At 48.6% G+C, this 115343-nt stretch carries 96 protein-coding genes, 2 pseudogenes and 1 other annotated feature (1 of these 99 running past the window's edge); of the genes and pseudogenes, 24 read left to right on the forward strand and 74 right to left on the reverse strand.

Annotated features, from left to right (window positions below; genetic code table 11):
- Nucleotides 1–140: pseudogene (locus tag AB4Z29_RS21120) on the forward strand (IS30 family transposase); the annotation flags it as partial.
- Between the two features lie 21 nt (nucleotides 141–161).
- Here the strand turns inward: AB4Z29_RS21120 and AB4Z29_RS21125 are convergent.
- From AB4Z29_RS21125 to AB4Z29_RS21135, 3 genes are all read right to left on the reverse strand, one after another.
- Entirely contained in the window at nucleotides 162–1037 is an 876-nt protein-coding gene (locus AB4Z29_RS21125) for a glycoside hydrolase family 43 protein (protein WP_441944974.1), read from the reverse strand.
- 85 nt (nucleotides 1038–1122) lie between these two features.
- A complete protein-coding gene (locus tag AB4Z29_RS21130; RefSeq protein ID WP_441944975.1) occupies nucleotides 1123–1791 on the reverse strand; it encodes a bifunctional 2-keto-4-hydroxyglutarate aldolase/2-keto-3-deoxy-6-phosphogluconate aldolase in 669 nt (222 codons plus the stop codon).
- Nucleotides 1792–1929: 138 nt separating this feature from the next.
- On the reverse strand, nucleotides 1930–2241 hold the full coding sequence (locus AB4Z29_RS21135) for a Dabb family protein (protein ID WP_441944976.1): 312 nt from the start codon (nucleotides 2239–2241) through the stop codon (nucleotides 1930–1932).
- Nucleotides 2242–2424: 183 nt separating this feature from the next.
- Here AB4Z29_RS21135 and AB4Z29_RS21140 point away from each other — a divergent pair, with 183 nt between their 5' ends.
- Complete coding sequence (locus AB4Z29_RS21140) at nucleotides 2425–3324, forward strand: manganese catalase family protein (protein ID WP_441944977.1); 900 nt, start codon at nucleotides 2425–2427, stop codon at nucleotides 3322–3324.
- Nucleotides 3325–3371: 47 nt separating this feature from the next.
- Here the strand turns inward: AB4Z29_RS21140 and AB4Z29_RS21145 are convergent, their stop codons facing one another.
- Entirely contained in the window at nucleotides 3372–3800 is a 429-nt protein-coding gene (locus tag AB4Z29_RS21145; RefSeq protein WP_441944978.1) for a hypothetical protein, read from the reverse strand.
- 184 nt (nucleotides 3801–3984) lie between these two features.
- Between AB4Z29_RS21145 and AB4Z29_RS21150 the strand changes: the two genes are divergently transcribed.
- Together AB4Z29_RS21150 and AB4Z29_RS21155 are read left to right on the forward strand one after the other, a co-directional pair.
- Nucleotides 3985–4653: a hypothetical protein gene (locus tag AB4Z29_RS21150; RefSeq protein ID WP_441944979.1), complete on the forward strand. Its 669-nt coding sequence runs from the start codon at nucleotides 3985–3987 to the stop codon at nucleotides 4651–4653.
- Between the two features lie 1601 nt (nucleotides 4654–6254).
- Nucleotides 6255–7328, forward strand: a pseudogene (locus AB4Z29_RS21155) (winged helix DNA-binding domain-containing protein).
- Nucleotides 7329–7346: 18 nt separating this feature from the next.
- On the opposite strand, the gene AB4Z29_RS21160 reads toward AB4Z29_RS21155, so the two are convergent.
- Nucleotides 7347–8534 (reverse strand): aminotransferase class I/II-fold pyridoxal phosphate-dependent enzyme, encoded by a 1188-nt coding sequence (locus AB4Z29_RS21160; protein ID WP_441944980.1) that lies wholly within the window; start codon nucleotides 8532–8534, stop codon nucleotides 7347–7349.
- Nucleotides 8535–8689: 155 nt separating this feature from the next.
- Nucleotides 8690–8925, reverse strand: a binding site (T-box leader).
- Nucleotides 8926–9180: 255 nt separating this feature from the next.
- On the opposite strand from AB4Z29_RS21160, the gene AB4Z29_RS21165 reads away from it, so the two are divergent.
- Nucleotides 9181–9870: a class I SAM-dependent methyltransferase gene (locus AB4Z29_RS21165; protein WP_441944981.1), complete on the forward strand. Its 690-nt coding sequence runs from the start codon at nucleotides 9181–9183 to the stop codon at nucleotides 9868–9870.
- 326 nt (nucleotides 9871–10196) lie between these two features.
- Nucleotides 10197–10538 carry a hypothetical protein gene (locus AB4Z29_RS21170; RefSeq protein ID WP_441944982.1) on the forward strand — a complete coding sequence of 114 codons (342 nt, stop codon included), beginning with the start codon at nucleotides 10197–10199 and terminating at the stop codon, nucleotides 10536–10538.
- 178 nt (nucleotides 10539–10716) lie between these two features.
- On the opposite strand, the gene AB4Z29_RS21175 is transcribed toward AB4Z29_RS21170, so the two are convergent.
- From AB4Z29_RS21175 to AB4Z29_RS21195, 5 genes are all read right to left on the reverse strand, one after another.
- A complete protein-coding gene (locus AB4Z29_RS21175) occupies nucleotides 10717–10932 on the reverse strand; it encodes a hypothetical protein (RefSeq protein ID WP_441944983.1) in 216 nt (71 codons plus the stop codon).
- A gap of 385 nt (nucleotides 10933–11317) precedes the next feature.
- Nucleotides 11318–12013, reverse strand: coding sequence for an S-layer homology domain-containing protein (locus tag AB4Z29_RS21180; RefSeq protein ID WP_441944984.1), 696 nt, complete (start codon nucleotides 12011–12013; stop codon nucleotides 11318–11320).
- Nucleotides 12014–12085: 72 nt separating this feature from the next.
- Nucleotides 12086–13285 carry an MFS transporter gene (locus tag AB4Z29_RS21185; RefSeq protein ID WP_441944985.1) on the reverse strand — a complete coding sequence of 400 codons (1200 nt, stop codon included), beginning with the start codon at nucleotides 13283–13285 and terminating at the stop codon, nucleotides 12086–12088.
- Between the two features lie 38 nt (nucleotides 13286–13323).
- Nucleotides 13324–14451, reverse strand: coding sequence for a Gfo/Idh/MocA family protein (locus AB4Z29_RS21190; RefSeq protein WP_441944986.1), 1128 nt, complete (start codon nucleotides 14449–14451; stop codon nucleotides 13324–13326).
- 1 nt (nucleotide 14452) lies between these two features.
- A complete protein-coding gene (locus AB4Z29_RS21195) occupies nucleotides 14453–15277 on the reverse strand; it encodes a sugar phosphate isomerase/epimerase family protein (protein ID WP_441944987.1) in 825 nt (274 codons plus the stop codon).
- A gap of 345 nt (nucleotides 15278–15622) precedes the next feature.
- Between AB4Z29_RS21195 and AB4Z29_RS21200 the strand changes: the two genes are divergently transcribed.
- The 7 genes from AB4Z29_RS21200 to AB4Z29_RS21230 all read left to right on the forward strand — a co-directional run bounded on the left by AB4Z29_RS21200 (nucleotide 15623) and on the right by AB4Z29_RS21230 (nucleotide 22464).
- Nucleotides 15623–17023 (forward strand): stalk domain-containing protein, encoded by a 1401-nt coding sequence (locus AB4Z29_RS21200; protein WP_441944988.1) that lies wholly within the window; start codon nucleotides 15623–15625, stop codon nucleotides 17021–17023.
- Nucleotides 17024–17043: 20 nt separating this feature from the next.
- Entirely contained in the window at nucleotides 17044–17907 is an 864-nt protein-coding gene (locus AB4Z29_RS21205; RefSeq protein ID WP_183566433.1) for a phosphate ABC transporter substrate-binding protein, read from the forward strand.
- A 164-nt stretch (nucleotides 17908–18071) separates the two neighbouring features.
- The gene (gene pstC, locus AB4Z29_RS21210) at nucleotides 18072–19034 is read left to right on the forward strand and encodes a phosphate ABC transporter permease subunit PstC (protein ID WP_441944989.1); all 963 of its coding nucleotides are present in this window, start codon (nucleotides 18072–18074) and stop codon (nucleotides 19032–19034) included.
- Nucleotides 19035–19048: 14 nt separating this feature from the next.
- Nucleotides 19049–19939 carry a phosphate ABC transporter permease PstA gene (gene pstA / locus AB4Z29_RS21215; RefSeq protein ID WP_441945111.1) on the forward strand — a complete coding sequence of 297 codons (891 nt, stop codon included), beginning with the start codon at nucleotides 19049–19051 and terminating at the stop codon, nucleotides 19937–19939.
- A gap of 184 nt (nucleotides 19940–20123) precedes the next feature.
- Nucleotides 20124–20615, forward strand: a complete 492-nt coding sequence (locus AB4Z29_RS21220) for a DUF1648 domain-containing protein (RefSeq protein WP_441944990.1) — start codon at nucleotides 20124–20126, stop codon at nucleotides 20613–20615.
- A gap of 94 nt (nucleotides 20616–20709) precedes the next feature.
- Nucleotides 20710–21486: an exonuclease domain-containing protein gene (locus AB4Z29_RS21225; RefSeq protein ID WP_441944991.1), complete on the forward strand. Its 777-nt coding sequence runs from the start codon at nucleotides 20710–20712 to the stop codon at nucleotides 21484–21486.
- A 99-nt stretch (nucleotides 21487–21585) separates the two neighbouring features.
- Complete coding sequence (locus tag AB4Z29_RS21230; protein ID WP_441944992.1) at nucleotides 21586–22464, forward strand: DMT family transporter; 879 nt, start codon at nucleotides 21586–21588, stop codon at nucleotides 22462–22464.
- A 230-nt stretch (nucleotides 22465–22694) separates the two neighbouring features.
- On the opposite strand, the gene AB4Z29_RS21235 is transcribed toward AB4Z29_RS21230, so the two are convergent.
- Nucleotides 22695–23435 carry a class I SAM-dependent methyltransferase gene (locus AB4Z29_RS21235; protein WP_441944993.1) on the reverse strand — a complete coding sequence of 247 codons (741 nt, stop codon included), beginning with the start codon at nucleotides 23433–23435 and terminating at the stop codon, nucleotides 22695–22697.
- A gap of 15 nt (nucleotides 23436–23450) precedes the next feature.
- Nucleotides 23451–23885: a DUF6157 family protein gene (locus tag AB4Z29_RS21240; protein WP_441944994.1), complete on the reverse strand. Its 435-nt coding sequence runs from the start codon at nucleotides 23883–23885 to the stop codon at nucleotides 23451–23453.
- Nucleotides 23886–24115: 230 nt separating this feature from the next.
- Here AB4Z29_RS21240 and AB4Z29_RS21245 point away from each other — a divergent pair, with 230 nt between their 5' ends.
- Nucleotides 24116–25507, forward strand: coding sequence for an aldehyde dehydrogenase (locus AB4Z29_RS21245; RefSeq protein WP_441944995.1), 1392 nt, complete (start codon nucleotides 24116–24118; stop codon nucleotides 25505–25507).
- Between the two features lie 39 nt (nucleotides 25508–25546).
- On the opposite strand, the gene AB4Z29_RS21250 is transcribed toward AB4Z29_RS21245, so the two are convergent.
- Both AB4Z29_RS21250 and AB4Z29_RS21255 read right to left on the reverse strand, forming a co-directional pair.
- Nucleotides 25547–26923, reverse strand: coding sequence for a copper amine oxidase N-terminal domain-containing protein (locus AB4Z29_RS21250; protein WP_441944996.1), 1377 nt, complete (start codon nucleotides 26921–26923; stop codon nucleotides 25547–25549).
- 75 nt (nucleotides 26924–26998) lie between these two features.
- Nucleotides 26999–27682, reverse strand: coding sequence for a helix-turn-helix domain-containing protein (locus tag AB4Z29_RS21255; protein WP_441944997.1), 684 nt, complete (start codon nucleotides 27680–27682; stop codon nucleotides 26999–27001).
- A gap of 219 nt (nucleotides 27683–27901) precedes the next feature.
- Between AB4Z29_RS21255 and AB4Z29_RS21260 the strand changes: the two genes are divergently transcribed.
- A complete protein-coding gene (locus AB4Z29_RS21260) occupies nucleotides 27902–28594 on the forward strand; it encodes a helix-turn-helix domain-containing protein (protein WP_441944998.1) in 693 nt (230 codons plus the stop codon).
- Here the strand turns inward: AB4Z29_RS21260 and AB4Z29_RS21265 are convergent.
- The 10 genes from AB4Z29_RS21265 to AB4Z29_RS21310 all read right to left on the reverse strand — a co-directional run bounded on the left by AB4Z29_RS21265 (nucleotide 28543) and on the right by AB4Z29_RS21310 (nucleotide 41855).
- Nucleotides 28543–28920: a response regulator transcription factor gene (locus AB4Z29_RS21265; protein ID WP_441944999.1), complete on the reverse strand. Its 378-nt coding sequence runs from the start codon at nucleotides 28918–28920 to the stop codon at nucleotides 28543–28545. The genes AB4Z29_RS21260 and AB4Z29_RS21265 overlap by 52 nt on opposite strands.
- 38 nt (nucleotides 28921–28958) lie before the next feature.
- Nucleotides 28959–30323 (reverse strand): ABC transporter substrate-binding protein, encoded by a 1365-nt coding sequence (locus AB4Z29_RS21270; protein WP_441945000.1) that lies wholly within the window; start codon nucleotides 30321–30323, stop codon nucleotides 28959–28961.
- A 401-nt stretch (nucleotides 30324–30724) separates the two neighbouring features.
- Nucleotides 30725–31198 (reverse strand): heme-degrading domain-containing protein, encoded by a 474-nt coding sequence (locus AB4Z29_RS21275; RefSeq protein WP_441945001.1) that lies wholly within the window; start codon nucleotides 31196–31198, stop codon nucleotides 30725–30727.
- A gap of 102 nt (nucleotides 31199–31300) precedes the next feature.
- Nucleotides 31301–33664 carry a glycoside hydrolase family 95 protein gene (locus AB4Z29_RS21280; RefSeq protein WP_441945002.1) on the reverse strand — a complete coding sequence of 788 codons (2364 nt, stop codon included), beginning with the start codon at nucleotides 33662–33664 and terminating at the stop codon, nucleotides 31301–31303.
- A 100-nt stretch (nucleotides 33665–33764) separates the two neighbouring features.
- Nucleotides 33765–35483, reverse strand: coding sequence for an extracellular solute-binding protein (locus tag AB4Z29_RS21285; RefSeq protein WP_441945003.1), 1719 nt, complete (start codon nucleotides 35481–35483; stop codon nucleotides 33765–33767).
- Between the two features lie 67 nt (nucleotides 35484–35550).
- Nucleotides 35551–36429, reverse strand: coding sequence for a carbohydrate ABC transporter permease (locus tag AB4Z29_RS21290; protein WP_441945004.1), 879 nt, complete (start codon nucleotides 36427–36429; stop codon nucleotides 35551–35553).
- A gap of 151 nt (nucleotides 36430–36580) precedes the next feature.
- Nucleotides 36581–37543: an ABC transporter permease gene (locus tag AB4Z29_RS21295; protein WP_441945005.1), complete on the reverse strand. Its 963-nt coding sequence runs from the start codon at nucleotides 37541–37543 to the stop codon at nucleotides 36581–36583.
- Between the two features lie 185 nt (nucleotides 37544–37728).
- Nucleotides 37729–39306: a response regulator gene (locus tag AB4Z29_RS21300; protein WP_441945006.1), complete on the reverse strand. Its 1578-nt coding sequence runs from the start codon at nucleotides 39304–39306 to the stop codon at nucleotides 37729–37731.
- A gap of 2 nt (nucleotides 39307–39308) precedes the next feature.
- Nucleotides 39309–41099, reverse strand: a complete 1791-nt coding sequence (locus AB4Z29_RS21305) for a cache domain-containing sensor histidine kinase (RefSeq protein ID WP_441945007.1) — start codon at nucleotides 41097–41099, stop codon at nucleotides 39309–39311.
- 102 nt (nucleotides 41100–41201) lie between these two features.
- Nucleotides 41202–41855, reverse strand: a complete 654-nt coding sequence (locus AB4Z29_RS21310; RefSeq protein WP_441945008.1) for an SGNH/GDSL hydrolase family protein — start codon at nucleotides 41853–41855, stop codon at nucleotides 41202–41204.
- A 507-nt stretch (nucleotides 41856–42362) separates the two neighbouring features.
- Here AB4Z29_RS21310 and AB4Z29_RS21315 point away from each other — a divergent pair.
- Entirely contained in the window at nucleotides 42363–43439 is a 1077-nt protein-coding gene (locus AB4Z29_RS21315) for a LysM peptidoglycan-binding domain-containing protein (RefSeq protein WP_441945009.1), read from the forward strand.
- 478 nt (nucleotides 43440–43917) lie between these two features.
- Here the strand turns inward: AB4Z29_RS21315 and wrbA are convergent, their stop codons facing one another.
- From wrbA to AB4Z29_RS21350, 7 genes are all read right to left on the reverse strand, one after another.
- Nucleotides 43918–44532, reverse strand: coding sequence for an NAD(P)H:quinone oxidoreductase type IV (wrbA, locus tag AB4Z29_RS21320; protein ID WP_441945010.1), 615 nt, complete (start codon nucleotides 44530–44532; stop codon nucleotides 43918–43920).
- Between the two features lie 36 nt (nucleotides 44533–44568).
- On the reverse strand, nucleotides 44569–45342 hold the full coding sequence (locus tag AB4Z29_RS21325) for a pirin family protein (RefSeq protein WP_441945011.1): 774 nt from the start codon (nucleotides 45340–45342) through the stop codon (nucleotides 44569–44571).
- A gap of 1 nt (nucleotide 45343) precedes the next feature.
- Nucleotides 45344–45808: a MarR family winged helix-turn-helix transcriptional regulator gene (locus AB4Z29_RS21330; protein WP_441945012.1), complete on the reverse strand. Its 465-nt coding sequence runs from the start codon at nucleotides 45806–45808 to the stop codon at nucleotides 45344–45346.
- Between the two features lie 258 nt (nucleotides 45809–46066).
- Complete coding sequence (locus AB4Z29_RS21335) at nucleotides 46067–49369, reverse strand: NEAT domain-containing protein (RefSeq protein ID WP_441945013.1); 3303 nt, start codon at nucleotides 49367–49369, stop codon at nucleotides 46067–46069.
- Nucleotides 49370–49492: 123 nt separating this feature from the next.
- The gene (locus AB4Z29_RS21340; protein WP_441945014.1) at nucleotides 49493–49882 is read right to left on the reverse strand and encodes a hypothetical protein; all 390 of its coding nucleotides are present in this window, start codon (nucleotides 49880–49882) and stop codon (nucleotides 49493–49495) included.
- A gap of 654 nt (nucleotides 49883–50536) precedes the next feature.
- A complete protein-coding gene (locus AB4Z29_RS21345) occupies nucleotides 50537–52300 on the reverse strand; it encodes an ABC transporter ATP-binding protein (protein ID WP_441945015.1) in 1764 nt (587 codons plus the stop codon).
- Nucleotides 52297–54054, reverse strand: coding sequence for an ABC transporter ATP-binding protein (locus AB4Z29_RS21350; protein ID WP_441945016.1), 1758 nt, complete (start codon nucleotides 54052–54054; stop codon nucleotides 52297–52299). The genes AB4Z29_RS21345 and AB4Z29_RS21350 overlap by 4 nt, the downstream gene beginning before the upstream one ends.
- A gap of 196 nt (nucleotides 54055–54250) precedes the next feature.
- Here AB4Z29_RS21350 and AB4Z29_RS21355 point away from each other — a divergent pair, with 196 nt between their 5' ends.
- The 3 genes from AB4Z29_RS21355 to AB4Z29_RS21365 are packed head-to-tail and all read left to right on the forward strand — an operon-like array spanning nucleotide 54251 to nucleotide 56353.
- Complete coding sequence (locus tag AB4Z29_RS21355; RefSeq protein WP_441945017.1) at nucleotides 54251–54838, forward strand: TetR/AcrR family transcriptional regulator; 588 nt, start codon at nucleotides 54251–54253, stop codon at nucleotides 54836–54838.
- 54 nt (nucleotides 54839–54892) lie between these two features.
- Nucleotides 54893–55549 carry a DUF2306 domain-containing protein gene (locus AB4Z29_RS21360; RefSeq protein ID WP_441945018.1) on the forward strand — a complete coding sequence of 219 codons (657 nt, stop codon included), beginning with the start codon at nucleotides 54893–54895 and terminating at the stop codon, nucleotides 55547–55549.
- Nucleotides 55550–55594: 45 nt separating this feature from the next.
- Nucleotides 55595–56353, forward strand: coding sequence for an exodeoxyribonuclease III (locus tag AB4Z29_RS21365; protein ID WP_441945112.1), 759 nt, complete (start codon nucleotides 55595–55597; stop codon nucleotides 56351–56353).
- 203 nt (nucleotides 56354–56556) lie between these two features.
- On the opposite strand, the gene murI is transcribed toward AB4Z29_RS21365, so the two are convergent.
- Both murI and AB4Z29_RS21375 read right to left on the reverse strand, forming a co-directional pair.
- Nucleotides 56557–57354: a glutamate racemase gene (gene murI, locus AB4Z29_RS21370; protein ID WP_441945019.1), complete on the reverse strand. Its 798-nt coding sequence runs from the start codon at nucleotides 57352–57354 to the stop codon at nucleotides 56557–56559.
- A 151-nt stretch (nucleotides 57355–57505) separates the two neighbouring features.
- Nucleotides 57506–59392 (reverse strand): LTA synthase family protein, encoded by a 1887-nt coding sequence (locus tag AB4Z29_RS21375; RefSeq protein ID WP_441945020.1) that lies wholly within the window; start codon nucleotides 59390–59392, stop codon nucleotides 57506–57508.
- 362 nt (nucleotides 59393–59754) lie between these two features.
- Here AB4Z29_RS21375 and AB4Z29_RS21380 point away from each other — a divergent pair, with 362 nt between their 5' ends.
- Together AB4Z29_RS21380 and AB4Z29_RS21385 are read left to right on the forward strand one after the other, a co-directional pair.
- Nucleotides 59755–59949 (forward strand): hypothetical protein, encoded by a 195-nt coding sequence (locus AB4Z29_RS21380; protein ID WP_441945021.1) that lies wholly within the window; start codon nucleotides 59755–59757, stop codon nucleotides 59947–59949.
- Nucleotides 59919–60827, forward strand: coding sequence for a Cof-type HAD-IIB family hydrolase (locus tag AB4Z29_RS21385; protein WP_441945022.1), 909 nt, complete (start codon nucleotides 59919–59921; stop codon nucleotides 60825–60827). The genes AB4Z29_RS21380 and AB4Z29_RS21385 overlap by 31 nt, the downstream gene beginning before the upstream one ends.
- Before the next feature lie 47 nt (nucleotides 60828–60874).
- Here AB4Z29_RS21385 and mglC read toward each other — a convergent pair whose 3' ends face one another.
- The 12 genes from mglC to AB4Z29_RS21445 form a co-directional block, all read right to left on the reverse strand.
- Nucleotides 60875–61891 (reverse strand): galactose/methyl galactoside ABC transporter permease MglC, encoded by a 1017-nt coding sequence (mglC, locus tag AB4Z29_RS21390; protein WP_183566534.1) that lies wholly within the window; start codon nucleotides 61889–61891, stop codon nucleotides 60875–60877.
- A 30-nt stretch (nucleotides 61892–61921) separates the two neighbouring features.
- A complete protein-coding gene (locus AB4Z29_RS21395; protein ID WP_441945023.1) occupies nucleotides 61922–63439 on the reverse strand; it encodes a sugar ABC transporter ATP-binding protein in 1518 nt (505 codons plus the stop codon).
- Between the two features lie 111 nt (nucleotides 63440–63550).
- Nucleotides 63551–64561, reverse strand: coding sequence for a galactose ABC transporter substrate-binding protein (locus AB4Z29_RS21400; RefSeq protein WP_441945024.1), 1011 nt, complete (start codon nucleotides 64559–64561; stop codon nucleotides 63551–63553).
- Nucleotides 64562–64685: 124 nt separating this feature from the next.
- Entirely contained in the window at nucleotides 64686–65669 is a 984-nt protein-coding gene (locus AB4Z29_RS21405; RefSeq protein ID WP_441945025.1) for a substrate-binding domain-containing protein, read from the reverse strand.
- Nucleotides 65669–67417 (reverse strand): cache domain-containing sensor histidine kinase, encoded by a 1749-nt coding sequence (locus AB4Z29_RS21410; RefSeq protein WP_441945026.1) that lies wholly within the window; start codon nucleotides 67415–67417, stop codon nucleotides 65669–65671. Before AB4Z29_RS21410 ends, AB4Z29_RS21405 begins: the two co-directional genes overlap by 1 nt.
- Nucleotides 67417–69069, reverse strand: coding sequence for a response regulator (locus AB4Z29_RS21415; RefSeq protein WP_441945027.1), 1653 nt, complete (start codon nucleotides 69067–69069; stop codon nucleotides 67417–67419). Before AB4Z29_RS21415 ends, AB4Z29_RS21410 begins: the two co-directional genes overlap by 1 nt.
- 251 nt (nucleotides 69070–69320) lie before the next feature.
- Complete coding sequence (locus AB4Z29_RS21420) at nucleotides 69321–69854, reverse strand: hypothetical protein (RefSeq protein WP_441945028.1); 534 nt, start codon at nucleotides 69852–69854, stop codon at nucleotides 69321–69323.
- Nucleotides 69855–70104: 250 nt separating this feature from the next.
- The gene (locus AB4Z29_RS21425) at nucleotides 70105–71130 is read right to left on the reverse strand and encodes an HD-GYP domain-containing protein (protein WP_441945029.1); all 1026 of its coding nucleotides are present in this window, start codon (nucleotides 71128–71130) and stop codon (nucleotides 70105–70107) included.
- A 13-nt stretch (nucleotides 71131–71143) separates the two neighbouring features.
- Nucleotides 71144–71521: a response regulator gene (locus tag AB4Z29_RS21430; protein ID WP_441945030.1), complete on the reverse strand. Its 378-nt coding sequence runs from the start codon at nucleotides 71519–71521 to the stop codon at nucleotides 71144–71146.
- Nucleotides 71493–73571 carry a PAS domain-containing protein gene (locus AB4Z29_RS21435; protein WP_441945031.1) on the reverse strand — a complete coding sequence of 693 codons (2079 nt, stop codon included), beginning with the start codon at nucleotides 73569–73571 and terminating at the stop codon, nucleotides 71493–71495. Before AB4Z29_RS21435 ends, AB4Z29_RS21430 begins: the two co-directional genes overlap by 29 nt.
- A 64-nt stretch (nucleotides 73572–73635) precedes the next feature.
- Nucleotides 73636–75999 (reverse strand): response regulator, encoded by a 2364-nt coding sequence (locus tag AB4Z29_RS21440; protein ID WP_441945032.1) that lies wholly within the window; start codon nucleotides 75997–75999, stop codon nucleotides 73636–73638.
- Nucleotides 76000–76036: 37 nt separating this feature from the next.
- Nucleotides 76037–77038: a hypothetical protein gene (locus AB4Z29_RS21445; protein ID WP_441945033.1), complete on the reverse strand. Its 1002-nt coding sequence runs from the start codon at nucleotides 77036–77038 to the stop codon at nucleotides 76037–76039.
- 491 nt (nucleotides 77039–77529) lie between these two features.
- Here AB4Z29_RS21445 and AB4Z29_RS21450 point away from each other — a divergent pair, with 491 nt between their 5' ends.
- On the forward strand, nucleotides 77530–77913 hold the full coding sequence (locus tag AB4Z29_RS21450; RefSeq protein ID WP_441945034.1) for an SET domain-containing protein: 384 nt from the start codon (nucleotides 77530–77532) through the stop codon (nucleotides 77911–77913).
- A gap of 74 nt (nucleotides 77914–77987) precedes the next feature.
- Here the strand turns inward: AB4Z29_RS21450 and AB4Z29_RS21455 are convergent, their stop codons facing one another.
- From AB4Z29_RS21455 to AB4Z29_RS21470, 4 genes are all read right to left on the reverse strand, one after another.
- Nucleotides 77988–78731: an SDR family oxidoreductase gene (locus AB4Z29_RS21455; RefSeq protein ID WP_441945035.1), complete on the reverse strand. Its 744-nt coding sequence runs from the start codon at nucleotides 78729–78731 to the stop codon at nucleotides 77988–77990.
- A gap of 184 nt (nucleotides 78732–78915) precedes the next feature.
- Nucleotides 78916–79518, reverse strand: coding sequence for a TetR family transcriptional regulator (locus tag AB4Z29_RS21460; protein WP_441945036.1), 603 nt, complete (start codon nucleotides 79516–79518; stop codon nucleotides 78916–78918).
- Between the two features lie 179 nt (nucleotides 79519–79697).
- Entirely contained in the window at nucleotides 79698–80225 is a 528-nt protein-coding gene (locus tag AB4Z29_RS21465; protein ID WP_441945037.1) for a TetR/AcrR family transcriptional regulator, read from the reverse strand.
- Between the two features lie 224 nt (nucleotides 80226–80449).
- Nucleotides 80450–82072 carry a family 10 glycosylhydrolase gene (locus tag AB4Z29_RS21470; protein WP_441945038.1) on the reverse strand — a complete coding sequence of 541 codons (1623 nt, stop codon included), beginning with the start codon at nucleotides 82070–82072 and terminating at the stop codon, nucleotides 80450–80452.
- Nucleotides 82073–82320: 248 nt separating this feature from the next.
- On the opposite strand from AB4Z29_RS21470, the gene AB4Z29_RS21475 reads away from it, so the two are divergent.
- Complete coding sequence (locus tag AB4Z29_RS21475) at nucleotides 82321–82950, forward strand: hypothetical protein (RefSeq protein WP_441945039.1); 630 nt, start codon at nucleotides 82321–82323, stop codon at nucleotides 82948–82950.
- Nucleotides 82951–83125: 175 nt separating this feature from the next.
- On the opposite strand, the gene AB4Z29_RS21480 is transcribed toward AB4Z29_RS21475, so the two are convergent.
- From AB4Z29_RS21480 to AB4Z29_RS21545, 14 genes are all read right to left on the reverse strand, one after another.
- Complete coding sequence (locus AB4Z29_RS21480; protein WP_441945040.1) at nucleotides 83126–84055, reverse strand: methyl-accepting chemotaxis protein; 930 nt, start codon at nucleotides 84053–84055, stop codon at nucleotides 83126–83128.
- A gap of 835 nt (nucleotides 84056–84890) precedes the next feature.
- A complete protein-coding gene (locus tag AB4Z29_RS21485; RefSeq protein WP_441945041.1) occupies nucleotides 84891–87965 on the reverse strand; it encodes a hybrid sensor histidine kinase/response regulator in 3075 nt (1024 codons plus the stop codon).
- Between the two features lie 344 nt (nucleotides 87966–88309).
- A complete protein-coding gene (locus AB4Z29_RS21490) occupies nucleotides 88310–88513 on the reverse strand; it encodes a hypothetical protein (protein WP_441945042.1) in 204 nt (67 codons plus the stop codon).
- A 156-nt stretch (nucleotides 88514–88669) separates the two neighbouring features.
- Nucleotides 88670–89707, reverse strand: coding sequence for an NAD(P)/FAD-dependent oxidoreductase (locus AB4Z29_RS21495; protein WP_441945043.1), 1038 nt, complete (start codon nucleotides 89705–89707; stop codon nucleotides 88670–88672).
- Nucleotides 89708–89844: 137 nt separating this feature from the next.
- Nucleotides 89845–91464, reverse strand: a complete 1620-nt coding sequence (locus AB4Z29_RS21500; protein WP_441945044.1) for a helix-turn-helix domain-containing protein — start codon at nucleotides 91462–91464, stop codon at nucleotides 89845–89847.
- Nucleotides 91465–91607: 143 nt separating this feature from the next.
- Entirely contained in the window at nucleotides 91608–92612 is a 1005-nt protein-coding gene (locus AB4Z29_RS21505; RefSeq protein WP_441945045.1) for an ABC transporter substrate-binding protein, read from the reverse strand.
- A 382-nt stretch (nucleotides 92613–92994) separates the two neighbouring features.
- A complete protein-coding gene (locus AB4Z29_RS21510) occupies nucleotides 92995–93390 on the reverse strand; it encodes a VOC family protein (protein WP_441945046.1) in 396 nt (131 codons plus the stop codon).
- Between the two features lie 135 nt (nucleotides 93391–93525).
- Complete coding sequence (locus AB4Z29_RS21515; RefSeq protein ID WP_441945047.1) at nucleotides 93526–93885, reverse strand: hypothetical protein; 360 nt, start codon at nucleotides 93883–93885, stop codon at nucleotides 93526–93528.
- 101 nt (nucleotides 93886–93986) lie between these two features.
- Entirely contained in the window at nucleotides 93987–94955 is a 969-nt protein-coding gene (locus tag AB4Z29_RS21520; protein ID WP_441945048.1) for an ROK family protein, read from the reverse strand.
- 47 nt (nucleotides 94956–95002) lie between these two features.
- A complete protein-coding gene (locus tag AB4Z29_RS21525; protein ID WP_441945049.1) occupies nucleotides 95003–95395 on the reverse strand; it encodes a DUF2500 domain-containing protein in 393 nt (130 codons plus the stop codon).
- Between the two features lie 166 nt (nucleotides 95396–95561).
- Nucleotides 95562–96278, reverse strand: a complete 717-nt coding sequence (locus AB4Z29_RS21530; RefSeq protein WP_441945050.1) for an alpha/beta fold hydrolase — start codon at nucleotides 96276–96278, stop codon at nucleotides 95562–95564.
- A 144-nt stretch (nucleotides 96279–96422) separates the two neighbouring features.
- Nucleotides 96423–97856 (reverse strand): glycan biosynthesis hexose transferase WsfD, encoded by a 1434-nt coding sequence (gene wsfD, locus AB4Z29_RS21535; protein ID WP_441945051.1) that lies wholly within the window; start codon nucleotides 97854–97856, stop codon nucleotides 96423–96425.
- Nucleotides 97857–98061: 205 nt separating this feature from the next.
- Nucleotides 98062–99003, reverse strand: a complete 942-nt coding sequence (locus AB4Z29_RS21540) for an aldo/keto reductase family protein (protein WP_441945052.1) — start codon at nucleotides 99001–99003, stop codon at nucleotides 98062–98064.
- A gap of 260 nt (nucleotides 99004–99263) precedes the next feature.
- Nucleotides 99264–99701, reverse strand: coding sequence for an Lrp/AsnC family transcriptional regulator (locus AB4Z29_RS21545; protein ID WP_183566899.1), 438 nt, complete (start codon nucleotides 99699–99701; stop codon nucleotides 99264–99266).
- Nucleotides 99702–99854: 153 nt separating this feature from the next.
- On the opposite strand from AB4Z29_RS21545, the gene AB4Z29_RS21550 reads away from it, so the two are divergent.
- Complete coding sequence (locus tag AB4Z29_RS21550) at nucleotides 99855–100505, forward strand: YitT family protein (protein ID WP_441945053.1); 651 nt, start codon at nucleotides 99855–99857, stop codon at nucleotides 100503–100505.
- A gap of 308 nt (nucleotides 100506–100813) precedes the next feature.
- On the opposite strand, the gene AB4Z29_RS21555 is transcribed toward AB4Z29_RS21550, so the two are convergent.
- The 11 genes from AB4Z29_RS21555 to AB4Z29_RS21605 all read right to left on the reverse strand — a co-directional run.
- Complete coding sequence (locus AB4Z29_RS21555) at nucleotides 100814–101008, reverse strand: DUF2188 domain-containing protein (RefSeq protein ID WP_441945054.1); 195 nt, start codon at nucleotides 101006–101008, stop codon at nucleotides 100814–100816.
- A 259-nt stretch (nucleotides 101009–101267) separates the two neighbouring features.
- Nucleotides 101268–102584 carry a 6-phospho-beta-glucosidase gene (locus AB4Z29_RS21560; RefSeq protein ID WP_441945055.1) on the reverse strand — a complete coding sequence of 439 codons (1317 nt, stop codon included), beginning with the start codon at nucleotides 102582–102584 and terminating at the stop codon, nucleotides 101268–101270.
- A complete protein-coding gene (locus tag AB4Z29_RS21565) occupies nucleotides 102581–103561 on the reverse strand; it encodes an N-acetylglucosamine kinase (RefSeq protein WP_441945056.1) in 981 nt (326 codons plus the stop codon). The genes AB4Z29_RS21560 and AB4Z29_RS21565 overlap by 4 nt, the downstream gene beginning before the upstream one ends.
- 148 nt (nucleotides 103562–103709) lie before the next feature.
- Nucleotides 103710–106007: a hypothetical protein gene (locus AB4Z29_RS21570; RefSeq protein WP_441945057.1), complete on the reverse strand. Its 2298-nt coding sequence runs from the start codon at nucleotides 106005–106007 to the stop codon at nucleotides 103710–103712.
- A gap of 15 nt (nucleotides 106008–106022) precedes the next feature.
- Nucleotides 106023–107813, reverse strand: coding sequence for an S-layer homology domain-containing protein (locus tag AB4Z29_RS21575; RefSeq protein ID WP_441945058.1), 1791 nt, complete (start codon nucleotides 107811–107813; stop codon nucleotides 106023–106025).
- A 37-nt stretch (nucleotides 107814–107850) separates the two neighbouring features.
- Entirely contained in the window at nucleotides 107851–109026 is a 1176-nt protein-coding gene (locus AB4Z29_RS21580) for a response regulator transcription factor (RefSeq protein WP_441945059.1), read from the reverse strand.
- Nucleotides 109023–110807: a cache domain-containing sensor histidine kinase gene (locus AB4Z29_RS21585; RefSeq protein ID WP_441945060.1), complete on the reverse strand. Its 1785-nt coding sequence runs from the start codon at nucleotides 110805–110807 to the stop codon at nucleotides 109023–109025. Before AB4Z29_RS21585 ends, AB4Z29_RS21580 begins: the two co-directional genes overlap by 4 nt.
- Nucleotides 110808–110866: 59 nt before the next feature.
- Nucleotides 110867–111682, reverse strand: coding sequence for a carbohydrate ABC transporter permease (locus AB4Z29_RS21590; protein ID WP_441945061.1), 816 nt, complete (start codon nucleotides 111680–111682; stop codon nucleotides 110867–110869).
- A gap of 53 nt (nucleotides 111683–111735) precedes the next feature.
- Nucleotides 111736–112626 carry a carbohydrate ABC transporter permease gene (locus AB4Z29_RS21595; protein WP_441945062.1) on the reverse strand — a complete coding sequence of 297 codons (891 nt, stop codon included), beginning with the start codon at nucleotides 112624–112626 and terminating at the stop codon, nucleotides 111736–111738.
- A gap of 35 nt (nucleotides 112627–112661) precedes the next feature.
- Nucleotides 112662–113999, reverse strand: a complete 1338-nt coding sequence (locus tag AB4Z29_RS21600; protein ID WP_441945063.1) for an extracellular solute-binding protein — start codon at nucleotides 113997–113999, stop codon at nucleotides 112662–112664.
- Nucleotides 114000–114178: 179 nt separating this feature from the next.
- Nucleotides 114179–115343: the 3' portion of an ABC transporter ATP-binding protein gene (locus AB4Z29_RS21605; protein ID WP_441945064.1), read on the reverse strand. 572 nt of this gene lie beyond the right edge of the window; 1165 of the gene's 1737 nt are visible here — the last part of the coding sequence; the start codon falls outside the window, past its right edge; the stop codon is at nucleotides 114179–114181.

Raw genomic sequence — 115343 nt, forward strand, 5'->3', positions numbered from 1 at the left:
CCAAAGGGCATGACTTCGCTTCCGTTACAGATGAGCAACTCGCTGATGCCATTCGTTTGATTAACAACCGTCCTCGTAAATGTCTCGGGTGGAGGTCGGCTCACGAAGCCTTCATGGAAGAGGTGTCGCACTTAGCTTGACAATTCATCTTAAAATAATAATTACGCTTTTCTTTGAAGCGTACCTCTCTGCTCCTCTACCTCAATAAATACAGCCCGCTCATCCGGTTGATTGTTAGGCGTATGCATAGTGAGCATGAGTCGGTCATCCAATGTCCGGAACAGCATGCCATGCCCGCCGTCCTCCGGAAACAAAGTCTCCTCATCTTGCATCCACGGCCCTTCGATGCGGCCGCTCTTCGAACGTGCAATGCCGATTGCATATCCATTTACAGATCCGCTTGACCATAACATAAGCAGTTCGGCTGCCTCATTCTTAAATAGGAACGGACCATCCGTTACATATACGTCTTTGTTGTCGCCGCCCGCAACTGCCCATGGCGCTTCCGAAGCTGAGAATAGCGTAATCGGCTCACCCACTGCCTCTTGAAGATCTGCCGTTAGCGGAACGGCACACATTTTGCCATCCCTTACCTGCACCCACTCCTGGCAGAATACCATCCACGGCTGGCCGGACTCATCAATGTGTAAAGTGCCATCTAGACATTCCCATTCCGCCGGTGTCACTGGACTACTGCTAAGCGGTTTAAAAGGACCGGCTGGCTCATCCGCTATAAGCACCTGCGTCGCACGGCGTTTATCTTCGGACTTAAACGACGCAAACATATAGTAGCTCCCATTATAGGAATAAACCTCCGGCGCCCAGAAATGGTGGTCAGCCCAGAAGCCGGACTCCGGCCTGAATGCAGGAATAGGGCCTTCCCATTGCTCCAAATCCGTACTGCGATACGTATCGAACCCTGTCCCTGGCCCTGACCACACATTCTGATCCGTCGTACCGTATAAGTAATAACAATTATGCTGCTTGTCTACGAAAATAAACGGGTCTCTTATTCGAATATCCTTCCGATGAACCATTGAGCAATCTCTCCTTCATTCGTCTAGGTCACGCTCGAAAAAAATACCCTGATAGAGAGCTAGCTTACTCTATCAGGGTATTGGGCTAATTTGCTTTTGCTTCGCGATATGCCGCGATATACGCCGCTGCCTTCTGTTCAATGAGCGAGAAGTCTCCGGTTTTCACCGCATCCTTCGTTAGATCGGAACCAATGCCGACTGCGACAGCTCCTGCCTTCACCCAATCTTTCAGATTATCCAGCGATACTCCGCCGGTCGGCATTACATTCGCTTGAGGCAGCGGTCCTTTTATAGAAGGAATGACGCTTGGGGAATACAGGTTGCCAGGGAATAGCTTCACGATATCAACGCCGAGCTCAAGCGCGGTTTGAATTTCATGAATCGTCATTGTGCCTGGCAGAATCGGAATCGCGTAACGATTGCAAAGCTTGATCGTATCTGGATTCAGCGCAGGCGATACGACATATTCGGCACCCGCCAGAATTGCTGCGCGAGCCGTTTCCGGATCAAGCACCGTACCTACGCCGATAATGGCGAAGTTGTCCGCTTCAGGCGATACATCGCTCGAGTACTCCTTCGATAGCTGCTCAATTGCCCGCAGCGCGAATGGAACGGTCATCGTAATTTCAATCGCTTTAATCCCGCCTTTGATGGCGCGGCGCGACATTTCCACAACTTCCTCCGGCGAGTCCGCACGCAATACTGCTACTACACCGGCCTCCGTCAACTGCTGCAGCACTCTAAGCTTTTTCATCCGTGAGTCCCTCTTCCTTTTATGTTCGTATTTGTTCGAAAATGTATTGTCTATTACGCTCATTATATGTCGTTTCTATTATTTCTTCAATCCTTCTAGGATTTCTTCAATCCTTCTATTACTTCTTCAATCCTTTTACTACTTTGCGTAATCGATTTCTAAAAAAGCCTCGACTTCTAGAGCCCAACGCTCGCTCACAAATTGCACATGCAGCGGATGCTCATTGTAGGCGTCATAATCAGCTTGATTGGCGAATTCCATTGCAAAGCCGTGGCGATAGTTATTTTTGGCGCTAACCTGCTTATACACTTGAAAGTTTGTTACCGTTGGTATGGAAGTCAATATCCGCTCCCCATCTGCAAGAAACTGTGCTTCTTCCGCCGAGCCCTGCTCATGCTTCAATGTAAAAATAACCGAATGCAAAATCCACTCTTTCGTTTGCGTTGACATTCAAATCGCTCCCTCTTCTACATGAATTCAAACCATCGTTTTAAAAATAACATAAACAAGCTGCGGAGTGGAGCGTTTTCATTCTAAATTTTCCGAATAACATACGATCAACTGTTTAGGTAAGCCGGGATATGTTTAACTTACTGAGGAAAGACTAGCCAAAAACTAGGAGGTTGAGCATAAATGTTTAGACGTATGGATGAAATAATGATTGAAATTCCTGATGTGGAGAAACCAGATCCTAACGCTGCAGCTGCGATTCAAGAATTGCTCGGCGGGAAATTCGGGGAGATGTCGACGTTAAACAATTACTTGTTCCAATCCTTTAACTTTCGTTCAAAAGAAAAGCTAAAGCCCTTTTACGATTTGGTGATGAGCATTACCGCGGAAGAGCTCGGTCACGTTGAGCTTGTTTCGCATGCCATCAACAAATGCCTAAGAGGCTCTACCGACTATAAAGAGCCAGATAAAACACCGCTTGGCTCCGTGCAGGATGCGCGTTTATCCTACCATTTTCTATCAGGCGCACAAGGGGCGATGCCATTCGACTCCATGGGCAATCCTTGGACTGGCGCCAATGTATTCAACAGCGGGAATTTAGTTGAGGATCTGCTGCATAACTTTTTCCTCGAATGCGGTGCCAGAACCCATAAAATGAAAGTATACGAAATGACCGACCACCCCGCCGCAAGAGCGGTTGTCGGCTTTCTGCTCGTTCGTGGGGGCGTACATGTCGTTGCTTACGCAAAGGCGCTTGAGATTGCAACCGGCGTAAACGTAACCAAACTCGTTCCGATTCCTTCTTTGAGCAACAAAGCCTTTAACGAAGCAAGAAAATACGAGGAAAAGGGTGTTCATACGAAGCTCTATACGTGGAGCGACAAGGACTTTACCTCGATCGACCAGATTTGGAAAGGAACGCATCCGGAGGACGATCTTCCGCTTGAAGTAATCCAGGGCTCGCCGAAAGGATTTCCGATTCCTGAAGCCCCTGCTGTTGAGGAAGAGTTCGCGCCAGGCATTTCCGAAGAGGAATTCAAAGCGATTGCCAAGCGGCTTAAGATGGCTGGCAACATTAAATAATAAATGCGGAAGTAGAGTTCTAGTTACAGTTCAAGTACAAGTACAAGTTACAGATTAATTCGATTTTTAGTTTGAGTACTAGTTACAGGTCTAGTTCCAGTTACAGTTACAGTCACGGTTACATTTCCGGTTCCAATTCCAATACCAGTCACAATTCCAGTTTTAGTTCCGGTTCCAGTCACAATTCCAATACCAAACACAATACCAGTACCAATCACAATTCCAGTTTTAGTTCCAGTTCCAGTTCTAGTTACAGTCACGGTTACAATTCCGGTTCCAGTTCCAGTTCCAGTTCCAGTTACAGTAACAGTCACGGTTACAATTCCAGTTCCAGTTCCAGTTACAGTTACAGTTACAGTCACGGTTACAATTCCGGTTCCAGTTCCAGTTCCAGTTCCAGTTCCAGTTCCAGTTCCAGTTACAGTCACGGTTACAATTCCGGTTACAATTCCGGTTCCAGTTCCAGTTACAGTCACGGTTACAATTCCGGTTCCTTTCCAGTTCAGTAGGACGTTTAAGCCTAGAAATTTTTCTGTTTTTCAAGCTATAAAAGCTTGGTCTCCGTTCGGATAGATGCTATACTTGCAGCAGACGAAGAACGTCCTTATGCCTTTTTATGGCTTAAGGGCGTTTTTTTATTGGCTAAGGAGGCTTGTTGAAATGAGTAGTTTTGAACAGTCATATGCTGAATTTTTGGAGATTCATGAAAAGCATCGCAGCGGAGAACGCAAAGGTAGATTAGTACGAGGACATGGCTTTGCTGAGAAGCTGCTGCTTCAGAACGTATGGTGGCCGCTTTTTGGGAATTTTCACAATCTCCATCCAGAATATGAGGTTTATGATTGGAATCGAAAATCACAGTTTCTCGATTTCGCATTTCTCCCGGAATTCGGACGCTTTGGAATAGAATGCGACGGTTTTCAAAGCCACATTAAAGATATGGATCGAGAAAAACATAGCTATGCTGTAAATCGTGATAACTTTCTGACCGGGATGGGCTGGAGGATGTTTCATTTCACCTTCGATGATGTCCAGCGGCGCCCTGAAATCTGTCGCATGCTGCTTCAACTATCATTAGCCCCTCATCTCATTCGCGTTGATTCCCACACGTCACTTAACCTGAAAGACCGAGAGGTGCTTCATTTAGCATGGTCATTAGGCCGCAAAATACGCCCCAAAGATGTTCAAAACCATTTCAAGATTAATTTCCGTACCGCACGCCATCGGCTTGGTACGCTAGTGGAGAAAAAACTTCTCCGTCCTGTCATAAACGGCAAGGACATCCGCTTTTATGAGCTCACTGAAAGCTCGTTGGAGAAGCTGCTGTAGATCACTTAGATCTTAAATCTTAAATCTTAGATCTTAAATCTTAGATCTTAGATCTTAGATCTTAAATCTTAGATCTTAAATCTTAGATCTTAGATCTTAGATCTTAGATCTTAGATCTTAGATCTTAGATCTTAGATCTTAAATCTTAAATCTTAAATCTTAGATTTTAGATCTAGCTGACTCGTTCGCTGGCTGAGCTACGTTCCAGTTGCAATGCATTCCTATGAGCATTCTAATGCAATTAGTGCAACTTAAAGGAATTGTTTAATTGATTGGTTACCACCTCAGCTTCTCTCAACCTTCTACCTAAGCTACGTTGCAGTTTATACACTCTAATCGTCGTTTAACTAACCACGCTCTTGCTACGCTGCAGTTTCTGCAACAGAACTTTGCTTTTCAAGCCAGTTACACGCTTCAAAAGGAGATTCTATTGTACTTTCTGCAACGTAGCTTCGTGTGATGCCCTTCATGTAAGCTTTCTATTGCAGAATGTGCATTGTAGCCTCACGGTTTGCTCATTGAGATCTCTGTTGCAGTACGTGCAACGTAATAATGGTTGGTTGATTGATTGGAAGTAGCTGGTGGGTGGGTGGTTACCTCTTCAGTCACTCCTAACCTTTTACCCGGGCTACATTGCAGTTAATACACTCTATTCGTCGTTTAACTAACCACGCTCTTGCTACGCTGCAGTTTCTGCAACAGAACTTTGCTTTTCAAGCCAGTTACACGCTTCAAAAGGAGATTCTATTGTACTTTCTGCAACGTAGCTTCGTGTGATGCCTTTCATCTAAGCTTTCTATTGCAGAATGTGCATCGTAGCCTCACGGTTTGCTCATTGAGATCTCTGTTGCAGTACGTGCAACGTAATAATAGTTGGTTGGTTGGAAGTGGCTGGTGGGTGGGTGGTTACCTCTTCAGTCACTCCCAACCTTCTACCAGGGCTACGTTGCAGTTAATACACTCTATTCGTCGTTTAACTAACCACGCTCTTGCTACGCTGCAGTTTCTGCAACAGAACTTTGCTTTTCAAGCCAGTTCTTTTCTTAAAAGGGAATTCTGTTGTACTTTCTGCAACGTAGCTTCGTGTGTTGCCCTTCATGTGAGCTTTCTATTGCAGAATGTGCAACGTAGCCTCACAACATTCTCTTTTTAGCTTTTTATATCAGATAAGTGTAACGCAAAGTAAAATAGGTTAGTTAAAGAATAGTTCGAACGGTCACTCGGAGCCAAAGGGTCGCATGATTTCAAGGACTGGAGGGTTACTGGAATTACTGGAGTTACTGAGGTTACTGAGGCTTCTGGGGTTACTGGGTTACTGGGTTACTGGTTCACCATTGTAAACACACAAATCGAACATTCGAGATTTGTGAACTTATCCCGCTTAATATCATTCACAATTTTAAAAAACGAACAGGTTTGAGTTTGAAAACCCTGACATTATGCTGTCAGGGTTACTACGTTACAATTAAGCTAATCATGTATAAGAATTGGAAGAAGGAGGTCCTGAACCTATGCGTATGCCCCAATCATTACGCTCAAACACTGCTGCAGCCCCGCTGATTAGCACCAAACAGCTAAACCGCGCTTTGCTGTATAGACAGATGCTGCTGGAGCGCTCCAGTGTTAGCGCCCTTGAAGCGATTGAACGGTTGGCTGGCATTCAAGCGCAAGCTCCAACCCCGCCTTATTTTGCCCTGTGGACTCGGCTTGAGAACTTCCGTCATGAGGAACTGTCTAATCTACTCATGGAACGGAAGGTTGTACGTATCGCACTAATGCGTTCTACGATCCATCTGGTAAGCGCGAGCGATTGCTTGGAGATGCGGCCCGCGGTTCAACCGGTTTTGGAGAAAAGCCTGCAAAGCACGTTCGGGAAAGAGCTTAGAGGCTTGGCGCTTAGAGGCTTAGAGCTGAGTGGCTAAGAGTTTACAGCCATCGCCAATGAAGGCCGTCGATTAACCGAGGAAAAGCCACGCACCTTCAACGAGCTGGGCAAACTGCTAGCTGATCAGTGGCCACAAGCTTCTCCTTCCGCTCTTAGTGCAATCATCCGAACCCTCGTCCCGCTTGTTCAAGTGCCGCCGCGCGGAATTTGGGGCTCCAGCGGTCAAGCTATGCATACTTCCGCGGAGAGCTGGCTCGGCCATTCGCTTGCACATGCACCTTCAATTGAATGCATGCTCCTGCGTTACCTCGCCGCTTTCGGACCAGCAAGCATCAAAGACATGCAGACATGGTCCGGCCTCAGCAAGCTTCGTGAAACAGTTGACAAGCTCCGTCCTAAGCTGTGCGCCTACACAGACGAGCACGGCAACGAGCTGTTCGACCTGCCGAACGCTCCAATACCATCCGAAGATACGGCGGCGCCGCCACGGTTTCTTTCTGAATTCGACAACATGCTGCTCTCCTATGCCGACCGCAGCCGCATCATCGCCGAATGCTACAAGCCGCTCGTATTTACCGTTAACGGCATCATTCGCTCCACATTTCTAATCGACGGATTCGTATGCGGCACTTGGAGAATAGAACAGTCGCGCCAAGCAGCAAAACTTTATATTCAACCGTTTGAGAAGCTGCCTGCTGCCGATCGCGAGGCACTATCTGCTGAAGGAGAGAAACTGCTTGCATTCGCAGCTGCTTCCGCTGCCTCCCATACGATTGTTTTTACGGAGTAATGGCCGTGATTCCTATTATTATCCCCCCAGATAACCGGAAGACCGCAGAAAACGGTCCATTCGATCCAACGCTTCCGTAAGCCTCGATACCGAGGATGCATATGAACACCGAAGGAAGCCTTCCCCGCCTTGCCCAAAAACATGACCAGGCACAGTCGCTACCCCTGCTTCAAAGAGCAGCTTTTGGGCAAAATCATCTGAGCTTAGGCCCGTATGCGCAATCGACGGGAATGCATAAAACGCACCTTTTGGCTCATGGCATGGCAACCCAATCTCCATTAAACCCTGGACGAACATCCGTCTGCGCTGAGCATAGGACTCGATCATCATATCCTTTTCCGCTAGGCCGTTCCGAAGCGATTCAATTGCAGCAATCTGGCCAAGAGTCGGCGCGCACATCACGGTGTATTGATGAATTTTGAGCATGGCTGCAATCAGCTCCTGATGTCCACATGCGTATCCGATCCGCCAGCCTGTCATCGCAAAAGCCTTCGAAAAACCGCTAATGAGCAGCGTCCGCTCCCTCATTCCCGGCAGTGAAGCGAAGCTTGTATGCTTCTCTCCGTAAGTCAGCTCCGCGTAAATCTCATCTGAAATAACGATCAGGTTATTTTCCTCCACCAACTTCGCAATCGGCAGCCAATCCTCGTACTGCATAATCCCGCCAGTCGGATTGTTAGGGTAGTTGATAATAAGCACCTTAGACCGCGAAGTAAGCTCCGCCTTTAAAGCCTCTGACGTAAGCTTAAAATGGTCCTTCGCGAACGTCTCCACCTCGACGACCTTCCCCCCATTCAGCTGCGCAATTGGAGAATACGCGATATAGCTCGGAACGGGAACGAGAATCTCGTCACCAGGACCAATCAGTGCCCGCAGCGCAAGATCGATCGCTTCGCTGCCGCCAACGGTTACGAGGATTTCGTTCGCTGGTTCATAGTTCACCTGAAAGCTATGATGCAAATAACTTCCTATTTCCTCTCTCAATTCAAGAAGACCTGCGTTAGGCGTATAGGAGGTTTTTCCAACTTCAAGCGCCCGTACGCAAGCTGCTCTCACATGTTCAGGTGTAACGAAGTCAGGCTCCCCGACGCCAAGCGAAATAATATCCTTGTTCCCTTCCGCTAAGCTGAAAAATTTACGAATGCCCGAAGGCGGGATTTGCTGTACGATCGGCGAGATCTGCTCGCGCATGGACCATGCTTTCATCTTTTTTTCCCCCTAATTTAGGCTGCTGAACAAGACGAGACGGCTTCGCCGTCCTCTGCAAGAGGAAGGTATCCGTTTCCCGTAGAAATAGAAGAATACTTTATCGCGTGAAACGTATAAAGTCTTATATTAAAACAAAAAGAGACCCATCCCTATAAAGGGACGAGTCTCCACCCGTGTTACCACCCTAGTTTCACGCCAAGCGTGACACTCTGCTCATGCATCAGTCAATACATGTTCCCGTTAACGCTGGAAATGCGGCAGAGCTTACTCTCGTTCAGCCTGCTTCTCGGAGATGGCTTTCCGCTATGGCCCGAACGTTGGTTTTCAGCTGCCCCAACTCTCTGTTCGATCAGGCCCGTAACGTACTCTTTCTCGTCATGGAATGTAAAAGCTATTCAGCTTGTCATTAATCGTTAACGCTAATCATGAAATTTTCACCAATGATATCACCATTACCGCTCAGATGCAATACCCATTTTTGTTTCTATTAGTCAGAAATGCTTAATAGTAAATTTCTATAAAGGTTATTCGTTTTATATATTTCCCTTATAAACTTAGAAGCTGTAACATCCTACTTAACTTAACACATTGCAACAATGTATCACATAACGATTCGCTATAAAACCAAGGAGGCAACTATACAATGAGTGATATCGTAAAAAAACACTTTGACGCCGCCGCTCCCCATTATGACCGGCAGCGCCGACAGCTTATTCCCTGCTTCGATGACTTTTACGGGCTGGCAACCCTTGCGGTTGCTTGTGCGAATGAGAACCCGCGCATCCTTGATCTAGGCGCCGGTACAGGACTTTTTTCATCCTTTGTGCGCAGCAAATATCCCAGTGCCTCTATTACGTTAATTGATTTAAGCGAGGAAATGCTCAAAGAAGCGCATGCGCGTTTTGGAAACGATCCCGCTTTCAGCTATATCGCAGCAGATTATACAAGCTACAGCTATAGCGGCCAGTATGATGCCGTAATCTCCTCCCTCTCCATTCACCATTTGACGCATCCTGCCAAAAGAGCGCTTTTCGCGACTATCCATGCGCTATTGGCTGATGGCGGCGTGTTCGTAAACGCTGATCAAGCAGCAGGTGCAACACCCTATTGGGACGACTACTACATGTCTGAGTGGCTTAAGGCGATTCGCAAAAGCGGGCTTTCGGACGATGCGGTTAACGCCTCAATTGAACGGAGAAAGGTAGATATCAACGCTGGTGTAAAGGATCAGTTAAGCTGGTTATCCGAGGCAGGCTTCGCTGATTCCGACTGTATATATAAGCATCACGGCTTTGCTGTTTTTACGGCTATTAAAAGCAGCACAAACACATAGTCGCATAGCCCAAAGCGCCGTTAATACCAACCAGGAAAGTGGGTATTAACGGCACTTTTTTTGATTAGCGCGCACTTTACGTAGAATATGCAGTGCAGTGCAATGTATGCAGTGTCGTGCCGTGCAATGCAAAGAAGTATAGTGTCGTGCCTTGCAGTCCAGTGCAGTGCAGTGCAGTGCAGTGCAGTGCAGAGCAGTGCAGTGCAAAGAAGCGCATTGCGTTTCACAGCCCATTTCATCCCTTTTTAAAATAACCACTTGCAATCCCTTTAATCCCGAGTATAATACTAGGTATAAGAAAACCACTTAGATTGGAGCTGCTCCACATGACACATTCCGATACACGCATTGCTGCCAAATGGGTTGACGATTATTTGGATCTTTACAATTTTGCCGTAACCATTGGGGATGCTGAATGGCAGCAGCAAATCATTCAAACACTGCACGCCAAAGACAACCATATCCAGCTTGAAATCGAGCACGGCATTCGCGTTGATTTATGGCTCCGTTTCGATAACATTAATCGTAAAATGCTCGATATATATGAACAGCTGCGGAATGCTCAGCATTCGGAACAGCAGCAAAAACAGCTTCGCGAGAAGGTTTGGGAATTTAAGCTTCAACGGGTGATGATCGCAAGCAAGCTGAAAGCTCACTACGCTTTATAAGCATTGTCGTTCGAGGGAAATTCAGAGGTTATTTCCGGGCATAAAAAAAAGCCTGCATGCAGTGGTCTGCTCTGCTTAGCTATGTAAGGCAACACTATTTACGCAGGCATGCAGAAATCTGCTCTGCCGAGCTTACCATGCTCATTCTATGAATGGCCAGATTCATAGGTGAGGACTACTACATGGATACCTGCTCCATGTCACGCATCATTTTCATCATCATCGTAGACATTTCATCACATTCCTGCATTTTCATCATCATCATGTTCATATCCATGCTGTCCATCATGTTCATTTCCATGCAAGTATCCATCATCATCTTCATGGACTTCATCTTGCACATCATCTCTTCCATGCACATGTTCATCATCATTTGCATTGCCATCTTTTCCATGTCCGTTCACCTCCCTTAGTCGTTTCTTATACAGAAGATACTACAGCCTAGAAAATATTTCAAGGCTTTTTTTGTTTTTATTATTGATTTTTCAATTATAAATATGATATAAATAAAGATTACACTTTTAATCCATATTTATCCGGTTGGATTTATAGTGATGCTCGGACAAATTACTATTCAAGAATCCAAGGATGCGGAGAGACGTTTACTCGGTGAGCTTCCCGTATGATAGCCGGCTATTAGGCACTAACCGCTGGGCAATGGCACACCTCGGAATCCATAGTTCGCTGGTTATATCTGGATGACCGTCGTCTCTACAACAAAAAGGCCGTGACCGCAGGTTTTCACCTTGCAGGCACGGCCTCGCTTTTGTCATAACGGGTTATTCATTAGCCGCTGGCAGCTCTGGGTTCGGATCAGGCGCGACATCATCCTTATGCGCTTCGATGAAGGCTTGCGTATCATAGAGCATAGCCGCTGCCTCGCCGCGGGTCAACACATGCGCAGGATCGAAGTTTCCAGCTTCGTCCAAGGATGCGATTTTGTACAGAAGCGCCCGTTGAATCGTACCTTGATAATCGATCTTAATATCCTTCTCGTCTTGAATCGGAATGAACATCTTGATCGTCGGGTACTGGCCTGTCAGCTCAAGCGCTTGGACCAAATAATGGGTAAACTGCTCCTTGGTGAGCGGTGCAGACGGGTCAATATCGGCCGGGATGTCGAGGCCATTGTAGTGCGCAATCACGAAATCCTCCGCGAACCATGCGTCATTTTTTACTTGCGTATAATATCCGTCAGCCGTAGGCGCCTTATTGAAATCAATAGCAGCCAAGCTGATTTGAGTCGTTCTCACGATTAGTGAAATCCCCTGCGCGGCAGTCAGGCTGTCCTCCGGATGAAAGGCCGTATCGCTCACCCCTTTTATAATTCCCTGCTGCTGCAAGGCTTCAATTTTCACTTTGCTGCCTGCATTAGCAATATCGTTAAAAGGAGTAGCGGCGAAGGCTTGTGTTGTAAAGGATGCAGAAAGCATGACCGCGACCGCTGCAATAGCTGTGCTCATTCTTTTCTTCATGGTCGTCCACCTCTTCTGATTGGTTTTGTCCGTTCTTCTATTTGAACGGCCCCATGCTCAAAAAGGTTGCAGTCACCTTATATCTATGCTCTTTTCTGCACGCGCATATACCTCTCTTCGAAGCTGTGCATAAAGCAAGCCGAAGCCGGCAATGCCTACAGCCGCCAAGATGCTGCATAATTGATACATAGCCCGAGGACCTGCTTCCTCGAACATGACGCCTCCGATTATACCAGCTGCGATACCCGATAAACCGCCCCAGGTAAGCGCATAGACGGCCTGTCCCGAGGCTCTGAATTCGGCCGGAACAAGAAGCACGGTCAGCTGCGTTCCGATATAATAATAACCGCCAAAGGTTAAGCAATGGAGCACTTGGATGAAAATAATTTGCTGCGCGGTGTCCGCTCCCGACATGAGGAGCCAGCGCAGCGCGAAGAGCATGCTGATCACAACCAGGCACAGCACCATTGTCCTTGCATTCTTTTTCAAGTAACGGTCCAGCAGCAGAAAAACCGGTATTTCAAAGATAGAAGACCAGAATGCCGACCAACCAATGAGCGATGCCTCTCCGCCAAGCTCTTTGATATAGAGCGCAATGAAGGTTGTATTCATAGAGTTCGGAATAGAGATAACCAAACCGATCATTAGAAACAGCAGAAAGGATCGTTTGACGAACATGGAACGGTAATTCACTTTGCCCGCATGGGCTGCCCCTTTAGCTTCGCCTTTGGGAAGCATAAAAGCAAAGCCGAGCGATAGGAGCATCATTGCCGTATAGATCACCCATAGACGCTCAATGCCGATCTGCCCGATGACAGGACCTGCAGCCACCGCCATCAGCGCCCAGCCTAAGGAGCCGAACAATCGAAAAGCGCCAAATTTGTGTGTTGTCCCTTCTATGCTGTTAAGTATTAAGCTGTTGGTCTGTGAGAATAGCGGCATTTGGAAAAAGAAAAAGAACAGCATGCACACGTAAATAAGCGTGTATGATTGGAATAGAAAAACAAACTGCATGATTATCATGCTTCCAATAAGCATGATGATCAGAATGAGCCTAATATTGCGAATCCGATCGCTCAAATAACCCCAAAGCGGATTGGCTATAATCGAGACGACAGGTCCCCCTGCCATCAAGGCGCCAATCTCAATGGTAGTCATCCCAACCGATTGCAAATAAAGGGCAAAAAAAGTGCTGTACACGGCAATTGCGCCATAGACAAAAAAATTAAACGCCTTAATCAAATGTAATGACTGGCTTTCGTTTCGATTCATATCCCTATCCTTCATCCAGCCGTCAGCGCGGGCTAGTCTTAAAGCTTCACGGCAGACGTGCGGGAACGCGCAATAACTTCGTCCGCGCTTACCTCTCGCCCCAGCTCCTCCGACATATAAATCCCCTCGCTGATCAGCATCGTATTCAGCGCAATCTCCGCTGTTGGGAGCAGCGGCACCCTGCCTTGCAGCGCCGCCACCCAGTGATGCTGGGAGCTGCTGTACGCATCCTCGTTTTCGTTCAGTCGATGCCTGCGCAAATCCATCATATCAAGGTCAAGCGTACTGTCCATATCCATGTCGCATACCGTACTGTGATAACTGAATGGCTGCGCTCCCGCGCCTACTTGATCATTCGGCAGTCTTATGCCGCCCTTCGACCCGGCAATGCTGCTGCCCTCGAAGCCGCCTAGATGCACGGCCCATGCCTCCACAATATCAAGCGTCAAGCCGCCTGCGAACCGAATAAATCCAGTTGCCAGCTCCTCAACGTCAAAGCCGCTCTGCTCTTTGCGATCCGCGCGCATATCCGTTTCCTGATACAGCTTCCCAGTAATGCGGTCCACCTGGGGATTGCCAAGAAGATATAGAAGCTGTGCGATATGATACACGCCCATATCCAGCAAGGCACCACCTGCCGCCGTCTCCTTGCGCGTGAAATAAGGCGTGCCGTAGCCATCGACAAAGGGCCGGTTTCTTCTGCGGAAGCCCGTTGAGCGTGCATGATACAGCCTGCCGAGCATACCGCCATCAATCAGCGTTTTGGCTGCCTTGGTATCCTTACCATATAACGTAAACAGCTGGACATGCAATTGTTTTCCGTGCTTCCGCGCAGCCTCAACCATCGCCCTGCCGTCCGAATAGGTCCCCGCAATCGGTTTCTCGCAGTAAACATGAAGACCGGCTCCCAGCGCGGCGATCGTCACGGGGGCATGAAAGTTGTTGTGCAAGCAGACATCCACCGCGTCCAGGTCATCCCGCTTCAGCAGCTCGCGGAAGTCCGCATAAGCATGCGGAATGCCATACTGCTCTGCTACCCGGTTCGCTTCGAGCTCATTGACATCGCATACCGCCACCAGCTCCGCTCCAGGTATGCCTTTATATTTTTCAATATGCATTTTGCCGATTTGGCCGACGCCAATGATCGCTATCCGTATGTGGTCCATCTTATTTCTCCTCTTCGCTAGATGTGGTCTCAGCATCTGCAAGCAGCTTCTTCACTTTGGCAATAAGCAGCTCTGTCTCGACGTATTGATTGCCTGGAGCGTTATATTCCACGCCGTAATAACCTTTATAACCAGCGTCCTTCAACAGGTGAATCGTCGACAAAGCCCCTTCGCCATCAACCGTTTCCTCGTCAAAGTGCGTATGGTAAGCCCAAGGAGCAACCAGCCTGTCCCCTTCCGCTTGGTCTGCCTTCCAACGGCCGAGATGCACAAGAAAACCAAAGGAAGGATGATCGACAGCTTCCGCAAGACGCTTCATTTCGTTAGGGTTGAGCGAAGCACCCATGTGGTTCTCCGGTCCGATAAGAAAGCCGTGATCCGCCGCAAAAGACGAGAATTGCTGATAACGCTTAACCGTGTACTCGAATTGCTCTTCGGACATTTTCTCCTCGTTCTTGTAGCTGCCTCCTGTATCGATTCGCACAGTCTCTGCGCCTAATAAGACAGAGGCCTTAAGATGAAGCAAAGCATTCTCATACAGAAGCCTGCGCATATCCTCATCAGGGTCCCATAAATGTGCCCCATCTATAGCAAAGTTAATGAGGCGCAGCTCTTTTTCATCGAGCGCCTCGCGTATTTTACGAATATAGCCTTCATCAGCCAGCTTCATGATCGGCTTGCTGCTGCGGTCTATGAAAAAACCGTTCCACAAATCAACCGCATCCATCCTGTAACGGTATTTCACCGTTTCCAAATACCCGAATACATCCATCTTGCCTTCCAAATACAAGTTATTAAAAGAATAACCCCCGATAGATATCTTCATTTATTGTTCCTCCCCTAATAAATAGATTTGCGGACATACCCTCATTATAAGCTTCGCTCCCGATCGGCTGCGGTGCACTTTCTTCTTATTAAGGGGTAAATTTCTACTCTCGCATCCGCACATGATTTCCTAGTTCGATATACCTCCTCTTATTTACAAATTCAATACAATTTCTAAATAATGGGATAATAAATAGCTGATATGATCTAGTAGAAATGAACGACAAACGACAAGCCGCTCCGAATTAACGCTGTCTGGGAGGGATCAAGCTGCTTACATACCGACCACAGCGTCGGAGATTTGAATCATACTACAACCCCCATTAGAGAAAGGTGATCTCATTCCATGCAAATGAAAAAAGCAATGGCCATCTCCATGATCGCAGCAGCAATCAGCGCCTCGGCAGTTACACCAGTGTTCGCTCAAACGGCAGCTGCCAAACAATCGGTGCAAATCAACGCCTCCAGCTTTCTCGTCAATGCAAATCCGGTTTCCATCCGTACAGTCGTAGACGGAGGCGTAACGCTTGCTTCCGTTCGTGACATGATTAACGCAATTGGCGCTACGCTGCATATCAACAGCGATCGCACAGTAGTCGTGAAATTCGGTGACCATACGCTGAAATTCAAGCATGCTTCCAAGTCCATCACGGTAAACGGCACAGCTACTCCAATTTCACACCCCGTGAAGGAAGTCGCATACTCCACGTTCATCGAGCCCGCTGCTTTCATACAAGCGCTTGGCGGCAGCTACGAGAACAACGTGATTAGCACGGTAGAGCTGCTGGAAGGAGCAGAGCACGCTGTATGGGCTAATGCTTCCCAGCTGATTGTTTCGAACTCGGCAGGCGAAGGACGCGAGGACTACTTGGTTAACGCGGCAACCGGCAAATACGAGCTGCTGCTCACATCCGAAGGCGCTTCTGAGCTTGTTCTTTCTCCTGATGGCACAAGCGTTGCTTACTCCGATGCGAACGGTGCCGTATTCACCATTGACCTAGCTACTAAGCAATCGAAGCAGGTTAGCACGGACAATTCGATCAAAAACGAGCTGCAATGGTCCAACGACGGCGCTTCGCTGTTCTTCCTGCAAGGCGACAAAAGCTCGGTCATCGCTAAAGTAACGCTGGCAGATGGCAAAGTATCCAAAGTGCTTGAAGATAAAGTCGATTACAAGGCAAACCTTGAAGTATCCGCTGACGGCACGCAATTCGCCTTCTACGTATTCAAGCAGCCGAAAGTAACGGCCGACAGCAACAAGGACGTTGAGCTTGATGATGTTGCGATCGATGCAACGGGTACTGAGCCGCAAATCTACTTCTACAATGCGAAGGCAGCAGACAACAAGCCTGCTCAGCTTACTAAGGACACGGCGGATAAAGTGTTCCTGCAGCTTTCGGCAGACGGCTCGAAAGTCAGCTACGTGAGCGTAAGCAATGATGAAGCAAGCCTAGGTCAACTGGTAACGATTGATAACACAGGCAAAGCAAGCACACCGGCGTTTGCCGATAAGGATGTTTATCAGCTCGTTCAAGGCGGAAGCAAGCTTTATCTGCTGACGGCAGACGGGAACAGCACGAACGCAATCTATGAGGTTGACGGCGAGACTGGCGCAAGCAAGCTGGTACAAACCGTTTCTGACAGTACATCGGAGCTGATTGTATCAAACAGCGCTAACTTTGCGGCACTAATTGACGGACAGCTGGCTGTATGGACGGATGGCAGCTGGAAAAACATAACTAACTAATATAATGGAGGTATTTTCTAATGAAATGGTTTAAACAACTTACAATCGCAGCGCTTATCGCCGTAATCGGCTTCAGCTCTGTTCCTGCTTCTACGCCTACCGCAACTGCTGCAAGCAAGCTGAGCGGCAAAATCGTGATCAACGGCTCCTCTGCCCTGCTTCCTTTGACGCTTCAAGCGGCGAATGAATTCAAAAAGCTTAACCCGAAGGTTAAAATCTCTGCTTCCGCTGCAGGTTCGATCACAGGTCCGCAGGCAGTTCGCAAAGGCATCGCTAACATCGGCGCAGTAGACTGGGATGCTTCCAAGGACGTTCCGGGCTTTAAGAAATTCGACGGCCAAGTGGCTCACAAGGTAGCTGTCATTCCTTTCGCTGCTGTCGTGAATAAAAACGTTACGGCAACTAACCTAACGACAAAAGAGCTGCAAGGCATCTTCTCCGGCAAAATCAAAAACTGGAAAGAGGTTGGCGGCAAGGATGCAGAAATCATCGTCGTAAACCGTACTTTCGGTTCAGGCACGCGTGTAAACTTCCAAGACAAAGCGCTTGACGGCACAGATTTCATGACCAAGGGCGACAATTACAAAGAAGTAAAAACGAGCGGCGACATGAAGTCCGCTATTGAAACAACGCCAAATGCAATCGGTTATATGGATCTTGCTTATGTAACGGACAAAATGACAGCTGTAAAAATCAACGATATCGCTCCGACTGAAGCGAACGTAATCAATGGCAAATACAAGGTATGGGGCTACGGCTATTACATGACCAAAGGCGAGCCTACAGGCGCTACCAAAGAATTCATTAAATACGTACAAAGCACGAAGTTCCAAAACGGTTCATTGAAAAAGCTAAAGTTCATTCCGATCTCGGCTATCAAATAATTTTCGATCTACGGAGCGGTCGGCTTGCGCGAATAAGCGCCTGAGCCGGCCGTTCTTTCCTTCAATGGCATTAAATTTTATCCCCATTTATATTTCATAGCGTAACGAGCAGAGCGGCCTACAAGCCGACATCTGCCCCGTTTGCATAGAGGAGCTTACCGTATATGTTGGAATCCACTCATGCCGGGCGGCAGCCGCGTCTCTCTACAGAGCTTGGCAAAGCGATACTGGCGGGCAGCAGCAAGCCGTTTGACCGGAGATCCCGCTTATTTTTCTCGAACCGCCTCTTCCGTTACCTTTGCATCGCAGCAGCCAGCTTTGTATGTCTTATTCTTTTTCTCATCCTGCTGCTCATGTTCCGTACAGGCGTGCTTACCTTCAGCCATATTTCATTCGCAGACTTCTTCTTCAGCACCGAATGGAATCCCGAGAATGAGCAGTATGGAGCGCTAATCTTCATCTTCGGGACCTTTGCGCTTACCGCGCTAACGCTGCTCATATGCGTACCGATTTCTTTGATTATCGCCGTATTCCTTTCGGTATTCGTACCGCCCTGGCTCAAAAATATGCTTCGTCCCGTATTAGACCTGCTTGTCGGCATCCCTTCCGTCGTTTATGGGTATTTGGGCTTAACCGTCCTTATTCCGCTTATCCGCAACGTAACGGGAAGCGGCATGGGCGACGGCCTGCTGGCAGCGGCACTCGTGCTTACCATTATGGTGCTGCCAACCGTCAGCCGCATTAGCGACGACGCAATCAGCGCGGTGCCTGCCAAGTTCAGCGACGCTTCTTATGCCCTCGGGGCTACCCGTTTTCAAACGGTATGGAGAGTGCTCCTCCCTTCTGCCAAGAGCGGTATTATGTACGCAGTCATCCTAGGCATGGCCCGTGCGGTCGGCGAGACGATGGCTGTCGTCATGGTCATTGGCAATACGCCGCAGCTTGCAGATAGCCTGCTGAAGCCTACGTCCGTCCTAACGAGCAATATCGTCATGCAAATTTCCAACGTTCCGTTCGACTCTACATGGAACTATGCGCTTTATCTGATGGGCTTCCTGCTCCTCGTCATCTCGCTATTGATGATCGTCGCCATCCGCTGGCTTCAACGGAAAGGGGCGCAAGCATGAAGCATACTTTAGAGATGAACCCGTCAGCCAATCCGTTCAGCGGCAAAAAAGGACTTAATCGTCTAAAAGACCGCATGTTTACAGGAGTCGTATGGACGCTTGGCGTCTTGATTATCGCCTTTATCTTCGGGCTTCTCTATCTCATTCTGCAGGATGGACTTCCCAAAATAACATGGGATTTCATATTCGGCCTGCCGAGCGAAATTGACGAAGGCGGAGGCATCGGACCGACGCTGATCAACTCCTTTTATATTTTGTTCATTTCCCTGCTCATATCCATCCCTCTAGGCATGGCTGCAGGCATTTACTTGGCGGAGTTCGCGCCGGACAATAAGCTGATCGGCTTCGTCCGCATTTGTGTGGAGGGTCTTGCATCCGTGCCGTCCATTATTTTCGGCTTATTCGGCATTGCCTTGTTCGTAGAGTACTTTGAGATCGGATTAACCATCCTAGGCGGCGCAGTCAGCCTCGCTTTCTTGAACCTGCCCGTGCTAACGCGGGTTACTGAGGAATCGATCCGCTCCGTGCCCAAGGAACTGAAAAGCGCCTCCTTTGCGCTTGGCGGCACGCATTTGCAGACGATCACGCGTGCATTGATTCCGGCAGCACTCAGCGGCATCATTACGGGTATCTGCCTTGTCGCTGGCCGCGCATTCGGTGAAAGTGCCGTTATTATCTTGACAGCTGGCGTCACCACCTCCGGCGAGATGTGGGATTTCAGCCTGTTCTCACCGGGTGCCACGCTCGCTGTTCATTTATGGTACGTGCAGTCGGAGGCTATTGTCGGCGATGCGCAGGAAATTGCGCAAAAAGCAGCAGCTGTGCTCGTATTCGTCGTGCTTCTTATCAACTTGGTCTTCCGCATACCGCTGTGGCTCAATGCGCGTCGCACGAAACGTTCGTAATGTACAAACGTTCGTAATGTACAGCTCCTATATGATATAAGCCTAACATTCATCAGCCGCATCTCCTCTGGATGCGGCTGATCCCCTCTTGGGAATTTATTGTAAAAAAAAGGATACCCTCCGTAAAACAGCCACGCTATAATAAAGGAGTACGCACAAGATTAAAGAACGGCGGTGCTGCTCCATGGTCAAATTACCTAAGCTGACAGTCCCCAAAACCATTCTGGAAAGATCGCATGACGCGATCGCTATCCTGCTGCTGGTGCTCTCCTTTTCTTATTTCATCATAAAATGGGCTGATCTTCCTCAGACGATTGCCATCCATTTCAACGGAAGCGGCGAGGCTGACGGCTGGGGAAGCAAAGCAGTGCTGCTTCTGCTGCCCGTTCTATTGCTTGTCATTTTCATCGGGCTTTCGTTATTGCGAAAAATCCCCCATCAATTCAACTATATTGCTGTTATTACGGATCAAAACGCTCTTCATCACTACAAAAACGCCATTATTTTGCTTAGCTGGGTTAAGCTTGAGATTGTCCTCATTTTCAGTTATTTGCAGTGGGCCGTCATTCAGAATGCACTGGGAGAATCAAGCGGCATTGGCTTGTGGCAGCTTCCCGCCGCGTTCCTCATTCTGCTTGGAACGATTCTATATTATGTGATGAAATTAAGGAAATAGCGCGATAACCGCGCTCTGCCATATTGTAGTTTCCATCTGGATATCATTTTCTGATAGAATGGATAACACAGGCTATCTATCGGAGGTTAAGATTTTGGACTATATTATTTTGGATATTGAATTTAATGGACGCAAATTTGCAAGTGAGCTGCCGATGGAGGTTATCGAGATCGGAGCCGTTCGTTTGAATAGCGAGCTGCAGCAGACCGATGAGTTTTCCGCTTTAATCAAGCCCATCTATTTCGCCAAGCTGAACAACTTTATCAAGAAAAAAACAGGCATACCTCAAGAAGACATCGATACCGCAAGCCGGTTTCCCAAGGTCATCCGCGATTTCACCGCATGGTTGAACAAAAGCGACTCTTTCCTGCTGTTTACTTGGGGCGGCGAGGATTTGAAGCGAATCGTCTATGATACGCGGATGCATAAGCTCGATGACAGCTTCTGGATGGCAGCCGATTATTTTGACCTGCTGAAAGGCTATATTCGTTATAAGAATGTCACGAACGACGTCAGCGTCGAGGCTGCCCTGGTAGATCTCGAGATTGAAGCTCAGGGCTCTGCCCACCGCGCGCTTGATGATGCTCGTATGACGGCCGAAGTATTCCGTAAAATCTACGGCGAGCTTGATTTCAGCCTCAAGCAGCAATTTAAGGATATGTATACGAATGCCAAGGAAAGGCGCATGGTCAAAAATGCGATACGGACCATGACCTCGCAGAAGGTAGTGCCGCAATGGGAGATATTCGCCGAGAAATACCTTGCGGGGAAAGCCAGCTTCGAGGATGTACGGAAAGTTGCTGAGCTTCAGCAGTATTTTGATGCGGAGCTGGAGAAAGCAGCCAAGCCGACCGCCGGACAAGTCGTTTAATTCGAATAATTAAAAATATAACAGAAACCCCCGATTCTTCATGCGAAGACCGCATGGAATAGAATTGGGGGTTTTGCAAGTATGGGAGAATAGACAGCAATGGAACGCAGCACCAAGTCAGTCGCAACCTATGAACTTCTTTATATCATTGGCATTATCGCCATTTCTTTTTCATCCATTTTCGTACGCTGGTCAGAAGCCGATGTCGCCGTCATCGCGATGTACAGGCTCTATTTGACCAACCTCATCATGCTGCCGCTCGTTTGGAAGTACCGCGCAGAAATGTTCCATCTCAGCGCAAAGCAATGGCGGCTGCTTGCCTTCTCAGGCGTCATGCTCGCCCTGCACTTCCTCCTATGGATGGCCTCCCTGCGCCTGACGACCGTCGCGAGCTCCACCGTCATTCTGACTTTGGAGCCTGTTATGGTCATGCTCGGCTCTTACTTCATCTTCCGCATCAAGGCCAATCGGATGATGCTGTGGGGCATGGGGCTTGCGCTCGTCGGCTCCGTCGTAATCGGATCAGGCGACTTTGCCCTCTCTGGCGATGCTTTGCTCGGTGATATCCTCTCCTTGCTGGGCGCTGCAGCCGTAGCTGTCCATATGTTGATCGGGAAGCAGCTCCGCAAAGATATGAGCGCCTTCGCCTACAACTTCTGGGTTTTTGCGCTTGCCGCTACGGCGCTGGCCTTCTACAATATCGTGCGCGGCAACTCCTTCACTGGCTACAGCTCGAAGGAATGGGGATTATTCCTGCTGCTGGCGATCGTGCCGACCTTGTTCGGCCATTACCTGTTCAACTGGCTGCTGAAGCATATGAGCGCCGCCGCGGTGTCCATGTCCGTACTCGGCGAGCCGGTCATTTCCTCCTTGCTCGCATGGGTGCTCCTCAAGGAAGCATTGACAGGGTATCAGCTGGCAGCCGGAGCTTTGATCCTGTTCGGCGTTTGGCTGTTCATTCGGCACGGGAAAGAATAACACAAAGGGGAGTAAGGAGCTGAATGCCGCTCGGCAAAATCAACAATGCCGGGCTTTCGCGCAGCCTTATTCCTTCCTCATGATCATATCCGCTCGTACGCGATAATAGGTCGAATCTTGCTAATACTGGCATTGCCAACATAGTCCCCCAAACTCAGTATTACTAACAATACTCACATAAGCCTATTCTCACTATTACTGGCGACACTAGCGTTGCTCCCCACTGCCTGCTAATCTCCGCTTTTAACAGCCGCGATCATTAAAAACATGGGGCGGCGAAGCTCGTCCTTCATGTCAGGGTACTCGGCCAGCATCTCTTGCGATGGCTGAGGCTCAGAGAGTTTCTTGATACGAAAACCCGCTTCAATTAGCGAATTGATATATGTGGCTACCGTTCGATGGTATTTCACCACGTCATGGCCCAAGAAATTCGTTTCCCTCGCGCCTTCCGAATAATACCCGTCAACCGGCCAATGCAGCTTCTCGCCATTCGGGCCGTAATGCCAATCCTGCGCCGCAAACGCAGTGAATACAGGATGCTCCGCTGACAGGACAAACGAGCCGCCAGCCGCGAGAGCTTCATAGACGGTTCGGCATACGCTTGAGAAGTCCTCTACATAATGCAGTGCAAGAGAGCTCAGCACCACATCGAATTCGCCCGGCTGAAAAGCTAAGTCTTCTATCGCACAGTTGCGATATTCAATCCCTGCGTCATTCGTCAGCGCTCTTGCCCGGTCAAGCATATTATCAGAGAGATCGATACCAACAACCGAACGTGCCTGCTGCTCGCGCACATATCTGCAATGCCAGCCGAAGCCGCAGCCAAGGTCTAGCACTCTTTTGCCGCTTAGCTCAGGAAGCATTTCACGCAGGATATGCCACTCTCCAGCCGCATCCAATCCGCCGATCGAACGGGACATTGTACTGTAATTCGCGAAAAAGCCAGGTTCATCGTATTTATTTTGTTTCATGGCATTCATTCCCTCCTAGCTGGTCGAATTTCTGCTGCTCCGCATGCCTGACAGCACCTTCACGCCTTCCTGCTTACCTTCTGCAAACTGATGGTATAGCTCCGATTCTCTTGGAATAAGCGCAAGCTTCCCCTCTTGATTGAAGTGAAGCCCCCAGCCATATTTCTTAGGCAGCATCGAAGCGCGCATGCAAGCCGTTGGCTTGGAGTAGAACGTCTCCCTAATCTCAGCTCCCCTCTCAGCAAGCTCCTCGGGCGCAATCCCCTTATGGCGTACATGCACCTCGTACAGCAGCTCCTCCTGCGTATACTGGTATGGCTGCTCAGCTGCAAGCTCATATTCCAAGCTCGGCTTCGTTCGACCACCCTTCTTGTCAGGCGGAACCAATCCGAACTCAGACGGGCAATCGGGTGAAACCGTAATAAACGTATTGTAGTAATTCCATTCCATGCGGCATTCCTCCTCATAGAGTCTATACTCCCATTATAGCCCATTTTACTGTTGGAATGTCCTGTCACCAGCTGCCCTACCTGCCTTATTCCTGAAATACGTCCTGTATGCAGGAGCCAGCCATACAACGCTTTGAGTACAGTAGCTGTAATTGCCGAAGAAATAGCTGCCTAGTGTAGCTGTTCATAGCGCGACCTGCTACTATATGGTTATAGCAAGGAGGTACGTCTATGTATGCAGCTGGCTCGGAAGAGATTGAATCGATCATTCAGGCACAAAATGCTTTTTTTGAAAAGGGAATGACCAAGGATCTGCAATTCCGTCTCCGGCAGCTCGGCTTGCTTAAGCAAGCGATTAAGCGCTATGAGAAAGAGATTGTGGAAGCATTATTTCAAGATTTGCGCAAAAGCGAATTGGAAACGTACATGACCGAGATCATAATCGCAACGAACAGCATCACCCACACCATGAAGCAGCTTAAGAAATGGATAAAGCCGCAGAAGGTAAAAACACCGCTTTATTTGTTCCCGTCAAGCAGCCGAATCGTGAAGGAGCCCTATGGCACCGTTTTGATTATCGGGCCCTTCAATTATCCGTTCCAGCTCGTGATCGAGCCGCTTATCGGTGCCATTGCCGCAGGCAATTGCGCGATTGTGAAGCCTTCCGAGAATACGCCGCGTATATCCGCATTGATTCAACACATGCTCAACGAGACGTTCGAGCCTGAATATATCAAAGTCATTGAAGGAGAACGAGAAACCACGTCTTTGCTTATTCACGCGCCCGTTGATTATATATTTTTCACGGGAAGCATCGGTGTCGGCAAAATTGTTATGGAGGCTGCAGCCAAGCGGCTTGTTCCCGTTACGCTCGAGCTGGGCGGTAAAAGTCCCGTCATCGTCGATTCCACGGCGAATCTCGAGCTTGCCGCCAAACGCATAATCTGGGGGAAATGTCTCAATACCGGGCAAACCTGTATATCGCCCGACTATATGCTGGTCCATGAATCAGTAAAGGCGCCTTTGCTTTCCAAGATGAAGGAGGTTATTACTTCCTTCTACGGCTCTGACATTCAACAAAACAAGGATTATGGCCGAATTGTTAATCGAAGGCAGTTCGACCGGCTTGCAGCCATTTTAGAGAAGGATCAAGCCAGCATTGTTTTTGGAGGGCGAGCTGACGCTGCTGACCTGTTTATCGAGCCCACCTTACTCGACGGCATCACATGGGAAAGCGAAGCGATGTCTGACGAAATATTCGGTCCGATTCTTCCCATTATGACGTATCGTCATATAGACGAGGCCGTTCGCGCTATCAACGCCCGGCCCAAGCCGCTTTCCTTGTACCTGTTCACGGAAAGCAAGCCGCTTGAGCATGAAGTCATGAACCGTATATCCTTCGGCGGCGGCTGCATCAACGATACGATTCTGCATGCTTCTAATCCTCATCTTCCGTTCGGCGGGGTCGGTACTTCTGGTGTCGGCGCTTACCATGGGAAACATAGCTTCGACGTATTCTCGCATCAGAAGAGCATTCTGAGAAAGAGCGGAAAATTCGAGCTCGGGCTTGTGTTCCCGCCATATGACGGGAAATTGGAAAGAATCAAAAAGCTGCTCAAGTGAGCAGCTTTTTGATTCTTATTATAAAGCTGTATTTGAAACTTACTTCTGCTTCGCATCCGTTATCATAATTTCCCCATCATCGAAAAAGACCATCATCTTCATCGTTTCGCTAACGAAACGAACCGGAAGCAAGGTTACATTATTTCGAATTACGGCCGGCGAATCCAAAGTGATCGCCTTTCCGTTCACATATGCCTCTTTCTTACCTATGAATAACTCGATTTTAGTATTCTCTTTGACAAGTGTTATGCGTTGCTTCTGCTTATTCCAGTCTACTTTGGCTCCAAGCGCTTCTGCGATGAAACGCAGCGGCACCATCGTGCGCCCTTCCAGCTTAAACGGGGCAACCTCCAGCTTATAATCCTTCTCGTCAATCGTTGCTTCTTTTGAGTTAAGCTTTAGTCCGATGCTTCTAAAGCCTAACGGTGCATCGTTCACATAGTTGGAAGCCGGATCACCGAATTTCACCGGCTTCGAGGAAACCGTTCCATAGCTGGTTTCAACCTCCACAACGTAATACTCACCATTTTTGATTGAACCATTGTTGCTCGCGTATAGATCAAAAACGATGTTGCCGCGGAAAGCACCAACCGGCTCTTTCTCATCCTTCTTAAAACCCGGAGTTATAACCTTTTTCCCTTGCGAAATGCCGAGCAGCCAACCGGTTCCCGCACGATTCGTCCTCCAAATGCCTGGAGCTGTATGACCATCCTTATCTGTTCCGCGTAAAATCACGGCTAGAATATCCGTTTTTTGTACGAAATTGAGCTTTAGCTTGAAGTGTGCGTCGCTCTGTCCATCGGCTCCGAATTCAGCTACCCCGGTCTGATCAGAATCAAGATCCTGCCAACTAAATTCACGAATAGATACGGGCGCATAGGAGACCTCATTCTGAGCAAAAGGCGTAATGTCCGTCTTCACCGTGCCTATGCTCGTAACGATTTCCAGATAATAGTACTCCCCCTCTTTCATACCATTGTTATCCGAAGCGTATAATTCTAGCTCCGCTACCCCTTTAAATGTACCGAGCGAGGCTTGGAACTTTTTATTAATAATTTTCCCGTCTTGCACGACAGCAAGTAAATTACCAATCTCGCCAGCCTGGTCCTTCCAAGTCTTCCACATGCCATGACTCGTATCTTTTCCTTCAGCGTCCGCTGTTTTCATCGTAATGGACTTAATTTCAGCGCCTTCCCCAGCGTCGATTAAAACGCTTAGATGACCATCGCGAGTACCATCGGGCTTCTCCGCTGTGTCCAAAGAAATGCGGTCGTATTCCTTATCTAGGAAACGAAACGATTTAACCTGAACGCCCGCCGGAACTATTTGATCCGCAGCGTTCGCACTGCTTCCAACGACGAGAGAAAATAAGATCGTTGATGCCAGCAGAACAGATAACTTTTTTTTGTAAACCATTTTTCACAGCTCCTTCATCACATTTAATTTTAATGACAATAATGGTTTGAATGTGATTCTATTATTCTTAAATATCTATACTTTGTAATACCACAGGAGCAAATCATTCAGATCAGATTCATCATCCGCATGCCAGTCCTTATCCTCTGAATAGATACTCCTCTGAACCTTGATAATGCCGCTGCGCTTTGCCAATCGATTCATTTGGTTCTGCATGAATTTCGAATTGCAAAGCACGGTAACCTGCTCGCAATGCGGAAGAAACCAGCGTTGAAGCTCTTCCCATTTCTCTGTCACCTCATACTGGAAAGCAATCGGCTGACCCTTGGTCATCATCTTGCTGTTATCGATCAGCAGCTTTACTTTCTTGGATTCGAGCTGCCTGCAAGCAGCCTTTAAATCCAAGCTGAACCTCTTTACTTCGTCCGGGTGCAAAGCACCCGTAACCCGCCAGGCAATCAGGTTGTTCTCTCTATCCATGATATAGCTGAAGCGTTCGGCGAGAGGTCTGTCCAGCTCTCTTTTCAAAAACGATCTTTGCAAGGAAAATCGTTCGGAATCAAAAAAATAACTGATGTCCACGTCCAAGGTATCGCATAAAATTTCAATATTTCTCAGTGAAACATTCCGCTCTCCCCGTTCCACGGATCCGATATAGGATCGATCCAGCCCGGAGCGGCAGGCAAGCGTATCCTGAGACATCCCTGTCTGCGTACGCAATTCTCTCAAGCGCAATCCGAAATCTTTTAATATAGTCATGGGTAACCCCCTTCTTCTCTATAGTTATTTCTCCATCATAAATACCGGATGATGCAGAGTCGACGGACTATGAGTATCTATCCCAGCATAAGCTGAGTGAGCCATTTCGAGAAGGGTGAGAATTTTTCACCCTCCCACGGTATGAAAGTTGCTGGTACACTACAATAAATGAACATTGCACTTTATCTAATATGGATGACAGATAGGAGAACAGGTTTTATGAACATTCAATCCGAATTCGGACTCCGCTGCAAGCAATTAAGAGCTCGATCCGGCATGTCACAGGAGACATTAGCCTTTAAGTCAGGACTGGACCGAACCTATGTAAGCAGCATTGAACGAGGCGAACGAAATGTCAGCTTGTTGAGCATGGTCAAAATCGCTGCGGCATTTCATGTATCCTTGTCTTATATATTCTCGTTAGAACGTTTATCGGATAATCAGGCCTACCAGCCTCATGACTTCAATGAGCCTCTCTCCGAAAAATTCAAGTACATCATAGACTATGATAACCGAATTCTATCCTTTCAAATTAACGGCTTGCTCAATAAAACGCATACTGACCAAATGACTAAAACTTGGTTCAATCTAAGCAGCCTTATGGGCGGAAAGGAAGCTAAGGTTTTTTTCGACTATCGGAACATGAGAGCCTCTGACAACGAGCCTGCTGTTTTCTCCCCGGAGGTTTTAGAAAAAGCCGTCGAATTTCAAGAACAGCTGAATCAAAATTTCAGTCAAATCGTCGTGCTGTGCAACTCAGAATATATGGTTCACCAAATGAATTATGTTGCTTCATTAAGCAGCGCACCCAACAGGTCGGTACATCTATTCGGATCTGATCAAGATATGGCAGAGCATGCTTACCGTTTACTAGGAGTTAATGGAAATGAGCTTATAAAGTTTGCTGTATAGTCCTCTGTGTTCCTGTAGAAAAGCGGCTTGTGCAAGTAAACCGTCTTTTTCTGTTTAATATACAACTGGGGCAACAGCATGCTGCGGAATACGATTGCTTGCACCTCTCGGCTCGAGCTGGCTTTAAGCTTTTCGATAAGATTGCTGACATGATTTTTGGTCGTTTTCTCTGAGATCTGAAGCTGCTCCGCCAATTCACGATTGCTGAAGCCTGTTACTGAAAGAAGCTGGAGTACTTCCAGCTCGCGCTTTGTCAAATCGTATCTCTCCTTCAGCATCTGAAAGAATTGGACGGGCACAGGGTGATTCATTATGTTATTCTCCATCTAAGCAGCTCCCCATACTGTTTATTTGATCTGACCAATCATTCCTCCAGCATCGATTGCGCTTTGGTCTGCAGGCTTTCAAGCGCTTTATCTAGCGGGGTCTCCCCGTCTGCATAAGCTTGCAATTCCCGCTCCGCCAGCTCGTCGAACCTGCTGATAAACAAATCCGAAAGCAATTCCGCGTCCTTATACGTGTCGTTCTCTGACTTAGAAGGCTTCAGTCCATAGAATGCTTCCAGGTTATGCCCTTGATCATCTTTTATATAAGCTTTGCGGACTGAAAGCCCGCTCCTTACATTGCCTTTCGCTCTAACCCTAGCGTATTCCTCACTGTTTACATAGTCAATAAACGCCCAAGCAGCCTCGTCTTTGGTCGATTCGCTGTTAATGGCGAATATTTGATGAAAACCGTATGTTCCGTATTCGGGATCACTCGGATTGACCGGCATCGTCACTACATCCCAATTGCTTAAAGCCTTATCCGGAAGCATGGCCTGAGCCTGTATAATCTGGTCTACGAGAGGCGACCCGTCTATTGCCATCGCAGCCCTTCCCGCAACAAAGGGGTCCCTAAGAAGAAATATCTCTAACGTTGTACCTCCTGCCGCGCTGGGAGCAGTCTCTCGATACAAAGCACCGGAAGTAAGAGCCTTATGGGCCATCTCATAAACCATTTTCCAAGATTCTGTGTTTACCGTGACCTGCTGCTGTGCTGGTTTGACAAAGCTGAGACCCATCGTGTGGCCAATAATGTCCCCAAGCTTGTAGAGGCTCTCTTGCCCGCCGCCCAGCTTCAATCCGTAAACCCGACTTTCCTGCTCTTTGTCCGCAGGGAAACGGGCAGCCAACTGAAGCAGCTCATCCCAGCTCATCCTGTCACTCGGATACGGAATATTATAATGATCGAATAAATCTTTGTTATAGTAGATAGCCTTGCTATAGAAAACTGGAGTCATACCATTTAATTTACCGCCGCCCATCTCACGCAAATAATCCATAACACCCGGCACCATTCCTTCCTCGTCCAATGGATCTCGCCGAGCAAACGTATCAAGCTCCCTGAGCCTTCCTTTAGCCGACATTTCTTTATATTGAGCGGAGTCAAGCAAGACGACATCCGGCTTTTCCTTATCTATAAGCTTTTCTATTATGGCATTGTAGTCATTTCCTTGCTCGGCATTCGCAGCTTGGGTCGGTACGACCTCGATCTCGATCTCAGGATACAGAGCAGAGAACAGCATGCCATATTGCTGATAGAAGCTTTCTTCGCTGTCGTACATGACACGTATCGTTACGGGCTCCGTTATTCGATTGTCATCCCTGTTTCCAATACTGCAGCCGGTTAACACACCTATGGCTGCCACCAACATAATCAACGATCTGCATATTCTACGTTTGTCCATTTTTTTCTCCATTCTTTGATGTTTATCCGATTCGTTCAATTACATGACATGGAAGGAGGTCCCGCCACATCAGATACGTAATTATTTAGATCATATCTGTCGTATTCTTTATCACCACGAATGGCCTCCGTTCGCACGACCACCGATGCGTTCAACGATAAAGCGAAGCATCGCGTTATGATCCAGATCGTGCAAATCAGAATTTCATTTCTGCTTAACCTCCTCTTGAACCTTGTTTCCCATCACTTTAAATGGGGAGTAACCCCAAATTTCATTAGAACCATCGTAATTCACCTCTTGAATCGGAGTCGACGGACGATAAGTATCATTCGTACAAAAAAAAAAAGAAGACCGAGACTCCATACGGAGCATTCTCGATCTTCTTCTCTACCTATATTCGTTTATTTCGTTAAAAAGCGGCGCAGGGCAGCGATAAGCAAATCATGGTCCTCTTGATCCGGCAATCCGGACACGGTGATTGTACCGATCTGCCCTTCTCCGCGCACATGCAGCGGAAATGCCCCGCCAGCACCTACGTAATCGGCAAACGGAAGCCCATGCTTCGCTTCCATTGTCGTGCCTTCGCTTTGGAGCTGGCAAGCCATTCTCCATGAGCTGGTCCCGAAATGATTCGCGACATTATTCTTCCTCCGAATCCAATCCTCGTTCTCTGGCGATGTCCCTTCCATTGCATGAAGAAACTGCCGATGGCCGCCGCGCGTTACGTCTACCGTAATCCGCTTGCCCCTTTTCCTTGCTTCCTCTACGACTGCAAGCCCAAGCTCCAGCGCGGTATCATTCGTGAACTTGGAGAACTTCAGCTCCTGCTCCTCCTGCTCCATCTGTTGTATTCTTTCTTGAATCGTTAGTGTCATGGTCGCCCTGGCTCCTCTTTGCTCTGTCTCGCAAGGATGCATTTGCCATCCCTTTGCAACCATCATATCGCGAATTGCATGCCTTGCCAACAAACTCTCGCATCATTCCTCCAAGCGATATAGCAGGTAGCTCTCCCCTGCCGCAACCTGGAATGCGCCCTCCTCACAAGCGATAGATGCTCCCGCTTCATCGCGCACTTCAAATTCACCGCTGTGTGCAATCGTGCAAATTCCGTTTGCCGCTGCGGTTATTGAAGCACGTCTCCACTCGCCTCCATCCCATGCTATTCCGACCGTGAAGCCCCCCCTTGCTCTTAATCCAGATACACTTCCCTCCGGCCAAGCGCTTGGCAGAGCAGGAAGCAGCGCAATGGCAGCTTTATGGCTTTGCAGCAGCATCTCCGCTATGCCTGCGGTTCCGCCGAAGTTGCCGTCAATCTGGAATGGAGGTCCATCATTGAATAAATTGGCATGCGTCGAACGGGAAAGCAGCGTACGCACAAATCGATGCGCCTCCTCTCCATCCCGCAGCCTGGCGAATTGGTTGATCAGCCAGGCGCAGCTCCAGCCCGTATGCCCGCCGCCGTGAATCAGCCTGCGCTCCAGCGATATCCTCGCCGCCGCAAGAAGCTCCGGCGTTTCCTCCGTCATCCGTTCTCCCGGATGGAGGTCGTATAATTGGGAAATATGCCTATGGCCTGGCTCGCTTTCCTCGAAATCATAAAACCATTCCTGAAGCTGGCCCTGACTGCCGATCTGAAGCGGCGGGAGCTTTGCCAAAGCTGCCTCCAGCTCCTCTACGAATGGCGAATCGGCTTTTAATAATCGGCATGCTTTGATGCAGTGCGTGAACAGCTCGCGTATAACGCTGATATCCATTGTGCTTGCAAGCGATACGCTGCTTAATTCTCCGCCTTCTGTAATGAACTTATTCTCAGGCGAGGTCGATGGATTCGTTACCAAATAACCGCCGGGTCCCTCGATCAAGAAATCGAGTAAAAACATGGCGCTGCCCTTTAGCAGCGGATATGCCGTATTTTCCAGAAAATCGAGATCCAAGCTGTACGCATAGCGCTCCCACAAGTGCCGGGTCAGCCAAGCTCCGCCAAGCGGCCAAAACGCCCAGCTGGCATCCCCTCCGGTAGGGACGGTAGAACGCCACAAATCCGTATTGTGGTGAGCCACCCACCCCCTTGCGGCATAGTGGATTTTCGCCGTTCGCTGACCGGATTCTTCCAGCTCGCCAAGCATATCAAAAAGCGGACCATGGCATTCGCTAAGCGCGCATACCTCCGCGGGCCAATAATTCATCTGCGTATTGATATTGATCGTATAGTTGCTGTTCCATGGCGGCTGCACCTGATGGTTCCATATCCCTTGCAGGTTAGCCGGCTGCGTTCCGGGCCTTGAACTCGCCATCAGCAAGTATCGACCATACTGCAAATACAACGCTTCAAGCTGTGGATCCTCGCCCCCGTCCCGATAAGCAATCAGCCGTTTATCAGTTGGCTGTTCCGCAGCTGCCGTCATGCCGAGATCCAGCTCAACTCTGCCAAACATCCGGGTATGATCCTTTGTATGATTGCTGCGCAGCTCGCTGCTCCCGCGCTTCTCAGCGGCTGCCATCCGATCCGTACAGCGTGCGCTTGCCGCTTGTAATCCAGCAGGCGCTTTATCATAACGGACAAAGTCGGTAGCAGCAGCAAGTAACAGCGTCACCTGTCGCGCACCTGTAATATGCAGCCTTCCATCCGGGGTTTCGCTTACCGCGCCATCCTCAAGCAGCACCTTTAGCTGAAGCTCGAAGGATATGCCGCCTCCATCCTCGAACAAGATCGGATGAGGATGATCTCCCTTATAATTGTCAGCGACGTGAGTCGGGCAATGCCCGGTGAGAACCAGCTTATCGCGCTCTGCGCAGGCCTTATGCGGAAGCAGGGAGTCAAGCGATACGAGCAGCTCCAGCTCTCCTGCGCTTGCTTCATAGGTAACGACCATGACGTCATCCACAGCGCTGACATAAGCTTCTCTTAGCACTTTCCCTTTGCCCAACTCGTATTCCGTCGATGCTATGCCCGTTGCCAAATCCAGCTCGCGTTTGTAGCTGCCACTATCATTCGCCGGATGCCCTACATGCTCGACCCATAGATTTCCTAGCGGCTGATACGGCTCCGTATTTACCCCGAGCATCTTCTCATTGATCAACTGTTCGGCTTCGGCATATTCACCGCTGTCTACACTGGCCCGCGCCTTTTTCAAATACCTAAGCGCTTCATAATTGTTCGTATCACGCGGGAAACCCGCCCAAAGCGTATCCTCGTTCAATTGTATCCGTTCGCAGCCCGTGCCTCCGAATACCATTCCGCCAAGCCGCCCGTTTCCGATCGGCAGCGCTTCTTCCCATTTCATTGCGGGAAGCTCATACCATAGCTTCCAGATTTGTTGTTCGATACCAGGCCTGTTCACACCAATTTCCCCCTTCGCATACTACTGGATCGTACCCCTCAGCAAAGAAAAGAGCGGACAAGCTTCCCTGTCCGCTCCGCTATTATTTAATGCCTATTTATTATTTGATGCCTTTTTTCTCCAGATCGGCCAGATGGCGCTCATACATAACCTTCTCAACCTTGTCTGCTCCTACTTTGTCCATATCCTTCACGAAATCATTGTAGATGTCGTCGAATTCCTTATCGGTCCCCGCCAGCACGAGCATCGGTATCGTTTTGTTCCAAAGGTTTTTAATTTTGGCGTTAATTACACCCTCCGGTGTTGAACCCTCTGGCTCGATATTCTCAAGCCCTAGCGAGAAGCTGTCGAAATTGTATTTCTTTAGCAAATCCTTAGCCGCCGCTTGCTCAGGCTGCTTCTCATCGAAATCACGTTTGTCTGCAGCATCCCACAGCTTGCCCGAGCGCCACATCAACGTGGAAGCCGTAAAGCCATATTGACTATACCATGCGTTATTGTCGCTAAGCTCAAGCGCCTTCACTTCATCCTTCGCTTTCGGCAGGCCGTCGATCATCTCATACGTTTCGCCTTCTTTGCCATAACGGAAATCCAGCTGTCCTTCGTCCGACCATGCATACTCAAGGAACTTAATGATGCGTTCCGGATTTTTTGCCTTTTTCGTAATGAAGAAGCCCTGCCAGCCCATTAGGCGGCTCGCCGGATAACGAGGCTCTTGTCCGCCGACCTTCAAGCCGTCGAGTACGACATACGTTTTATCCTCGCCCAGCGTGCTTTTGATCTTCGGATTATATTGCGTATACATGCCATTCATGAAGGCAGAGGTTACGATAAAATTAGCGCCATAAATTTTCTCGTCATATTGCTCTTGCTTCGCTATCAGCTGCTGCGAATCGAATAATCCGTTTTTCGCCAGGCCGTTCACATAACGGAATGCGTCGATGAACTTCGTATCCCGCATCGGATACAGCACGCGCTGCGTGTCGTCCTTGATCCGGTTCTCCATATTCATCGGCGAAAACGAATCAATGAGATAATCCATCGATAGGCTGCCTTGGAAGCCCCACATCGATACGTCAAATGATTCCATGCCGACCGGGCTCAACTCCGGATACTTCGCTTTCGCTTGCTCCAAAAATTGCTGAAGCTGCTGCTCCGTCTCAATCTTCGGTTCGCCAAGCGCTTTGTAAATGTCTTTGCGCACAAACCATGGACGAATGCCCGTAATCGGAATGCCGTTTGTAAGGCGCTCTTCCGTTTCGTAGTTATTAGGCAAATACCACAGCTTGCCGTCCACGGAATGGTATTTGATAATTTCAGGGTCAATCAGATCCCATAGCTTTGGCGCATATTTGTCGATAAGCTCATCCAACGAATACAGCATGCCGTTGTTAATCAGCTTCGTCACTTGCGGATGGTTCCAATCGAGCATGAGAGTATCAGGCAAATCGTTTGAGGCAATCAATGTATTCAAGAAATCGTTATCATTGCCGGTAGCAAGAAAACGGTCAATTGTAACGCCTGTTTTCTCCGTAATTTGCTTCATATTGAGCTGATCTTTCCACAAATAGTTGGATGCCCAAGTACCATAGAAATATTGGCGGAACGTAAATGGCGAAGTATCCTGCTTCCATTCGAGCTCATTCGGATCGCTGGATGTCTGCGGCGCATTCGCGGCATTGCCTGTCTCTGTGTTGGCACCGCCATTGCTTGCCGCCGGCTCGTTATTTTTGCCGCTGCTGCAGCCTGTAATCGCTAAAGCCAGCACAAGAATGAATGCCAAAGCAGCCGTAAGCGATTTTCTGTTTGATTGGTTCATGATGAATGAATCCTCCCTTTTCGAATTGCTTCTATATATCGGGCAGTTTGCCCGCGGAAGCCGTTGATTAGCCTTTGACCGAGCCGATCATGATGCCTTTGACAAAATATTTTTGCAGGAAGGGATAAGAGAATACGATCGGCAGCGTCGTAATGACCATCGTTGCCAGCTTCACGGATTCCGCAGTCACTGCTTTCATCCCCAGATTGCTTGCCATTAAGCTTACATTGCTGTTCGAGCTAATAATTTGCATAAGGATTTGCTGCAGCGTCCGCAGGCTCTCACCGCCGTACAGCATTGCGTCAAACCAAGAGTTCCAGTGGAACACCGCATTATAGAGCGCGATAGTAGCAAGTACAGGCTTAGAGACCGGCAGGACAAGGCGCCAAAATATCGTCAGCTCATGAGCGCCGTCCACTTTGGCCGATTCCTCCATTTCCTTCGGTATACCCCGGAAGAAGGTAATCATAATCAAGGCATTGAACACGCTGAACAAATTGGGCAAAATATAAGCCAAGAAGCTGCCCTTAAGATGAAGATATTGGGCAATGAGCAAATACTGCGGAATAAGGCCGCCACTGAAATACATGGTGATAATGGCCAGAATAAGAAACAGCTTGCGGCCAAGCAGCTCCGGCTTCGATACGCCGTACGAGAACGCTGCGGTGAAAAGGACGGCAGTAGCCGTTCCTACAATCGTACGCAGCACCGTTACTACAAAGGCGTTGATTAGGCTCTCGTCCTGCAGCACCATTTTGTAATTCTCGAAGGAAAGCAAGCGCGGCCAGAAGGTAATGCCGCCCCGCGCCGCATCGGCAGGATCGTTAAGCGAAGTAATCAATATATTATAGAACGGATACAAGGTTACGAAGGCAAGCAGCACGAGCAGCACGACATTCGCCGCGTCGAACAGCTTCTCCCCCGTTGTCCGGTGTACAGCATTCATAGCTAACCCTCCTTTGTTAAACTATAAGGCTTTATATATTTCACGCGATAAAGTATTCTTCTATTCCTGCGAGAAACGGATACCCTCCTCATGCAGAGGGGCGAAGCCGTTTCTTCTTGTGACTAGCTGGATGGTCGGTGCCAGCTTGCGGTTAGAACAGGCTTTCCTTTGTCATTTTGCGTGATGAGTAGTTGGCCCCCAGCATAAGCAGGAAGGCGACGACGGATTGGAACAAGCCTACCGCGGTACCATATGAGAACCTTCCAAGCACAAGACCCATCTCATAGGAGTAGATCGACAGCACATTCGCTTGATCCTGGGTCATCGAATTTTTCATGAGGAACAGCTGATCAAAGTTGGCATTCACAAGACCGCCGACGTTCAGAATGAGCAGGATGACGACCGTCGGCTTAATCGCCGGCAAGGTCACATGCCATATTTTGCGAAAACGTCCCGCACCGTCCACCGTTGCCGCTTCATACAGCTGCGGGTCAATGCTCGCGATCGCCGCTAGGAATATAATCGAGTTCCATCCGATGTTTTTCCATACTTCCGATACGACAACGAGTGTCGTGAAGGTTTTGGGATCGCCCATAAGCAGCTGATCCTGCGTGATCAGGCCGAGCCATTGAAGCAGTCCGCTGAGCGCTCCCGTTCTCGGATCAAGCAGCGTGTACATGAAGCCGACAACGAATACCCATGAAATAAAGTAAGGCAGATAAGACAGCGATTGCACAACCTTCTTCAGCCGCTGCGCTCTTAGCTCATTGAGCATAATTGCCAGCAATATCGGCGCAGGGAATCCGAACAGCAGCTTCAGGAAGCTGATTTTAAACGTATTGGCAACCGAATCCAAAAAGCTTGGATCAATAAACAGCTCTTTGAAATTGGCTAGGCCGACCCAAGGGCTGAAGGTGAAGCCCTGCACCGGGTTGTACTCCTCGAATGCAATAATAATGCCGTACATCGGCACGTAATGGAATATAATTAGCCAAATGACAGCCGGCAGCGTTAGGATCATTAAGTAGCGCTGTGCCCATAACCGCTTGCCGAAAGGGCTTCGCGCAGTCCCGCTGCTTGCTTTGGGCCTTGCGGCCATAGTCAAGTCCTCCATCTGTCCACCCCTTCTCTTGATGTTTTCCCTGCTCTTATTGTAGAAGATAGATAGGCAGCGATATATATCAAAAAGTGTGGTTTGTTTCGTTAATCAACGCACTTTTAGAAACGCTTACATTTTCCGCCTATATTTAAAACGGCTGCCTGTCGCTCAGGCAGCCGTTCGTTTTTTTCTTCGAGTTCTCATTTGCGATGCAGCATATCCTGGTACTCCCCCGGCGAAATGCCGAACGCATTTTTAAACACGGTGCAGAAGTAAGAGGTGCTTGGAATGCCTACTTCCTGGGCGACTGCCGCAACTTTATAATGAGGCAAAGCCAGAAGTGACTTGGCCCTCTCCATTCTCATCGCTGCAAGCCGGTCGTGAAACGATTGCCCCGTCGTCTTCTTATATAAAGATCCTAAATAATTAGGCGACAAGAATACCTCTTCCGCTATGGACTTCAGACTGATATCCGATGACATGTACTTCTGCTCGATCAATTTGTTTACTTGGCGGATGACATACTCTTCTTTTCCGTCGCGCTTCTCTCTGATGGCTTTAACCGTTTCTGTAATAAAATGCAGCGTGTACACTTTGATAGCGGCAAGCGTCGGCAGCGCGTAGAGCTGTTCGCCAGGGTCCGTGCCAAGGCGCTCCTCGGTTTGGCTCGTGCCTGCCAGCACGGACAGCTCGAAGAGAAGTCCGCTTATATAATGGCGAATGTAGTCGCCGTCTGCGCCTCGCCGTTCCACCAGCGCTAGGAACATTTCCTCCGCGCTGGCAATGGCTTTTGCTTCATCAAGAGCATGGACGGCATGGACGATAGCTTTAACGTGCTGGCTGCTCCGCTGGAGGAAATCGGCGACCTCGCTTAGAAATCCCGCTCTCTCCCGTTCCACCTGCTCCAGGCTGACAATACCGCCTTCGTCCCAGAACGCTGCATAGGCCAGCACCTGCTCTGCCTGCTTGACAGACTCCGCAATATGGGATAAACCATCTACAACCGTACCTGCTCCAATCTTTATATTGGACAGCCATAACCATCCGCTATCTCCCGCCAGTCGCCTTGCAAGCATAGCAGCGAACTCCGCTTGCTGCCCCTTGGGCTCTGGAATAACGACGATCCACTGCCCCTCCCGATTATCCGAATATGCGATTATACACGGAATAGGGAATAGATTACGCAGCCGCTCCATGGTTCGGTCCTGCTTCGTCTCCGTGATTGCATACGCCACAAATCTGCCATGCTCGGAGCCGAGTCCCTCTGCTTGCGCCACCTCCCTGACGTGCTTTGGCTCTAACGTTCCGAAGAGCAAATCATGCAGCCACTTTTCTTTCATCCGCTCGCGATGCTCCTCGACCTCAGCCCGCAGCTTCTCTCTCTCTTGCTTGAACTGAACATCCTCCTCGCATTCGCGGATCACTTTCTGGACCGCTTCGAGCAGCTTCTGCTCACTGATAGGCTTCAGGACATAGTGGCTCGCTCGTATATCAATGGCTTTGCGCGCATATTCAAAATCACCGTAGCCTGTCAAAATAATAATTCGGATATGCGGCTTGATCTCCTTGATTCTGCGGGACATCTCTAGGCCGTCCATGCCCGGCATCCGGATATCGGTAATAATGATATCCGGGTCCAGCTCCTGCGTATGCTCCAGACCTTCAATTCCGTCGCGTGCTGTACCGGACAGCTCAATGCCTAGGGATTCCCAGTCGAGGAAATCGACTAGACCTTCCCGCTCCCAACGCTCGTCTTCTACGATCAGCAATTTATACATAGTCACGCTCTCTCCTTGGCAAACGTAATCATTACCGACGTTCCAATGCCTGGTGCGCTGTGAATGCGGAAGGCATGCTTATCGCCATAATAAGAATTTAACCGCTCCGTTATGTTTTTCACCGCATAGCCGCTGCCGCTCGTACGCTCAATATTGCCGACAAGCAACGCGGCAAGCCGCTCCTTGGACATGCCGACACCATCGTCAATTACCTTGAAGCAAAGCATGTCATCAGCCTCAAGCGATGCTTTAATTTGCAGCGTACCCCGGTCCCGCTTTGGCTCGATCCCATGATTCAGCGCATTTTCAACGATGGGCTGAAGGATATTTTTGACGACGCAATACTCATAGACGCGCTCATCGATATCATAAACGACATCAAACATTTCCTCGAACCGGAACTTTTGGATCGCTAAATACGCCTTCACCATCTCCAGCTCGTCCTTAATCAGAATTTCCCGTCTTCCTTTATTTAGCACCAGCCGGTAAAACTGCGCTAACGCACCTGACAAATGGACGATTTCCGTTGAATTCGCTTTTCGTGCTACCCACGAAATGGTTGCCAGCGTATTGTAGAGAAAATGCGGATTAACCTGCGACTCCAGCGCCTTTAGCTCCGCTTCACGCTCCATCAGCTGGCTTTTGTACACCGTCTCGACCAGCTCGTGAATCCGTTCGGTCATATGGTTGAAGCTAATCGCAATTTGAGAAAACTCATCATTGGATTGGACAGGCACAGAGACGGTTAATGAGCCTTCTTTTACCCGTTTCATGGCCAGTACAATCCGCTTAAGCCGCGATAGCAGGGCATTCGTAATGAAATAGACGACAAAACCGAGCACGACAAGCGCAATGAGCAGAATGCCCGTAATGGAGAAAGCAGACTCCTTCACCTTCTCATTCAGCCCGCTGACGGGAAATATCCCGATTAAGCGCAGCTCAAGATCATGCAGCGGCACCGAAATCACGACAGACTTGCGGCCGTCTACCTTAAGCACCTGATTAAACCCTGTATCAATCGGCAGCTGTGCCAAGCCTTCATCCGTAATTTGCTGCTTGAACAATCCGCTCTTATTGCTGGATACGACATGGTTATCCCGATCAATCATAAACAGATCGCCGATCTGGCCCGTACTCTCCGAATTCAATATATCGAATAAATCACTCTCTAATATTTCAATTTCAAGCAAGCCCACCGTATCGAAATACCGAATGGAATTAATTTTCTGATAGAAGGAAAATACGTTCTCCGGCTCACCGCGCTTCGGAATATTCAAGAGCAGCTTCTCGGTGTGGAGCCCGCGCCAGCCGAATATATTCGTATCATCGCTCGTAACCTCCCTCACCCATGGCTGATCCTCGATGCGGGAGATTTGATAGAAGCTGTCATAAATCTCTGGAATTGACGGGTTCGTCATATACACGCGCAGCGAATGCACGCTTGGGTTCTGCCGCAGCACATTTTCCACATAGGGGCTAATGTTCGACGTGTAATCGTCATAGGCGAACGAGTTTTTATTGAAATCGCTTCCCAAAAAGGTTTGAAGCCTAATATCCGAGGTAAGCAGCTTCGATATGTTCTGAATCATACTCATCTTGTTCATCAAGCTGTTGCGCGTTTGCAGCAGGTTCTGCTCCATAACCATCTGTGCCTGCGATACGGCCGAACCCGATAATTGCAAATACAAATAAATGCCGCAGGCGGACAAGGAAACAGCCAGAATACAAAGAAACGTCGCAACGAATTTCCAGGTCACGCTTAAATTTCGGAACAGCTTCGTTATTTTATGCATAAGCCTAACCTTCTCCTCATGGTGTAAACGCAAGAAACCGGCTTCCTGTCGATGCCGGCTTGGTCTCCTTACCTATACAGCGTTTTCCCAAATGGGTATGTTCTATTCGCCCGCAGCTTCTTTGTCCAGCACCGTTTCCAGCCATTTCCGTGCAATCAGCTCATGTCCGGCAGCCGTAGGATGCACCCCATCCCATAGCCAGTAGCTGGCATCTGCCCTTGTGCAAGCCTCATCAAACGCTGCCTGCAGCGGAACAAAAATCGCGCCGAACTGGCCTGCAAGCTCGCGTACCGTGTGACGGTAAGCCGTTATCCGCTCCGACCACGCCTGCCAATTCTGGCTTGGCGCCCCTGTGTTCAGAATAAAAGGCTCGCAAAGCACAAGCTGCGCTTCGGGCAGAACCTGCTTCGTTTCTTCCAAAATATGGCGGTATGCCCGCTCATAGCGATCCGTAATTCCGCTGGCCTCTCCGTTCATCGACCGCCAAGCATCATTCACGCCGACCAAGATGCTGATGATGTCGGGATTCAAGCTGATCGCGTCTTCATTCCATCTCGCATAGAGATCCGAGGCTCTATCGCCGCTTATTCCTCGGTTGATGATGAGTGGCTGCTGCTCTGCCCATACGAAGCTGAGTCTGGCTCCCACAATGTAAGCATAGCTGTGCCCCAGTATATGATTGGGATCGTCGGTTCTTCCCCTTGCCCCATCCGTAATCGAGTCGCCTTGAAAAAGAATCACTCTTTTTTCCATCATGGAATGCCCCTTTGCCTATCTCTTTCGGATCTCTAGCATCCGTATGTTTATTATAGGCGAAAAAGATCATTTTCGTAATTTCAAAAATCAACGATCCTATCCATAATCAACGGAGGATGCAGAGAAGCAGGTAGGTCTAATTCAGCAGGAATGTCCGATATGAATATCAACCATAGGGCTTACGGCTTTATCGTGGAAGCTGCTTTCCGACATTTCCTGCTGAAGGCAGCCGCCTTCTTTATGAGAGTTTTCCCATGTACAGTTTTTGTTTAGAAAGATCGTGTAATATAAACGTTATTACTGGATATTTCCAATTCTATCGCTGTAGATTGCTCCAAACTGCATGCAAAAACCTAATTGGAGAGCAACAAAGAAAATACTTGAACATGCGAGCTGCATAAGTAGCAATTTGAATCCGGCTGAAATGGCTGATTAGGCCTATTCCACAGGTTTCGACAAGTCTGATAGAGTAGAAATAAGTTGAGGAACAAGGGAGAAGATCACGTTTTGGGTAACCATACTACACGCAGCAACAACCGTTCCAAGGGCAGAATGACATCAATCAAAAAAGTAACGTTATCGCTTTATCTGGCCGTCGTCATCATTCTCGTAGCCGTCTGCGGAGTACTCTACAGTAAATATACGAATTTGGTCGACACCAATCTTCAATCAGAGACAGCTGGGCATGCTGACGCCAATAATCAACCGAAGAGCAGCAATTCCGCTAACTCCGATTCGGTGGACGAAGGTCTTCATGAAACGTTGCCCGTCACGGATGAGCCAATTCCGGCTGGTACGATCGATGCAGAGGAAACGCAAGAACCAACTGATGATGACGGGGAAATCGGGAACAATCCCGAACCAGCAGCCACAGAAGCGCCGGTCAAAGACGCAGTAGAGCCGACCATACCGAAACAAACGGAAAAACCGAGCCAGGATCAGAAGGAGGACGACAGCAAGCCAGATGGCCAAAGCGCTGCTGTAAAGCTGCCTACGACCTATGTGGTCCAGAAGGGCGATACTTTGAGCACGATATCGGAGAAATTTTATCAGTCCAAGGACCATTACGCGCTGCTTGCGGAGCATAACCATATTCTGTTTATTAATGATATGAAAGCCGGCGACACGCTGACGATTCCTGCGTTGACCTCAGGGAACAGTTCATCAGGCAGCAAGCCGCAGGAAAGCAAGGATTATTCCAAGATTAATCTGCCGGCAACCTATTTAATTCAAGCCGGTGACACCCTCACGGGTATATCCAGAATGTTCTATAAATCAGCAGAATATGCAGATTATATTGCCAATGAAAACAAGCTGGACAAAAACAAAGGGCTCAAGGCAGGCACCAACCTGGTCATCCCGTCCCTTAAGAACGATCAACCTGATGAATCCGTTGGCTCAGGCGACAATTCTGATGAATTCGAGGCCACGGAGCATACGGTGCAAAAGGGCGAGACGCTCTACAGCATCTCCAAAATCTACTATGGCACGACCAAGCACGCCATGTTTATTGCGGACTACAATCATATCGTTGATATTGATCAGGTAAAAGCAGGTACGAAATTGAAAATCCCTAAGCCGTAATCTAGGGCCTTTCCGTTCCAGCCTCTTGTCTGAGTCACATAAAAGCTTGTTAAGCAAATAACGGTAACGAATAAAAAGAAGCTCCGCAAGCGCGCAAGCCTTTGGCTGTCGAGAAAGTCTCGGCAGTCTTTTTTGTGTTACGCTGCACGGATTTCGCTATTGCCATTTGCTTGGGCAAAATAACGCACTTGAACAAGCGTTGATGAACGCTGTGGTGCAGTAAGTCATTCTTCCGATCGCGGTTGCAGCCAAATGGTTTTGATTCGTTAACTTCATATATAGTTTCCATTTGGTCTGTAAAAGCGAACATTTCATTTCTCCAGAACAACTTTGTTCTCTCCGTCTGCGCAGCTCATTCATTCGCTCAACTTATATAGAAAACAAAAAAGAAACCCGGCGTTTATAATAACGCGGGTTTCTCTACTATCTACGGACAGCGCTCTGCTATCCCCTTGTCTTCATCTATTATGTTTGAGGCTTAAGACTCGGCAAGTCCATTTTTCACCCATTGCGCAACCGTTACCGTACGTTTGGCTTGATACTCTACCGCTGCTTTAACGTCCTCGACCATTTTCCCGCCTTGAACAGTCACGCTTGTACCATAAGGATTGCCGCCAGCTTCAAAGGTTACGGGGCTTGAATAACCTGGCGCAGCCACAATCGCTCCCCAGTGATACATGGAGGTATACAGGCCGAGAATCGTCTGCTCTTGACCGCCATGCGCATTCTGTGCCGATGTCATGCCGCTTACGACCTTATTGACCAGCTTGCCATTGAACCAAAGCGCACCTGTTGAATCGAGAAACTGCTTAACAGGACCTGGAATACCGCCAAAGCGCGAAGGAATACTGAAGATAATAGCATCGGCCCACTCTAGATCTTTGTAAGTAACCTCTGGAATTTCCTTCGTTTCTGCAATATGCGCCCGCCAAATGGGATTAGCTTGAATAGCGTCCTCCGTTGCCAGCTCCGGTGTCTTCAGAATGCGCACCTCTGCTCCTGCCTCTTCGCCTCCCGCTGCCGCCCACTGCGCCATTTGGTAATTCGTACCTGTAACACTGTAATAAATAATAGCCAGCTTCACCTTTGACATGCTGAACATCTCCCTCTGTATGCTGAATGTTTGGAATTAACGCTGGTATAAAGGATAATCGACTTGCGTTGGCACTTGAATCATAATCATTCGAAACGGCTGTTCCCCATTAACCAACCGAATCGATTCGGCTTGCCCTTCCGATTCCATTACCGTAAAATCCTTTTGCTTAAACAACGCCTTGCTTGTGCCTTCCGGGCCGAAGCTCCATAAGCCGTCGCCTCTAATAGCCAGCGCCGCTGCGGAATAGCCTTCGGGAATCGTAAACGCATATTCGGCTTCAGACTCCAAGGTTAAATCCCATACACGAACATCCGCAACGAGCTGAACTGGAGCTTCCTCGCCGATAATGGTTTTAATTCGCACGCCGCTTCTGGTGGAAACCGGAAAATCCTCCGCATTGTATTCATGGTAAGTCGGCGTTCTTTTCACTGCTTCATTTAAGTTAGGCTCGAACCAAATTTGAAAAATCTCCGCATCGGGTCCCGTAATCTTCTCGCGATGCGATACGCCTGAGCCGGTCTGCATGATCTGCGCCCCGCCTGGTCCAACCGTGCTTTCTGTACCAAGAGTATCTCCGTGCTCCACCAGCCCGTTCACCACATAGGTCATAATCTCAAAGCCTTTATGCGGATGCAGGCCAATGCTGCCGCCTTCCTTCGCATGTGCCCAGGCCCAATAAAACAAGGGCCCTACTCCTTTCACCGCTTCCTGCTCCTGAGGGAATCCAATGGGCTTCTGTTCAATGATTTTACCGTTTTCGAATGAGCCTACTGCCTGCTGCAGCGGTGTATATACATTCACTTTCATCTCAATTCTCCCCCTTCAAGGTTATAGCCTCTGCATGAAGACCGACCTTCTTCAAGAGCACAATAAGCTGCTCCTTATCCGCCTTCTCGATGACATTCAAATGACGGCTAATAACGGCAGCATGCTTCGGAAAAATCTCGTCAAACAAGACTTGTCCCTCTTCCGTTAATTTCACGTTTGAGCCTCTTCGGTCCGTTGCGCTTGGTTCACGTCTCACATAACCCTTCTTCTCCAGCTTATCGATTACATAGGTAATGCTTCCGCTTGGAATGGAGAATTTCTCGCTTATCTTCTGAATAGGCTGCGGTCCCTTGCTGTACAGCAGCTCCAAAATCATGAAATGCTCTTGGCTCACGCCGTAGTTCTCCATATCCTTGCGTATATTGTCATGCAAAGCTTTCGTAGCCTTATGCCAGATCCGGAAAAGTCTGAGGTCAAGCTGGTTTTGGTCATCAGGCTGATACATGGCTGTACCTCCCTACCCTTTATCTTAATTTAATGAATTCTATTATTAGGATAATTTTATCCTAACACTAGGATACCACAAAGTCAATAGGATTATTCTGATGCCAAGCGTAAACGGCTGTCGCCGACCTCTGTGGCTAAAGCAGTCGTTTTACGGAGATATTTAAGCACATTTATATGTGAATACATATAGATTCTTATCTATTAAAAAAACCGAGACCTCCCGTAAGGAAGACCTCGGCATTGTGCAGCCGTTTGACTACTGTTTCTCTAGCAAGCGTAAAATCAGCGTCAGCGCTTCTGCGCGCGTAGCACTCGCGTTCGGATCAAACGTATTGTTTCCTTTTCCTTGTATATATCCGCCTTCAATTGCCGCTGCTGCTTCATTCCTCGCCCATGCTGGGAACTCGGCTGCGTCCGCAAAGGACAGTACGGCGTTTTCTTTGACTTCTAGCTTGGCAGCACGCGCGATAATAACCGCCAGCTCAGCTCGTGTAATCTCATTGCCCGCACGGAACGTTTGGTCGTCATACCCGCCAATCAATCCTGCTTTGACCGCTCTAGCAATATGCTCCTGCGCCCATTTCGGCAAATCCTTTTTGTCATTGAAACTCGTTGCTTCCTTGCTGGCTTCCAGCTTCAGAGCGCGACTGAGCATGACCGCAAATTCCGCGCGATTGATGACGGCATTCGGATGAAACTTGCCATCCTCGTAGCCTTTAGCGATTCCGAGTCCTATCGCCTTTTCAATCGCATCTTGGGCCCAGTGTCCCTGGATATCCTTCAACTCGGTTACAACTGGCTCAACCAATTCTTCGTCCAAGTCCTCTTCCGTTTTCACCGGCAGCACATCGGAGCCATCATAAGCTCTGATGCTCGCCTCGTCGAATTTAATCTGGATATCGTACTCATGATGGTATGACATTTCTGGCCAGTCGATTTTCACCCAACCGTTTGTTATCTTCGATAGGTCCGCAATCGAGAAGGATACCACTCTCGTATTCTGTTCCACGTTTCGGCTGACCGTCGAGACGTTAACACCATTAAATTTCAAGCCCGTTATTTCTTTGTCCTGCATAATCGTCAGGAAGATCGTTCTGCTGCTTCCAGCTACGCTTAACTTGGCATTCGGATTGATGTAGCCTTGCATGACTGAATCCTGTTCCGTTCCGAATTTCAATATTCGAACATTGATGCTGTATTCGCCATTAGCTAATCCGCCTGCAGGTGGATTAGTAATCGGGTCAGGGATTGTAACGGTAATTTCCGCTGCTTTAAATGTGTCGACCGCCGCCAGAAGCACCGTACGTGCTGCATCAGATTGCTCCTGTGTTCCTGCTGCACGTACCGTTTCAGCGCCAGCCGTTAGTATAGCGCTTTGCAGCGTGTTCTTCGCAGCTTCTGGATACTCGCCTTTCTTGGTACCTACTACCGCAGCCTTGTGAACCGCGGTCGCTTGCGTAATAGCCAGAGCTAATGCCTCATTGTTTACATTGTTGAAATTTAAGCGAATATCATGCGTTCTGTCATAATTTTGAGCTGGAACGACTGTGCGTACTTGTGCACTTGCAAGTACAGGCAAATCATCGACCTTGAACGTCACGACACGGGTATTTGCACCCTTGTCTTCGCTAACAACCGTTGATTCTACGAAAGCACCACCCGTTTTGACGCGGAAGGCTTGAACCGTTGCGCTATCCTTCACCGTCAGCGTTACAAACGTAGAACCTGATTCAGTAGTAACAAGCGCCGGCTTCACAAAGTAACTATCCATAGTTGAGAATTGCTCTTTATCCGCATGAATGGCGGAGAAATAAAGCAAAGTGGACGCCGTTTCTTTGAATGCGGCTAGCGCCGCTTGCAGCTCGGATTTCTTGCCCGCAATTTGCAGCCTTGTAGCAGCAAGGTTGCGCGACGTTTCCTCTGCCGATTGAATGGCGGCCTGCAGTTCGGCTTTTGCATCCGCGAATGGCTGCTCTTCGCCTATAACGGCTGAAGCTGTATCATGCAGCTTCTGAGCGTCAACGGCTGCCTGCTTAAGCTCATCAAGCAGTCCCGCGTTATAGCTAATATAAGCTTCCTTCGACGTGTCTCCCGATTTGTATTTAACAAACGACAGTCCTAACCATTTATCATCGCCTGCAAGCATATTTCGTGAGATTACTTGATAAACCTGCTTATCCTCTGTAGAGCTTTTGCTTATTTTGAGTGCTTTGTCTCTATTTCTAGTAAATAACAATCCTTCCGTAGTCATTCCGCCTTCTTCCAACGCAAAGGATTGAACGACCTCGGTAATGGAGGTGGCTGACCCGTTAAACGTAAGGTTGACGCTCGTACGGTTCTGCAAGCCTTGATTCGTAATCAGAACCGCTGTTTTTCCGATTTCATTTGCATGGTTCGATTCAACCTCTGTTGGAGCCAGTGAATCCAACACATAGATTTTTGCAGGTGCTGACGCTACATACTGCCATGTTGGGAAATCGATGTAAGCATAATTGATTTTGTTAACCGCTGCATCGACTGCTGCTTGCGTTGCTTTTTCATCGTTTAAGACGGCTTTGGCGATGTTGATCTGATCAATAAAATTACTTTTCGAATTCTTCGCATATTCGCCTGGCGTAATCGCAGAATAGAAGGCGCCCGGATTGCCTTCGGCTGTTCCTAATTCCACAGAGGTTGAAGCTATTTCTTCCGATAACGCAATCAGAAGGCTAAGACCTGATTTATTCGCGGATAATAATAAGGATTTATAAAGGCTTAATGCTGCTTGAAGCTTTGTGTGAATGGCTTTGTAAAGGGTCGTATCCGATCCTGCAGCATCTCTTTCGCCTTCTGCAAGTACGATGCTGTCATAGAATGACGTTTTGGAACCAACCGGATAATCACCGAAGGACGTTCCTTCGTATGTACTTTCATAGACGGAGCGTGAGACCGAGATTAATTCATTTACATTCACAAGGGTAATCGGCTGTTCCGAGCCCCCTCCGTTATTTTCACCGTTATCGCCATCCCCTGGTTGCAGAGGAAGCGAGCTTGTATTCAGACGTAATTGCACATTATACCAGTGATTGTACGTAAATCCGGGAATATCTTTTACCTCTACATGCATGAGAATATCTTGTTTCTTGAATACGTCTTCCACATCGATTTGAACAATCCAATTGCCTGTTCCGTTATTCGCTGGACGATAAACGACAGGCTGATAGCCATCCTGGCCATCTACTGTATAACCAGAACCAACAGGCGTTATTACTGCCTTGCTGTTTCCAGCCTTGCGTGAACCTAGGTAATGAAAGTAAGCGTAATTCTTGTTCGTAATTTCATGCTCGAACTTGGCTTTGCCATCTTGAATAATGAGTTTGCCGGCGTTGCCGGTCTGCATGAAGCCGTCGGCAGCCGAAGCTGTCTCCATATTATCTTTCCAATAGTTGTAGCTTATTGCATATTCACCATCTGGAACCTTCGTTTCCTGCGGCTCAGCGGCATAGCTGAATTGAAAAGACATCAGCAGCAATGCAAACGCAAGCATTATGGATAAGGACCTTTTAAATCTGTTTTTCAACTTGATACACTCCCTCTTCGCTTCCTGCTTCCGTTCAAACAAACGGGATGAGAAGCGGCTGATTGGATCATGCCGCTTCTCATCCTTATCGTTCAAGCTATCAGGTCGCTGTTTTAATTTGAATTACAGCCAGTCAATTTGCAGGTTGAATGTTGCATCGTGGACATCCTCGATGTAAACACGAAGCTCAACCGGAATGTTGGTAACAACATCAGCTACCGGGAATGTGAATGTTGTGTTGCCGCCAACGACTGCTCTTGTTGCAAAAGTGCCATTCACTTTAAGCGATGGGAAATAGTCGCCTGTAAGCGTAATGGTTGCCGTAGAACCCGTTACGTCAGCAGCACCGTTAATAAATGCGCTCGAGTGAGTCGCCGTGAAGGACGTTGCGCTGCCAGCGGAATCGAGGAAGCGATAGCTTTGCGATGCGGCAAAAGCCGGAATAGCCATAACTAGTGCAAAAACCAAAGTCAAAAGCATCATAGGAACTAATTTCTTCATCGATTTCATCATATTCAATACACTCCCTTAGTTTTGAATTCATATTTTCACTGCCGAAAAAGGTTTAATGACATGTAAAACGCTGTTCAGCTAAAGCTAATTCCGACATCATTCCTCCTCTCCAAAGCACGGATATGGCCCACAGAAGAAGCTATTGTGAAGACAATGATAATCATTATCATCTAAGGTGTAAAAAAAATTTCTGTGGCATGAGCATATGCTTGCAGGTGCAAGTCACATGCCTCTTGAAACTATCGTGAGCGTGTACATCGCTCGTCGATAGCTTGATTTTATAGTCGCCAGCCAAACGATGTCAATCCATTCATTGTCACTATTTATAATTTAAATAGTCCGACTTTGGCTAACAACATCTCCGCTTAGAATAAATAATTATATATTAGTTCAAATAATCTAAAATATAATTCATTTTAAAATTTATTAATACTTATTATTCCCATATTAAAAACTAATGAATTTATTTTATAAATTAATTGATAACGATTATCATTATTATTCAGCGTTTTTTTATACTCATTATTTCGGGAATACATCTTCAAGCCTGCAAGGACTTCTGCGGTATTTAAGCCATTTTTCTGCTGTTCACCTAAAAAGAGCTCCCGATTCATGAATCGGGAGCCACGCGAATTACTGGGTACTTCTTCTCATTTAATTCTCTTCTCCATGCCACAATTGACGGAATGTATCGCTTGCAGCAAGCAGCTCTTCAGCCGTCCCTTCAGCTTCAACCTCGCCGTCACGCATCACAATAATATGGTCGGCCTGCGCCAGTGCCGTTTTTCGATGCGAAACAACAAGGCAGGTCGCATCTCCACGCTCACGGAAAAGCCGGGACCACAGCTTCTGCTCCGTCTCGATATCAAGCGCACTCGAAAGATCATCAAACACATATAGCTCGCTATCACGCACAAGCATGCGCGCCGCAGCGGTTCGCTGTGCTTGTCCTCCAGACAGCTTTACGCCTCGGGGACCAATTACCGTATTCAATCCATTCTGCAAATGGCCCAGATCATCCTCCAACACAGCCGTATGAAGCGCACGTGCCAGCTGCCCTTTCTGATCTGAAGCGCCCAATAATATATTCTCGCGCAGGGTATCGCTGTACAGCCTTGGCACTTGCGCGGTGTACGCGCTGCGCGGCGGTACAAAGAAAGAGCCGGGATCAGATACCTCCTGTCCGTTCCATCGCACAATGCCAGAAGTTTGCGGCAGAAGGCCGAGCAGCGTTCGCACAAGGGTTGTTTTTCCTGAACCAATTGGGCCTGTAATGACAGTAAAGGAGCCTCGTTTCAGGCTGATATGAACAGATGCAATACCTCTGCCCGTCTCAGGATAGGTGTACGTCAACCCTACAGCTTCTAGCTGTTCCAGCTTGTCGATTGCCTGCGGTTCTTGTTTGGCTGCTCCATCCTCTGTATCTCCCTTTAAATACAAACGATTATGCGCCGTCAGCACTTGAGCGGGGGCTCCCTGCAATATGCCGGTTAAGCGGAGCAGCGCAACGGTCATCTGCTTGAAATAGGTGAGAAATTTGCCAAAGTTCGAAATAAACTGTGTGACGAAGGTCAAATAATAGACGAACAGAGAGAAGTCGCCTACCGTGAATTCGCCGCCGCGCATTTTTTGACCGGCAAGCAGCAGAATCAGACCTGTTCCTAAATTAACCGAATTGGAAAAGATCGAGTCCAGCACCTCGGTCATCAGCTTATCCTTCAGCATCGTTTTGCGACGGTTGTCGTTGAGCTGCCTGAATCTCGACATGACGCGCTTCTCCGCACCCGCAACCTGAATCGCCTGCACGCTGCCGAACATCTCACTAATGGCACCCGTTACTTTGGCAGTTGACTCACGGCTGTCTGAGCGGTATTTCTGCAGCCTCGTCGTAGCAAGCTGTGCCACGACTACCACGATGACGAGCGGCAAAAACACAAGCAGCGTCATTTGCGCATCAATGCGTATGAGAATGAAGCACGATACAGCTGCGAAGCAGGTCATGCCGAATACATCGACAGACCAGCTGACAGCTTCCTCCGACTGATCTACATCATCCCGGAAATGACTAATCGCCTCACCCGGCGAGCACGGTATGGCCCGTGCCCCAGGCTCTTTCAGTATATGCTCAAGCAAATTCCGCCTTAGCAGCATCCCCATGCGGAAACGAAAATTAACATCTGTTATAAACCCGATCAGCACCGTCGCGCTGCGGGCAAGTGCCGCCCCTATTAATAGCGCGATCAGCCCCCAAGTGCTATAGGCAGCCGCCGAATCAAGCGTTAGCGAATCGAAGAAAGCCTTCGTAATTAGACCAGGAAAAATCGGCATCAAATAAATAATCGTCCAGATGAGGGCGTTGGTGATATACCAGCCTGGGCGGTAGCAAATCAAACGCCACATGTACGTAAACGTGCTCATGCCAGCACCTCCTCAAGCCCGGCCGCCAGCATTCTGCTGAACGCAGACGAGGGATCAGCAGCCAGCTTAACGCGGGCTCCGCTCTCTATGATGCGTCCTTGCTCCAGAATGACAATTTGGTCGGCACGCTGTACGGTGGCAAGGCGATGCGCAATAATGATGCACGAGCGGCTGCAGAGCAGCTTCGTAATCGCCTGTTCCATACGGAATTCCGAAAGCGGATCAAGCCTAGACGAAGCCTCATCGAGAATGACAAGACCGGGATTTGTCAGAAAAACTCTTGCAAAAGCGAGCAGCTGAGCCTCTCCCGCAGACAGGCTTGCACCGCCTGAAGAGAGCGGCGTGTCCAACCCATCCGGCAGCGTGTCATACCAGTTCCTCAAGCCTAGCTCGCGAAGTACAGCGACGATCTCTGAATCGGAAATGCTCTCGTCATAAAAAGTTAAGTTATCCCTAATGGTACCTTGCAAAATTTCAATGTTTTGCGTCACCAGAGCAACCCTCGATCGCAGCTCCGCAAGCTTGCAATCCCTAATGTCCGTTCCGTTCAGCCTGATGCTGCCCTGCTGAGGGTCATAGAAGCGAAGCATAAGCCGGGCCAGCGTCGTCTTCCCGCTTCCCGTACGCCCTAGCAAACCAAGCACCTCGCCTGGCTTTACCCGCAAATTCAGCTCCTGCAAAGTAGGAAACTCATCATAGCCGAACGTCACCTCGTTAAGCTCTACCGAAAGCGGACCATCCGGCAGCCTCGCTCCAGGACCATCCGCAATCTTGGGAGCCGTATCGAACAGCTCGCGGATACGAAGCAGGCTGGCATCCGCTTTCTGCAAATCCTCGATTTGGGTACGTATCTTTTCGATCGGCTTTGCCAGCAGCTCCGTATAATAGAAAATCAAATAAACGGTCCCAATGGATATAGCACCTGCTTTCCATAAAGAGGCACTAATCGCGAAAGCCATAGCGTTGCCTAACGCGAACACGATAATCGTTGTAATCCACATCGCCGAGAATCCGAGAAAAGCCTTTCTGCGCAAAGGCAGCATCCGCCGCAGCAGCGAATAGAAGCGATTCATAACGAATCCTGTTGCCCCGTTCGCACGCGTGTCCTCGGTCCCTTCCAGATGCTCACCGATATAGCCGTAAAATTCAGCATTGATTTGTCGCCACTTGGCCCATACGGGCACCGCAAATTTGCGAATCCATTGAATGACCATCATGGCAAACACGACAAATAGCAGCATGCCTAGGCCGATCCATATGTTTTCCCGAAATAATAATACGATAATGCCGATCATTAACAGCAAGTTGCCTGCCAGGTGAATAATGAAGCTGGAGAAAAAATTCGCAAGCGCATTGACATCGCCATCAACCCGTTCAATGATTGAGCCTGACGTGTTCGATTTGTGAAATGACATGTCAAGCCGGAGGCAATGCTCGGCCAGATCGCCGCGAAGCTGATTCGTCGCACGCCATGCCAGATTCTCGCTCACATAGGTTGCGATGACAGAAACAAGCTGTTGGATGAGTGAGAAGCCGATGAAGAGCGCTGCTGCATAATACAGCGGCTGCAAGGTTTTGTCGGATTGCGCTGTATCAATAAAGTAGCGAATAATCTGCGGATTAACGAGCTGCAATCCGATAGAGGAGAAGAGCAGCAGTGTAAGCCCCGCGAGCGCCTTCTTTTGCGGAAGCAAATAGCGGCTCAGCATCATCCGATAATGGCTGAATGCATTCATTTTGTTGTTCTTGCTCATATTGCTCCCCTTTCATGTTATCTAGCGATGTCTAAAATGAATTAGCTTATGTAAGATGAGCGACGTTAAACCGATTTTACCATATATCCTAGTGCTGAGGGATGGACTGCCGCATCATAAATGAGTCGTTGACCAAATTATACAGCATATGGTATTGTTTTATTGAACAACGTTCAAATAAAGGAGTTATCTGCCCATGTCACCACGAAAAGCAGTCGATCAAGAGCTAAGTAAAGAGCGGATATTGGAGACGGCTAGAGAGCAGTTCTCGCGGCTAGGCTATCGCGATGTATCCATGCGAGCCATTGCAAAGGCGCTAGGCTACTCACCAGGATCTCTTTATTACCATTTTCGCGAGAAAGCGGATTTATTCAGTGCGATGACAACAGCAGATTTCGATCGGCTCAATGAACTGCTCCACGACACAATGACACAAGCCCCCATCCCCGGTGTTGACCAGCTGCGCATGATATTTATGCAGTTTATTCGGTTTGGTCTGGACAACAAGCGCTCATTCGAGCTGATGTTCCTCATTCAACAGCCTGAGCTTGATTGCTACACGTCGAAGCCGAAGATGGCCAGCTATGAGAAATTTTCTAAAGCGGTGAAAGGATGCTTGCATCACATCAATCCGGAACATATTCACAATGATGATATGGTATGGCTACTGTTTCTCTCCCTGCATGGCTTTGTCAGCTTCTATATCTCCAGCTCGCAAACTTTCGAGGAACTGAACGAGCTTGCCAGCCTTCATGTGCAATTGCTGCTGCGCGGACTGCAATAATTTTTTTAACTTTTAATTGAACGCCAATCAATTAAAGAAAGAGTGATGATGTTGATGAAAAAATGGAATCATGCGCTCGTATTTTTTCTTGCTTTTGCGATAGCCGGATATGCTGCCGTCCAGTATGGCTTATTCAAAGCCAGCGATGCCGGCCTCGTTGCCGCAAAGCTGCAGGAGCCTGATTTTCAGCTTACGCCTTGGGTCTACGTGTTGTACGTCCACATCATAACTGCCATAATGGCTCTCGTTATTGGCCCTTTTCAAATTTTCCAGAGGAAATCAAAGCCCAGGGGAGCCCTGCACAAACAGCTCGGCTATGTTTATGTTCTCTCGATCGCATTAAGCGGCATTGTCAGCATTTATCTGTCTTTTTACGCAACAGGCGGCTGGATCTCGGGTCTAGGCTTCTTTACGCTGGATATCCTTTGGCTGGCAACGACGTGGATGGGTTTGCGCAAAATAATGGCTGGAGACATAAAGTCACATAAAGAATGGATGCTTCGCAGCTATGCGCTTACGTTTGCCGGGGTTACTCTGCGAATATGGCTCGCGCCTCTCGTTATGCTTTTTGGTGAATTCGAAGCCGGCTATCACGCTGTCGCCTGGCTTTGCTGGGTGCCTAATTTGATTATTATGGAAGCGATTATCCGCAGAAAAACTCCCAGAGCGCCGTTTCCCGTCCATGACAGTCAATCCCCGCCGAATCTATGATAAACTAATAGATAAACGATATGATTCGCGAGGAGATTAATGATGATCAAGCTCGTATCTTGGAACGTAAATGGTTTAAGAGCATGCGTCACAAAAGGCTTTTATGATTACTTTAAAGAAACGGACGCAGATATTTTCTGCCTCCAGGAAACGAAGCTTCAAGAAGGACAGATTGCCATGGAGCTAGGCGAAGAGTATGCCCAGTATTGGAATTATGCAGTGAAAAAGGGCTACTCCGGCACGGCTGTGTTCACCAGAATCAAGCCTCTTTCCGTTCATTACGGCATTGAGGAAAACGCTGAGCCCGAGGGCCGCGTCATTACCCTTGAATTTGAAAGCTTTTATTTGGTTACGGTTTATACACCTAATGCAAAACGCGACTTAACGAGACTGGACTACCGTATGGAATGGGAAGACCGGTTCCGCAGCTATTTGCTGCAGCTGGATGCGGTGAAGCCCGTAATCGTGTGCGGAGATCTTAATGTTGCGCATCAAGAAATCGACCTGAAGCATCCAAAGCCCAATCTCGGAAACTCTGGCTTCACCCTTGAGGAGCGCGGCAAAATGACCGACCTGCTTCAAGCCGGATTTCTGGATACGTTCCGGCATTTCTATCCGGACCGTGCGGATGTGTACAGCTGGTGGTCCTACATGCCTAAGGTGCGGGAGCGGAACGTCGGGTGGCGGATTGACTACTTCCTCGCTTCTGAAAGACTTCAGCCGTTACTCGTCGATGCGCAGATCGACTGCCATATCATGGGCAGCGACCATTGTCCGGTGCTCCTCACTCTCGGAGACATCTAAGATCTTACTTTTTCGCTATCCTGCACTCATTACAGCATCACTTCATCTTACATGGCAAATAAGCGTTTATCCTGCACAAGTACAGGATAAACGCTTATTTGTTTGGCGCCAATGACGAAAAGTATGGTTTGGCCATCTGAAGCGTTCGCGCTCATTCAGAAGCAAGCCGTACACTTTCTGCAAATACGGATCGCTCGCACCAATCAAGTTGGCTGCGTTTCCGTTAACCATTCCCGCTCACGCAGAATAGACAACGCTTTATGCATTTTGTCGACGTAAGCGGGCTCATGGCCCGAGCACATCAATTGTACATCTCCATTGCCCCCGCCGCTTGCGATGCCGTAACGGCTTAGCAATGCGGAAAGCCGCTTCACCGTTCCCACATTGCCATCAACAATCGCAATATGCGCAGGCAGCAATTTCCTTAGAATATCTTTATAGAAAGGATAATGCGTACAGCCAAGTACAATGATGCCGTATTGATCCAAATCGTAGTCCGCAAGCTTGGCAAGGAAATAATCATTCATAATCGAATGATCGAATTGCAGTGCCTCGCAGTAATGCACGAGCTCCGGCAGCGGCAAAGAATCGACGATGCCGTGTTCATCCACACGGGATACGAGTGCGTAATACTTAGGCAGTTGCAGGGTTAGAGGCGTAGCGAATACGAGTACTCTTTTGCCAGTTGCAAGGTTCATCTCTACCGCTGGCTTAACCGCCGGCTCCATGCCTACAATGGGAAGCGAATACCGCTCTCTCAAATCATTAATAGCTATACTGGTAGCCGTGTTGCAGGCAACTACTAAAGCATCTATGCCTTCGTTCATCATCAAACCGACCGAATCGAGAATATACGTCCTAACATCCTCTTCGGCCTTCGTACCGTAGGGAACGTGCAGCGTATCCGCCATATACAGAAAATCCTTGTCAGGAAGCCTATGGAGCGCTTCCGCCAGCACGGTAAGCCCGCCAATTCCCGAGTCAAAAAAACCAATTCGCATGTCTCATCGATTCCTTACGTTATATTGGAAGAGAATAATTAATTGTCACTATATCCATATTAACTCATTGCTACCCGCCATTAAAGCTTTACCTTTCTCATAAACGAAAAACGTCCCCTGTCCGTATCGACAAGAGACGTCTGATCCACTTCTAAGGCGCCCGCTTCGGCAGCAAACGGACATAATCGTCAGATAATTTCATGAGCTCTAGTATATAATCGTAATCCGCGCGGTACTGGCTGAAATCGGACACGGGCTGTTTCGTTCTAATATCGATTGCTTTCCCATCCTCGAAGCCCTTGCCTGGCACGAACAGAATATCATTATTGAAAAACGAGCCTGTAGGGAGATAATATCTCATCCCAATTACATTGCTCGTCATATTGAGCAAGTCATGCCCAAATGCCGTATATGCCTCATCTTTGAGCGAAACGCCTAACAGGTTGGCTACGGTAGGCATAATATCCACTTGACCGCCTACTTGATCCATCACTTTCCCGTCAGCGCCCGGCACATGGACGAATAACGGAATGTTAAACCGATCCAAATCTCCGTCATAGGTAATGCCAAGCTGCTCGCTGACCCAGGCAGGATCATTGTCCTTTTTCTGAAGACCATAATGATCGCCGTAGGCTACTAATACAGTATTTTCCCACATGCCGCTCGCCTTCAGGCCATTTATAAACTGGCCTAGTGCATAATCGGTATAGTTTAGCGCCGTTAAATAGTCACCGAGCTGGGTGTCTTTCAAATTGTCCGGCATGCTGATTTTTTGCTTATCGTCTGGTACCTTAAACGGATGATGGCTGGATGTCGTTACAAACTGTGCGTAAAAGGGCTTGTTTTGTCCCTTCAGTTCTTGCAGCTTGCTCAAACCTACCTTATACAGCTCTTCATCGGAAGCACCGAAGGAATTAAAGTGATCATTCTCAAAAGATGGCTTATCATAGTATTTCGCAAATCCCAGCGCAGGATACATGCGGTTGCGGTCCCAAAATGTCACATCGTTAATATGGAACGTGTTCGTCTCGTACCCCTTCTCGCCCAGCAGCCTTGGAAGGCTCGGAAGTACACGGTCTCCGTAGCCCGTTGACATTGCAATGACGCCGGTTGGGTAGATCGAAGTGTTCGACAAAAACTCGGCGTCCGAGGTGTTCCCTTGTCCAATTTGCTGGAAGAAATGCGGGAAATAGAAGCTTTCTTTCGCCAGCTCATTCAGAACCGGAGTAATCGGCTTTCCGTCAACCGAGAGATTGACCGCGAAGTTTTGGAAAGCCTCCATCTGGATGACGATGACGTTTTTACCTTTGGCAAATCCGAAGAAATTAGGCGTACCTGCCTCAACGGCTTGACCGATTTGGTCAAAATAATCAGTCTGAAGCGCCTCGGCGCTAGCCGATGTCTCTTCTACGCTGCCGCTCCTTAGCGCCGCCTGCTCCTTGTTCTCCTTGATCGCGGCAGCAACCTGATAATCCAGAAAGCCGAGGCTCTCCGCTTGCACGATTTCATTCGGAATGGAACTGCCTGACCAAATATATCCGCCTGATACGGTAAGACAAAGCAGCGCCGCAATTCCGGCATATAGGGGCTTCACAATCCGTTTGCGCCCTTCCAAGAGAGGACCGTTCATGCGATTCCAGACGGAGATGACAGCAAGAACGATCACGTCAACAAAAAAGAGATAAAACGAAGGCTGCATGATCGATCCGACGCTTGTCCGGACCTGCAGCACTTGATCCAGCCCATGCAGCGCCGTGTACGTCGGAACCGTTCCGTAGTAGCTGAAATAAAGCGTTGAAGCGAATAAGAGAAGCGAGATAATCCCATTCACAATACCAAAGACTGCCGCCTTCCATTTGGCAGAAGTAATGAGTTCAACGATGAATAGCAGCGCCAATACAGCTGATGCATCCGCTAAGAGACGGTCAGCCTGGATACCATGAAATATAAAATGCCTGAACAGCAGCATTTTGAGCATGATCATGATGAAAATAACGACAAACGGTGATCGGCCGTAACGTTTCGAGAATAGTAACAAGCCCTTTCACTCCTTAATTGTACATGCCTAACGTAAATAGAAAAAACCGTCATGACATGACGGCTACTCTAAATATTAATGTTAAGGGAATATGAAGGCAAATGCAACGGTCAAAAAAATGAAATCGAGGAAGGTTTCTCGGCGTTCCTAACGCCGTTAATCTTTTTTCTACACAATCATGAATAGTTGTCATTGTGTCCATGCTTACTGCAAGCTTAGTGTGAATTGCTGTCCCTATGAACAAAGCATATACTATTATTGACCTTCGCTATAGTGACAGTTATCTATGAAATTTACGGGTCAGGTTGAGTGACAATCACCTATGGAATTGATATTTACAAGGCTAGAGGGCACCCCTCTGTATGTATCTCTTTGTCATCGACTTCAGTTTGCTTGCGAATGATGCGGATCCCTTCCCGATTCGCCCCTGGAAAGCCGCGCTTCATGAGGCGCTTGCCATCCATTGCAGCTTCGACGGTTTAACCGAACATGAGATGGAGCAAGGCGTTCAACTGCTGGCTCGTGCTTGGAGCAATGTTTTCGCTCCTCAAATGTAGGATTAAAAGGAGGCATTATTCTGACAAACAATCATTTCCTCACTGATCTTGACGGGACGCTGCTGCATTCCGATGCTTCGTTGTCCGCTTATACAGTTGAAAGCATGATTCGTGCGATGGAGGAAGGCGTCGTTATCAGCTACGCGACGGCGAGGAGCCACATCAGCTCTCACAAAATCGTTTCCGTCATTCCATGGAAGCATCCGATCGTGTTGTACAATGGTGCCGTCATTTACGATCCTCTCTCTATGAAAGTCATTGGCGGGCACTGGCTGGATAACGGAGCCGCAAATGAAATTATCCAAATCGGAAGATCCTTTGCCATGCTTCCTTATTTATTCGCTTTGGATGAGGATGACCAAGAGCGTGTGCTGCATGAGAAGCTGGTTCGCAGCGGTGACTTAGCCTTTTTCGCAAGTCGCCCTAACGATCCGCGCTTCGGAGAGCTGCCGATCCTTGCCTGTCCAACTTCCTTTAGAGCATTAATGATTACCTACATAGGCTTGCTTCACGAGCTCGAACCGTTAAAGGATGAGGTGAACCGCCGTTTTGGCAGCCATGTCCATGTCCATCTCATGAAGGATGCATATATCGAGAATCATTACTTTCTAGAATTCAGCCACCGCGATGCGAACAAAAAGGAAGGACTAAGGCAATGGGCCGAGCTCGTCGGCTGCAACCCGGAGGACGTTACCGTATTCGGAGACAATTTGAACGATCTCGGTATGTTTGAAACTGCAGGCACTAGGGTCGCTGTATCTAACGCCCACCCTGCTCTCCACGAGCTGGCTACCCATGTGACTCTGAGCAATGACGAGGACGGTGTAGCTGTATATATGAATGCGATTAAGCATAGTCAACCCAAAGAGCTGCCCTAAGGTCATGGACCTTGAGGACAGCTCTTGGCTACCGCTTCTTACGCTGCTTACTTCTTCGCTACATATTTGCGGATATCGAATGCAACGGCAACTACGATGATTAAGCCTTTGATAATCAGCTGCCAGTTTGGATTGATACCGATATACGTCAAGCCATAGTTAATGACGGTGAAAATGAGCACGCCTGCGATGATGCCTTTCACGCGCCCTACTCCGCCCGTAGTGGATACGCCTCCGACTACGCAAGCCGCAATCGCGTCAAGCTCGTACATGTTGCCATAGTTGTTCGATGCACCGCCTGTACGTGCTGCTTCGAGCACGCCGGCCAAGCCGTACAAAGCGCCGGCAATCGCATAGATCCACATTAGATTGCGCGCTACGTTAATTCCGGATACATGCGCTGCCTGGATGTTGCCGCCGATGGCGTACATGTTTTTGCCCAGGCGCGTTTTATTGAACACGACCCATACGATAAAAGCGACGAATATCGCGATAAGCACGATGTACGGTATCGAGAACTGACCGCCGCCGATAGCGCCTGTGCCGATTTCCGTAAAGTCCTTGCGCAAGCCGCCGATCGGCTGTGAGTTGTTGGGCGGCATATCGAAATAAAGCGAGTTCGCGCCATAGACCGCGACCATCGTACCGAGCGTCGCAATGAAAGGCGGAACGTTAAACTTTGCCACGATTACGCCGTTAAGCAAACCGACGAGCAGACCCACAATGATCGCGATCGCAATCGGAATAATCAGCGAAAGCTGCGGCAGGTTCGGGAAAAACTTGCTCGCATAGTCAGGCATTTGCAGCATAGATGCCGATACGACGGCACTTAGGCCGACAACCCGTCCAGCAGACAAATCCGTACCTGCTGTAATAAGTACAAACGCGGCTCCGAGCGCAATAATCGTCCGGGTCGAGGATTGAATCAGCATATCTCTCAGTGTTGTAATGGACAAAAAGTTAGCATCTATGATGGCGATGCCAAGAATCAGTGCCACAAGCACGATCCAGATGGCGTTTTGTGAGAATGCGTGTTTAATTTTCATGCTTTTAGCAGCTTCCATTTGTCTCAACCTCCTTCAAATCCATTAATCTTAGCCTGTCTGTGCAGCTAACCGCATTATGCTTTGCTCCGTTGCAGTGTCGCTTTCGAGAATGCCGGTGGAGCGTCCTTCCGACATCACCATGATGCGGTCTGACATACCGATCAGCTCCGGCATCTCAGACGAAATCATGATGATGCTTTTCCCTTGCTTAGCAAGCTCGATAATAATGCTGTATATTTCATATTTGGCCCCAATGTCGATGCCCCGCGTAGGTTCATCAAGCAGCAAAATATCAGGGTTCGTCAGCAGCCAGCGTGCCAGCAGCACCTTCTGCTGATTGCCGCCCGACAGATTGCGGATCAATTGATCGACTGACGGCGTCTTTGTCTTGAACTTCTCGACGCCTTTAACGGCTTCTTCCCTCATCTTCGACTCATTCAGGAAGCCAAAACGGTTCTGATACATGCCAAGGTTGGCGATCGCCGTATTCTCCTTCACGGACAAGACCGGGAATATCCCCGTAACGCGGCGTTCTTCCGTCAACAAGGCGATTTTGTGCTTCTTCGCATCAATCGGCGATTTGATCACAATCGGCTTGCCATCCTTATAGATGGAGCCTGACTTCACCGACCTTAGCCCGAACAGTGCTTCAATAAGCTCCGTGCGCTGCGCGCCGACTAGGCCGCCGATCCCGAGAATTTCGCCTTTGCGAAGCTCGAACGATACGTCCTTGAACGAATGCGCATGCGGTGAAGTCAGTCCCTCTACCCGCAGCATGACTTCGCCCGGAACGTTTGTGCGCTCCGGATAACGCTCCGACAGATCGCGTCCAACCATACGGGTAATAATCGTATCAATGGTCAGCTCCGGGGCTGGCCAGGTTCCGATATATTTGCCGTCGCGCATAATGGTTACGTCGTCTGAAATGCGCAATATCTCTTCCATCTTGTGAGAAATATAAATAATCGACACGCCGCGTGCACGCAGCTTATTAATGATTGCAAACAGCTGTTCTACCTCATTGCCCGTAAGCGAGGAGGTCGGCTCATCCATGACGATGATTTTCGAATTGAAGGATACCGCTTTGGCAATTTCAAGTGATTGGATTTTGGAAACCGACAATTCGCCTACCAGCTGGTTAGGGTCGATCCCCATGTTCAGATCCTCGAACAGCGCCACAGTGTCGCGGTACATCTTTTTATGATCTATGAACCGGAAAGGCGGGATGCCCTTTACCGGGAATCTGCCAAGCCAAATGTTCTCCATCACACTGCGCTGCGGTACGGGATGAAGCTCCTGATGGATCATCGAAACGCCAAAATTCAATGCGTCCTTCGAGTTTTTAATATCAACCTTTTGTTCATCCAGATAAATTTCGCCGGCATCCGGCTTATAAATACCAAACAAGCATTTCATCAATGTAGATTTGCCTGCGCCATTCTCTCCCATAAGCGCATGAACCGTACCGGGACGTACCTTGAGCGTTACATTGTCCAGTGCCTTGACACCCGGAAACGTCTTCGTAATCCCGTTCATTTCTAGCAAATAAGGATGCTGCTTTGCCATTGTATAGCCTCCTTTTGTCGAGCCCGTTTTGCGTAAATGGGCGAAAAAAAACAGGGGCAACGCAAGTGACGTTATTCCCCTGCTCTCGTTCATCCATGTTGTTCCAGCTTATTATTTGCTAGCTTCCGTTACTTTTTTGTACGGAATCCATACATATTTGCCGTCCGTGATTTCAAAGCCTGTATTATCTTTAGTCGGTGTTTCTCCTGCAGCCAGTACGCTCATCAGCTCAACCGTTGCTTTACCTTGGTTAGCCGCATCGTTCAATACCGTTCCAAGCAGCGTGCCTTCTTTCAAAGCTTGCTGTGCCGGATCCGTAGCATCTACGCCGACAACCGGCATAAATTTATTGTCTTTGAAATAACCCGCAGCTTTAAGCGCCTCAATTGCGCCAAGCGCCATATCATCATTGTTCGCGATAACCGCTTCGATTTTGTCGCCTTTGGAAGACAGGAATGCAGCCATTTTCTCTTGGCCCTTCACGCGGTCCCACATTGCTGTATCTTCAGCCAGCTTCTCGACTTGAATGCCTGCGTCTTGAATCGCCTGAACGGAGAACTTCGTGCGAAGCTCAGCGTCTTGGTGGCCTGGTTCGCCTTTCAGCATCACGTATTGCAGGATGCCGTCGCCGTTTTTATCTGCTTCGGGATGAGCTTTCCAGTACTCGGCTACGATCTCGCCTTCCATCGTGCCGGACTCTTCCGCTTTGGCACCTACGAAGAACGCTTTATCCCATTTCGCCAAATCATCGGCAAGCGGCTCGCGGTTAATGAATACGACCGGAATGTTTGCTTTTTGCGCTTTATCGATAATAATGCCAGCTGCCGTACGGTCAACCGGGTTAACCGACATCGCTTTTACTTTTTTCGTAATGAACAAATCAACTTTATCATTCTGCGTCGGCTGCGAGTTTTGGCTATCTACGATGTCTACTGCCATTTTACCTTCTGCCGCTGTCTCGATGGCGTTGCGCACGCCGCTCATGAATGTATCGTCGAATTTATAAATGGCGACACCTGCTTTGGGCAAGCCGCTAGTGCTTCCCTCTCCGTTTGCGTTTCCGCAACCTGCTGCCGTCACTGCCAATGCTCCAATAACGAGCGCTGCTGTCCACTTTTTCATTTTTATTGACCCCCTGGTGGATGAATTAACTACTGCTTTATTATGTCTCACATCACAGGAGATTCACATGTAATATCCTCATCTGTTTTATTAATATCCTCATCTGTTTTGCATTTTATCCCCTTCATTGCACGACAGGGAACAGCAGCTTCTGGTTTTTAAGCCAGAACATATTCTCCTCGGTGATGAGCTCCATCCCTATTTCGATCTGGTCAGGAACGCTATTCCCTGAGGCGGCTTCCAAGGCGTGCTTGACGCTGAGGTAGCCCATGCTGAACGGATTTTGGACGATTAACGCTTGAAGCTGGTTTTCCTGCAGCAGCTCCAGCAGCTCGGAGGAGCTGTCGAAACCAACCAATTTAATCTTCTCCCCAGCTAGTCTGTGCTTCAGCTCGAGCGCGGCACCGATGGATGTCTCCGTATTCAGTGATAATAGCCCGTCCAGCTTCTGCTTATCCAGCATGCCTCTGACAGCTGCTTGGCAGGCACCATATTCATCGGAACAGAACTGGCCGTCTACGAGCCGAACCCCTGGATAATCCTTGACCGCATCACGGATCCCTTTTTCTCGCAGCTTCCCGTTAATGCCGCCTTTGCTGAAGGCAATAATGGCTACATCTCCCTTACCACCGAGGCGATCAGCCATCTCGCGCATCGCTTCCTTCCCGGCAAGGTAATTGTCCGCACCGATATAAGAAGCAATTTCGCCTGATGTGAGCAGACTGTCTATCGCAATAACCGGAATATGGCGTTTGGAAGCTTCGAGTAGAAACGGCTCGAATGCAGAGTCTGCATTCGCTCCGAGCACAATGGCATCTGGCGTTGTCTCCAGTGACTGCATCGCTGTCTGCAGCTGCCCGTCAATATCCCCTTCATCGGCAGGTGCGGATACGTGCAGCGTAATGCCGAATTCTTTTACCGCTGCTTGCGCACCCATCGTGACATTTTTCCAATAGTCACCCTTGCTTGTGCGGAGAATGAGCTGAATCGTTTTGCCAGCCTCCTCCTGCTGCGGCTCCTCGGAGCCTGGATAAAGCGCGGAATACAGCAAACATAAGGCCACGAGGAAGAGCAGCCAGCTTATAATCATGCTTTTGTGCTTCGCCATTAGAACTGCTCCCCTCCGTCGATTTGATTAGGCATAAGGGCAGGGAATCTAATCGTAATCGTTGTTCCCTCTTCAAGCTCACTCTCGAACTGCAGACCGTAAGCGTCCCCAAAGTAAAGCTTGATTCGTTCCTGTACGTTGGTAATGCCGACGCCCGAGCCCTTCGAGCTTACAACCGTTCCCGCTTGTATCTGCGAGAGCTGCTTCTCCGACATGCCAAGCCCGTCATCTTTAATTCGAATCACGATTTCTCTGCCTTCCAGCCGTGCTGACACGGCAATATGCCCTTTGTCCACGGAAGGCTCGATCCCGTGCACCAGCGCATTCTCGATAAGCGGCTGAACGATAAGCTTCAAAGTCGGATGAACCAGCGCCTCTTCCTGCAAATTAAAGGAGTAATCGAATTTATTTTTGAACCGCATCTGCTGGATAATGAGATAGTTGCGTGCGTGCTCCATCTCATCGGCAATCGTTATGAGGCTCTTTCCTTTGCCTATGCTGATCCGGAACAGCTTGGACAACGCCGTAATCATCGTAATGACCTCTTCATTCTTGTTCATGCCGACCATACGTACGACCGTATTGAGCGTGTTGTACAGGAAGTGGGGATTAATCTGAGCCTGCAGCGCCTCCAGCTCATACTTCCGTTTGCTTTCCTGCTCCGACACGATTCGGACCATAAGCTGCTTGATCGTACCCATCATCGTATTGAATCGATCGGCAAGATGCTTGATTTCAAGCGGCCCCTCATCGCTGACCGCTTTATCGAAGTCACCGCGTTCCACGCTTTTCATAGAGAGCTCAAGCCGTTTGATCGGCCTCGAAATACGACGTGCCACTAAACTCGACAGCAAGAATACAATGAGCACTAACGCGATGAGGAGCTTCGCCATCGAGCCGTTCAGCTCCCAGCTTGTCGTCATGACTTCATCCATATAGGACACGCCAACTACCTTCCAACCTACGTTGCCGATGGTTTGAACGCTTATCATCTTGGCTTCCTCGGACGTTTCATCAATAAAGCTGCCATACGTATGCTTGAGCGCGAGCTCGACATTTTCTTGTTTCAGGTTTGCATAAATGAGCTCAAGCTGCGGATGATACACGATATTGCCAGCCGATTCATCCAGCATGTACACATAGCCCTTCTTCCCCAAGCTGATGCGCTCGGACAGTTCATCGATCGTACTGAAATTGACGTCCATCAGCAGCACGCCATTCACCTGCTTGCCGTTATGCTGGACGGTAATGCTTTTGCTCATGGATACGACCCACCTGTACTGCTGCTTGTACAGATTCTGAACATGGGGCAGCGAAATCGATAGATGACCGGTAGTATCCATCGCGCTGCGGAACCAACCTTCCTCTGAGATTCGAAGTGTTTCCTTCAGCTCAACGTTCGGCAAGTCCAGCAGCAGCTGTCCCTTATCGTCAAAGAGGGCTAGCGATACCGTATCGGTCCGCGTCGACATCATCGACTCCAGCTGCTGACGCATCACATCCGATTCCACATTCTCGCTTTGACCGAGCGCATGATGCATCATATTGAACAAATCGGATGTGACCTCCACATAGTTTTCGAGGTTATAGCTGACTTGATCGACGATTTGCTGCGAATTGCGAAAAGCGTTGTCCTGCGCGGTTGCCGAGAAGCGTCCAAATAGAAGAACGCTGACAATCAAAATAATAAAGATGGAGAACAGCGTGAACGACACCGTTAAAATGAATTGAATGCTTCTGCGCTGCATTACTCCTCCTTCTCCGCCGGACTGCTTCGATATTCCTTAGCGGATACGCCGGCATATTTCTTAAAGCTGAGACTGAAATAATTAGGATCAGCGAATCCGACCTTCTCGGCAATCTCGAAAGCTTTCAGCTCCGTCGTGCGCAGCAGCTCCTTCGCTTCTTCCATTCGCAGCTGAAGCAAATAAGCACCGAACGTAAGCTTCAGCTCCTTTTTGAACAAACCGCTGAAATAGCCCGCGCTGACATGCAGCTGCCCGCATACTTTCGCAATCGACAGATCGCTCTCATGGAAATGACTTTTTGTATAACTGATCGCGTCCTCCACAATCTGTTTGTAGGTATGCTGTCTGCGGCTCGCAATGCTTCTTCTTACTTTAGCGCACATCTCTCCGAACCAAATCTTCGTCTCTTGCGGGCTATTCAACTTCTGGTATTGGTTTAGAATGCCCCATCCTCCGCCGAGGATGTCCTCTTCATCGGTTTCGAGCACCTTAGTCAGCTTAATGATCGCGGTCACCATCTCCAGCAAATAATGCTGGTAGTCGGGAACAGAAGCCTGCACACGCGCGATTTCGTCAAAAAGCCCATCAATGACCTCCTCAAGCTCCTTCTCCGTGCCAAGCTTCACCGCACTGATCAAGCTCCGCTCCTTGGATTCATCGAAAAGCAGCTTCTCCTGGACGCGTTTCTCCATATCGTCAATGCAAATAATCATATTGCTGCCAAGTATCCGCCGATAATCCAACGCCACCATCGCGGCCTCATAGGCATATTTCAAGTTGCCGAGCTCTCTGGTGAAGGTGCCAACTCCGATCATGACAGGGAACCGTAAAAACCGTTCGATGCTTTGCAAAATTTCCTTCAATGCGGTCTGCGTGTCCTCCATCATCTGCGCTTGATCGCCATCCGGACTTACCGTGAACAAGACGACCTGATCCTGATGGATAAATACTTTGCCCAGCTCATGCCTTGCCCATATTTCGCTCGCAATGTTGCTGACTGAGAACAGCTTCAGGTCCAAATCCGTCGACGATGCCAAGGATACCGATGGCTTGGCGCCATTCTGTTCCGCCTGCTCGTCCGAATGATGCACCGAAATAATGGATACCACATAGCCCTCCCCCTCTAGCTGCATGCCATACTTCCTAGCTTTCTCCGCAATATCAAGATGCGGCTGCTTTCGCGTTATTAAAGAGGATAAAAACTTCTCCCGAACGATGGGCAAGCTGGTACGGTAGTGCTCCTCCAGCAGCTCGACATTGCTCCGCTGTTCGCGTTCCTCGTCCATCCGCCTCGCTACCTCCACAACGGTATGGGTTAGCTGCTCCGCTGAGAACGGTTTCAAAACGTAAGCGTCCACCTGCAGATGAATCGCTTGCTTGGCATATTCGAACTCATCATGACCGGATAAAATAACGATTCTCGTAATCGGATACGTCTTTCTAGCCCATTCCGACAGCTCGAGTCCGTTCATATAAGGCATGCTAATATCGGTAATGAGCACATCCGGCTCCATCTTTTCGAATAATTCCATCGCTTCCTTGCCGTTCCCGGCTGTTCTGACCTCCGTGAAGCCGCAGCCCGCCCAATCGATCTCAATCATTAACCCTTCCGTTACTTCCGACTCGTCGTCAACGAGCAGCAGCTTATACATTTGGCTCCCCCTAAAAAGCTTGCTATGACCATGGCGCAGGCCTGCTGCCTGCATCCCGCCAATTCTCATTTTGCCACAGATTTCACTATTGTACATACAGAAACCTTTGATCAAGGTATCCTTTGCTGATCGATTTCCTTATTATGCAAATACAATCAACTAAACATACGAGTTTCGTTGCACGAAGAAAAGACCGATCTCCTTCACACAGGATCATCGGTCATCTTGTATAGGTACGTCAACGAGACACTTTAGAGTTCTGTCCAAGTCACCGTCAACTGAACAATATCTTCTTGAGGGGAAGCTAGCGGGCCGCCGATCATAGACCAGCTATGTTTTTTCTCGGCATTTATGCCTTGAAAAATGAGATTGTTATCATCTATGGTCTGTCCTGCCTCATCCAGTTCCTGCGCATCAAAATAGTCTTTGTACGTTTTAGTAACGGATGTCATGCTCTCTTTCGTTGAAAAAATGAGCAATACCGACTTTTTGCCATCGGTCTCCGAGGAATGCGCCGTCGTAATCTCCGCATCCTGCGGCAGCGGAAAATCCTTAGGCAAATACGCGGGAACCTTCTCCGCTCCAGTCGTATCGGATACACTCGTTTCGTTCCCGTTCACCGCAGGATCAGCTGCTTGGCCGACAGCGTTATTAGATGATGTTTCTTGCATGTTTTCGCCATTCGGCTCGCTTGAATTATTTTCTGCTGCGGCATTGCTGCACGCCCCTAATGCCATGACCAGTGCGAATGACATAACCGCATGACTCCACATTTTCTTTTTCAAGACGTCAACTCCCTCTTCACAGTTAGGCTGCTTGGTGTCTGATCAAATGTACGACCCTCCTATCTATTACCCCTCAATGAGCGTATGAAACGCACCTCCAATCCATTCCTGCTGCTGCCCAATCGGCAGACAGATTTAACGACGACACCTGTGGGGTATGCATGGACTCCGATTATAAGGCAGAAACGATAAGAACAGCCCGCGGAATATCCACGGGCTGTTCTTATTAGAGATATTATGATGGCAAGTGCTAAAGAATCTCATGAAGAAATGCCTCTACAATTTGAGGGTCGAAATGATGACCGCTTTGGGCCTCAACCTCCGCAATCGCCTCAAGCGAGGTCCATGCTTTTTTATAAGGCCTTTCATGAGTGAGCGCGTCATAGAAATCGGCAAGTGCTACGATACGCGCTTCAATGGGGATTTCTTCTCCCTTTAAGCCTTGCGGATAACCCGTTCCATCCCATTTCTCATGATGCGACCTCGTAATGACCTCCGCCATCCTCAGCACATCGAAGGAGCTGCCTTCCAATATGCTTGCGCCGATCAAGGTGTGCTGCTTCATTTGTTCGAACTCGTCTTGCTCGAAGCGGCCTGGCTTCAGCAGAATGTGATCGGGTATGCCGATTTTCCCAATATCGTGTAGTGGCGCTGCTCTTGCAATAAGCTCAACCTGCCATTCGGGCAGGCCTAAGCGGATCGCGATGCGGCTCGACATTTGCCCTACCCGCTGCGTGTGCATGCCTGTCATATCATCACGATACTCTGCAGCACGCCCGAACAGCTCCAGAATTTCCAGCTGGGCCTGCTGCAGCTGTTCCGTACGCTGCCTGACCCGCTCCTCCAGCAAAGCGTTATGGGATTGGAGCTGTTTATGAAGCTCACGCGTTTTGAGTAAATTATTAATGCGCAGAATAACCTCTGTACGGTCATATGGTTTTGTTAGGAAATCATTCACGCCTGCCTGCAAGCCTTCTTGTCTGGCCTTCGGCGTGACGTCCGCGGTCAGCATGAGTACTGGCAAATAGTTGTCCTGCCCCGTCTGCTCCCGAATCAGCTTGAGCGCCTCGATGCCGTCCATTCCCGGCATATGCAGATCCAGCAGAATGATATCTGGATCGTTGTCCTTCAGCAGCTGCAGAATTTGATGCGGATCAACGGTACTGAACACATGCACAAAACCAGCCCTGCCGAGAATTCGCTCGAGCAAGCTAATATTATATTCCTGATCGTCTACAATTAAAATTTTGGCTTGGTTCGGAGCAGCTTGAGCCACGTTCGTCCTCCGTTCAGTTAATGCTCTCAGTAGTCAATAGTTGATTCATTTTACTTAGCAATCGGTCCAGCACGACCGGCTTCGTATCGAAGTCGTCGCAGCCTGCTTGATAGGCTTTCTCGTCATCTCCGGCCATCGCATGCGCAGTCAGTGCAATAACGGGTATGGCCTTCAACTGCTCTGAGCTTTTGAGAAACCGGGTAGCCTCCCAACCATCCATGACAGGCAAGCTCATATCCATCAGCACAAGGTCGGGACGTTCAGACTCGGCTAGCTCAACGCCCTGCTGACCATCGTTAGCCGTAATAACCACAAATCCTTTGCGGGTCAGCCTCCGACTCAGCATATCCCGGTTCATCTCGTTATCCTCTACTAGTAATATCTTGTACATAAAGCGGTCCTCCTTTCGCTGGCTTGTGCTTCTTGCTTTGCCTATCATCCGGCGCCATGTACTTCTCCGTCAAGAGTATGACTGGAATCGGGCTCCACTTGTCATGCTTTCTCCATTCCTCTATGAAAGCAAGCCCATCCATTCCCGGCATCAATAAATCAAGCACAATTAGCGAAGGCTTTACCCTCCCCATGCAAGCCAGCGCAATGACACCGTTCCGCGCTTCGCATACATTATAGCCTTCCATGCGAAGCAGTCTCGCAGCTTGCTCGTTTGCCGCCTGATCATCCTCAATGACCAGCACGGTATGCTCCGCGCGGTTTACAGCAAATTGATTCATAACGGCGATCAACGATTCTCTCTGAATCGGTTCTATCTGGAACTCAGCCGCACCAAGCGTACGGCTAGACTTTGAGCCCTCACCCAAGGAGCAGATGACATCGGGAATGGCTGCCAATTCGGAATCGCTCTTCAGCGCCAGCGCCTGTATAGCTTCTATCTCCTCATCGTACACTTCCACAGCGCCCGTCTCGGGAAGCGTACTAGGGAGCCAGCAAGTGAAGGTCGTACCAATGCCAAACTCGCTTTCTACGCTTATATCTCCGCCCATGATTTGACTAAAGCGCTGGCTGATCGCAAGCCCCAGACCGGTACCGCCATATTTCCTCGTCGTTGAAGCATCCGCCTGCGTAAAGGGTTGAAACAGCTTCTCCAGCTGATCCGGCGTCATCCCGATTCCCGTATCTCTTATACGGAAGGCGAAACCGAAACGGTTTCCTCTAGCTTCCTTATATATATCGAATGCAATGGAGCCTGCTTCGGTAAATTTATTGGCGTTGCTTAGCAAATTAATGAGAATTTGCCGAAGCTTAGTCACATCGGAAGTGAAGTCTCCCACATCTCTGCAGTCAGTTAGAAGCTTATTCCCTTTGCTTTCTACCAACGGCCGAATCGTCGTCATCACGTCTTGAATCAAATCGGGCAAGCTGTATGTCTCTAGATGCAGCTCCATCTTGCCTGCCTCAACCTTGGATATATCCAGAATATCATTGATTAAGGCGAGCAGGTGATTGCCTGCTTTGTTGATCTTGGCCAAGTCCTCTGCAAAAAAAGATTCCTCAAGCTCCTCTGCTTCCTCTTGAAGCATTTCGCTATAGCCGATTATCGCATTAAGCGGCGTACGCAGCTCATGGCTCATATTCGCTAAAAACTGGCTTTTGATCATATTCGCTTTGATAGCTTCGTCATGCGCTTTGGCCAGCTGCTTTGTCCGTTCGGCAAGTGCTGTCTCCGCTTTGACCCGATCCGTAATATCCGTTCGGATCGAAATAAATTGCCGCGGGCGGCGGTCATCATTTAGAAAAGGCACAATGGTTGTATGCATCCAGTATTCGCTGCCGTCCTTGGCCCGGTTTTTGACCTCGCCTTTCCAGACTTGCCCTTGTTTAATCGTCTCCCACATCTCTTTGAAAAAGGATTTGGGATGATACCCTGAATTAATGACCCGATGTGTCTTGCCGATTAGCTCTGCGCGATCATACATTGAAATTTCGCAAAACTTTTCATTGATGTATGTGATGACGCCTTTATCATCAGTGATAGCCACGATAGATGAAGCGTCCAGCGCATTTTCAATATCATGCAAATTTTCCATGGTCTGAAGCAGTTTATTCTCATTTTGCTTGCGGGACGTTATATCTGTGCCTATAGAAACATATTGGTAGACAAAACCTTGATCATTTACAATCGGCATGACCGTCATGCTTATCCAATAATCGGTGCCATCCTTGGCTCTGTTTTTCATTTCTCCTTTCCATACGAGCTTTTGGCTGATCGTTTCCCACAAGTCTTGAAAATAGGCAGCGGGATGATAGCCCGAATTTACCGTATGATGACTTTGTCCGATGATCTCATTGCGGTCAAATTTGGAAATCTCGCAAAAACAATCATTCACATAGGTAATCATCCCATTTTCATTCGTAATCGAGATAATGGAGGATAGCTCCATTGCCGATAATGCATGCTTCACATCTTTAAGTTCCGTTAACATCTGCTTCTCCTATCCAGCTCATGCTGTCCGGTATGTAGTCAACTATTACGTCCATCATGCATGCCTAAGAAAGATAAGGCCTAATCTCAGCCAGCAAGGACTGCGGATTAAAGGCTCCCTTTTGGACGATGTTTTTCACATATCCGCTTAGTTTCCGTTCATCTTCTGGCGTAATGCTCTTCGCCGTCAAGACAACAATCGGTATGCGCCGCCATGCCTCCTGCTTCCTGAGCTCTTCTATAAATTCAAAGCCATCCATCTCAGGCATCATCAAATCCAGCAATATTAACGCGGGTGTTTCCTTCTCCACGCTTGCCAGTGCTAGGATGCCGTTGCTGGCTTCCCTAACGGCATATCCTTCTTTTCGCAGCAGTCTTGCCACAAGCTCGCTTGCCGACATATCATCCTCGATAACTAGAATCGAGTGCTGTTCACGGTTGGCAACGTACTTGTCCATTACGGTTAGCAGCTGCTCCCTCTGGACCGGCTTCATCAGAAACTCAGCGGCACCAAGCGTGTATCCCAGCTGCCTGTCGCTCGTCATGGACCAGACGACGACCGGAATTTCGGCCAGCTCCGGATCGCTCTTAAGCGCGCCAAGCACGCTCCAGCCATCCATGCTCGGCATGAGTATATCCAAGCAAATTACTTTTGGCTTAAGCTTTTTGGCCAGCCGCAGCCCCTCCGGCCCGTTCTCGGCAAAGGCTAGCTTCCAGCCGGTTTTGGCGAGATAACGCTGCATTAACTCACGGTTAAACGCTTCATCGTCAATGAGCAGGATGCTAACATGCCCAGCCTCTTCCTGCGAAAGCGATGCAGCATCCTTGATCAGGGCCGGAATCGATACAAGCGCATCAGAGGGAGAGCTTGGCAGCCAGCAGGTAAAGGTCGTTCCAACGCTAAATTCGCTCTCTACTTGAATATCCCCGCCCATAATTTGACTGAAGCGCTGGCTGATCGCAAGCCCCAGCCCTGTTCCTCCATACTTTCGCGTCGTAGAAGCATCCGCCTGCGTAAAGGGCTGGAATAGCTTAGCAAGCTGAGCGGACGTCATTCCGATACCCGTATCCCGGACACGGAAAGCATAACCAGACTGTCCGTCCCTCGCTTCCTTATATACGTTGAATGTAATTGAACCAGCCTCTGTAAACTTGTTGGCGTTGCTAAGCAAGTTAATCAGTATCTGCCGCAGCTTAGTAACATCCGCTTGAATCTCCCCGTCTTCCTCGCATATCGTTTGAAGCTGGTTGCCTTTCCCTTCGACTAAGGGACGGATCGTCGTCAAAACATCCTGAATTAAGTCCGGCAGGCTGCTGCTCTCCAGATGCAGCTCCATCTTGCCAGCCTCGATCTTGGAGATGTCGAGAATATCGTTAATAAGAGCCAGAAGATGGTTTCCTGCTTTGCTGATTTTGGATAAATCGTCTACGAATGAGGCCTCGCCAAGCTCTTCTGCCTCCTCTTGAAGCATTTCGCTATATCCGATAATGGCGTTTAACGGCGTGCGCAATTCGTGGCTCATGTTCGCTAGAAATTGGCTTTTGATCAGATTCGCTTGAATGGCCTCATCATGTGCCTTCGCAAGCTGCTCTGTCCGAACCGCTACCAAATCCTCCAGATGCTCATTTAACGCAAGCAGCTCCTGATTCATCATATAAATTTCGTCCGACTTCTGCTGAAGCTCCGAATCCTTATACGCGAATTTTCGCGAGATATAAATGCCGATAATGGATAGGGCGAGCGTAACGAGCGTTCCTGTTGATATGTAGTACGCAAGCCACTTCTGATTCAGCATTATGCCCGTGGACAGAGCTGATTCGTCCATTACATGGAATTGAGCCCCTGCCATTCCTGTATAATGCATGCCGGCAATCGCAGCACCCATTAACAGCGCCGCTCCCAGCTTCATCCATTCGCCAGCGCTCCCTGCAGCCTTTCGGAAATAAATAGCCAGCAAAAGCGCTGCTATCGACGCAGCAATGGCTATCACAATAGACAGCGTGAAGTAGAAGGGGTCATATTCGATGTTGATCCGCATGGCAGCCATTCCGATGTAATGCATGGCCGATATGCCCGACGCCAGCAGCAGGCCGCCAAAAAACACATGCTTGAACCGGGGCTCTGGCCGTCCGATGATAATCAAAGCGATAAAGGAACCGGCAATGGCCGCCAATACCGAAACGAAAACGATGCTCAAATCATAGCTGACCGGCTCAGGCAAAGAGAATGCGAGCATCCCTACGAAATGCATCGACCATATTCCCATGCCCATAGCGATTGAGCCGAACAGCAGCCACCCCCATCGTTGTGCTTCTTTAGCTATGCTTAATCTCTCAACCATCACTAGTACGGTATAAGAGGCAACTACGGCAACGAGATAAGAAACGGCTACCAATGTTGTATCATGCGATCCATGAAGATGATTCATGGCGTACCCCCCTTTCGTGTGATCCTTCATTTTATGATTAAGCGTGCAAACGCTGCTGCAGCGCGAGCGATAATTGATTCAACTGCCTAATGGCTTGATCAACCTGCTCAGACTCTTCAATCTGACGCTCGCAGGCTTCCGTGAGCTGTTCAAGCGAAGCCATCCCTCCCTCGATCACGGCAGCAATATCAACCATTTCGGCGGTCACTCCCGATGCCCCGTCCCTGACGCGGATCTTCATTTCCATGCTGTCGCTCGATGCTTGAACCGCGTGATTCATTTTGCTAAGATTCGATTCGATTAACTCAATGGAATAAGCTTGATCGCCAAGACCGCCGGTCATTTCCTCACAGACAAAACGCATCTGCTTATTCGTATGAGCAGCTTGATAGGAGGCGCGCAGAACCGTGTCCGAAGTATTGCCGATTTGCTTGGTAAGCCCCTGAAGCTCTTCAAGCAATTGATTCAGCTTTTCTTCCTTTTCTCTTTTTTCGTTCTCAAGCTGCTTGGTAATCGCCTGCTTGGATCGAATTTGCCAAATCTTCGCTACCGAAGTAGCGGTTAAAAAGACGATGTGTATGAAAGCTTTGGAGGCTTCATATTCCGCGGATCCAAGCAAAATTTCAGAAAAAAAGAAATAGCCTGCAGCATGCTGCATCGTAAAAATAACATTCGTCAGAAGAATTAGCCGGATATCATCATAAGAAGCAATCACGGCAATAACGATAAAAACAGAAAAGTAGTAGGCAGAGTGCCCGCCGCTCCCGCTAATCATTGAGATGCTCGAAAACGATAACGTTAATGTATGCAGCCATTTCAAGAGCTTATGGTCTTTTCTTTTTAAAAACACGGAGCACGCCAGCATAAAGCTTATAAAAGGCAGGATTATTAGAATAACCTCGCCCATAGCGTGTTGCGTAAGCATGCCGTGCAAATCCTGCCATGGATACATCATTCGTGTTGTCGGGAATATGATCACGCTCAACAAAACGGCTGCAGCCGAAAACCATAGCATGAAGCTGTTCTTCCTATCTAGCATGAACCAGACACCCTCCTAAATGGATTCAAAATCTATCTTCGCATTATGATTGTACAACCATTGGCTGAAACAATTCTGAAACTGAGCCAGCTCCTTATTCACCATCACATTAAGCAGCTATTGATCTGATAGATGACCGTATACAGCTCGGTTATCCCGCGTTTTCTATCGATATTTCTCCATTTCAACGAAGCTAACAGCAGGGAAATGACGCATAAGATTCATATGTACTTGCAATCTAATCTTTTCACCTTCTCTAGCACCTGCCGGCACCATCGCTTTACAAAAGGGATTATAAGGTATTATAACGCATTTCAACGATGTCGAACGCGTTCTTTTCACCATCTGCACGTCATTCAGAACTAGCTTATCCCATTTGAATCTCCTTGTTGCTGGCTATTTCTTCGTTATCTTGTTATATTACCTTAGGTGAGTCCGAATCTTGTTTTTGATGAGAGCTCCTTAGACTATAGAACGCGCAGGTGATGAACATGATTGAGGTAAAATCTTCTAAGCTAAGCGATGGGGAATTCAATAGAGGCGTATTTGCAACACGCGACATACCACAAGGAACTATATTTCACGAGGCACCCGTCATTCCATTCCCGAATGAACAGCATGAACACATAGAAAAAACGCTGCTCGCTGATTACGTGTTTGAATACGGAGAGCATCATACGGCCATTCTGCTCGGGTACGGCATGCTGTTCAACCATTCTTACACCCCTAACGCCCATTATGATTTGAATTTCGACAACCATACCGTCGACTTTTTTGCCCATACGGACATTGCTGCGGGAGAAGAAATTCTAATCAATTACAATGGCGAAGTTGAAAACGACGATCCGCTCTGGTTCAACGAGGGCAAGGAATAACAAAAAAACGAGGCTAATCCCGGAAACATCCGGAACAGCCTCGTTTTTTCAATTCGCATGCCTGACTTATAATTTTAAACAAAACCGCCATTTACCCGAACGGTCTGCCCTGTCATCCATCGTGATTCCTCGCTTGCAAGAAACAACACCACGGTGGAAATGTCATCCGGCTCGCCCAAACGTCCTAGGGAATTCATGTTGACGATATTCTGAATTTGCTGCTCGGATTTCCCGTCCTTAAACAGCTCTGTATTGATTGGACCAGGCGCAACCGCATTAATCGTAATGCCCTTATGTCCAAGCTCCTTCGCAAGCTGCCTCGTAATCTGCTCCACCGCACCTTTGGTTGCCGCATACGCGCTGTATGCCGGAAACATCATGCCGTTTACCGAGGTAGAGAAGTTAATAATCCGTCCATTCGCATTCATATGCACCGCTGCCTGCTGACATGCAAAATAGGTTCCTTTCACGTTAATGGCGAACTGCTTGTCGAAATCATCCTCCGTCATGCTGACAAGCGGCTTTGTAATCATGACCCCCGCATTGTTGACGAGAATATCGATTTGTCCAAACGTCTCGAGCGTCTTCTGGAACAGCTTCTCGATATCAGCTACGCGGCTAATATCCGCTTGAATGGCTGCTGCTTCGCCTCCCTGCTCCTTAATTACCGCAACGACTTCCTCCGCTTTCGCCGGGCTGCTCGCATAATTAACGACAACCTTCGCGCCGCTGCGCGCCAGTTCTTCAGCTATTTCTCGACCGATCCCTCTCGACGCGCCTGTTACCAAAGCTACTTTGCCAGCCAATTTATGTTCCATTTCATTCATTCCCCCTCGGGTGTCCTGTTCCTGTTCATAAATCGATTATATACGCCATTCAAACAAATATCAAGTGACATTATCGTATATTTGTCACTAGTTAATACCATTCCTTTTCATCTATCTTTCCCATTGCGTAAAAAACAAAAGCCCCTTCGATGTTTGCCATCAAAAGGACTCTATTTTAACTTTCATGCGATGATACGATGCCCGCTAGTAGCAGTCCCCACACGAGCTCGAATTGCTCATTCGGATGCTCGGAGGACCATTCCGCAGCATGCGCAGGATGATGAAAACGGGACGTTGCCATAAAGATAGCATTCGCGGTCTTCATGGAGGAGCCTGGCTTGAATTCCCCTTTTGTTATACCCTCTTCAATAATAACGGCCATTTGTCCAATTAATCTATCGACATGCGACGCAATAATCTCAACCGCATGCAAGGTAACCTCGGCATACATCGCGAACATCTCTGCATCCTCAGCCGCAAATTTTCGTTTGCCTGCAATTAAAGTGTCCAGCCATAGTCGAAGCCTGTCTGCTGCGCTCCCGTCTTTGCGCGCTGCAATATCTTCAAGCGGTGCGGCAACTGATCGGTGCAGCCATCGCTCTGTGACCGCTTCACGAAGAACGGCTTTGCTTGCGAAATGGCGGTATAGCGTTCCATGGCTGACTCCGAGCACCTTCGCCACGTCAACCACCGAGGTTTTATCCGGGCCGAAGCGCCGGAGAACCTGCTCAGCCGCGTCTAATATTTGTTCCTTGCTAAGCGGTAAATCATTTGTCATTATGGGCCGCAGATCATTACCGCCAACTCCCTCAAGAGAGCATGGCCTTATGCTGCGTTTCCCCCCTTCAGCGCTTTGGTTCTATACTATCATTCGCCTATTCAGATGACAATGTTGATACTTTGTAATCAGTCATTCAAAGGTAATGATGGAATCTAGTTGATCAAGCGATCCTTGGCTTACTCATCCACAGCCATTAATTCGGGCAACGACAGCGCCAGCGAAATATTGCATAACATCCCTCTTGCGAGAAAAATAAGCGTCTTATCTTTTGGCCGCTCAAGCCCTGCGTTTTGGAAAGCTGTGTATACGATTTGGTGTATTTCTCGAAAACCATTCTGCATCGTCTGGGTGATTGCTTCTTCTTTGATAGTCTGCGCCTGCATCTGCAGCAAGGTCTCATTCTGGAAGCCGTCCATTATTCTCACATAAGCTTGAACGAGCTCCTCCTCCAGCCGTTCAGGCCCCGTCGTCGCGATAACTGAACGAAAGGCATCAAAAATCCGGCTCCACGACACCTCTAACGCTTCCTGCAAAAGCGCTTCCTTCGTGGAAAAGAACCGAAAAACATAAGGCTGTGAGATTTGTGCGCGTTCAGCCACCTTCGCAGTTGTCGCACGGTAATAGCCAATCTCCGCGAAAACCTCAATCGCAGCCGACACAATATCCGTTCGGCGATTGGCAGAGGTTGAAGATGCTTTCGTCATCCTGTATCCCACCTTCGTTTGTTTCATAATTAGTAATTGATCAATCACTAAGCATAGAATAAGTGATAATTGCTTTCTTTGCAAGCTTAGGCTGCATATTAATTTCCGTATACCGAATACAAATCGTATACTCGCACGCAGGTTACGAAGCAAAGAAGAGACGGCCCCCACTGGCATAACTCCAGGCGGTGCGCGTCTCTTCGGCGTTGTTGCGTGTTAGAGGCTTACTTCGCTTGCTCCGAATAATAGGTCCGGAGCACGTTAACAATATCTAATGTGTTTTTCCGAAGATCTTTGGCGCTAAAAAACACATCGCCTTTCACTTCCGTGTATTTCCGATTATATTCCAGTTGGTTAACCATTTCCTGCGCGCTTTGCCAGCCTGCCTCCTTCGTTCCGAGCTTATAAGGCGAATGACCGATATACAGATCGACGCCAGTACTTTTCACTTCCTCCGCCCACCAGTCAACCAACTTGTCATACCTTGCGACGTTGAACGACAAGCTCCAATAAATCTGTGGCGTAATATAGTCGATCCAGCCCTGCTTTATCCATGTTCGAACATCTGCATACATATCGTCATACGCGGTAATACTTGCTTTCGTATCCGAGCCTGTTTTATCTACGGCCTTGTTCCGCCACACTCCAAATGGGCTTATTCCGTATTCCACCTGCGGGTTAGCCTTATGAATCGAATCGCCCAGCTGCCGCACGAATTCATTAATATTATCTCTTCGCCAATCTGCTTTCGATTGAATTTTAGCGGAGTTGAACGTTTTAAAAGTCACATCGTCGGCAAAAGTGACATTCGACGGATAGAAATAATCGTCAAGATGTACGCCGTCCACGTCATACCCGTTCACAACCTCCATGATCGCGTTAATAATATGCTGGCGCGCTTCAGGAATGCCGGGATTAATATAGAGCTTTCCGGCTGCATTCACAATCCAATCCGGATGCTCCTTAGAAACATGAGTAGGAGCAAGCGATTCCGTCTTCGCGTCAACATGAGCACGAAACGGGTTGAACCATGCATGAAACTCCATATCCCTCTTATGAGCTTCCTCTATCATAAAGGCAAGCGGATCATAAGTCGGCGCCAAGCCTTGAACACCTGTTACGTATTTGGACCAGGGGACCAATTTGGATGGGTACAGCGCATCTCCTGCAGGACGAACCTGTACGAACACGGCATTCAACCCCATATTTTGCAAATCATCCAGCAAGCTGACGAACTCTCCCATTTGCTTCACAGGATTCAAATAAGAAGCCGCAGATGGCCAGTCCAGATTGTACACCGTCGACACCCAAGCTCCGCGCATACCTGTGTTCGCATCTGGTCCTGGACTCGGTTCAGGTTCAGTGGGTGGAGTTACAGTGCCGTCTGATGGATGATCAACCGCGGCTGAGAGCATTGTAATCGTACGGTTGCTTTGGTTCCAATTGACTTGGAGGCCAAGCACCTCGCTAACGAAGCGAAGCGGAACCATCACCCGCCCCTTGTTAAGGAGTACCGTATTATCAAGTCTTACGATGTCGCCATTCACGGTTGCGACCGTATCGCCTTTGACCATTCGAATCGTTTTGCCATCGCGGCTTGTTATTGTAGCCCGCTGATCTGCCTGGCTCCATTCCACGCTCGCTTTCAATTCCTCACTGATGACGCGCAGCGGAACCATCGTTACATTAACCCCAGGTATAATATAAGGGGCTACGTCGCTCTTTATCGTTTTGCCATCCAGAACAATTCGAATAACTGCAGCCTCGGCCGCATCAGCAGCGGGAGCTGCTATACACATGCAAATAGCTGCGCAAAGCAGCCAAAACGTCCATTTCCTTGCCCTCATTACCTTCATTCTCCTATCCGGTTACCCATTATGTACCCTTCCAGGAATTAGACGCTTCCGGCTAGACATAGGTTGCGCCGATGAACAAGTTAACGAGCAATTGTATGTATAGAAGACGAATGGGCAACAAACTTCTCCGCTTCGGGAAGCTAACATTTACGCATAAGAATCATCTTTATGCGGCAAACAAAACATGCTTTTGTTATTTAGTGGGAAATAATAGGCAGTCATGAAAAGGAGTCTTAACGATGAGTGAATTTACAGCGGGCAACCTGACGCTCGTTTCGTTCAAAGAACAAATCACATCAGATCAATTGAGTTACATAAAGGAGCTAAATGAGGATTGGCTTGTCTTTTTCACCGATGAAACCGGTGTAAGCGACGAACCCTCCGAGGCTGTTAACGACCTTTCCGGGGATGTACCCGTGCTGTTTTTCCATAACGCAGAGGATCATGGCTGGGGTTATCGGATTATTCATAAGAAAGAACTGCTAGCCAAGGTCGATGTCAATTATGAGCTTGAGGAGTCTATGCTCATGCAACTCGTAGAAAAGCGGCATCCGGATATAGATGATCCCATTGAACTCTTGTATATCGATGACGAGGGGGAGGCACTGCGAGCCCGTTATATGGAAGAGATTAGCGCATCTTCAGAGCTCCAACAAGCAATCGCTTTGCAGTTTAGCAGCCGCAATGTCGAGCATTTCAAGCTTTTTAACATAGATGCTGAGAAAATCCAGAAATTAAACGGCCTTCTAACTTATGAAAATTGGCTTCAGCTGGAGTCTCCCTGGCAGTTAGTCGAACAATTCAAAGAGCTGCTCAACCTTGAGGAAATGAGCTGGATACGGATACGGCCTGACCGCATTCATGACTAATGTAGATGACGTATATGCGAATATCCTAATTTGTTTAAAACCTAAGTAATAGCCTTAGAAACCTAAACCATTTCAATCCGGATTGATCGACTGAACTTGACTACGCCTACTACATTAAAGGCTGTCCCTCTATATTCTGAACAACTTGCGGGCAGCCTTCTTATAGACTGACCGTTTACTGCATCGTTATTCGGAGCTCTTTGGCCTGCGCATCCAGTTGAACGGCTGCTTCTCCGATACCCATAAATTCGTTGACGGCTTGCTGAATGCGCTGCTGGCTCACTGCCACTGCGGACTTTGATTGCGTTGTTCCTTTCGTCATTTCATGGACGCGGGTAACGATTCCTTCAACATAGGTTCCTACTTCTTTTGTTGCCTCCTGCACCTGACCAGCAAGATTGCGAACCTCCGTCGCAACAACGTTGAAGCCGCGCCCGTGCTCGCCAGCATGTGCAGCCTCAATGGCCGCATTCAGAGCGAGTAGATTCGTCTGGGTCGCTACATCACGGATCGTTCGCACGATACCGCTAATCAACTCCGTCTGCTTCTCAAGCTCGCGAAGAAGAACCATCATGCCGTCCGTCTCTGAAACTACCTTCTCTATCGCTAGCTCGACATCCTGACTCTGCGCGATTCCCATTTTCGCCCGGCCGAGCAGCTCTTCCGACATCTCTAGCAATTCGCCAGTAATTTTGGCCGTTGCTTGCTCGCGAATATTGATGTCGGTAGCTATTTTTAATACAGCTTCAACATGGCCCTCCGCATTACGGATCGGCATGTAAGTTGCCTCCAGCCAAATCATGCTGCCATTTTTAGTCATTCGCAATATTTTATCCTGAAAAGGCCTTCCGCTGCGCAAGTTATCCCATAGCAAAGCATACTCAGCACTGTTAACAAAATCTGTAGAGCAGAACTGTCGATGCATCATGCCCAGCATTTCTTCAGATTGATAACCCATTGCTTGCGCAAAGTTGGCATTTACCCATAGCACTTTCCCCTGAGCATCAAATTCGATCATCGCTAGCGATTGCTCGACAGCTGTTAAAACAGAATCCTGATCGAGTACCTGGGTAGTCGTATAATTATTTGTTAGCAGTCCGCTCATGCTGTCATTCTCCCTTATCGTTCCAATTCAATTACATGACTATTAAATAGCGTCACTCGAATTGTACAAACCCGCTGCAATTAATGCAAGTATTTTACAGGTAAAGAGCAATTGCCCGTTATTCTGACTAAAAAACGACCATTTTGTTAGGAATAATTCACAAACAAAAGCCTCCCTATAATAGAAAAGGACGGTGCTATGCACACCGCCCTCTCCATACAACCCATCTATAGATACTAACTATTAATCTAGCTCTATATAAAATGAACTAAACATGAGTATGCCGTTATCGCTTCGTGAACAAAATCATTCTTCCGATCGCGGTTGCAGACAAATGGTTTTGATTCGTTTCATCTATAGTTACCATTTGGTCGGCAAAAGCGAACATTGTATTTCTCCAGAACGACTTTATTCTCTCCGCCCGCGCAGCTCATTCATTATTTCAACTTATATAGCAACTTAATAAACGGAACATATTCCAGCATCCGATTAGGCATAGCGACACTTTATGCTCGCGTTGTTTTCACTTTGGGGACAAGAGAGCAAAATAGCAAAAAAGCTGCTGCCAAAGCTTAATGGAAGAAAACTCATAAAAAAGCACAAAAGAACCTTCAACACCACTTAAAGTAGAGCTTAAGGCTCTTTCTCTGCCTACTTTAATAACGGGGTTGAGGCTCTTTATTTGTATTTTCCCGGGACTTCCTGGGGCTTTTTCGCGGCTTTTCGATATTTTACCGGTATTCTCCCGCTCTGGTTTACCCTTTGTTGGCAAGTCCTACTCATTACAGAAGCGATCGCGCTCGCATGTTGTGATCGTACTTAGGATAAGGGCCGCTCAGCCACTCCTCGGAATAACAAAAGAAATCTTCGTCCCTTGACCGACAATGCTCTCCAGCTGCAGGCCTCTACCATATAGCTGGTTAAGCCGCCGATCCGTATTGCGAAGCCCGATTCCCTGTCCTTCCGCCGCTTCCCCAGTAAGCAGACTATTCAATCTGTTGTCCTCTATGCCAATGCCATCATCTTCAATGACAACCTCCGTATAATCGGCATAACCTTTAATCCGAATGTACAGGCTGCCTCCGCGCGCGCGCTTCAAAATACCGTGCTTTACCGCATTTTCAACAAGCGGCTGAATCGACAGTGGCGGAAGCTCGAGTGTCAAATTCTCATCGATCTCCCAGTGCACCTGAAGCCTCTCCTCAAAACGCTCCTTCTCGATATGGAGATAGGAGCGTACCAGCTTCAGCTCATGCTCCAAAACGACAACCCGCTCCAAATTTCTTGGATCGAAGCTTGCGCGTAAATAATCACCAAATTCGTTCAGAAGGCTCATCATTCGATTCGTATCGATTTCGCTCAACGCCCCGATCGCGTTTAATGTATTAAATAGGAAATGGGGTTGGATCTGTGCTTGCAGCCAAGCCGCCTCCACACGCAGCCGCTCTTTGAACGACTTGCGAATGTCCGTCAGAGCGCGCACCCGCGATTTCAGCTCCAGCACGTCTATTGGCTTCGTCAAATAATCGTTTGCCCCGGATTGGAAGCCCATCTCAATATCCTCAGGCCGGCTTCGTGCAGTAAGAAGCAGAATCGGAAGCTCCGTTACTTCAAAACGCTGCCTAACCGCTTGCGTGAGCTGATAGCCCGACATATTGGGCATCATCACATCCGTAATGATCAAATCCCACTCTACGGCTGTCAATTGATTTAATGCTTCCTTGCCGCTAGTCGCCGTTACGACCTCGAAGCCCTCATGCGACAATACGTTTCTCATTACACTTAAATTAATCGGATCATCATCCACCACCAACAGGTGCAAGCGGCTTACCGAACCTCCTGCCTGAGGCGCGTTCACCGGCTTCGCAAAGGCGGCCGCTGTTTCTCGCAGCATCGCCTGAACCGGAAGAGGAATTACTGAAGGCTTTTCCTCATCTATAGCAGCATTAAATAACGGCAAAGTAAAGGTAAATACAGATCCAAAACCTCGTTTTGAGCTTACTGTAATCTCGCCTTCATGAAGCTCTATAAGCTGCTTGCAAATACCGAGACCCAGCCCTAGACCGCTTGCATACGCAATATTACCGTCTACTCCCTGCTCATAAGGCTCGAATGCTTTCCGAAGCTGCTCTTCGTTCATTCCGATACCCGTATCCGTTACGGTAATAACCGCTTGCCCATCTTTTATTCGCGCGTCTACGGTTATGATGCCTTCATCCGTAAATTTTGCGGCGTTGTGAAGCAAATTAAATAAAATCTGCACAAGCCGGTTCTCATCGGCTAGCACAACAGGCAGCTCATCCGGAATGCGGTTGACAAGCTCGACTGGCTTGCCCGCTGTCATCAAGCGGATCATATCGCACACACCGGCAGCAACTGCTTGAACAGATACAGCCTTTAGTTCGAGTCGAACTTGCTTCTCTTTGAGACGCGATATATCAAGCAAATCATTGAGCAAGTAAGACATGCGCTTGCCTACCGATAGGAGCAGGCCCATATTGTCACGATTTTTGGCATCATCCACTCTCTCGTCTCCGCTAAGAATCGTCTGGGCAATGGCAAGCATGCCATGCAACGGATTTCGCAGCTCATGAGAGGTTTGCACCAAAAACTGATCCTTGCGTTTATCTTCATCGAGAAGTTTCTCGGCAAGCTTAGCCGTTTGGGCCGAGCTCCGCAAATAACGCTTAAACCAATAGGAACCGAAGGCAATAAATGCAGCGATCATATCGAACGGATAAAAGCCCATCTCCATCCAGCCCGTGTTCTTGACAATTCCCCAAATGGAGTTAACCGTAATCGCGCTGATCCCAAGCAAAATAAAAATAACGTCCTTATTGCCCTTGAGTACCGCCATATATGCGACAACCGGAACAGCCAAGAAAGAAATCATAACGAGCGGAACGTGGATATAATCCGTATACGTCAGCCATTCCACTGGCAAGAATGGTATGGCAGCTGCGTATACAGCACTAATTGCCGTGTACGCTCGCAATCCCCATATGTGGCTTATCTCCGGCAGCAGGCTGATCGTGTATCGGAGAATGAGCACGGCCATCCCCAGATAAGACAAATAATACAGCTTGAGATTCCATTCGTAGCTAATCGGCAGCCATGCAATAAGCAGGTAGCTGTTATCAATGAGAATCGAGACAATGGCAATCAGCAGCAATAGAAAAAAATAAACCAGCGCCTTTTGCCGGATCCCCATTCCATATAGAATAGCGGAATAAATAGCATGGCCCAGTAAAACCAAACATACCGACAGCTGGAGACCCGCAGAAAACCATGTCGTTTTGTGTACGGCCTGGTCGCTTCCGAATTTAATCGGCCAATAGATCCCCCCCGCGATCCGATCATTGAAATTAGCAACCTGAACAATAATTTCGATTTCTTCTTCTCCCGAGGAGAAGGTTCCCGAATAGGGAGCGATTCGCGGTTTATAGCTGTCAGCCGATGCGCCCGGCTCCCCGGCTTGAGCGATTACCCGGCCATTTACAATGATTTTTGACGAAGCTGGAGTCGTCGGCAAATGGATGCCATAAATGCGGTCTTCATCCGCTTTGACCTGTATGAGCAGGCGGTATGAACCGTAACCGAAGGTCGGATTTTTGTCGTTTCCAAAAACATGGTTCCAATTGCCCGGAACGTTAAGCATCTGCATGGGAGGCTGTTTTTCCTTATCGATGGACGCTGAATTCGTCAGCAATTGATTCGGATAAAACGCCCATTCCCCGTTAAGCGAAATGGCCCTCCCCGATTCGAAATCCCACTCACGCAGATCCAATTCGCCGTGAATGGCATGCGCAGGCTCCGGTGGCGTTACGACAAAGAGCCAATAAAGCCGCAGGCTTGTTAGCGCTATTATAAATAAAGTTAAGTATACGAGTATTTTTCTATTCTTTTTCATAGCTATATTTTTCGACAAAAAAGGAATGATTCCTGTCAGCAAACAACGCTCGCTTTAGAAAAGCTTCCAGCAGGCAGGAACAATTCCTCTTAATGTCTTACATCTTCCTTTGAAAAATAACAATGCTTACTGCGTTGCTGYCGAAAATGAGCGCCATCCATACGGAAATGGCTGCCTTGATATGATCCGAATTTCTTACTCCCAACCTTTGTCAACCGTTTTACTGCCTCTCTTCAACTAGCTCTCCTAGCCATAAAAAAAGCCCTGTGAATATGTTCGGAACTGCCCCTGTCTCATATACAGGAGCCAGTTCCGTTCATCACAGAGCTTTCTTGGCCATTGTGTTACGTACCCGGTGGAATTTCCGGTGGAACATCCGGTTTAATCTCAGGGATGACAACCGGCTTGATCTCGGGCGGTGTCTGCGGAATAATTTCCGGTGCCGGCTGATTAGGCAAGATCTCTGGAGAAGACGGCGGCGTTATTTCCGGTTTATTATCCGGATTAATGTTCGGAATCTCAGAGGTCACATTCAAGTAATCTGGCATAGCGCTGCATCTCCCTTCGTTTATAAGTATGTATACCCCAAACCTGCGCTAAACTAACGTGTGATTTAAAATAAAGGGATAGATTGTATCGTGTATAATCTTTCATCCATTGGAAAAAGGATGGCGCCTCAGCAACGAGACTCCATCCTTTTTGTTCTACTCCTCCACAACGCCAAGCGCCTTGTTCTTTTCCTTAAACCGCTCATTATGAGAGGAGACATAGGCCACTTTCGGTGCCTCGGGGTCCATATACAGCTTCGCGCTGTTCACAGCTAGTGCCGCATCCGTGAACGCCCCAGCGATGAGATTGAGCTTGCTATCGAAGTTGGCAAAGTCGCCCGCTGCGAATATGCCCGGAAGGTTCGACTCCAGCTTCCCGTTGACAAATACATTCCAGTCATCCATCTTGAGGCCCCAATCCTTAATACCGCTGAAATCAGCCTTCAGCCCATGATTGACGATCACCGCATCTACGGTGAATTGTTCGGTCTCCCCTGATTCCAAATGGGCAACCGTCACGCGGTCAATCATCTCCCCATTGCTGCTGGACAGCTGGGTCACCTCATACGGCGTCCGTACCTCAACGGAGGATTCCTTCATTTTGATAATATTTTTCTCATGCCCGCCGAATTGCTCGCGCCGGTGCACGACCGTAACCTGCTTGGCGATAGGCTCCAGCTCATTCGCCCAGTCAACTGCCGAATTGCCGCCTCCGGATATGAGCACCCGTTTGCCGCGGAAAGGCTCCAGCTCTTGAACCGTATAGTGCAGGTTAGAAACCTCGTAACGCTCAGCCCCTTCAAGCTCAAGCTTCGCCATTCTCAGAATGCCGCGCCCGATTGCCAGAATAATGGTGCGCGTCCAGTGCTTCTCCCCTTCAGATGTAACGAGGATGTACGTGCCGTCTTTCTGCTGCTCCATCCCATAAACCTGCGTACCTAGTATAATCGTAGGATCGAAGGTTTTCGCCTGCTGCTCCAATTGTACGATTAGCTTCTCGCAAAGTGTAGGCGTCACGCCGCCAACGTCCCAAACCATCTTCTCAGGATAGATCAGCATACGGCCTCCAAGCTGCTCATTTGCATCAATCACCTTGGTTTTCAAATCTCTCATTCCGCTATAGAAAGCAGCATACATCCCAGCAGGGCCGCCGCCAATAATTGTGACATCGTATAATTCCAATTGCTCCGTCAACGTATTTCCTCCTGAACTTATATTTGAGATTGATTCTCACTATAATTGTAGGCTTTGATCTCTCTTTAGATCAATGGACAAACTGTAAGGAGATTTTGTACAAACTTTGCAATTCGCGCCCATCATAGACACATTGACTAAGCAAGCGCATGCAGGATATCATCTATTTTCTTGGTATTGGAGATCACGCCGTAATTCATCCATGTCATAAAATCCACCTCATATACGCGGTTGTTTCTTACAGCCGGAAGAGCCGACCATAGCGGATGCTGAAGCAGCGCCCTCTCTTCACCGTCAGCCTGGCTATGCCATTTATCGAATGTAACAAACAAATGATCAGCCGTTAGCATGGACAACTCATCCAGCGAGAGCCTTGTCATTCTGGCAGTGCTTCCTCCGGACTCCGCCTTTTGTATCCGGTGCGGGCACAAGCCCAGGTCTCCATAAAGTACGGCAGTGGCAAAACCTCTCCCCGTATCCGTGTATTGATGAACGAAATCGGCTGATATTCGCAGAAATGCGACAGTCTCTCCGCTCACGCTGCTCAGCTTTGTACGAGCCTCACTTGCTTTTGCCTCGTAACCCGCAATGACTTCCTCTGCCCGCTCCGAACGACCGACATAACTGCCGACCATTCGAAGCAGCGCCCGCCAATTGTCGCTATGCTCATCCAAAACACAAAGAGGAGACACGCTGCGGCATTGTACATATTCACTGTTCTCATAACGATCCCGCAAAATAATAAAATCGGGATTATGAGCAGACAGCGCTGTGAAATCTTCGCTTAGCTCATCGAATGTCGGGACATGGTGAAGCGCTAAGTAATCCTGCTTCCCCCATTTCGCGTGGGAATACTGCACAATCGGCAATATATCAAGCGCGACAAGGAAATCCTCCAAAAACGGAGCCGCAACCCTGGGCTGGTCGCGGTGACTGCGACGGAATTGTCCCGGCGACACGCCAACCATTTGCTTAAAGCGTCTATTGAAATAATATTCATTAGTGAATCCGGCATGCTCCGCAACTTCAGATAAGCGTTCTTCTCCCCGCGTCAGCCGGCGTTTGGCTTGCTCGATCCGTATCCCATTCAAATATTGGAGCGGCACCAGCCCTGTCTTTTCCTTAAACAGACGGGTATATTTCCATCGGTCAATTCCCGCCAGATCAGCCAGCTCCTCGACCGTCAGCACATTCCGGTAATGCTGCTGGATATGGCGAATGGACTGGTCAATGCCTTCCGATTCAACTGAGCCGATCTTGCCGTTTACAGCTGCATGGTCTTGATTCTGGCTAATGAGCAGCAGAAGAAGCTCCTGAAAGCGGACATAACAGTGAAATTGTCTCAACTCTTCCTGCTCATGCGTGCAGCCATAAATATCCTCGATCAGCTCCAGCACTCTGGCAAATGGCGTACATGCCAGCTCCGCCTTCGCTGGCAGTAAGCTCTTCCCTCCTTTATCCTCTTTAACCGACTGTAATCCGAATATGAGCAAGTAGTAGGAAATGCCTTCGCCTTCCAGCTCCAATGCGGCAGAAGCTTCTGGTCGAAGCAAGAAGCATTTTCCCGTACCCATCGCAAAAGCCTCGCCCTTCATGTGAATGCTGCCCCGTCCTCTAGTCACAAGGAGAAGGGCATAGAAGTTTTCTGGTATCACTGGTCGGTGATCACGCTTCGCATTTCTGATGAACCGAATCGTTTGCAGGCTATATTGAGCGGCAGGAGCCGTAATCATAAGTTCGCTGTTGTGTTCTTCCATCGTTGAAACCCCGCTTCAATAATGAGAATGATTATCATTATTTATTGTAACGCAAAAAGAGCGGCTCTTCAACCATAGTTGAAAGCTGCTCTTTTTTTAGAAATGAAACGGCTAGCAAGACGCTGGCTTTTATGATCGAACCATTAAGGAGCCATCAGCTTCAGCAATTCGTCCATTTTTTTGAAATTCGCGGTGATGGCACCCGTCTGCCAATATGATCTTTCAACCGGATACACATGGCCTTCCTTCACAGCAGGAATGGATTTCCATATGGGGCTATCCAGCATTTCCTTCAATGCTTTGGCGTTCTCCTCATCCTCCCACGTTCCGTTGGAAGGCAGCAGCACGATATGATCCGCCCCAAGCTCTGGCAAGGATTCCTCAGCCAATACCATATTTCCCTCGGTCATCGCTTCTGCATAAGCAGGCGCTTTGAGCTCCAAGTCCTTATAAAGGAGTTCTCCAATAAATATGTTCTTAGTGCCAAAAATATTGATGGAATGGTCAACCACATTCATCCGCAGCACAACGAGACTTTCTTCTCCAAGCGCCGATTTCAGCTCCTCTTTCACTTGGCCAATCCTACTCTCGTAGTCTTGCAACACCTGCTCGGCCTTCTCTGGCAACCCCACCAGATCCGCGATTGTCTTCAACGTTTCACGGGTGTCGGACAGAACCTCGTTCGTAATGTGATAAGTAGGCGCTATCTTCGAGTAATTCTCATACTGGGCTGCATCTCCCTCTCCAGCAGTAATAATCAAATCAGGCTCAGATGCAAGAAGTGCCTCGATGCTGCCGGTCACATCTAACAATGGAACCTCCAGCTCTAGGTAGTCCTGTTTGCCCCACATTGGGTTATAATATTGCACAATCGGCGTCACTCCAAGAGCAACCAAATAATCCTCGCGATATAATGCAGTTACACGTTTCGGTTGAACAGGTATTTCTACTTCCCCGAACTGGTCCGTTACGACTCTTTTTTCCGCTGCCGCATTTCCTGCTTGGCTAGTGTTCGTTTCCGTTGTTGCTGAAGGCTGCTGTACCACAGCATTCTCCGTTTGATTACCCTCAGCGCCGCATCCAGACAGCATGATAGCTGCCGAAAACAACGATATGTATCCTGCTTTTACTAATCCTCGCAAAGCCATGACCGTACCCTCTCCTATGTCCACTCATTTTTGCAAACCTAAATAATGATAATCATTATCATTCTCATAGGCTCGATTGTACCTCACAACGATTACGGTACTCAATGCACATTCTGAACAAAAGTATTTATACAAACTCGGCAGCTGCTTGGATGCAGGACCTAATCCAGAAATGATAAATGACCTCTCCAATCGATTCGGGATTCCAATAATTACTTTGCACGGTAGCTTGCTGCTTGTAACAGAGTTAGGAGCATATCCATATGATATGCTCCTAGTTTATTCTAATAATGTTCCAAAAGTTGAATGCTTAATGATAGGTGTTTTCTCACCACTTCTCTGCACCTGAGATCCATATACATGTCTTTCAAAAGCTTACTATTTACTGTTTGGTAATCATCCAAGTGACACCGAATTTATCTACCACTTCTCCATAATAGGCTCCCCATGGCTGAAGCGCGAGAGGAAATTTGCTTTCGCCGCCCTCGCTTAGCTTGGAATAAACTGTTCTGGCTTCTGATTCGTCATCATAGTTCAATGAAAGGCAGATGCTGCGGTTATACGCAACCGGCTCGAAGGAATCGGAGATCATTAACGTATTGGCACCTGCCACTGTCAAAGCCAAATGCATCACTTTATCCTTCATCGCCTCGGGGATTCCCGGCGTTTCAGCGAATGTGCTGAGGAATTGAATTTCGCCACCGAGTGACCCTATATAAAAATCCGCCTGACCTCTTGCATCCTCCGACATCAAATACGAGTTCATTTTTGCTCCCATAACTATTCAACAACCTTCCCGCTTAAATTTGTCTATCTATGAAGGACGACGAATGAACAATTCTGAAATCGACATAGGAAAAAATAATTTTATTTATCCATCTAACAAACATTCTGAGACTCCGCCCATTTTCCGTTATCTCTGAAGCTCTAATGATGTTCCCCATGTAATTCTTATCTCTGGCTTTGTATGAATGGTTAATGGTCGCACATAATTACCATCCACAAACTTAATGCTTATGCCTTCTGACTGCTGTTCCTTAAAAATTAATATTTCATCGATGTTTTCTAAAGTTAATTGCAACAGAGAACGTTGATCTACTCTCATGATCACTTCCCCGCATCTACTTGCTATGCCAATTATAAAATCAATCTCTCTATTCTCCCTAGCTAGGCTAAACTTTGCATCACCATATACCCATGGAATTCCTTCTTCGATGAGGCTTGCCTCACACTCAAATAAATATTCCAACTCATATAAATCTAGGTGATTCATCCTATCACCTGCTTTCTGACACTAATCTATTCAACTCTATTGCCCCATCGCCAACGAGGCTGCCGTTTCATACCGACAGCCTCGTCCTATTTGTGAGCAAATTATGTAGCCATCTTACTTTTCGCATATGCAGCAGCGCCGATCATACCTGCTTGTCCACCTAACTTCGCTTGTTCGATTTTACAAGCCTGGGAAGAAAGCTTCAAAGCATGTTTACCAATGGTATCCCGTACGGAGTGGAGCAAACGATCACCGGCTGCTGACATACCGCCGCCAACGATAATGACTTCTGGATTCAATAGGTTGATTACATTCGAAAGACCAAACCCAAGAAGCACCCCTGTTTCGTTCATAACCTCCATGGCAAGAGGATCTCCAAGATCATATGCTTCTGAAATCATATGGGCAGTGATCGCCGTCCGATCGTCTCCTACCCATTGCAATAGAATGCTAGACCGCCCTTCCTCAAGCTTGTCTACGAACGTTTTAACCATTCCTATCGCAGAGACATACCTCCCTAGACAGCCCGAGCTTCCACAACGGCAAGGACGGCCTTCACGGTACATATTCATATGCCCGATTTCACCTGCGCTAGAGGTGGTACCGTAGAGTACTTTCCCATCAATTATAATTCCCGATCCCAAACCGGTACCTAACGTGATCAAAACCACGTTTTTGTAACCGACGCCTGCACCATACAACCATTCACCATACAGATTTACCCTGACATCATTGTCGATAAATACAGGAAAGTCAAAGTGTCTTTTCATCTGATCCACAATATGAATGTTCTCCCATTCGGGAAAGTTTGGTGAGAATATAGATAGGCCTTCATCCGGATCAAGCAATCCGGGGATGCCCATTCCCATGCATGTAATCGAGGATGGATGGATTCCTTCTGCTGACATAATCTCTTGAACGATTTCCTTTATTCTATTTAACACATGGGCCGGCCCTTTTGCTGCCTCCGTGAGGTCGCTTCTTTCGTGAATGCTTTGAAGCTGCGCGTTGAAAATCGCCGACTTAATATTTGTACCGCCTAAGTCAATTCCAATGACATATTGATTCATTTTCTATCTCCGCTCTCAACTATTTTTAGATAGCTTAATGATTTTTCCTATCCGATCGTCCGTCTGTGAAATTGTTTGAAGCGTGTCCCTTGATACGTAAGTTCCCCTTGGTCACCTGCTACAATGAGGCCGTATCTATCCGCTCTAACCGGTAATTCAATACGCGATTGATCATCCATCTCGAATGTAATGTAGTAATCCGTATTTGCGCTGGAATCTCCGGAACCTCCCCATACATCGGTTCGTTTATCCACGACCTTTGCGGATCTTGTTACGACTTCTGAAGCATTATTGCCCATCCAGGTTCTCATACCCCGAACAATCACATAGAGGAATGTGCCAGCAACGAGAGCAAAGACGAATCCTCCAAACAGTTTGAAAAATAACGGCATCTCCTTTAGGAATCCAAAAAATCCGGGACTCTCATCAAAACCAATCATATCATTTCTCCTTTTGGCGGATATGCAATAATGATGTAAACCGCACGAGTTCCGGCGCCCATTTAACGCCTTATGCTGCTGCACGGCAACTCGAGCAATTCACTTAATACGCTTGTGAACTAGCCATATATTCCTTACAGAAATCAATAGCAAATAGGGTTATCACTTAATCTATGCTGTCTATAAATGCAACAATGTCTTTATAAAACGTTTCTTTGTCCTGTCCCTTAAGAGCATGGCCCGAAGCTGCATATTCCTTGACCGTTAACTTCGAGCACATACTTTTATACCGTTCGAGATCAGAGTCAGCCACCAATGAACCTTCAAGCAAACCTCGTGCAACTAAAACAGGCATATCAAAATTTCCTTTTATATCGATTTGCCGCGATTCCTTCTGTATTCCTCTTACTGCGTCCGGTCTAATTTGTTGCGTTCGGTTAGATGGAATGAGATAGTTATCGATGTAATCTTCCGGCCACTCTTTATCCATTGCCCTGTGCTCTGGTGGATAGTCTCCAACCATAATCGATTTAACTTTCGACTTGTGCTTTAATGCATATCCTAATGCATAAGAAACGCCGCGTGAGTAACTGAACAAATGAAAGGGACCTAGTCCGGCATCCTGCACAACGGCTTCAATATCAGAAATATGCTCTTCGAGGTTATAGCCAAAGCTGGGTGTTTCACTTTCACCTCGTCCTCGGAAAGAGAGGATAACGCTCCTTCTTGGCTGCACAGCTTCAAGCAAATCAATATACTCATCCGCGGTTTCTGATAACCCAGGGCAAACAACTAATGTCGACTTTGCATGATCGGAGCCATGGAGTGAGTCCAAGTAATGTATAGCAATCTCACCGTTTTTCACATGCTTGGATACGTACATGCCATACCTCCTCTTCGAATAAGAAACGTGTACAGCGAAGAAGCCCCTTGTTCTTTGTTGCTCGACAGACTGAATGGGGCATTAAGATTCCGAAGCACAAAAAAGTACGAAAGCCTCAGTGCTTCCGTACTCTTGCAGAAAATGCTACACTATGCGACTGCTTCGCATCGAAGCCAAGCAGACCATCTGATATACAAGCCACACGACGCCTGCAACCAGCATCATATCGAACACCACGTTGAACAGGAACAAATGCTTGCCCATATCCGCTTGGCCATCGCCAAGAATCGGGATAAGGAAGCTGAATATTCCGGTCAAGCCAAGCAATATCAACAGCTCGGCCGAAATGCGGGAACGCTTATCGTAGCGCCGCAGCCATTCGAAGACAGCCACCGCGAAATACAGCCCGTAAACAACCGCGATAAACCACAATGCGTTAGGCATATGATGCCTTTTGAACTCGCTCCATGTGCTGTAGCTGTATGCTATCGCGCCTGACGGCTTGCCTTCTGATTTCTCAAAGCTGCCTAAGTAGTAAGGCCTTATGCTCATCCCGTTCTCCGCTGCATACTCCATCTTGCTGATCAGCCTGGCAGGATGCTTGAGATAAAACAACAATACGTCCATATGCGAGATTCGGTCATAGAATTCAGCCTTTAAGGATGGATCATTCTGCTTGATTGCCGTGTCTCCTTGGAAATAATTCGTTCCTGCAAGCACCGACAAACGGCTAGGCAGCCCAAGGTCCTTCAAATCTCCTTCTACGTCCGGTGACTGATTCAAAATGCCAAAAAACACGGTTTGATACATATTAATATGCTTGAAATCCTTCGGCGCTGCTGCGTACATGACGACAGAAGCAAGGAAAGTCACTGCGGATAGAATAATCGCGAGCTTGCGCCAGCTTTTATCTTCTTTGAGCCAAGCATACCGTAGGCCAAGAAGGGCAAAGCCCACGCCAATCGGCGCGTTCTGCGTTTTGGAGCAAACAAGAAACAAAATGGCTGCAAAGAAAAGCGCCAGCGTCCTGCGGGAGGGCTCCTCTTGCTTCGTAAGCAGCAGTCCGAGACCGATTGTCAGCAGAAGGAATACAAACGATACAGGCTCCCCGAACAAAGAGTTAAAGTATGCTAAATACCCGATATCAGAGAAGACAAGCAGCATGAGCAGCGCCAGCACAACCGCCGTGGTAACCGACTTTGTCTTGTTGTATTTAATAATAAGATAACCTGCCGCAATCAGCAAAGCTGCATAAATACCGCCAAGAATCCGAACGTCAAACGCAGAACCGTTAAACAGCTTTCCAATAAACCTAGCTATCGTTACAACAATAAATTGCGTAGACGGATAAAAGCCCCGAAAAAAATGATCATACGCGAAGTATGCGTGCGCATAACCAAAAAAGCGATCCTCATATGACTCCGATGCATCATAATAGTTCAATCCCGCCGAGCCCATCATACGTAGAAAGTCACCGTTGTCTGCCACGCCGATAAACTCTCCTGCGAATAGCAGCCATATCGCGACGCAAGACGCCAGCAAGACATATACATTTTCGATGGCAAAAAGCTTTCTCATCACTCTCTCTCCTACCCTATTAACTTCTCCTTCTCCCGTGCATGACACGCCTAAAATCTAGTAAAGAAGGAAACATTAAACTCAATCGTACCGCTGCCTTAGACAATCGTCAAGCTTGCCGTCTCGCCCATAACAAAAAAGCCGCCTTAATGAATCTAAAGGCAGCTCAGTCTTGCAAAGGGACTATTGTTATTCTTCTGGTTGCTTATGCCCCCAGTATTTGTTCAATGCGGGCTAGAGTATCCGCGCTTAACTTAATTCCCGAAGCCTTCACATTCTCCTCTACCTGCTCCGGACGGCTTGCGCCAACCAGTGCACTGCTTACATTAGGTTGTCTTAGAATCCAAGCCAAAGCAAGCTGCCCTACCGTGAGCTCAAGCTCCTTCGCCACTCGGCCAAGCTCAATGACCTTCGCAATCTTCTCCTCCGTTACTCCCTTGCGCATGCCTTCCAGCTTCGATGCGCGGCTGCCTTCAGGAATATCGCTTACCGAGCTGTATTTGCCGGTAAGAAGCCCTTGAGCCAGCGGCGAGAATACGACTTGGCCAATCCCGCTGCGCTCACCATACGGAATGACTTCTTTCTCAATATAACGATTAAACATATTATAAATCGGCTGGTTAGCAACGATACGATCTAGTAAGTAGCGATCGGCAATCGCGTGCGCTTCTACCATCTGAGCAGCCGTCCATTCGCTTACCCCTACGTATAATACTTTTCCTTGCCGCACCAAGTCGCTGAGTGCCCGAAGCGTCTCGTCCATTGGCGTATTGGGGTCATGCCTATGGCAATAGTACAAATCCACATAATCTGCACCTAGTCGGTTCAAGCTGGCGTGGCATTGCTCCATAATGTGCTTGCGCGATAAGCCGCGGTCATTAGGTCCATCGCCCATTTCCCCGAATACTTTAGTCGCGAGCACGTAGGATTCACGCGGGAATGCCCGCAGCGTCTCGCCCAGCAGCTTCTCCGCTTCTCCCCGTTCATACACATTCGCCGTGTCAAAAAAATTAACGCCAAGTCCATATGCCGATTGAATAGCCTTCACGGCATGATCGCGCTCAACGTATCCGCCATATGTCAACCAGCTGCCTAGACTAATTTCACTAACCTTCAAACCGCTTTTCCCCAAATGACGAAATTGCATTTTCACTCAGCTCCTTATGATTCGATGCTCGCAAGCAATTAAAGCGCTGTCCAAGCTTGCTTCTTTATTCTAGAGAAGTTGTTACCTATAGGGAAGAAGGGAAAAAAACATCACTATCTAGCGTGGAGTATAGATACTATATCATGCGTAACTACTCAATTCTCGGTTAAAGGCTGACGATACGGAACGAGATCAAACTGCTTGTAGAGCTAATCTGCATCAAAAATCCATGCGGACTGAGGATAAGATTGTTTAGCCGCTTACGCCTTCGGCAGTATGCTCCGGTTCATCACTGGGGAGGAGAGAATAACCGAAGTATTGACATTGCCGAAGGGCATAAGCCGTTCTACAAGCTCGCTTAGCGCATCCATCCCCGTAACTGACGCTTTCAAAATATAGCTGACCGTACCCGTTACGCGATGGCATTCCATAATTTCATCGTCATTCATGATTCGCTTCTCAAACTCCGTTGGAAATACCTTCAATTCGCTCATTTGTATGATGACCTGAATGTTTCTCCCGATCGCGGCCGGCGACACCCTTGCGCCAAATCCCGTTATGATGCCATTCTCCTGCAGGCGAAGCAATCGTTCCGAAATACTGGGGCGGCTAAGGGAGAGCCGCTTGGACAGCTCGCTTACCGTCATTCGTCCATCCTCTTGAAGCAATTGGAGCAGCGCTCTGTCAATGGGATCGATCATAATTCCCCCTCCTTCACATTGCAGAACAAATGCTGTTATTTACTTCAATGTTACTTAAACTCACATAAATTCCATTCAGTTTATCATATATCCATTCCTTCTTGTTTTGTATGCTTAAATGAACAAATTCAAGCAGGCGGTGCATGCGATATGGCAAGGAAGTCAACCGACAAAGTGGAGGCAAACACAATAAAATGGCTTCGTTTTGCAGCAAGCTGTCTCGTTACGGCCAGTGGTCTGGTCATCTTGAAGCATTCACATATCGTTACCGGAGGCACGGCGGGGCTCTCTTTAAGCATATCCCCTCTGCTCCATGTCCAATTCCACTATTTGTTCATTTTGCTCAACCTTCCGTTTTTTGTATTCTCCTACTTTTACATGGGCAGGTCCTTTACGCTCAAAACCATGCTGGCTATCGTTCTTCTTTCCTTGTTCAGCAGCATGGATAGCTTACTGCCCGTATTTACAATTTCACCACTGATCGGGGCTATAGGAGGTGGAGCCATTATCGGAGCTGGCATTACTGCTCTGTTCAAGAATGGCGCTTCTTTTGGGGGGGCGACAATCCTTGCGATTTATTTGCATAATAACTACGGGATCAATCCCGGCAAAATCAACTTTACGTTCGACCTCCTAGTCGTACTCACCAGCTTAACCGCATTCTCGCTTACGAGCGGGCTGTACTCCGCACTTTCAATCGCCGTCACCTCCGGCGTATTATCCTTCTATAAAAAGAAGCGAAAGCGTACCGAGCTTGCCAAATCAGAAACTTTGCCCAGTACCACGTCCGCGCTCCAGTAGCTTATGGAATAAAAAAAGCTAATCGCGGTTTTCCTCCCTCGATCAGCTTTTTTCTGTATATATCTGTGAGCTCTTGCATTCACTTACGATGTTAATGACTCCTTCACAGCCCGTTTTTCATCAGACGGTATGCTAAGCTAGGAGCAAGGGAAATATGCGTGCTCTAACCGCTTCATATTCTACTCGGTTCCTGTCCATTTATTCACCGCGTTTACGATTAATGACTTATAGATTCAATCCCATTAGTAAAAATTCGCGGGCTGCTCGCCATTTCCTCTGTGAGGGAAGGAATGAGGATGAGGTCTCGTCTACGCATCCTTTTTCCGAATTTGCTTATCACGGTTCTCGCCCCATTCTTTGGCCTGAGCCGTGGCAATTGCAATAGCCCTGCCTTCTTCATAGCCATCCTCTAATAACGCGTTGGCAATTTCGATTGCTTTATTCCGAACAGGTGCCATGAAATTTTTCAACGAATCGGGGTACTCGTCTTTTGTCCAAGGCATCTGCTATCCCTCCTTTCCTATCGTGATTTGCAAACTTGAAGCCTGCACAAGCTGCTATCATTTACCCTTAAGGGCGACGTGATTAAACAGATCTAGTAAACAAAATGGCCGCAGCGGGTCATGTTCTTAACCTGTAACAGTTCAGGTTCCAACTGGCACAGTAAAACAGCCACTACCCTGCACATAGGCAGGAAAGCAGCTGTTTATTAGCGCGGTTCTATTTAGTTTCACTTTTACTCTTTATTTCAGGCCTTATCCTCTACATCGTAAATTGAGGCAAATAACGGTGATGTGCCGCGAGCAATTGGTCAAGCACCTGTTTCGCTGACGCTACCGAGCCTACCAGCGGATGAATGCAAAGCGCCTGCAGCGCCTTATCGTAGTCGCCGTGAACGGCTGCTTCGACCGTCAGCTCCTCGTAGGCCTTTACAACTTGCAGAAGTCCGCGAATTTGTGGTCCCGGCTGCTCGGATAATGCGATTGGATGCGCTCCTTCAGCATCGATAACCGCATTGACCTCTACGCTGGCATCATCCGGCAAGCAGGCAATAATGCCATTATTCCGTACATTAACCGTTTGGATATCGCCTTTGTCGTTATAGATTGCCGTCATCAGATTAACCGCTACCTCGGAATAGAAAGCTCCGCCCCGCTGCTCCAATTGGGGAGGCTTAGTGGCAAGCTGAGGGTCTTGGTACAGCTTGAATAGCTCATCTTCCAGCCGCATGACCGTTTCAGCCCTCGTTCCAACGGACTGCATCGCCGCGAACTGCTCTTGAAGCATCTCATCGCGCAAATAATAGTAACGGTGATAGGCGCATGGCAAAGCTCCTAGCGATTGCAAAAATTGCGGGTCCCAGTCCAGATCGGGTATATTTTTCATGGTCATTCCGCCCGCGCCAGCCATCTCACGCAGAAATTGCTCCGTAATGTCCGCGCCCCTCACGATAATACGGGTAGTCCAGTTCAGATGGTTGATGCCCACCCATTCCAACTGTACCTTGGTCACGGGAACCTCGCACAGCTCCGCAATCTGATTGCGGAGTCCAATAGGCAGATTGCATAAACCAATCGTTTTTACGCCTCCGTATTTCAGTACCGCTTCCGTTACGATTCCTGCCGGATTGGTAAAGTTAATCAGAAAGGCATCCGGAGCAAGCTCACGGATATCGCGGCAAATATCGAGAATGACCGGAATGGTGCGCAGCGCCTTGGCGAAGCCGCCCGCTCCGGTCGTCTCTTGGCCAATCATTCCGAGCTCGGCAGGAATGCGCTCATCAAGCGAACGAGCCGCCAACTGCCCTACGCGGATTTGCGTACTGATGAAATCGGCATCCTTAATCGCCTCACGCCGGTCGAGAGTGACGCGAATATCGACCGCAAGCCCCGCCTTCTCGAACATCCGCTTCGCCAGCTCGCCGATAATGCGCAGCTTCTCCGCGCCTGCCTCCACATCGACAAGGTAAAGCTGCTTAATCGGAAATTGATCGTAGTTTTTAATAAACCCTTCCATAAGCTCCGGCGTATACGAAGAGCCTCCGCCAATAACCGCGACCTTCAAATCTTTATGTTTCATTCTTGATAGCCTCCATATTGTACAAAAATAGGTTCGAGCGATTCCGTCCCATGAATGCCCGCCCGCTCCAGCGCAAGCAATACCGCGCCATATACAGGCGCCATTTCTGGAATGACGAGTTGATCATCGTTGTTCTCCGACCGCAGCATCGCCTGCAGCTCATTCATCAAGTGGGGGCTGCGCCCCTTTTGCAGCACGCTGCCAATCAGCACGATCGGAATCGGTTTGCCTTGGTTTCCGCCCAGCTTGCGGATAACGGCGTTTGCTGCCAGCCCAAGCTCTCTTCCCGTATCTTTCAGCAGCCCGATAGCGAGCGTATCTCCGTCAGCGGCCGCTTCATGCAGCACGATCGTCAGCGCTTCCGGCACGTTGGAAATGTCCTCGTCGAGCAGCCGCTCAATGGTAGTGCCCAGATGGTCATCGCCAAAATAAGCCGCAACATAATCAGTCAGCTTGCTACCTGCTTCACGGCCCTCCCATGAGCGAACGGCAGCCTGAAATGCCGCCGCGGCCAAATACTCTCCGCCTGCCCGGTCACCGAACAGCTCGCCAAAGCCGCCTACCTGGACGATCTCCCCCTGGCTGCTTCGTCCGGCCGCATTCGTCCCGCTGCCGCAAACGAGCACGACACCGGCATGGCTCCTGCTGCCCGTCCGCAAGCCGATCATCGTATCGCAGACAACGTCCCAGCTTTTGAACGGAATCGTAGCCAGTGCAGGCAATAAAAGCGAAAAGTCGATAGCGCGATCGGCTCCGGCAAGCCCGTATTGTACAAAATCAATTTGGTCCATGCGGAGACCCGCCTTTTCCAGCGCCAAATCAATAGCTTGCTTGATATGGCCTAATGCCGCATCTACGCCGATCCTTTGATGATTGCCGCAGCCTGCGACTCCGGCTCCCAACTGGATGCCTTGATCATTTACGATGACGGCATACGTTTTGCTGCCGCCGCCGTCAACCCCCATTACGATAGCCATAATAATCTCCTCTTTCCTCATGGCCGCAAGCGCGTGCGGCAGCACTCCAACAGTCGTGGCAGAAACAACCGGTTCAAGGCAATTAAAAAGCCTGGACGGCTATTCAGTCATGACGACCGACAGCGCCCAGGCCAGGTTACCGAAACCTTTATTCGCCTTCGATCATTCCGTAGTAACGGCCCATCCAATAAGGAAGCGTAAAGGCCGTTGAATTGCTCATGTATCCATCATTGTAATTCACGCCGCCATATACGCCGTCGCTAACATTCTCATCCGCAACGAACGGATTTTTGTTGTATTTGTATACTTTGTTCTCATCCGGCGGAAGCACGCGGTTAAGCAGCAGCTCCTCTTCGTCCCTTGCGCTGAAATCATCCAGATGCAGCACATCCTTGCGGGTTGAATTCATCACCGGCAGCTCGATGCGAATTTGCGGCGAGCGGTACATCATCCATACCGCCGACTCCAGGTCGACATCCGTGTTATCCTGATTCGAGAATTGGTAGACGAACGTGTACAGCGGATTGAGCTCGCGGCTCATATTTACCCACCATTGGTCCAAAATTTCCCGCAAATCCTTCACCCGGCTGGAGCCCGGGTCCTCTTCCAGCTCCAGTTCGATCAATGGCATGAACGAAATCGTAAACAAATGCTCATCGGAGTAGTTAACGGACAGCGTCACGTCCTGACGGGCGACGATGTCTTCGATCCTAGCCGGATCAGAGCTGTAATCGTCGAACTCCATATAATCGCGAGGAACGATATCCAGTCTCCGCTGCAAATGCTCCTTGGCGAAGTGGATGTAGCCTTTGCCGTTTTCCGTTCCGTCGTAGCTGTAATTCCACAGATTATTATAGGCTTGCTCATACTGCGCATAGTGCTCGCTGTAATCCGCTTTGCCCTTCGTTAAATACATCGTCGTTTTCAAAAAGCTCATAATTTCAATCGCGTTCAGCGGCCCGTCTTCATAGCCATAAGCAAACTCCCCCGGATTTTCCGGATCATCCTTCAGGAAATAGGAAGCAAACCATTTGGACCATGTCGTGGAATTGCCATGCGCGTCAACGATTCTAAAATCATTCGTAAGGATATGGTTCATCATCCGGTCTGCGAATTGGACCGTCAGCTCTTTCAAGTGAGCATCCTCACCGGAAGACCCGTCGAATAAATAGCGGTCTGCGTAATAGAAGAGACTGAAATGGGCCAGCACCTCATCCGCCGACGTATCTGCCTTATAAATGATGTCCGTATCCGAAATGCCCATGTCGCGGTACAATGCCGCCAGCATCGGATCAAGATCCTCATTGATATCGGACTTCAAGCGCCAAGCGACGCCGGGCTCCAAGTAACCGACATTGCGCGGACCAGACACCGTCGTGTCGAATACGACAGGATAAATCCAATCCGGACCGTAGTAATTTTTGGTTCCCCAATCCGCATCATACGTTCTTCCGGTCATCGTCTCGTAAGCCTGCTTCGCTTCAAGGATTAAGTCAGGATCGGTAATCTGAAAGTTTTCAGCGCCTTTATCGCCAACAGCCTCGCGTGATTTCACCGCAAGCGCGTATCCGCCTGCTCCGGCTTCCTTCACTTCGAACCATAAGCCGCTGCGCTGCTCCTCCCCCTTCACGATGTAGGAACGCGTCGGGAAACCGTCTGCGCGGCCCGAAATTTGATTCAGCAGCAGTACCGCCTTGGTGGCTCTTGTTGCAGCAGCTTTAGCCTCCGCGCGTTCTTGCTCGTTTCCTTCGCGCAGTGCTGTCTGGTAACGGAAAATCTCGCCAATGGCATATGCCGCTGTCCATAAGCCGTCATTGTCATTCGTTCTTGGCTTGCCCACATATTGTCCATTTACGATCGAATAATATTGATCCGGAATCATTCCGTTACGGTCATTGACCGTCTTCATGATATCTTCCTGAATATCCGCTTTTTCCTTCAGCGTCTTATTTTCCATAGCCAAATGGACGACGCCCTTGGCGTTCTGGATCCAGACGCCATTGCTGCCATCGCTGTAAAGCCCGGTTACGACGTCATCGCCATTGTAGAGGTAGCGGGGGCCTGATAAATACTGCACGTAATCACGCGTATCCGCTTCGCTGAAATCCATGCGCGTAACCCCGCTTTTCGTTCCAATCCAAAGGGTATCGCCATCCTGCACGAATGCCGTCAATTGCTCCTCGCCGATCACTTTAAGCACCTGCAAATCGCTAGGTATCACCAAGGATGCCGCAAATCCGGCTAGGATCGCATCTTTGTCAGCTAGCGCCGAAAATTCCGAAGCGCTGTAATACTTCATGTCTTTCTGAGCCCGCTCCTCTAACGCGACGGGAGCAAATTTAGCGCTAGGCAAGGCTGCCGTGGCAGCAAAGGCGCTGAGCGGAATCGAAGCGAATACACTGGCGCCAATAACGGCCGATACCATTGACTTAGTCCATCTTTTCATCGTGAGCCCTCCTCGTTATTTTATGGACGATTTATATTTGATTTGAGATACTGAATCGTTCGTCAGCACCCAAATGACATCGCCTTCCACAAGCAGCGCTTGAATCTCGCCCTTGAAATGCTCATCCTGGCGGAAAACCTCGACTTTGCCTGCATCCCGTTCATAAATATTGAACCTAGTCAGCTCATTGGCCGAGGCTACCCATACCTTCCCGTCCGTGTCCAATACGGAAGCAACGATATCGTCATTGCTAACCGGGAAAATCGATGGCTGCAGGGTCATCGTGTAATCAAGCGTTTTTTCGCCGATCAGCACGAGATGATAGTTTCTAAGCTTCACAGGCACTTGCTCATCCGTGAAGGCAAAGAATTTCACGGTACCTACGGGATCCGGTGTTGGCGTTGGCGTTGGAGTTGCCGTGGGTACCGGTGTCGCTGTCGGAGTTGGCGTTGGCGTAACTCCAGGTGTCGGCGTCGTGCCCGAATTCCCGCCGCCCGTGCTGCCGCCAGTATTGTTCGCTGTTCCCTTCACCTCTTTGCCATTCACGATCGCTGTCAAGCCATTCTTCACGTTAACCGTACTAACGCTCTGTTCAATCGTAACGCCGCTTGCATGAATCTCGGCTTCATTCACCTTGCCTGTTCCTTTTATGGAGGAGGCGCCGCTTAGCAATGCTTTGCCGATCTGTGAGGATGCGTCTACCGTTACGGTCGCACCCGCGCCGGTGCCTTTGATTTCCAGTACCTCAATCTCCGCGTTGCTCAGGTCTACCACTGCTCCGCTTTCAATAACGAGCCGCTTGATTTTCCCCGTAATGCTGATGACTGCCGCGGGATCAGAAGGAGCCACCGTCACTGTACCAACCGTATTCGGCGATTCGATTACAAGCTTGCCGGAGCGCTGGAAGACAAGGTTAGGCAAGGAGCTTTCCCCGCTGACGACGACTCTGACCGGTGCCTGCTTGCGGTTTACGACCAGTTGTCCTCCGACCGTCGTGCCATCAAGCGTGACGCTGTTGACGCCGCCGCCCTCCACATAAAGGTTGCCTTTGACTGCGACACCCTTCAACGTTGCATCGCCTTCTCCAATGCCCGAAGTCAGATATAGATTTCCGGCAATTTTAGATTGATTAAGCGAAATATCCCTTATATTCAATACCGCGTTTCCGCTTGCATCGCGGTTATAGGTCCCAGCTGCATGAATCAGATAGCCCATCACGTTATCGATCATGACTACGGCTTCCGCCCTCGTAATTTTCGCCGATGGCGCAAATTGATTGCCCGTTCTTCCCTGTGCGTACTGCTTCTCAAGCAAAGCGCTAACCGCATCCTGCGCCCATGCCGCAACCGCTTGTCCGTCGCTGAAGCTGCTATAGGCATTGGCGTTTTGCGCAGTCAGCTTGAACGCATTCGCCAGCACGACCGCGGCCTCCGCCCGCGTAATGCTCGCGGTTGGCTTCATAAGGCCCGAAGCGTCACCCTGTACGATGCCTGCGGCAAACGCTTTGGAAAATTCGTCCGCATACCACTTCGTTGCGGCAACATCCGCAAATACTTGCGAGGAGGTGTCGCTGTAATTGAATACACGATTGACCAAGGCCACGAATTCGGCTCTCGTTATCGATTGGTTTTCATTCAAATTACCAGCTGCATCCCCTTTTAGAAGCCCTTCCGAAACCCATTCCTGCAGCGTGTCCGAAGCCCAATGCTTCGAGCTGCCGTCTGTTGCGGCGAAAGCTGCAACGGAGAATAATAACGTGCAAGCTGTCGTAAGGACGATTGCCGGTTTGCCGATTTTTCTCAACATCTACGATCCCTCCTGTTTTCTATTGAAATCCTATTGATTAAAAGCCTGTTTTACTCTCTTGAAGCCTATATTCACTAGGGGTCATGGACACCGCTTTCCGAAATACCTGCGTAAAATGCCGCATATCCTGGTAGCCGACCCGCTCCGCGATATCCGTTATTTTGCAGGTCGAATGCTTAAGCAGCTCCTTAGCCTGCTCGATCCGAAGCTGAATGACATATTCCTTGTAGCCCATCCCGTTGCTTTGCTTGAACAAATGGCTGAAATAGACGGGATTCAAATATACGGCGGCTGCGACCTTCTCGAGCGTCAGGTTATTCTGGTAATTGTCCTGAATATACTTCAGCGCGGTCTGAACGATTACATTGTTGTTCGCTTCAGGCAGGCTTAGCTTTTCTACCGTCTCATCGGCTTGTGCCTGCATGAGCGTGACCTGCTTGGGGATATCGTCAAAAGCGGCCACCGGCTGTGAAACCTGCAGCCGGAACGCTCCGTTTAATGACTGGTTCAGCTCCGTTTGCAGCTTGGGAAGCATGTCCCCGTCCCTGAACGGCGCGGAAGCGAGAAACACGCCTAGCAACGAACGCTCCCCGAAGCTGACGCAAAACCCTTTGCCGCAGCTGCTCATCCACGCTGTCAGCGTTTCCTCCACTAGCAGATGCCTTCTGCGGGTATCCTCCTCAGGCAGCAGGCTGACCATAATCAGCCTGCTGCCTGCGTATTCCCGTGCAATCGGAGTCATATCGTAGTGGCCGGTATCAAGTCCCGAGGCCCAGCGCTGGAATACGGCTTCCCGAATATAGTGGATATGGCGGTCAAGCTGCTCAAGCTCCACTTTGAGCGAGCGTTCGGCACGTATCGCTTCATCTGCCTCCTGCAGCAATTCAATGACCTTCTGCTTGCCGACCGGCTTCAGCAAATAATCTTTTGCCCCGTAGCGAAGCGCCTGTTGGGCGAAGGAAAAATCCGAATACGCGGAGATGACGATCCATCGAATGTCCTCGTAGTCTTTTTTCCCAACCCGCAGCAGCTCAAGCCCACCCATTCCCGGCATCATTACATCAAGGAAAACGATGTCGACCTCCGGCAGGCAAGGCAGCGCCGCTTCCCCGGAATCGGCCGTTTGCACGATGGCCGACGGAAAGGCAGCCTCAATCGTCCGCTTCACCCCATTGCGTATCGTCGGTTCGTCATCCACAATCAGAATCCTCATAACGCCGCCTCCCTGTCTGCACGCCGAATCCCTTGAAATGGCAAGGTGATGATCACCTGTGAGCCTTGGCCAACAGCAGATCGGACCGTAAGCCCGTAAGCTGTCCCGAAGCGATAGGCCAGCCTGCGATGAACATTTGCGAGGCCTACGCCGGATCGCCCGCTTAAAGGTACTGAATTTTCAAACATCTCATTCATGACGGCAACCTTCTCCGGGGCAATGCCGATTCCGTTGTCCTCGATGGTGATGACGATATTCTGGTCTATGCGAGCGACCGCAATTCGGACAACCCCTCCGCTCCCCGCATGGCCAATGCCATGTATGACGGCATTCTCGACGATCGGCTGCAGGGTCATTTTCGGCAGGGTCAGATCGAGACCGTACTCTTCGCCTTCGAATTCGAATCTCAGCTTATTTCCGAAACGTGCCTGCGTAATGAGCGCATAACGCCTGATCTGCTCCATTTCTTCCCCAAGCGTCGCTGAGGAGCCATTCGACCAATCGCTGCTGTAGCGAAAAATGCTCGATAACGCTAACACGACATTGCCTAAATACTCGTTGTCCTTCTCATCGAGCATCCAATACACCATATCGAGCGTATTGTAGAGAAAATGAGGGTTTACCTGGGATTGAAGCGCATTCAATTGTGCGATTTTCTCGCTCTCGGACACCTGATTGTTTCGTTCAATCAGCTCGTTAATGCGCCGAACCATCTGATTGAAGCCCTCGGTCAGCAGCTCGGTTTCCTTAAACGATTTTAAAACCGGGGCTTCCTCAAACCTTCCTTGGCCAACCAGTCTCATATGCCGCATTAATTGCTTGAGCGGCGCCGTAAACGTAACCGAGACCAGCAAGGCGAATACGAGTGATACCACCAGCAAGCCGATCGTCAGACCGGTTAATAACCGCTGGATCGTATTGATCTCAACCGTCAAGTCGGATATCGGCGTTACGCTTACCGCATACCAGTTGTTCGTATTCAGCTTGGACACGACAATCTGCTCATCACCCGCAACAAAACGGCTGGACGTAGCGTTCTCGATCATTGGCAGCATGAAGCTTGGTTTCGACTGAAGCAAGGATACATCCAGATGGGCAATGACCTTATCCGACTCAGCAAGAAACGAAATCGTATGGTCTGTGACATTCATATTGCTCAAAATCGTCTGCAGCGCGTTCGGCTTAATCTCGATCAGCACCATGCCAATCGAATGGGATTTGTGCAAGTCCGTCAGCTTTCTTCCAAAGATGAATACGGGTCCCTTCTCGTTCTGATCAATAACCGAATGCTGCCTCATGCCAATCCAAACGGTTTCTCCTGCCGATCGCTTAATCTGCTCATACCACGCCCGGCTGGCGAAGTCCGGGTCGATCACTTGCGTACTGCTTCCATAGCTGTACAGGCCATTGTCCAGATTAAACAGGTGGATGCCCAGAACATCGTCCCAAGAATAATAAATTGATCCCAGCGCGTTCGTAATGGTCCTCTCGTTGATTGCCCTAACCGCTGAGTTCGACTCTTTCTTGCCAAGCAGGCGCTGTATATCGGTGTTTGTAACGATTGATCGGCTTAAGCTGTCATAGCCCTTCAAGAGCAGCTCGACATGCTCGCGTGCCTGGGACACGTTTTTGTAAGCCGCGTCGCCCAGCATGCTGTTGATTTGCTCGGTTGAGCGCTTTGAATACGATAATGAAAAGACGATAAGCAGGCAGAACGAACATGCAGAGAATAAAAGAAATAACCGTGTGCCGAATGAACGGAATTTGAACATTGTCATCATTATTGAACACCTTTTTCGTCGCAATATAATGAATAATGTCCGCATTATAACACGATATTTCAGCCTTTTATCGCTCCTGCAACCATTCCTTTCGTTATTTTTTCAGACAGTATGAAATAAATGGTTATAACTGGTATTGCACCCATTATCAAATAGGCTCCAATGGCTCCATGATTCGTTGAATACTGGCTGAAGAAGCTGTAAATCCCGAAAGGCAGCGTTTTTAAGCTTATTTTAGAAATAAAGGTCGAAGCCAGGATATACTCGTTCCATACGTCAATAAACGTCAGAATCGTCACCGTCATGAGCGGAGGAGCAATGATCGGCAGCATAATGTTAAAGAAAATGCGATAGACCGATGCCCCGTCCATGCTCGCGGACTCTTCGATTTCACGGGGCACCGTCCGGAAGAAGCCGGATAGTATAAACACCGCGATCGGAATCGCAAAGGCGATGTACGGCAGAATGAGCGAGAGATGCGTATTCAGAATGCCGATATTTTTGAAAATGACTACCAGCGGCAGCAGCGTCGATTGAATCGGAATCATGATGCCGATCAGGAAGAGCAGCATGACGGCCTTGCCCCATTTCCAATTGAAACGGGTAATGGCATACGATACCATCGCGCTTAATACGAGAGTGAACAGCAGCGTAATGCTCACCACGATCAGGCTGTTCGTTAAATATTGCAAATAATGTCCCGCGGTATAAGCCGAAGAGTAATTGTCCCACTGCAGCGAGGCTGGCAGCGACAGAAATTGCCCTGACATAATCTCCTTATTCGTCTTGAATGAATAAAGCAGCAGCCACACCAGCGGATACACCTGTGATACAAATAGAACTGAAAACAATATCCATACCGCTATTTTCCTCATTCGGTCCACCTCATTGCCTGTTATTCCTTCCCTTGCTTCCCGTGCATGTGCAGCTACTGCATGCTATCTTCGGAGCTTTTGAACAATTTATTGAGCAGCACCGTTGCGAGCAAACATTCGATAACGAGGAAGATGGAGATCGCACTCCCGTACCCGTACTCCAGCGCTGCAAATGTCTTGTTGTACATGTGGGTCGAGATGACCTCGGTCGCATGTGCCGGACCGCCTGCGGTCATCACCATCACCATGTCGAATACCTTCAAGGAGCCGATTACAGCTAGAACCATAGAGATTTTGAAGACAGGAACGACGAGCGGGAATGTGATGTAACGGTCTGCTTTCCAGCCATCTGCCCCGTCGATTTTGGCTGCTTCGTATACCTCCTGCGAAATATTCTGTATTCCGGTAAACTGAATCAGAATATGGTAGCCCAGATACTGCCAGAGCGATACGAAGAATAAAGCAAAAATCGATACCTCGGGATCGGCAAGCCACGTTCTCGTCCATGATTCCAAGCCTACGAAATCAAGCGCATTGTTCAACAGTCCTCCAAGCGAAGCCGGATTGTAGATCGATTTCCAAAGCTGCCCAATTACGACCACCGAGAGAATGACCGGCAGAAAGTAACTCGATACGAGGAAATTCGGCTTGCGCACATAACGGGTCAGAAGCACGGCAATGAGCAAGGCGATCGGAATCTCAGCCATCGAGAAGAAAGCAAACATGATCGTTCTCCACACCGATGGCCAAAAGACAGGATCATGAGCCAACATCGTTGAATAGTTGGACAAGCCAACAAACAGCTTCTCTCCGATACCGTTCCATTGGAACAGAGAATAATAGGCGGCGACAGTAATCGGTACAAATACGAGCACCACATATAAAATGAGGCAAGGGAGAACGAAAACCGAAAGGGTCAGTTTTGAAATTTTGGCGGCGTGCATCGAATTATCCTCTCCCTTGCATGATCTGGTTTCGTTTACTGGTTGTTGGTTTCAAATGCATTTTGATGCTCTCGAGCGGTATCTTCCGGTGGAATGGAGGATACGAACAGATTTTGAATGCTGTTGAGATGCGTCTGCGTCGTACTTGGATCCATCGTATTATCGAAAGCAATATCTCCGCCTTTTACCTTCTTGAATATATCGAGTACATCAATCGCCAGCTGCGAATAGCCAGCCTGTGCAAAATCCCCCTGTACGACTTGCGCCACGCCAACCGCGTTTTTGAATTCAAACGATACCTTCGGATAATTCGTCATAAAGTAATGTAGGAAATCCTTCGCTTCCTCTAGATGCGGGCTGTTCGCCGACAAAGCAAAGCCTGTACCCGGCCCCAGCATATATTCATCTAGATCGCCTTTGCCATCTACCGTAGGGAAAGGGAACACACCGACCTTGCCTTTGATTTCCGCGTCATCCATGGCCCCAGTCGCCCAAGTGCCCATGAAATACATCGCCGCTTTGCCGGAAGTAAATAGGCTCTCCGCAGAATCGTAGTCATAGGATGTTGCCCCTTCTTGGAAGCCCTTAGCTTCGATAAACTCACGGAACTTTGCCACAGATTGAACAAACGCAGGGTCCATGAAATCCTTCGTTTTCGCTTGAACTTCGCTCAGATAGCCCGGACCCGCTAGACGAAGGAGGATATTCATGAAGAAGTAGGAACCGGTCCATGTTTCCTTCTCGCCGACCACCATTGGGATGATTTGTTTGCTGTTGAAAGTCTCTGCCGCTTTGATCAAATCGTCAAAGGTCGTTGGGATGGCTACGCCCGCCTGCTCAAACAATTCTTTGTTGTAATAAATGACGGCAATGTTATTGCCATCAGGCAGTGCGTACACGTTATCGTCGAACGTATAGTAATCTAAAATGCCGCTATGAAAGCTTTCGCCGAGACCGTCACGGTCCAAAATATCATTGAGCGGCGCCAGCTTGCCGCCATCGACGAATGGCGCCATCTGCGCCGCTGCGTTCACAACCGTAATATCCGGCATATCGTTGGATGCCGCTTGCGTCTTTAGTTTAATTTTTTGCTGGTCGATATTCAGGGAATCGACTTCGATCTTGATGTTCGGGTTAGCTGCCATGTAATCATCCGTAATTTGTCTCATCACCTTATGCTGCACATCGGTAGCATCGGGATAATGATTTTGAAAGGTCAAAGTAATCTGTTTCTTAGATTCCCCACCTTCCTTGACAGCCGTAGTTGGCTGCACCGTACCGCCATTGTTTCCGCTGCATGCGGTTAACACGAATAGCAGGCCGCTCATCAGCAGTAAAGCAGAGTTTCGTTTTGCATGATTCAAACCTTTCATCCCCCTTGTCGAACGTTGTCATTCCTATCTACAATTATGGCCCGGACCGACTCTACTGACTATGCGTAAACTATAGGGAGAATGTTCAATTATTATAGAAATGTAAAGAAAACAACCTTTGAACATACAAAACAAAAAAGGCCTTCCAGTAATAGGAAGACCTTCTTGTATGCTTCATCTTAATGATCTGCAATCGCTACCCAATGCCCCTTCTTCACTTCAACAAAAGTCGAGTGCTCCAGTCCGTAAGGGTCGGCCTTGGCGGCTTCGGTATGCGGCACCGCTTTTTTCAACGATTCGACTTTTGGATCAGGTACGGGAATCGCCGCGAGCAGCGACTTCGTATAGGCGTGAATCGGATTGGCATACAGTTCTTCGCTTTCGGCAAGCTCGACGATTTTCCCTTTGTACATCACCGCGACGCGATCACTGATATGCTTGACCATCGATAAGTCATGAGCAATAAACAGATAGGTTAGGCCTAGCCGCTGCTGGAGCTCTTCGAGCAGCTTCACAATCTGTGCTTGTATGGAGACGTCCAATGCGGATAAAGGCTCATCGCATACGATGAACTCCGGCTCAACGGCGAGCGTCCGCGCAATACCGATCCGCTGGCGCTGTCCTCCGGAAAACTCATGAGGGTACCGCAGCGCGTGCGAAGCATTCAGCCCCACCATCTCCAGCAGCTCCTCCACGCGCCTTTGACGCTCCTGCTTCGTTGTTGCTATCCCATGCACATCGAGTGCCTCGCCAATAATATCAACAATGCGCAGCCTTGGATTAAGGGAAGCATACGGATCCTGGAAAATCATCCCCATATGCCGCCTCATCGTCTTCATTTCCGTCCGGTTCAACTGCTGCAGCGGAATGCCCCGATAGAGCACTTCGCCTCCTGTCGCTTCGTTTAGTCGAAGAATCGTGCGGCCAGCCGTCGACTTGCCGCTGCCGGATTCGCCGACCACCCCAAGCGTCTCGCCTGCCCGTATGTCGAAGCTTATATCATTAACTGCCTTAACAATCTGCCCCTTGCCCATATCAAAATATTGCTTAAGTGACCGCACCTGAAGCAGCGGTACATCATCCGCCTGCCTTGCGAGCGTCGGAGCAGGCTTTGCCTTTTTCTTCTCGTTCAGACGAGGCAGCGCGTTAAGAAGCTTGATTGTATAGGGATGCTGCGGATTCGCGAAGATCTGCTCCGTCGTTCCCGTCTCGACGATCTCGCCGTCTTTCATAACAACAACACGGTCGCACATGCCCGCGACTACGCCAAGATCATGCGTAATGAGAATAATAGACGTTCCCAGCTGCTTCTGTATATCCTTCATCTGATTAAGAATCTGCGCC

Source organism: Paenibacillus sp. 2TAB23 (assembly GCF_052115165.1).
Lineage (GTDB): Bacteria > Bacillota > Bacilli > Paenibacillales > Paenibacillaceae > Pristimantibacillus.

What these genes read in the sequence shown, in the direction of transcription:
- AB4Z29_RS21125 (WP_441944974.1), bottom strand. Translation starts at nt 1,037, where the DNA reads ATGGTTCATCGGAAGGATATTCGAATAAGAGACCCGTTTATTTTCGTA.
- AB4Z29_RS21130 (WP_441944975.1), bottom strand. Translation starts at nt 1,791, where the DNA reads ATGAAAAAGCTTAGAGTGCTGCAGCAGTTGACGGAGGCCGGTGTAGTA.
- AB4Z29_RS21135 (WP_441944976.1), bottom strand. Translation starts at nt 2,241, where the DNA reads ATGTCAACGCAAACGAAAGAGTGGATTTTGCATTCGGTTATTTTTACA.
- AB4Z29_RS21140 (WP_441944977.1), top strand. Translation starts at nt 2,425, where the DNA reads ATGTTTAGACGTATGGATGAAATAATGATTGAAATTCCTGATGTGGAG.
- AB4Z29_RS21150 (WP_441944979.1), top strand. Translation starts at nt 3,985, where the DNA reads ATGAGTAGTTTTGAACAGTCATATGCTGAATTTTTGGAGATTCATGAA.
- AB4Z29_RS21160 (WP_441944980.1), bottom strand. Translation starts at nt 8,534, where the DNA reads ATGAAAGCATGGTCCATGCGCGAGCAGATCTCGCCGATCGTACAGCAA.
- AB4Z29_RS21165 (WP_441944981.1), top strand. Translation starts at nt 9,181, where the DNA reads ATGAGTGATATCGTAAAAAAACACTTTGACGCCGCCGCTCCCCATTAT.
- AB4Z29_RS21170 (WP_441944982.1), top strand. Translation starts at nt 10,197, where the DNA reads ATGACACATTCCGATACACGCATTGCTGCCAAATGGGTTGACGATTAT.
- AB4Z29_RS21175 (WP_441944983.1), bottom strand. Translation starts at nt 10,932, where the DNA reads ATGGAAAAGATGGCAATGCAAATGATGATGAACATGTGCATGGAAGAG.
- AB4Z29_RS21180 (WP_441944984.1), bottom strand. Translation starts at nt 12,013, where the DNA reads ATGAAGAAAAGAATGAGCACAGCTATTGCAGCGGTCGCGGTCATGCTT.
- AB4Z29_RS21185 (WP_441944985.1), bottom strand. Translation starts at nt 13,285, where the DNA reads ATGAATCGAAACGAAAGCCAGTCATTACATTTGATTAAGGCGTTTAAT.
- AB4Z29_RS21190 (WP_441944986.1), bottom strand. Translation starts at nt 14,451, where the DNA reads ATGGACCACATACGGATAGCGATCATTGGCGTCGGCCAAATCGGCAAA.
- AB4Z29_RS21195 (WP_441944987.1), bottom strand. Translation starts at nt 15,277, where the DNA reads ATGAAGATATCTATCGGGGGTTATTCTTTTAATAACTTGTATTTGGAA.
- AB4Z29_RS21200 (WP_441944988.1), top strand. Translation starts at nt 15,623, where the DNA reads ATGCAAATGAAAAAAGCAATGGCCATCTCCATGATCGCAGCAGCAATC.
- AB4Z29_RS21205 (WP_183566433.1), top strand. Translation starts at nt 17,044, where the DNA reads ATGAAATGGTTTAAACAACTTACAATCGCAGCGCTTATCGCCGTAATC.
- pstC (WP_441944989.1), top strand. Translation starts at nt 18,072, where the DNA reads ATGTTGGAATCCACTCATGCCGGGCGGCAGCCGCGTCTCTCTACAGAG.
- pstA (WP_441945111.1), top strand. Translation starts at nt 19,049, where the DNA reads ATGAACCCGTCAGCCAATCCGTTCAGCGGCAAAAAAGGACTTAATCGT.
- AB4Z29_RS21220 (WP_441944990.1), top strand. Translation starts at nt 20,124, where the DNA reads ATGGTCAAATTACCTAAGCTGACAGTCCCCAAAACCATTCTGGAAAGA.
- AB4Z29_RS21230 (WP_441944992.1), top strand. Translation starts at nt 21,586, where the DNA reads ATGGAACGCAGCACCAAGTCAGTCGCAACCTATGAACTTCTTTATATC.
- AB4Z29_RS21235 (WP_441944993.1), bottom strand. Translation starts at nt 23,435, where the DNA reads ATGAAACAAAATAAATACGATGAACCTGGCTTTTTCGCGAATTACAGT.
- AB4Z29_RS21240 (WP_441944994.1), bottom strand. Translation starts at nt 23,885, where the DNA reads ATGGAATGGAATTACTACAATACGTTTATTACGGTTTCACCCGATTGC.
- AB4Z29_RS21245 (WP_441944995.1), top strand. Translation starts at nt 24,116, where the DNA reads ATGTATGCAGCTGGCTCGGAAGAGATTGAATCGATCATTCAGGCACAA.
- AB4Z29_RS21250 (WP_441944996.1), bottom strand. Translation starts at nt 26,923, where the DNA reads ATGGTTTACAAAAAAAAGTTATCTGTTCTGCTGGCATCAACGATCTTA.
- AB4Z29_RS21255 (WP_441944997.1), bottom strand. Translation starts at nt 27,682, where the DNA reads ATGACTATATTAAAAGATTTCGGATTGCGCTTGAGAGAATTGCGTACG.
- AB4Z29_RS21260 (WP_441944998.1), top strand. Translation starts at nt 27,902, where the DNA reads ATGAACATTCAATCCGAATTCGGACTCCGCTGCAAGCAATTAAGAGCT.
- AB4Z29_RS21265 (WP_441944999.1), bottom strand. Translation starts at nt 28,920, where the DNA reads ATGGAGAATAACATAATGAATCACCCTGTGCCCGTCCAATTCTTTCAG.
- AB4Z29_RS21270 (WP_441945000.1), bottom strand. Translation starts at nt 30,323, where the DNA reads ATGGACAAACGTAGAATATGCAGATCGTTGATTATGTTGGTGGCAGCC.
- AB4Z29_RS21275 (WP_441945001.1), bottom strand. Translation starts at nt 31,198, where the DNA reads ATGACACTAACGATTCAAGAAAGAATACAACAGATGGAGCAGGAGGAG.
- AB4Z29_RS21285 (WP_441945003.1), bottom strand. Translation starts at nt 35,483, where the DNA reads ATGAACCAATCAAACAGAAAATCGCTTACGGCTGCTTTGGCATTCATT.
- AB4Z29_RS21290 (WP_441945004.1), bottom strand. Translation starts at nt 36,429, where the DNA reads ATGAATGCTGTACACCGGACAACGGGGGAGAAGCTGTTCGACGCGGCG.
- AB4Z29_RS21295 (WP_441945005.1), bottom strand. Translation starts at nt 37,543, where the DNA reads ATGGAGGACTTGACTATGGCCGCAAGGCCCAAAGCAAGCAGCGGGACT.
- AB4Z29_RS21300 (WP_441945006.1), bottom strand. Translation starts at nt 39,306, where the DNA reads ATGTATAAATTGCTGATCGTAGAAGACGAGCGTTGGGAGCGGGAAGGT.
- AB4Z29_RS21305 (WP_441945007.1), bottom strand. Translation starts at nt 41,099, where the DNA reads ATGCATAAAATAACGAAGCTGTTCCGAAATTTAAGCGTGACCTGGAAA.
- AB4Z29_RS21310 (WP_441945008.1), bottom strand. Translation starts at nt 41,855, where the DNA reads ATGATGGAAAAAAGAGTGATTCTTTTTCAAGGCGACTCGATTACGGAT.
- wrbA (WP_441945010.1), bottom strand. Translation starts at nt 44,532, where the DNA reads ATGTCAAAGGTGAAGCTGGCTATTATTTATTACAGTGTTACAGGTACG.
- AB4Z29_RS21325 (WP_441945011.1), bottom strand. Translation starts at nt 45,342, where the DNA reads ATGAAAGTGAATGTATATACACCGCTGCAGCAGGCAGTAGGCTCATTC.
- AB4Z29_RS21330 (WP_441945012.1), bottom strand. Translation starts at nt 45,808, where the DNA reads ATGTATCAGCCTGATGACCAAAACCAGCTTGACCTCAGACTTTTCCGG.
- AB4Z29_RS21340 (WP_441945014.1), bottom strand. Translation starts at nt 49,882, where the DNA reads ATGATGAAATCGATGAAGAAATTAGTTCCTATGATGCTTTTGACTTTG.
- AB4Z29_RS21345 (WP_441945015.1), bottom strand. Translation starts at nt 52,300, where the DNA reads ATGAGCACGTTTACGTACATGTGGCGTTTGATTTGCTACCGCCCAGGC.
- AB4Z29_RS21350 (WP_441945016.1), bottom strand. Translation starts at nt 54,054, where the DNA reads ATGAGCAAGAACAACAAAATGAATGCATTCAGCCATTATCGGATGATG.
- AB4Z29_RS21355 (WP_441945017.1), top strand. Translation starts at nt 54,251, where the DNA reads ATGTCACCACGAAAAGCAGTCGATCAAGAGCTAAGTAAAGAGCGGATA.
- AB4Z29_RS21360 (WP_441945018.1), top strand. Translation starts at nt 54,893, where the DNA reads ATGAAAAAATGGAATCATGCGCTCGTATTTTTTCTTGCTTTTGCGATA.
- murI (WP_441945019.1), bottom strand. Translation starts at nt 57,354, where the DNA reads ATGCGAATTGGTTTTTTTGACTCGGGAATTGGCGGGCTTACCGTGCTG.
- AB4Z29_RS21380 (WP_441945021.1), top strand. Translation starts at nt 59,755, where the DNA reads ATGTATCTCTTTGTCATCGACTTCAGTTTGCTTGCGAATGATGCGGAT.
- mglC (WP_183566534.1), bottom strand. Translation starts at nt 61,891, where the DNA reads ATGGAAGCTGCTAAAAGCATGAAAATTAAACACGCATTCTCACAAAAC.
- AB4Z29_RS21395 (WP_441945023.1), bottom strand. Translation starts at nt 63,439, where the DNA reads ATGGCAAAGCAGCATCCTTATTTGCTAGAAATGAACGGGATTACGAAG.
- AB4Z29_RS21400 (WP_441945024.1), bottom strand. Translation starts at nt 64,561, where the DNA reads ATGAAAAAGTGGACAGCAGCGCTCGTTATTGGAGCATTGGCAGTGACG.
- AB4Z29_RS21405 (WP_441945025.1), bottom strand. Translation starts at nt 65,669, where the DNA reads ATGGCGAAGCACAAAAGCATGATTATAAGCTGGCTGCTCTTCCTCGTG.
- AB4Z29_RS21410 (WP_441945026.1), bottom strand. Translation starts at nt 67,417, where the DNA reads ATGCAGCGCAGAAGCATTCAATTCATTTTAACGGTGTCGTTCACGCTG.
- AB4Z29_RS21415 (WP_441945027.1), bottom strand. Translation starts at nt 69,069, where the DNA reads ATGTATAAGCTGCTGCTCGTTGACGACGAGTCGGAAGTAACGGAAGGG.
- AB4Z29_RS21430 (WP_441945030.1), bottom strand. Translation starts at nt 71,521, where the DNA reads ATGTACAAGATATTACTAGTAGAGGATAACGAGATGAACCGGGATATG.
- AB4Z29_RS21435 (WP_441945031.1), bottom strand. Translation starts at nt 73,571, where the DNA reads ATGTTAACGGAACTTAAAGATGTGAAGCATGCATTATCGGCAATGGAG.
- AB4Z29_RS21440 (WP_441945032.1), bottom strand. Translation starts at nt 75,999, where the DNA reads ATGAATCATCTTCATGGATCGCATGATACAACATTGGTAGCCGTTTCT.
- AB4Z29_RS21445 (WP_441945033.1), bottom strand. Translation starts at nt 77,038, where the DNA reads ATGCTAGATAGGAAGAACAGCTTCATGCTATGGTTTTCGGCTGCAGCC.
- AB4Z29_RS21450 (WP_441945034.1), top strand. Translation starts at nt 77,530, where the DNA reads ATGATTGAGGTAAAATCTTCTAAGCTAAGCGATGGGGAATTCAATAGA.
- AB4Z29_RS21455 (WP_441945035.1), bottom strand. Translation starts at nt 78,731, where the DNA reads ATGGAACATAAATTGGCTGGCAAAGTAGCTTTGGTAACAGGCGCGTCG.
- AB4Z29_RS21460 (WP_441945036.1), bottom strand. Translation starts at nt 79,518, where the DNA reads ATGACAAATGATTTACCGCTTAGCAAGGAACAAATATTAGACGCGGCT.
- AB4Z29_RS21465 (WP_441945037.1), bottom strand. Translation starts at nt 80,225, where the DNA reads ATGACGAAAGCATCTTCAACCTCTGCCAATCGCCGAACGGATATTGTG.
- AB4Z29_RS21470 (WP_441945038.1), bottom strand. Translation starts at nt 82,072, where the DNA reads ATGAGGGCAAGGAAATGGACGTTTTGGCTGCTTTGCGCAGCTATTTGC.
- AB4Z29_RS21475 (WP_441945039.1), top strand. Translation starts at nt 82,321, where the DNA reads ATGAGTGAATTTACAGCGGGCAACCTGACGCTCGTTTCGTTCAAAGAA.
- AB4Z29_RS21480 (WP_441945040.1), bottom strand. Translation starts at nt 84,055, where the DNA reads ATGAGCGGACTGCTAACAAATAATTATACGACTACCCAGGTACTCGAT.
- AB4Z29_RS21485 (WP_441945041.1), bottom strand. Translation starts at nt 87,965, where the DNA reads ATGAAAAAGAATAGAAAAATACTCGTATACTTAACTTTATTTATAATA.
- AB4Z29_RS21490 (WP_441945042.1), bottom strand. Translation starts at nt 88,513, where the DNA reads ATGCCAGATTACTTGAATGTGACCTCTGAGATTCCGAACATTAATCCG.
- AB4Z29_RS21500 (WP_441945044.1), bottom strand. Translation starts at nt 91,464, where the DNA reads ATGGAAGAACACAACAGCGAACTTATGATTACGGCTCCTGCCGCTCAA.
- AB4Z29_RS21505 (WP_441945045.1), bottom strand. Translation starts at nt 92,612, where the DNA reads ATGGCTTTGCGAGGATTAGTAAAAGCAGGATACATATCGTTGTTTTCG.
- AB4Z29_RS21510 (WP_441945046.1), bottom strand. Translation starts at nt 93,390, where the DNA reads ATGGGAGCAAAAATGAACTCGTATTTGATGTCGGAGGATGCAAGAGGT.
- AB4Z29_RS21515 (WP_441945047.1), bottom strand. Translation starts at nt 93,885, where the DNA reads ATGAATCACCTAGATTTATATGAGTTGGAATATTTATTTGAGTGTGAG.
- AB4Z29_RS21520 (WP_441945048.1), bottom strand. Translation starts at nt 94,955, where the DNA reads ATGAATCAATATGTCATTGGAATTGACTTAGGCGGTACAAATATTAAG.
- AB4Z29_RS21525 (WP_441945049.1), bottom strand. Translation starts at nt 95,395, where the DNA reads ATGATTGGTTTTGATGAGAGTCCCGGATTTTTTGGATTCCTAAAGGAG.
- AB4Z29_RS21530 (WP_441945050.1), bottom strand. Translation starts at nt 96,278, where the DNA reads ATGTACGTATCCAAGCATGTGAAAAACGGTGAGATTGCTATACATTAC.
- wsfD (WP_441945051.1), bottom strand. Translation starts at nt 97,856, where the DNA reads ATGAGAAAGCTTTTTGCCATCGAAAATGTATATGTCTTGCTGGCGTCT.
- AB4Z29_RS21540 (WP_441945052.1), bottom strand. Translation starts at nt 99,003, where the DNA reads ATGCAATTTCGTCATTTGGGGAAAAGCGGTTTGAAGGTTAGTGAAATT.
- AB4Z29_RS21550 (WP_441945053.1), top strand. Translation starts at nt 99,855, where the DNA reads ATGGCAAGGAAGTCAACCGACAAAGTGGAGGCAAACACAATAAAATGG.
- AB4Z29_RS21555 (WP_441945054.1), bottom strand. Translation starts at nt 101,008, where the DNA reads ATGCCTTGGACAAAAGACGAGTACCCCGATTCGTTGAAAAATTTCATG.
- AB4Z29_RS21560 (WP_441945055.1), bottom strand. Translation starts at nt 102,584, where the DNA reads ATGAAACATAAAGATTTGAAGGTCGCGGTTATTGGCGGAGGCTCTTCG.
- AB4Z29_RS21565 (WP_441945056.1), bottom strand. Translation starts at nt 103,561, where the DNA reads ATGGCTATCGTAATGGGGGTTGACGGCGGCGGCAGCAAAACGTATGCC.
- AB4Z29_RS21570 (WP_441945057.1), bottom strand. Translation starts at nt 106,007, where the DNA reads ATGAAAAGATGGACTAAGTCAATGGTATCGGCCGTTATTGGCGCCAGT.
- AB4Z29_RS21575 (WP_441945058.1), bottom strand. Translation starts at nt 107,813, where the DNA reads ATGTTGAGAAAAATCGGCAAACCGGCAATCGTCCTTACGACAGCTTGC.
- AB4Z29_RS21580 (WP_441945059.1), bottom strand. Translation starts at nt 109,026, where the DNA reads ATGAGGATTCTGATTGTGGATGACGAACCGACGATACGCAATGGGGTG.
- AB4Z29_RS21585 (WP_441945060.1), bottom strand. Translation starts at nt 110,807, where the DNA reads ATGATGACAATGTTCAAATTCCGTTCATTCGGCACACGGTTATTTCTT.
- AB4Z29_RS21590 (WP_441945061.1), bottom strand. Translation starts at nt 111,682, where the DNA reads ATGAGGAAAATAGCGGTATGGATATTGTTTTCAGTTCTATTTGTATCA.
- AB4Z29_RS21595 (WP_441945062.1), bottom strand. Translation starts at nt 112,626, where the DNA reads ATGCACGCCGCCAAAATTTCAAAACTGACCCTTTCGGTTTTCGTTCTC.
- AB4Z29_RS21600 (WP_441945063.1), bottom strand. Translation starts at nt 113,999, where the DNA reads ATGAAAGGTTTGAATCATGCAAAACGAAACTCTGCTTTACTGCTGATG.